110 protein-coding genes, 7 tRNA genes, 1 other RNA gene and 1 pseudogene (2 of these 119 running past the window's edge) are annotated in these 115,343 nt (G+C 39.0%); 39 read left to right on the top strand and 80 right to left on the bottom strand.

Features of this window, described 5'->3' with window-relative positions; all coding sequences use genetic code 11:
- From COCH_RS06600 to COCH_RS06540, 14 genes are all read right to left on the bottom strand, one after another.
- On the bottom strand, positions 1-88 hold the 5' portion of the coding sequence (locus COCH_RS06600; RefSeq protein ID WP_009417662.1) for a ribosomal maturation YjgA family protein. 284 nt of this gene lie to the left of the window's left edge; the window shows 88 of its 372 coding nt (coding positions 1-88); it begins with the start codon at positions 86-88; its stop codon lies beyond the left edge, outside the window.
- 23 nt (positions 89-111) lie between these two features.
- Positions 112-771: a DUF2461 domain-containing protein gene (locus tag COCH_RS06595; RefSeq protein ID WP_015782466.1), complete on the bottom strand. Its 660-nt coding sequence runs from the start codon at positions 769-771 to the stop codon at positions 112-114.
- A 295-nt stretch (positions 772-1,066) separates the two neighbouring features.
- Positions 1,067-1,597 carry a hypothetical protein gene (locus tag COCH_RS06590; protein WP_015782465.1) on the bottom strand — a complete coding sequence of 177 codons (531 nt, stop codon included), beginning with the start codon at positions 1,595-1,597 and terminating at the stop codon, positions 1,067-1,069.
- A 52-nt stretch (positions 1,598-1,649) separates the two neighbouring features.
- On the bottom strand, positions 1,650-2,015 hold the full coding sequence (locus COCH_RS06585; protein WP_015782464.1) for a hypothetical protein: 366 nt from the start codon (positions 2,013-2,015) through the stop codon (positions 1,650-1,652).
- Between the two features lie 130 nt (positions 2,016-2,145).
- Entirely contained in the window at positions 2,146-2,598 is a 453-nt protein-coding gene (locus tag COCH_RS06580) for a hypothetical protein (RefSeq protein WP_041546752.1), read from the bottom strand.
- A gap of 97 nt (positions 2,599-2,695) precedes the next feature.
- Complete coding sequence (locus COCH_RS06575; protein ID WP_015782462.1) at positions 2,696-4,858, bottom strand: TonB-dependent receptor; 2,163 nt, start codon at positions 4,856-4,858, stop codon at positions 2,696-2,698.
- Positions 4,859-5,088: 230 nt separating this feature from the next.
- Entirely contained in the window at positions 5,089-6,393 is a 1,305-nt protein-coding gene (gene brnQ / locus COCH_RS06570) for a branched-chain amino acid transport system II carrier protein (RefSeq protein WP_015782461.1), read from the bottom strand.
- Between the two features lie 39 nt (positions 6,394-6,432).
- Positions 6,433-7,314 (bottom strand): SDR family oxidoreductase, encoded by an 882-nt coding sequence (locus tag COCH_RS06565; protein WP_015782460.1) that lies wholly within the window; start codon positions 7,312-7,314, stop codon positions 6,433-6,435.
- 442 nt (positions 7,315-7,756) lie between these two features.
- Positions 7,757-8,560 (bottom strand): CPBP family intramembrane glutamic endopeptidase, encoded by an 804-nt coding sequence (locus COCH_RS06560; protein ID WP_015782459.1) that lies wholly within the window; start codon positions 8,558-8,560, stop codon positions 7,757-7,759.
- A 31-nt stretch (positions 8,561-8,591) separates the two neighbouring features.
- A complete protein-coding gene (locus tag COCH_RS06555; protein ID WP_015782458.1) occupies positions 8,592-10,931 on the bottom strand; it encodes a TonB-dependent receptor in 2,340 nt (779 codons plus the stop codon).
- Positions 10,932-11,187: 256 nt separating this feature from the next.
- On the bottom strand, positions 11,188-12,360 hold the full coding sequence (locus COCH_RS06550) for a helix-turn-helix domain-containing protein (RefSeq protein ID WP_015782457.1): 1,173 nt from the start codon (positions 12,358-12,360) through the stop codon (positions 11,188-11,190).
- A gap of 192 nt (positions 12,361-12,552) precedes the next feature.
- Positions 12,553-12,955, bottom strand: a transfer-messenger RNA (tmRNA) gene (gene ssrA / locus COCH_RS11530).
- 222 nt (positions 12,956-13,177) lie between these two features.
- Positions 13,178-13,996, bottom strand: a complete 819-nt coding sequence (locus COCH_RS06545; protein WP_015782456.1) for a hypothetical protein — start codon at positions 13,994-13,996, stop codon at positions 13,178-13,180.
- A gap of 951 nt (positions 13,997-14,947) precedes the next feature.
- Positions 14,948-15,724, bottom strand: a complete 777-nt coding sequence (locus COCH_RS06540; RefSeq protein WP_015782454.1) for an SDR family NAD(P)-dependent oxidoreductase — start codon at positions 15,722-15,724, stop codon at positions 14,948-14,950.
- Between the two features lie 98 nt (positions 15,725-15,822).
- Between COCH_RS06540 and COCH_RS06535 the strand changes: the two are divergent.
- The 5 genes and pseudogenes from COCH_RS06535 to COCH_RS06520 all read left to right on the top strand — a co-directional run bounded on the left by COCH_RS06535 (position 15,823) and on the right by COCH_RS06520 (position 18,447).
- Positions 15,823-16,154, top strand: a pseudogene (locus tag COCH_RS06535) (MerR family transcriptional regulator).
- Positions 16,154-16,294: a hypothetical protein gene (locus COCH_RS12515; protein ID WP_223375711.1), complete on the top strand. Its 141-nt coding sequence runs from the start codon at positions 16,154-16,156 to the stop codon at positions 16,292-16,294. The pseudogene COCH_RS06535 and the gene COCH_RS12515 overlap by 1 nt, the downstream one beginning before the upstream one ends.
- 3 nt (positions 16,295-16,297) lie before the next feature.
- Positions 16,298-17,239: a winged helix DNA-binding domain-containing protein gene (locus COCH_RS06530; protein ID WP_316899579.1), complete on the top strand. Its 942-nt coding sequence runs from the start codon at positions 16,298-16,300 to the stop codon at positions 17,237-17,239.
- Positions 17,240-17,339: 100 nt separating this feature from the next.
- Complete coding sequence (locus COCH_RS06525) at positions 17,340-17,882, top strand: NAD(P)H-dependent oxidoreductase (protein ID WP_015782452.1); 543 nt, start codon at positions 17,340-17,342, stop codon at positions 17,880-17,882.
- 145 nt (positions 17,883-18,027) lie between these two features.
- On the top strand, positions 18,028-18,447 hold the full coding sequence (locus COCH_RS06520; RefSeq protein WP_015782451.1) for a hypothetical protein: 420 nt from the start codon (positions 18,028-18,030) through the stop codon (positions 18,445-18,447).
- A gap of 84 nt (positions 18,448-18,531) precedes the next feature.
- On the opposite strand, the gene COCH_RS06515 is transcribed toward COCH_RS06520, so the two are convergent.
- The 4 genes from COCH_RS06515 to COCH_RS06505 all read right to left on the bottom strand — a co-directional run bounded on the left by COCH_RS06515 (position 18,532) and on the right by COCH_RS06505 (position 20,631).
- Positions 18,532-18,954 carry an organic hydroperoxide resistance protein gene (locus COCH_RS06515; RefSeq protein ID WP_009417696.1) on the bottom strand — a complete coding sequence of 141 codons (423 nt, stop codon included), beginning with the start codon at positions 18,952-18,954 and terminating at the stop codon, positions 18,532-18,534.
- Between the two features lie 131 nt (positions 18,955-19,085).
- A complete protein-coding gene (locus COCH_RS06510) occupies positions 19,086-19,928 on the bottom strand; it encodes an aldo/keto reductase (RefSeq protein WP_015782450.1) in 843 nt (280 codons plus the stop codon).
- A gap of 9 nt (positions 19,929-19,937) precedes the next feature.
- On the bottom strand, positions 19,938-20,114 hold the full coding sequence (locus tag COCH_RS12510; protein ID WP_223375710.1) for a hypothetical protein: 177 nt from the start codon (positions 20,112-20,114) through the stop codon (positions 19,938-19,940).
- An 88-nt stretch (positions 20,115-20,202) separates the two neighbouring features.
- The gene (locus tag COCH_RS06505; RefSeq protein WP_015782449.1) at positions 20,203-20,631 is read right to left on the bottom strand and encodes a nuclear transport factor 2 family protein; all 429 of its coding nucleotides are present in this window, start codon (positions 20,629-20,631) and stop codon (positions 20,203-20,205) included.
- Between the two features lie 113 nt (positions 20,632-20,744).
- Here COCH_RS06505 and COCH_RS06500 point away from each other — a divergent pair, with 113 nt between their 5' ends.
- Complete coding sequence (locus COCH_RS06500) at positions 20,745-21,548, top strand: AraC family transcriptional regulator (protein WP_041546749.1); 804 nt, start codon at positions 20,745-20,747, stop codon at positions 21,546-21,548.
- A gap of 3 nt (positions 21,549-21,551) precedes the next feature.
- Here the strand turns inward: COCH_RS06500 and COCH_RS06495 are convergent, their stop codons facing one another.
- Positions 21,552-22,112: a hypothetical protein gene (locus tag COCH_RS06495; protein WP_015782447.1), complete on the bottom strand. Its 561-nt coding sequence runs from the start codon at positions 22,110-22,112 to the stop codon at positions 21,552-21,554.
- 274 nt (positions 22,113-22,386) lie between these two features.
- On the bottom strand, positions 22,387-23,349 hold the full coding sequence (locus COCH_RS06490) for a transporter (protein ID WP_015782446.1): 963 nt from the start codon (positions 23,347-23,349) through the stop codon (positions 22,387-22,389).
- A 170-nt stretch (positions 23,350-23,519) separates the two neighbouring features.
- Between COCH_RS06490 and COCH_RS06485 the strand changes: the two genes are divergently transcribed.
- The 11 genes from COCH_RS06485 (at position 23,520) to purL (ending at position 41,651) form a co-directional block, all read left to right on the top strand.
- A complete protein-coding gene (locus COCH_RS06485) occupies positions 23,520-24,512 on the top strand; it encodes an outer membrane beta-barrel protein (protein ID WP_015782445.1) in 993 nt (330 codons plus the stop codon).
- A gap of 6 nt (positions 24,513-24,518) precedes the next feature.
- Positions 24,519-25,340: a carboxypeptidase-like regulatory domain-containing protein gene (locus tag COCH_RS06480; protein ID WP_015782444.1), complete on the top strand. Its 822-nt coding sequence runs from the start codon at positions 24,519-24,521 to the stop codon at positions 25,338-25,340.
- Positions 25,341-25,497: 157 nt separating this feature from the next.
- Positions 25,498-25,965 (top strand): DUF192 domain-containing protein, encoded by a 468-nt coding sequence (locus COCH_RS06475; RefSeq protein ID WP_015782443.1) that lies wholly within the window; start codon positions 25,498-25,500, stop codon positions 25,963-25,965.
- A gap of 87 nt (positions 25,966-26,052) precedes the next feature.
- The gene (locus COCH_RS06470; RefSeq protein WP_015782442.1) at positions 26,053-26,592 is read left to right on the top strand and encodes an RNA polymerase sigma factor; all 540 of its coding nucleotides are present in this window, start codon (positions 26,053-26,055) and stop codon (positions 26,590-26,592) included.
- A 3-nt stretch (positions 26,593-26,595) separates the two neighbouring features.
- Positions 26,596-27,282, top strand: a complete 687-nt coding sequence (locus COCH_RS06465) for an anti-sigma-K factor RskA (protein WP_015782441.1) — start codon at positions 26,596-26,598, stop codon at positions 27,280-27,282.
- A 14-nt stretch (positions 27,283-27,296) separates the two neighbouring features.
- A complete protein-coding gene (locus tag COCH_RS06460) occupies positions 27,297-28,361 on the top strand; it encodes a TonB-dependent receptor (protein ID WP_015782440.1) in 1,065 nt (354 codons plus the stop codon).
- Positions 28,362-28,912: 551 nt separating this feature from the next.
- Positions 28,913-33,154: an alpha-glucan family phosphorylase gene (gene glgP, locus COCH_RS06455; RefSeq protein WP_015782439.1), complete on the top strand. Its 4,242-nt coding sequence runs from the start codon at positions 28,913-28,915 to the stop codon at positions 33,152-33,154.
- A 204-nt stretch (positions 33,155-33,358) separates the two neighbouring features.
- The gene (locus COCH_RS06450) at positions 33,359-34,729 is read left to right on the top strand and encodes an OmpA family protein (protein ID WP_015782438.1); all 1,371 of its coding nucleotides are present in this window, start codon (positions 33,359-33,361) and stop codon (positions 34,727-34,729) included.
- Between the two features lie 98 nt (positions 34,730-34,827).
- Positions 34,828-36,618: an excinuclease ABC subunit UvrC gene (gene uvrC / locus COCH_RS06445; RefSeq protein ID WP_015782437.1), complete on the top strand. Its 1,791-nt coding sequence runs from the start codon at positions 34,828-34,830 to the stop codon at positions 36,616-36,618.
- A gap of 523 nt (positions 36,619-37,141) precedes the next feature.
- On the top strand, positions 37,142-37,939 hold the full coding sequence (locus tag COCH_RS06440) for a Fic family protein (protein WP_015782435.1): 798 nt from the start codon (positions 37,142-37,144) through the stop codon (positions 37,937-37,939).
- Positions 37,940-37,982: 43 nt separating this feature from the next.
- A complete protein-coding gene (gene purL, locus COCH_RS06435) occupies positions 37,983-41,651 on the top strand; it encodes a phosphoribosylformylglycinamidine synthase (protein WP_015782434.1) in 3,669 nt (1,222 codons plus the stop codon).
- Between the two features lie 236 nt (positions 41,652-41,887).
- On the opposite strand, the gene COCH_RS06430 is transcribed toward purL, so the two are convergent.
- The 6 genes from COCH_RS06430 to COCH_RS06400 all read right to left on the bottom strand — a co-directional run bounded on the left by COCH_RS06430 (position 41,888) and on the right by COCH_RS06400 (position 47,741).
- Positions 41,888-42,229 (bottom strand): hypothetical protein, encoded by a 342-nt coding sequence (locus tag COCH_RS06430; protein ID WP_015782433.1) that lies wholly within the window; start codon positions 42,227-42,229, stop codon positions 41,888-41,890.
- A gap of 419 nt (positions 42,230-42,648) precedes the next feature.
- The gene (locus COCH_RS06420) at positions 42,649-42,903 is read right to left on the bottom strand and encodes a hypothetical protein (RefSeq protein WP_015782430.1); all 255 of its coding nucleotides are present in this window, start codon (positions 42,901-42,903) and stop codon (positions 42,649-42,651) included.
- 1,192 nt (positions 42,904-44,095) lie between these two features.
- Positions 44,096-45,346, bottom strand: a complete 1,251-nt coding sequence (locus tag COCH_RS06415; protein WP_041546941.1) for a hemolysin family protein — start codon at positions 45,344-45,346, stop codon at positions 44,096-44,098.
- Between the two features lie 162 nt (positions 45,347-45,508).
- Positions 45,509-46,009, bottom strand: coding sequence for a c-type cytochrome (locus tag COCH_RS06410; RefSeq protein ID WP_015782428.1), 501 nt, complete (start codon positions 46,007-46,009; stop codon positions 45,509-45,511).
- A 158-nt stretch (positions 46,010-46,167) separates the two neighbouring features.
- Positions 46,168-47,154, bottom strand: a complete 987-nt coding sequence (hemB, locus tag COCH_RS06405; RefSeq protein ID WP_015782427.1) for a porphobilinogen synthase — start codon at positions 47,152-47,154, stop codon at positions 46,168-46,170.
- A 59-nt stretch (positions 47,155-47,213) separates the two neighbouring features.
- Positions 47,214-47,741, bottom strand: a complete 528-nt coding sequence (locus COCH_RS06400; RefSeq protein ID WP_009410574.1) for a YqiA/YcfP family alpha/beta fold hydrolase — start codon at positions 47,739-47,741, stop codon at positions 47,214-47,216.
- Positions 47,742-48,094: 353 nt separating this feature from the next.
- Between COCH_RS06400 and COCH_RS06395 the strand changes: the two genes are divergently transcribed.
- A complete protein-coding gene (locus COCH_RS06395; protein WP_015782426.1) occupies positions 48,095-50,110 on the top strand; it encodes a M3 family metallopeptidase in 2,016 nt (671 codons plus the stop codon).
- A gap of 42 nt (positions 50,111-50,152) precedes the next feature.
- Complete coding sequence (locus COCH_RS06390; protein ID WP_015782425.1) at positions 50,153-50,689, top strand: isochorismatase family protein; 537 nt, start codon at positions 50,153-50,155, stop codon at positions 50,687-50,689.
- A gap of 70 nt (positions 50,690-50,759) precedes the next feature.
- On the opposite strand, the gene COCH_RS06385 is transcribed toward COCH_RS06390, so the two are convergent.
- From COCH_RS06385 to COCH_RS06360, 6 genes are all read right to left on the bottom strand, one after another.
- Positions 50,760-51,587, bottom strand: a complete 828-nt coding sequence (locus COCH_RS06385; protein ID WP_015782424.1) for a universal stress protein — start codon at positions 51,585-51,587, stop codon at positions 50,760-50,762.
- Between the two features lie 32 nt (positions 51,588-51,619).
- Positions 51,620-52,477 (bottom strand): hypothetical protein, encoded by an 858-nt coding sequence (locus COCH_RS06380; RefSeq protein ID WP_009420247.1) that lies wholly within the window; start codon positions 52,475-52,477, stop codon positions 51,620-51,622.
- 4 nt (positions 52,478-52,481) lie between these two features.
- Positions 52,482-53,303, bottom strand: coding sequence for a hypothetical protein (locus COCH_RS06375; protein WP_009420248.1), 822 nt, complete (start codon positions 53,301-53,303; stop codon positions 52,482-52,484).
- Positions 53,304-53,307: 4 nt separating this feature from the next.
- Entirely contained in the window at positions 53,308-54,192 is an 885-nt protein-coding gene (locus COCH_RS06370) for a hypothetical protein (protein WP_015782423.1), read from the bottom strand.
- Positions 54,193-54,196: 4 nt separating this feature from the next.
- Complete coding sequence (locus COCH_RS06365) at positions 54,197-55,069, bottom strand: hypothetical protein (protein ID WP_009420250.1); 873 nt, start codon at positions 55,067-55,069, stop codon at positions 54,197-54,199.
- A gap of 267 nt (positions 55,070-55,336) precedes the next feature.
- Positions 55,337-55,534: a hypothetical protein gene (locus tag COCH_RS06360; protein WP_009420251.1), complete on the bottom strand. Its 198-nt coding sequence runs from the start codon at positions 55,532-55,534 to the stop codon at positions 55,337-55,339.
- 427 nt (positions 55,535-55,961) lie between these two features.
- Here COCH_RS06360 and rimP point away from each other — a divergent pair, with 427 nt between their 5' ends.
- From rimP to infB, 3 genes are all read left to right on the top strand, one after another.
- A complete protein-coding gene (gene rimP, locus COCH_RS06355; protein ID WP_015782421.1) occupies positions 55,962-56,429 on the top strand; it encodes a ribosome assembly cofactor RimP in 468 nt (155 codons plus the stop codon).
- Between the two features lie 10 nt (positions 56,430-56,439).
- Complete coding sequence (gene nusA / locus COCH_RS06350) at positions 56,440-57,672, top strand: transcription termination factor NusA (protein WP_015782420.1); 1,233 nt, start codon at positions 56,440-56,442, stop codon at positions 57,670-57,672.
- 117 nt (positions 57,673-57,789) lie between these two features.
- The gene (gene infB / locus COCH_RS06345; RefSeq protein WP_015782419.1) at positions 57,790-60,627 is read left to right on the top strand and encodes a translation initiation factor IF-2; all 2,838 of its coding nucleotides are present in this window, start codon (positions 57,790-57,792) and stop codon (positions 60,625-60,627) included.
- 51 nt (positions 60,628-60,678) lie between these two features.
- Here the strand turns inward: infB and COCH_RS06340 are convergent, their stop codons facing one another.
- Both COCH_RS06340 and COCH_RS06335 read right to left on the bottom strand, forming a co-directional pair.
- Positions 60,679-62,973 carry a TonB-dependent receptor gene (locus tag COCH_RS06340; protein ID WP_015782418.1) on the bottom strand — a complete coding sequence of 765 codons (2,295 nt, stop codon included), beginning with the start codon at positions 62,971-62,973 and terminating at the stop codon, positions 60,679-60,681.
- Between the two features lie 154 nt (positions 62,974-63,127).
- Positions 63,128-64,465: a PKD domain-containing protein gene (locus tag COCH_RS06335; protein WP_015782417.1), complete on the bottom strand. Its 1,338-nt coding sequence runs from the start codon at positions 64,463-64,465 to the stop codon at positions 63,128-63,130.
- 568 nt (positions 64,466-65,033) lie between these two features.
- On the opposite strand from COCH_RS06335, the gene porV reads away from it, so the two are divergent.
- Positions 65,034-66,134, top strand: coding sequence for a type IX secretion system outer membrane channel protein PorV (porV, locus tag COCH_RS06330; RefSeq protein ID WP_041546939.1), 1,101 nt, complete (start codon positions 65,034-65,036; stop codon positions 66,132-66,134).
- Here porV and COCH_RS06325 read toward each other — a convergent pair.
- Together COCH_RS06325 and COCH_RS06320 are read right to left on the bottom strand one after the other, a co-directional pair.
- Positions 66,112-66,321 carry a hypothetical protein gene (locus COCH_RS06325; RefSeq protein ID WP_015782415.1) on the bottom strand — a complete coding sequence of 70 codons (210 nt, stop codon included), beginning with the start codon at positions 66,319-66,321 and terminating at the stop codon, positions 66,112-66,114. The two genes, porV and COCH_RS06325, sit on opposite strands and share 23 nt — an antisense overlap.
- Before the next feature lie 16 nt (positions 66,322-66,337).
- Entirely contained in the window at positions 66,338-66,979 is a 642-nt protein-coding gene (locus COCH_RS06320; RefSeq protein WP_223375709.1) for a 6-bladed beta-propeller, read from the bottom strand.
- Between the two features lie 196 nt (positions 66,980-67,175).
- On the opposite strand from COCH_RS06320, the gene COCH_RS12505 reads away from it, so the two are divergent.
- Together COCH_RS12505 and COCH_RS12500 are read left to right on the top strand one after the other, a co-directional pair.
- Complete coding sequence (locus COCH_RS12505; RefSeq protein ID WP_081432979.1) at positions 67,176-67,385, top strand: transposase; 210 nt, start codon at positions 67,176-67,178, stop codon at positions 67,383-67,385.
- 191 nt (positions 67,386-67,576) lie between these two features.
- On the top strand, positions 67,577-67,969 hold the full coding sequence (locus COCH_RS12500; RefSeq protein ID WP_081432978.1) for a transposase: 393 nt from the start codon (positions 67,577-67,579) through the stop codon (positions 67,967-67,969).
- A gap of 113 nt (positions 67,970-68,082) precedes the next feature.
- On the opposite strand, the gene COCH_RS12495 is transcribed toward COCH_RS12500, so the two are convergent.
- From COCH_RS12495 to COCH_RS06295, 5 genes are all read right to left on the bottom strand, one after another.
- Complete coding sequence (locus COCH_RS12495) at positions 68,083-68,259, bottom strand: hypothetical protein (RefSeq protein WP_015782413.1); 177 nt, start codon at positions 68,257-68,259, stop codon at positions 68,083-68,085.
- A 50-nt stretch (positions 68,260-68,309) separates the two neighbouring features.
- A complete protein-coding gene (locus COCH_RS12490) occupies positions 68,310-68,642 on the bottom strand; it encodes a hypothetical protein (RefSeq protein ID WP_015782412.1) in 333 nt (110 codons plus the stop codon).
- A gap of 382 nt (positions 68,643-69,024) precedes the next feature.
- Positions 69,025-69,852, bottom strand: a complete 828-nt coding sequence (locus COCH_RS06305) for a hypothetical protein (RefSeq protein ID WP_015782411.1) — start codon at positions 69,850-69,852, stop codon at positions 69,025-69,027.
- 7 nt (positions 69,853-69,859) lie between these two features.
- The gene (locus COCH_RS06300) at positions 69,860-70,951 is read right to left on the bottom strand and encodes a thiol-activated cytolysin family protein (protein ID WP_015782410.1); all 1,092 of its coding nucleotides are present in this window, start codon (positions 70,949-70,951) and stop codon (positions 69,860-69,862) included.
- Positions 70,952-71,051: 100 nt separating this feature from the next.
- A complete protein-coding gene (locus COCH_RS06295; RefSeq protein WP_015782409.1) occupies positions 71,052-71,876 on the bottom strand; it encodes a hypothetical protein in 825 nt (274 codons plus the stop codon).
- A 299-nt stretch (positions 71,877-72,175) separates the two neighbouring features.
- Between COCH_RS06295 and COCH_RS12485 the strand changes: the two genes are divergently transcribed.
- Both COCH_RS12485 and COCH_RS12480 read left to right on the top strand, forming a co-directional pair.
- Positions 72,176-72,385, top strand: coding sequence for a transposase (locus COCH_RS12485; protein ID WP_081432977.1), 210 nt, complete (start codon positions 72,176-72,178; stop codon positions 72,383-72,385).
- A 191-nt stretch (positions 72,386-72,576) separates the two neighbouring features.
- On the top strand, positions 72,577-72,969 hold the full coding sequence (locus COCH_RS12480) for a transposase (protein WP_081432976.1): 393 nt from the start codon (positions 72,577-72,579) through the stop codon (positions 72,967-72,969).
- Here COCH_RS12480 and COCH_RS06285 read toward each other — a convergent pair.
- The 8 genes from COCH_RS06285 to COCH_RS06250 all read right to left on the bottom strand — a co-directional run bounded on the left by COCH_RS06285 (position 72,966) and on the right by COCH_RS06250 (position 78,728).
- Positions 72,966-73,238 carry a hypothetical protein gene (locus COCH_RS06285; protein WP_015782408.1) on the bottom strand — a complete coding sequence of 91 codons (273 nt, stop codon included), beginning with the start codon at positions 73,236-73,238 and terminating at the stop codon, positions 72,966-72,968. The genes COCH_RS12480 and COCH_RS06285 overlap by 4 nt on opposite strands.
- Positions 73,239-73,268: 30 nt before the next feature.
- Positions 73,269-74,309, bottom strand: a complete 1,041-nt coding sequence (locus COCH_RS06280; RefSeq protein ID WP_015782407.1) for a hypothetical protein — start codon at positions 74,307-74,309, stop codon at positions 73,269-73,271.
- 1 nt (position 74,310) lies between these two features.
- Complete coding sequence (locus COCH_RS06275; protein ID WP_015782406.1) at positions 74,311-74,940, bottom strand: hypothetical protein; 630 nt, start codon at positions 74,938-74,940, stop codon at positions 74,311-74,313.
- A 48-nt stretch (positions 74,941-74,988) separates the two neighbouring features.
- Entirely contained in the window at positions 74,989-75,432 is a 444-nt protein-coding gene (locus tag COCH_RS06270; protein WP_015782405.1) for a hypothetical protein, read from the bottom strand.
- Between the two features lie 350 nt (positions 75,433-75,782).
- A tRNA-His gene (locus tag COCH_RS06265) sits at positions 75,783-75,858 on the bottom strand.
- Positions 75,859-76,035: 177 nt separating this feature from the next.
- Positions 76,036-76,584, bottom strand: a complete 549-nt coding sequence (gene rfbC, locus COCH_RS06260; RefSeq protein ID WP_009410568.1) for a dTDP-4-dehydrorhamnose 3,5-epimerase — start codon at positions 76,582-76,584, stop codon at positions 76,036-76,038.
- On the bottom strand, positions 76,565-77,809 hold the full coding sequence (locus tag COCH_RS06255; RefSeq protein ID WP_015782404.1) for an alpha/beta hydrolase-fold protein: 1,245 nt from the start codon (positions 77,807-77,809) through the stop codon (positions 76,565-76,567). The genes rfbC and COCH_RS06255 overlap by 20 nt, the downstream gene beginning before the upstream one ends.
- Before the next feature lie 94 nt (positions 77,810-77,903).
- On the bottom strand, positions 77,904-78,728 hold the full coding sequence (locus COCH_RS06250) for a thymidylate synthase (protein WP_009410566.1): 825 nt from the start codon (positions 78,726-78,728) through the stop codon (positions 77,904-77,906).
- Positions 78,729-79,419: 691 nt separating this feature from the next.
- Between COCH_RS06250 and COCH_RS06245 the strand changes: the two genes are divergently transcribed.
- The 4 genes from COCH_RS06245 (at position 79,420) to purB (ending at position 84,446) form a co-directional block, all read left to right on the top strand.
- On the top strand, positions 79,420-81,282 hold the full coding sequence (locus tag COCH_RS06245; RefSeq protein ID WP_015782403.1) for a M1 family metallopeptidase: 1,863 nt from the start codon (positions 79,420-79,422) through the stop codon (positions 81,280-81,282).
- A 1-nt stretch (position 81,283) separates the two neighbouring features.
- Positions 81,284-81,655, top strand: a complete 372-nt coding sequence (locus tag COCH_RS06240) for a hypothetical protein (protein ID WP_015782402.1) — start codon at positions 81,284-81,286, stop codon at positions 81,653-81,655.
- Positions 81,656-81,695: 40 nt separating this feature from the next.
- A complete protein-coding gene (locus COCH_RS06235) occupies positions 81,696-82,817 on the top strand; it encodes a DNA polymerase III subunit (RefSeq protein ID WP_015782401.1) in 1,122 nt (373 codons plus the stop codon).
- 297 nt (positions 82,818-83,114) lie between these two features.
- A complete protein-coding gene (gene purB / locus COCH_RS06230) occupies positions 83,115-84,446 on the top strand; it encodes an adenylosuccinate lyase (protein ID WP_015782400.1) in 1,332 nt (443 codons plus the stop codon).
- Between the two features lie 79 nt (positions 84,447-84,525).
- Here the strand turns inward: purB and sufD are convergent, their stop codons facing one another.
- From sufD to COCH_RS06190, 8 genes are all read right to left on the bottom strand, one after another.
- The gene (sufD, locus tag COCH_RS06225; RefSeq protein ID WP_015782399.1) at positions 84,526-85,827 is read right to left on the bottom strand and encodes a Fe-S cluster assembly protein SufD; all 1,302 of its coding nucleotides are present in this window, start codon (positions 85,825-85,827) and stop codon (positions 84,526-84,528) included.
- Between the two features lie 12 nt (positions 85,828-85,839).
- The gene (sufC, locus tag COCH_RS06220) at positions 85,840-86,580 is read right to left on the bottom strand and encodes a Fe-S cluster assembly ATPase SufC (RefSeq protein ID WP_015782398.1); all 741 of its coding nucleotides are present in this window, start codon (positions 86,578-86,580) and stop codon (positions 85,840-85,842) included.
- 57 nt (positions 86,581-86,637) lie between these two features.
- Positions 86,638-87,579 carry a hypothetical protein gene (locus COCH_RS06215; protein WP_015782397.1) on the bottom strand — a complete coding sequence of 314 codons (942 nt, stop codon included), beginning with the start codon at positions 87,577-87,579 and terminating at the stop codon, positions 86,638-86,640.
- Positions 87,580-87,796: 217 nt separating this feature from the next.
- Complete coding sequence (locus COCH_RS06210; RefSeq protein ID WP_015782396.1) at positions 87,797-88,213, bottom strand: EamA family transporter; 417 nt, start codon at positions 88,211-88,213, stop codon at positions 87,797-87,799.
- Positions 88,214-88,269: 56 nt separating this feature from the next.
- On the bottom strand, positions 88,270-89,055 hold the full coding sequence (locus COCH_RS06205; protein WP_041546937.1) for an SDR family NAD(P)-dependent oxidoreductase: 786 nt from the start codon (positions 89,053-89,055) through the stop codon (positions 88,270-88,272).
- A 32-nt stretch (positions 89,056-89,087) separates the two neighbouring features.
- On the bottom strand, positions 89,088-90,005 hold the full coding sequence (locus COCH_RS06200; protein ID WP_015782394.1) for an alpha/beta hydrolase: 918 nt from the start codon (positions 90,003-90,005) through the stop codon (positions 89,088-89,090).
- 254 nt (positions 90,006-90,259) lie between these two features.
- The gene (locus tag COCH_RS06195; protein ID WP_223375708.1) at positions 90,260-90,484 is read right to left on the bottom strand and encodes a hypothetical protein; all 225 of its coding nucleotides are present in this window, start codon (positions 90,482-90,484) and stop codon (positions 90,260-90,262) included.
- Positions 90,485-90,689: 205 nt separating this feature from the next.
- Positions 90,690-91,532, bottom strand: a complete 843-nt coding sequence (locus COCH_RS06190; protein WP_015782393.1) for a TerC family protein — start codon at positions 91,530-91,532, stop codon at positions 90,690-90,692.
- Positions 91,533-92,237: 705 nt separating this feature from the next.
- Here COCH_RS06190 and COCH_RS06185 point away from each other — a divergent pair.
- The 6 genes from COCH_RS06185 (at position 92,238) to COCH_RS06160 (ending at position 96,606) form a co-directional block, all read left to right on the top strand.
- Positions 92,238-92,309, top strand: a tRNA-Arg gene (locus COCH_RS06185).
- Positions 92,310-92,407: 98 nt separating this feature from the next.
- Positions 92,408-93,778, top strand: a complete 1,371-nt coding sequence (locus tag COCH_RS06180) for an HU domain-containing protein (RefSeq protein ID WP_015782392.1) — start codon at positions 92,408-92,410, stop codon at positions 93,776-93,778.
- Between the two features lie 4 nt (positions 93,779-93,782).
- Positions 93,783-94,310 (top strand): acyl-CoA thioesterase, encoded by a 528-nt coding sequence (locus COCH_RS06175; protein ID WP_015782391.1) that lies wholly within the window; start codon positions 93,783-93,785, stop codon positions 94,308-94,310.
- Positions 94,311-94,367: 57 nt separating this feature from the next.
- The gene (locus tag COCH_RS06170; protein WP_009420442.1) at positions 94,368-95,018 is read left to right on the top strand and encodes a metal-dependent transcriptional regulator; all 651 of its coding nucleotides are present in this window, start codon (positions 94,368-94,370) and stop codon (positions 95,016-95,018) included.
- A gap of 75 nt (positions 95,019-95,093) precedes the next feature.
- Complete coding sequence (locus COCH_RS06165) at positions 95,094-95,897, top strand: DUF3298 and DUF4163 domain-containing protein (protein WP_015782390.1); 804 nt, start codon at positions 95,094-95,096, stop codon at positions 95,895-95,897.
- 4 nt (positions 95,898-95,901) lie between these two features.
- A complete protein-coding gene (locus COCH_RS06160; RefSeq protein WP_015782389.1) occupies positions 95,902-96,606 on the top strand; it encodes a phosphoadenylyl-sulfate reductase in 705 nt (234 codons plus the stop codon).
- A gap of 59 nt (positions 96,607-96,665) precedes the next feature.
- On the opposite strand, the gene COCH_RS06155 is transcribed toward COCH_RS06160, so the two are convergent.
- The 4 genes from COCH_RS06155 to COCH_RS06140 all read right to left on the bottom strand — a co-directional run bounded on the left by COCH_RS06155 (position 96,666) and on the right by COCH_RS06140 (position 102,734).
- Positions 96,666-97,469, bottom strand: a complete 804-nt coding sequence (locus tag COCH_RS06155) for a TrmH family RNA methyltransferase (RefSeq protein WP_015782388.1) — start codon at positions 97,467-97,469, stop codon at positions 96,666-96,668.
- Between the two features lie 60 nt (positions 97,470-97,529).
- Positions 97,530-97,727 (bottom strand): hypothetical protein, encoded by a 198-nt coding sequence (locus COCH_RS06150; protein ID WP_002675145.1) that lies wholly within the window; start codon positions 97,725-97,727, stop codon positions 97,530-97,532.
- Positions 97,728-97,821: 94 nt separating this feature from the next.
- Positions 97,822-99,594, bottom strand: coding sequence for a signal peptide peptidase SppA (sppA, locus tag COCH_RS06145; protein WP_015782387.1), 1,773 nt, complete (start codon positions 99,592-99,594; stop codon positions 97,822-97,824).
- A 413-nt stretch (positions 99,595-100,007) separates the two neighbouring features.
- A complete protein-coding gene (locus COCH_RS06140; RefSeq protein WP_015782385.1) occupies positions 100,008-102,734 on the bottom strand; it encodes a calcium-translocating P-type ATPase, PMCA-type in 2,727 nt (908 codons plus the stop codon).
- Between the two features lie 670 nt (positions 102,735-103,404).
- Between COCH_RS06140 and COCH_RS06135 the strand changes: the two genes are divergently transcribed.
- On the top strand, positions 103,405-104,121 hold the full coding sequence (locus COCH_RS06135; RefSeq protein WP_015782384.1) for a LytR/AlgR family response regulator transcription factor: 717 nt from the start codon (positions 103,405-103,407) through the stop codon (positions 104,119-104,121).
- Positions 104,122-104,153: 32 nt separating this feature from the next.
- Here the strand turns inward: COCH_RS06135 and gldA are convergent, their stop codons facing one another.
- From gldA to COCH_RS06040, 19 genes are all read right to left on the bottom strand, one after another.
- The gene (gldA, locus tag COCH_RS06130; RefSeq protein WP_015782383.1) at positions 104,154-105,053 is read right to left on the bottom strand and encodes a gliding motility-associated ABC transporter ATP-binding subunit GldA; all 900 of its coding nucleotides are present in this window, start codon (positions 105,051-105,053) and stop codon (positions 104,154-104,156) included.
- A gap of 129 nt (positions 105,054-105,182) precedes the next feature.
- Entirely contained in the window at positions 105,183-106,952 is a 1,770-nt protein-coding gene (locus COCH_RS06125) for an aminopeptidase P family protein (RefSeq protein ID WP_015782382.1), read from the bottom strand.
- 159 nt (positions 106,953-107,111) lie between these two features.
- Positions 107,112-107,345, bottom strand: coding sequence for a hypothetical protein (locus tag COCH_RS06120; protein WP_015782381.1), 234 nt, complete (start codon positions 107,343-107,345; stop codon positions 107,112-107,114).
- A gap of 3 nt (positions 107,346-107,348) precedes the next feature.
- Positions 107,349-107,828 (bottom strand): S-ribosylhomocysteine lyase, encoded by a 480-nt coding sequence (locus tag COCH_RS06115; RefSeq protein WP_015782380.1) that lies wholly within the window; start codon positions 107,826-107,828, stop codon positions 107,349-107,351.
- A gap of 35 nt (positions 107,829-107,863) precedes the next feature.
- Positions 107,864-108,148, bottom strand: a complete 285-nt coding sequence (locus tag COCH_RS06110) for a virulence protein (protein ID WP_015782379.1) — start codon at positions 108,146-108,148, stop codon at positions 107,864-107,866.
- On the bottom strand, positions 108,136-108,345 hold the full coding sequence (locus COCH_RS06105) for a hypothetical protein (RefSeq protein ID WP_009414426.1): 210 nt from the start codon (positions 108,343-108,345) through the stop codon (positions 108,136-108,138). The genes COCH_RS06110 and COCH_RS06105 overlap by 13 nt, the downstream gene beginning before the upstream one ends.
- Positions 108,346-108,562: 217 nt before the next feature.
- The gene (locus tag COCH_RS06100) at positions 108,563-109,024 is read right to left on the bottom strand and encodes a hypothetical protein (protein ID WP_041546738.1); all 462 of its coding nucleotides are present in this window, start codon (positions 109,022-109,024) and stop codon (positions 108,563-108,565) included.
- Positions 109,025-109,194: 170 nt separating this feature from the next.
- A tRNA-Trp gene (locus tag COCH_RS06095) sits at positions 109,195-109,265 on the bottom strand.
- Positions 109,266-109,343: 78 nt separating this feature from the next.
- Complete coding sequence (gene tuf / locus COCH_RS06090; RefSeq protein ID WP_015782377.1) at positions 109,344-110,531, bottom strand: elongation factor Tu; 1,188 nt, start codon at positions 110,529-110,531, stop codon at positions 109,344-109,346.
- A gap of 65 nt (positions 110,532-110,596) precedes the next feature.
- Positions 110,597-110,668 (bottom strand) — tRNA-Thr (locus COCH_RS06085).
- A gap of 12 nt (positions 110,669-110,680) precedes the next feature.
- Positions 110,681-110,753, bottom strand: a tRNA-Gly gene (locus COCH_RS06080).
- Positions 110,754-110,774: 21 nt separating this feature from the next.
- A tRNA-Tyr gene (locus COCH_RS06075) sits at positions 110,775-110,856 on the bottom strand.
- 37 nt (positions 110,857-110,893) lie between these two features.
- Positions 110,894-110,967, bottom strand: a tRNA-Thr gene (locus COCH_RS06070).
- A gap of 509 nt (positions 110,968-111,476) precedes the next feature.
- Positions 111,477-112,400: a M48 family metallopeptidase gene (locus tag COCH_RS06065; protein WP_009419836.1), complete on the bottom strand. Its 924-nt coding sequence runs from the start codon at positions 112,398-112,400 to the stop codon at positions 111,477-111,479.
- A 154-nt stretch (positions 112,401-112,554) separates the two neighbouring features.
- On the bottom strand, positions 112,555-113,118 hold the full coding sequence (locus tag COCH_RS06060) for a LemA family protein (protein ID WP_015782376.1): 564 nt from the start codon (positions 113,116-113,118) through the stop codon (positions 112,555-112,557).
- Between the two features lie 2 nt (positions 113,119-113,120).
- A complete protein-coding gene (locus tag COCH_RS06055) occupies positions 113,121-113,426 on the bottom strand; it encodes a virulence factor (RefSeq protein ID WP_015782375.1) in 306 nt (101 codons plus the stop codon).
- A gap of 3 nt (positions 113,427-113,429) precedes the next feature.
- Positions 113,430-113,648, bottom strand: a complete 219-nt coding sequence (locus COCH_RS06050) for a hypothetical protein (protein ID WP_015782374.1) — start codon at positions 113,646-113,648, stop codon at positions 113,430-113,432.
- Positions 113,649-113,655: 7 nt separating this feature from the next.
- Positions 113,656-114,498, bottom strand: a complete 843-nt coding sequence (gene rfbD, locus COCH_RS06045) for a dTDP-4-dehydrorhamnose reductase (RefSeq protein ID WP_015782373.1) — start codon at positions 114,496-114,498, stop codon at positions 113,656-113,658.
- A 6-nt stretch (positions 114,499-114,504) separates the two neighbouring features.
- Positions 114,505-114,720: a hypothetical protein gene (locus tag COCH_RS06040; RefSeq protein ID WP_002675130.1), complete on the bottom strand. Its 216-nt coding sequence runs from the start codon at positions 114,718-114,720 to the stop codon at positions 114,505-114,507.
- A gap of 290 nt (positions 114,721-115,010) precedes the next feature.
- Here COCH_RS06040 and COCH_RS06035 point away from each other — a divergent pair, with 290 nt between their 5' ends.
- A protein-coding gene (locus COCH_RS06035; protein ID WP_002675128.1) for a ribonucleotide-diphosphate reductase subunit beta crosses the window boundary here: on the top strand, positions 115,011-115,343 show its 5' portion. Its footprint extends 627 nt past the window's final position; the window shows 333 of its 960 coding nt (coding positions 1-333); its start codon is at positions 115,011-115,013; the stop codon falls past the right edge of the window.

Below are 115,343 nucleotides of genomic sequence, written 5' to 3'. Positions count from 1 at the left end.
TACTGCTAAACACTGTCGCAATAAGCAGTTCTGCCCCCAACAGTGCCAACGCCCATATAAAGTACTTTTTGTTGAATGTTAATTTCATTATTCCCCCTTACCTTTTATCTTTTACCCAAAAAGCGCTTCTCCATTCAAATCCGTCGTCAAAGCTTCTGTCATAAAGTCTAAAAACGGACGCATTGCCAAAAGTCCCTGCACTACTTTCTTATCAAAGTCCTTCGCTGTGGCTTCTTGTCGTGTATAGTCGTGTTTTAAGAGAAACTGCTTTTTGCGCAAATAGGCAATCATCGGGTCGTCTTTCTTAAAACCTTTGGGGGCAGTCTTCACCTCGTCACCCCATAGTTTCCCGTCAAACTCTTTCTTTATCCCCTCACTATTCATCACCTTTTGGAAATCCTCAGCATTGAGAGAAATTTCCTGACGCATACGCAATAAATCTTCTTTGTTAGGGTCGAAAAAACCTCCCCCTATAAACGTCTCTTGCGGACTAATATGCACGTAATACCCACCGCGGTAGTGCGGTTGTTTGCGTTGTATATAGCAACCGAAGTGCGTCTTGTAAGGTGTTTTGTCTTTAGAAAAGCGCAAATCGCGATAGATGCGGTATATTTTCAGTGGCGCAAGGGTGTCGTGCTCAGCAAGCCCAGTATAAATATAATTGAAAAGCAATGTAGCTTCTAATTTAGCACATTCATAAGCCTCCTTATGAGCATCGAACCACTCTTTATTATTGTTTTTAGCGAGGTCTGTAAGAAAAGAAAAAATCATAATACTAATTACAAATGACAAATAACCAATAAGGATATCTTTGTTGTTAGAAGTGCAAAGATAGTAAATAATTGTAAATAGAAGACAATTAAATAACGATTTTTTAGTTTAGAGATTTTTACTAAAATTAAGAAATCATATAGTTTTCCCTTAAAAATTTTAAACTTATAAAATTATGAAATTCAATGTTTTATATAGCCTTTGTATACCTATCTTCCAAGATTCGTTCAAGCTTCCTATAAGCTTTCTATAAGCTAAGCATATCTACCCCTATATATAAAAAGTCTTAAAATTTTCAGATTTTCACACTTACCCCCACTTTAAACCAACGTACATTACCTAAAGCCGCTTGACCGTTGAGTCCTATGCTTTTGAAGATGAAGTAACGGAAGCCTAAGTGAGCGTTCCAAGCTATAAAATTATTTTCGTGATTGTTTCTAAGACTAATATCATAAGTAGGAGGTGTTATCACACAGCCAGTGTTGCCTGCATTTTCGTAAGGGTCATTGCTTTGCCAAATAAAATAGCCTCCTGAAAGTCCTGCATACCAATCGATAGTAGCACGTTTGCCAAAGTGAAAATCGGCAGTGAGTTCGGGTAGAAAAGAAGTAATGTACTTATCGTTGAAGTTAAAACTTTGACTATTGAACTGAGCACCCACCGAAAACAATGGAGCAAAAGCATAGTGTATTTCTCCAGCATAACCAACTCCTGCATTACCTATTGATGTTTGCACATCAATAAATACATCGCCTTTGGTGTAGGCTTCTTGAGCGCTTATTTGCAATGCAAAAAGTAATAGAATAAAGAGTAAGAAGTTTTTCATATTAATTATTTTTTTACCCTTTGGCAGAGAATACTCTACCAAAGGGCTAAGGTTATTTTATTAAGATAAAATCGTTGTTTTTCACACCGTCTATATACATTTCTTGAAAGTAAGCATATCCACATTTACCTATATATCCTAAAAACTCTATTTTGTAGGTTTTAGCCTTATTTTTAAGGTAAAGAGTTTCTGTCTTTCCTGTATATAGAAATATTGCACTCTCAGTTACTACTTCAGCATAATCTTTATTTTTAGAATTATCAGTAAGTAGCAAAGTGCGGTATTTCTTTTCAGTATTATTTACTATTTGGTAGAAATACACATTTTCTTTATCAGCATCTCCTTTGTCGCTTAAGAAATCTTGAAATTCAGGAGCCGATTTAGCTATAAATAATTGAAAGTTAGGAGGTGGAAGCATACATTCATCTTGTATCTCTGAAGACTTCCCACAAGACAATAAACAAATAAATAATGATAAAAATAATATCCTTTTCATATTGATTATTTTATTACCCTTTGGCAGGGAGTACCCTGCCAAAGGGTTAAGGTTATTTTGCTAAGTAATGATTTTCTACTTTTACACCGTCTACACGGATTTCATTAGTAACTGCATACTCTCCACATTCACCACTTTTCATATAACCATTTACTTCTATTTTATAGGTTTTGGTAGCATTCTGAAGGTAGAGGGTTTCTGTTTTTCCAGTGTAAACATCATTCTCAAACCAAAGACTAATAATTATCTGCAAATAATCATTATTGTTTTCTGGTTTAAAAGTATCGAATACTATATCGTATTGTTTTTTTTCATTACCAACTTGTTTGTAGAAAAAAATGCTAGCCTTATCAATCTTCCCCTCTTGATTAATAAACTCTTTATAGAGTTCGGAGTTTTTGTTTACAAGTAAAATAAAATCAGGAGGAGGAGTTGAACAATCCACATTTTTTTTACAATATGTCAATGTCATTAACATTATTGCTAAAAATAAAAACTTTCTCATATAAGGTTTGTTTTTTTATTCGCGACAAAGATAATAAAAGAAATGGAAACTTCAAAACAAAGTAACAAAAACTATAGCAGACTTTATCTTTTATCTCCTAAAAACTGAGCGTTACGCCTGCTAAGTAATTGGCTTCGGCAGCGGGAATATACAACATTCCGTAGCCGTTATCGCCGTAAGGAGTGTATTTGGTATTGAAAATATTATTACCCATTACCGAAAACAACACCGATTTGAAAGTGCTTTTAGGTTTCCACTCGTATTGCAAACTGAGGTTATTCACGAAATAAGCATCGAGTTTTGCTTCCTCACGCTCGGTGTTATCTACATATTGTGCACCTACATATTTAGAAATCAAACCTATTTGAAAACCATCAATAGGCATAAAAGTAATCGTATTACTGAGCACTACATCAGGAGAATACGAAATGCGGGTATTGCCCCAGCTAATGGTGCGAGTGGCTACCTCAGCATCTTGACTCTTATAATCTCTGTTTATATTTTTGCTAAAAGCTATATTAGGCGACCACAACCAACGTTCTGAGAGTTGCACCATCGCATCGGCTTCAATTCCTGCACGATAGCTCTTGCCTACATTCTCACGGATAGGATAACCGGTGCTATTGAGCTTACCTGAAAGCACTAATTGGTCTTCATAGCCCATATAATAACCATTGAGATTCAAACGCACTTTGGGGGTGGTGAGTCGCCAACCGAGTTCTATATCGTTGAGCTTCTCGGCTATCGGTTTTTTAGCATTAGGGTCGTCTTGTAGTGCTTCGTAATAACTCTTGTAATCGGAGCGGTTAGGCTCTTTGGTAGCACGAGCATAAGAGAGGTAAAGGTCGTTATGTGCATTCAAGAAGAAAGTAATACCCGTCTTAGGGTTGAAACTGTTAAGGCTTTCGTCTACTTTGTATTTATTTGCCTTATACCCTACGTGACGGCATTGTACATCGGCAAACAGGCTCCATTTAGGGGCAAATTGCCAAGTGAGTTTGCCGTAGCCCGCTACTTCTTCTTTGGTGTTGAGTCCTTCGTAGCTATAACGATTGCCATACACAAAAGGCGCTTTTTCTGCCCATAACAAATCCTTGTAATGCGAGCCTTCATAGCGATTGAGCAATCCTCCAAAGAGCAATTGCACACCATCTTTCTGATAGTTTGCCGAAAAAGTAGTACCCCAGAAATCGTTGTCTAATCCTTGTTGGTGAATGATGTATGCTTTTTGCTCCTTGCCTGCTCCGTCGAGCACTTTGGGCAATCCTACCTTAGAATATTTTTTCTTCTCATAGTTCTCCCAATAGCCTTTACCTTTGGTGTAGTGGAAGGAAAGTTGCGTATGCCACGCCGTATTCCACTGTTGCGTCCAGTGTAATTGCGCGTGATCTTGCTGATAGTTATCGGTTTCGTTTTCATAGAAACGTTTGTTACCAGCGGTATCTTTGTACTCACCCGCAGGATTATAACGGCGATTACTGTGTAAAGTCTCTTTATCTACTCCCAGATAAGTGAGATAGACACTTTGTTTGCCACCAAACACCAATCCTTTGATGAGCGTCCCCCCGTGGCTATAAGCGCCTTGTAAGAAGTACGATTTTAGGTCGGAGGAAGCGCGGTCGCGATATCCATCACTCTTGATAACAGAAAAGCGTCCGTTGAGTTCAAAACGGTCGTTGAGTTTCCCGGTGGAAAGTTTAAGACTGTGTTTGTGAGTATTATAACTGCCGTAGAAGTTAGCGAGTTCTCCTGATGCCTGCTCTTGTACAGCATCGGTGAGGACGTTGAGGCTTGCACCAAAAGCTCCTGCTCCATTGGAAGAAGTACCTACCCCGCGTTGCAACTGTATATTTTCGGCAGAAGAAGCAAAGTCGGAGAGATTATACCAGAAAACCCCTTGTGATTCGGAGTCGTTGAGCGGTATGCCGTTGATAGTAACATTAGTACGGTACAAATCGCTCCCACGTACAAACATATTGCTACTACCGAAGCCCGAACCATCTTCGGAATAGCTCACTACGTTAGGCAACTGACCTAACAACAAAGGCAATTGTTGACCGAAATTTTTGGTCTTGATTTCCTCCTTAGAAAGATTGGAGAACGTTACGGGAAGTTTTTTGGTAGCCCTCACGGACGATACTAATACTTCGTCTAACTGAATGGGCTTAGGTGAAGGGACGATAGAGTCAGGCTCTATTGCCTGTTGTGCCATTGCCGATGTAGTAAGGCAAATAGCAGTGTACAAAAGTACATTTTTCATTGTAAAATAAATATTTACAAATAAAAGAGGCTATTATTTGGTGTGTTAATAAAATAAAAAAGCCTGTTTATGCTACCCAAAAGCAAAAACAAGCTCCAATTGCTTAGTTTCATTCCTTCAACGGGATTATCCGTTCAAGTTCAATGGGTATAATCTCAGCCTGTTACAGCACCCCTTATGAGACGGCGCAAAAGTACAAATAAATATCAAAACCGCAAATAATACACTAATTATTTCTTCTTAAAGCCTTTCATGAAAGCTGTAATAATAAAAGTTAGCAAAGCAGGTAAAAACCATTCTAAACCGTAATCGCTCAAAGGTAATAGGCTTTTAATTTCATAAAGCTTATCAAAGGGTAGTCCTAATGTTTGACAGCTATCAATAGTGGAAATAATAGCAGTGACCAATATGCTTAAAATATAGGGTAATTTGCTATTTACAAAGCGGTCGAAGAATAAAACGGTTATAATGAGAGTAGAGACTATGGGGTATATAAATAGCAGAATATAAATCGCATAGTTGATGATATTATCCACCGTGTTAATTGATAATACTACTGAAATGAGCGTACAGACTATAGCACCTACTTTGTACGGGACGCGTTGATGAGTTACTTCTTCAAAGAACAAGCCCACTGCCGATGTAAGAGCAATAGCGGTTGTAAGACAAGCAAACCCAATAGCTAAGGCAACAGTGATAGTACCCCATTTTCCTAAAACAGAATGAGAAATGTGTAACAGAAGTTCAGTGCGTTGTACGCTATCAGTTAAGGGGTAATCGGTAGTGGCGCCTAAGTAAATAAGCCCTCCATAAATAAACAACAAACAGAGCGTAGAAAGCATTCCTGCTGCAAAAGTAACAGAAACACGCTCATTGCGTGAGGTATAGCCACTATCTATTACTGCTGCAATAACAATACCTGCAAAGATGACCGAAGCCAACAAATCCATTGTTTGGTAGCCTTCTAAGAAACCTAAGGAAAAGCTTTCAGTGGCGGTAAATGCCGTAGAGGTAATACTATCTGGGGGAAAGCATACGCCTAAAACAATAAGCAGTACTAAAACTATCAGCAGAAAAGGAGTGAGAAACCTGCCTATAATGCTTACAATCTTGGATTTCGATATAGATAAAGCGGTTACAACGGCAAAGAATAAAACGATGAACCACACCTTAGGAAAAGCAGGTAATAAGGGTTGTATGCCTACTTCAAAAGTAGTAGCAGCGGTGCGTGGGATAGCTACCAAAGGACCTATGCATAAAATAACTAATAACGTAAGGATTTTAATGAGCCAAGGGTGCGTTTTCTTCCCTAAATCAGTGAAGTGAGTGCCCGTTTTAGCCACCATTAACACCCCTAAAAAAGGAGCTAAAATAGCGGTGATAAAAAAGCCTAACAACGCCATACCCCATTCCCCTTCCGTTCTTAAACCTATGAACGGAGGTAATATAAGATTACCCGCCCCAAAGAACATCGCAAATAAAGCGAAGCCTACGGTGGTAATAGTTTTCCATTTGCTTTTACGAATATGATGCATAGAGGTAGAGAATAACTTTGCAAAAATAGTAATTTTATACTACAAATGCAAATATTTATTTCGAAGTTCCTCAAAAAATACCTTCAACCTATGTTTTCCTACCTTCATTGGCGCTACCGAATCCATTGCCATTACGGTGAAAACGAATTCTATAGTGCCGTAAGCACTTTTAGGCAAGAGATATTTGCCTATTTTCAAAACGGACTTCCGTACCCAATCAGGCAAAAAACCAACCTTCACAGGCTTATGTAACACCTCGAAAGCCAAAGCAGCGATTTCATACTGGGTGAACACCTCAGCCCCTCCTACATTCACTTCCTTTTCGGAGCTCTCTAATTGCGCTACACACACCTCGGCTAAATCCTCGCCGTGAATAGGATTCATAGCGTATTGCCCTTTGCCAAACAGACGCACTTTACCTTCTTTTGCCATTGAAAAGAAGGTAGCTATATCGCTGTAAAAAGCCGATGGACGCACGATACAGTAGTCCATTCCACTGGTTTTAAGGGTATCTACAAAATGCTCTTTGGCAGCCCCAATGGCAATAGAACGTAATGCTTCGCCGTTTAATACGGAAATATATACAAACTTACGTACCCCTGAGCGCAGTGCTTCATCAAGCAAGTTCTTGTTAGCCGCATAATCTACTTGCTCGTAGGTGAGTTTGTCTTTCTGCCGAGTAATTCCGACAGTGGAAATCACTTGGGTAACCCCCTCGCACACACCGAGTAAAGTATTGGGTTTTGTTACCTCAGCCTCGACTACTTCTAATAGCGGGTGGGTAAGTAAGGCGGGTGCTATTTTCGACTTATTACGCACCACAATGCGGGTAGAGTATTCTTTTTTCAAGAGTTCAGCTAATATAAACTGACCTAAATAACCGGTCGCTCCGGCTAATAATATTTTTTCTGATGATTTCATACTGTTTCAATAAATTGATTTAAGACTTTTAAAAGCCTGTCTGAAAAAAGGCGATTTGCCAATCGCCCCTACTAAAAGAAATTGATTATCAGTGTAATAAACCTTCTTCTTTGGTAAGAAAATGAATGACACCTAATTTTGATTTCTTCATAGCCAGAATACAATTTGGTTTAACAAAAGTACTTCTTTATTTTCTAACCGCCAAATAAAATAACAAATAACGAATGACGAATGACAGATAGATATATTTTAACTATACACTAAACGAATTTAGAGTGGGGCTTCAGTGGCTCTACAGTGGCTCTACAGTGGCTCTACAGTGGGTCTACAGTGGCTCTACAGTGGCTCTACAAGGGTCACTAATGATACATTCACCGAACGCTAGCTGTATATCAACAAATTCTTACCTTTGAGGATTGGCTTTTTCGGTGGGATGAAGGCTTTACCTACTAAAAAACAATCGTCTTTCTTTCACTAATATATAGCCCATCAGTAGGGCAAATAAGCCTGTTTGTATCAGTTTGCTATCGGGATGGGTGGCAAAGATTTCGTTAGAAACATTGGCTACCAAATGGAACAATATCGCTACTAGCACATTGCGCCCCGATTTGTAATACAACCAGTTGATGATAAACACAAATGAAAACAGACTCACAAAAAAGTTAGCCGTATAAATCCACCCTTCCGCTTGTATGTTGCTTTGGTAGTAGTCTTTTACAAAGAACAAGGGCAAATGCCACAACCCCCAATAAACGGTAAAGATGAGCGATGAGGTGAAAAGCGTCCACCTACTGCGCAAGGCATCAGTGCCATAAGTATGCCAAGCCAATTCTTCGACCACTGGCGCCAAACAGAGCACAAACCAAGCGTTGAAAGGTGCTGAACTGAAACTAGGCTCTCCTGAAATGTAAAACTGGTTGAGACTATGCCCTAAATCGAGTGAAAGTAGCTGTGCCACCACAATGGAAAGGGGTGAAAACAAGAGGGTAATCCAAAAATAGCGGTTGGCGAGCAAATTTTTGCCTACAAAACGTCCTTTAAGGTCGGATAATAGTTCCTTATTGCGTGTAAAGAGGTAGGTAGCCACACCCATAGGCGCTAACAAGCCTGCCAATTCAAAAAAGCCTGTCCAAAAAGCATTAGGTGCTTTGGGTTGGTGACTCCAATAAGCCACCACAAACCACAATACCCAAGGAATCACAAAGGAAAGGGTGAAAAACAAAATAGGGTGATTATATTTTTTCATTTTATTTAGATAGGAGATAAGAGGTAAGAAGTTAAAATTCTATTTTATAACTGATATTAGGAATCACCAAAGTAGCTTTGCTAAGCTCTATCTGTCCGGTTTGGTAATTGTAATTATGGTCGATATAGATAGGCGCTCCGAGTATATTCTTCATTTGGAAAGAGAACACACTACTGCTCTTGCGGTGGTTGATGCGGTAATTCACAGTAAGGTCGGCGTAGGTAAGAGTGCGGAATTGCTCGCTAAAAGCCCGACTTTCATCGTATATCACACGTTTTTGGGCTAACGATTGGCTTTCCAAAATCGGACTGTAACGCTCGCCTCCGATTACACTCACACGCGCATTCACATCAAGCACCTTACGGTTATTGGCAAAATAGAACTCTTTACCAAAGAGGGCATTCAGCACAAAACCTTTGTTATAGCGCGTATTACGCCACACATTATCACCCGCCTTATATTCGGATTTGAAGATAGACCCCGTAATGAGATAGTAATAATTATCACCCAAAAAGCGCTCCAAAGTAAGGTCGATACCATAATTGCGTCCTTTGGTATTATTCACGAGTGCTTTGTTGAGATACAGCGCCCGTCGCAAATTGATAAGCGAGTAGCTGGTACCCTCTTCCCCTGCGATATTCCACAGATATTGATAATAGGCTTCGGCTTTGAAACGCAATTTATCGGTAAGCATCCAGTCATAGCCTAACACAAAATGATGTGCATCGCTCAGCTTCAAATTCTTATTCACAGCTACACCCCCTACTTCTATCATATACACATTCAAATCTTCGGGTTGAGAGTGTTTGCCATAACCGAAACTCAAACTGTGTTTGTCGGAAAGTTTCCAAGCCAATCCCGCTCTACTTTCAAGAGAAAGTTCTTTATTCAAACCAAAATAGTGAGTGCGCAATCCCACATTCGCCAAAAGGGCAGGTGATAGCTGGTATTTGAGTTGGGCATAGCCCTCAGTAAGGTTGGTACTACCCGCTGAATTGACGATGCGCGCATAAGTGGAAGGCACATAATCCTGTGCAGCGCTGAGGTTATACTTGTAGAAAAGTTGTTTAGATGAAATTCCTACTTTTAAAGTAGCCAAAGAAGAGAGTTTATGAGTGAGCGAGGTCGCCAAAGTGAGTGTGCCGTTTTGTTTTTTAAGTCGGCTGTCGGGGGTGAATACTGAAGCGTCATCTGAAAGGTAATCGGTGCTAATACGGTCGTCAGTACCCGAAAAAGCGAGGTGTGATTCTACAAAACTGCGCTCGCCAGCGGTAATTTGGTGGCGCAACCCTACTGTACCCACGTAAGTATCCCAATTGTTATTCACGCGGTCGATATCGGTTTTCCAGTCGGTTGGAGCCTTTAAAGCATCTTTATGAGTGTTGTCAATCCCTCCGATACCCCAAAGAGAGAATGTACCTGCTTTTTCAGTAAGGAAATTCAATTTAAAGGAAAGGTCTTGGTACTTAATACGCTGACCGGTTTTGTTGATTTTCAAATCGCTGAGTAATCCCAAAGTAGAATAGCGATAGTTGAAGAGATAAGAAGAACCTTTGGCACGTGAAAGCGGACCTTCGGAAGCAAAATCGAGTCCTAATACGCCCACTTGTGCCGTATGCTCATAATGGGAAGTATTGCCAGTGCGCATTTTCACATCAAAAACAGCTGCGAGCGCATTGCCATACTCGGCAGGAAAAGCCCCTGTAAGAAAATCGGAATTGCCAATCACCTGATTGCTAAAAAGCGTCACTAATCCGCCCCCGATGACATTCCCCCCAGAAAAATGCTGAGGCGAAGGGATTTCCACACCTTCCAATCGCCATTGCACGCCTTGCGGAGCATTACCGCGCACGACAATAGAGTTGTCCTGCAAATTACCGGTAGAGACCCCCGCAAAGGCAGAAGCCAAACGCGCAGGGTCACTAAGTCCGCCAGCATAACGCTGTGTTTCCTCTACCGAAAAGGTGCGGGCACTCACGGTAGCCATTGCATTGAGGGCTTTCTCCTTGCGGATACCCGCTACTACTTCCACACCTTCAAGCTCAGTGGCGGCTTCTTTCAGAGCAATACTAAGCACTACTTCTTTGGCTGAAGTAATGAGTATTTCGGGAATTACGCGGCTCTCATAGCCTATATAAGAAATTTCCAAACTCACCCTTCCTAAGGAGAGGTTAGTAATCGAAAAATTTCCCGCCTCATCGGTAGTTGTACCGATAACTGGCTGAGAGTTTTGCACCACTATGGTAGCCCCGATGAGAGGTTCGTGAGTGCTTTGGTCGTAAATAGTACCCCTAAGTGTTTGGGTAATATCTTGTGCGTGTGCTACAAGCGGAAGCACTAAAAAAAGAACGATGCTCAAAAAGGTTTTCATTGCGTAATACGTTTAAAATTCGGGTGCAAAGGTATGGTGAAAAACAAGGTGCATCGCCCAAGCGTGAGGGAATGGACGCTTTTTTAATGACGAATTACGAATGACGAGAGACGAGAGATGAATGACGAATGGCAGTGAGGCAAGAGGTTAGAGAGATTTTATTCGCCGGAAGAATTGTGCAGGGCGGACAAGTAAGAGGGAGTGAAAAGAGGGGGTAGCGTGAGAGTTTGGACGTGCTAAACTATGCTTCTCGCACCTAATTCAGAAATTCACTCGGTGTTTTACCTGTTATCTTCTTAAACACTTGATTGAAAGAGGACTTAGAGTTAAAGCCCGCTTCATAGGCAAGCCCCAAAAGATTAAAATTCTTATCAATGTCTTTCTTTGCCAAAGTGATAAACTCTTCGACACGATAGCTATTCACAAAGTCATAAAAATTCTTTTCTTCGTATTGGTTGATAATTTGTGAAAGGTGATTAGGAAGTACACCTAACATTTCAGCTAATTGAGCTAAGGAGAGTTTAGGTTCGAGATAAGGTTTTTCGGTAGTCATTAGTGTGAGTAGCTGTTGGTGTAAGCTGGTTGCGTCCTCGGCTTTCAATCCAGATTTGCGGTATTCAGGAGTTTTGGAGAATGAAGAAGGTTCAATATTGTCTGACCTATGAGAATTGTCAGACAAGACTAAATTCTTTATAAAAGGCTTTTGTTTTTCAACACTAAAAATTCCCTGATGCCGTATGCCCCAGAAGCCAATAAGCCCTATAAGTAAGACAAAGAGTGTTAAGAAAATAAGTTCTATATTAACTCCTATCTCTATTTCTAAGAGAAATTGCACTATATATCCCACTATCATCACTGAGAAAATCAGCCCGAACCCAATGAGCAACAGTCGTAGCCATTGCAAACTAATACCTTCGTTATAGCCAAAATTGTCGCCTATTACCCGCTCATACTGATTGATTTTCTGATAAGCCAATACAATATACACCACACTCACGGTCACAAAAGCTACAAACGAAGTTGTAAATAACCATTGATAGGGACTATGGTAATCAGCTTGGTCTATCATTGCTTTTTCAGTCGCCGAATAGCCAAAAAGAAAGGGAAACATCACAACGTAGGTGAGTAAAAAAGGTAAAAAGTGCAAGCTATCGCGCCAATGAAAATGTTGGTCTTCACGTGAACACACCAACACGTACAAATATACAAAAGGAGCAAACAAAAGCGGAAAAGGGTGCGTCGCTCCTACCAAATGAGGATATTTCTCCCAATAGCCTAAATAATGCAGGTAGTAATTCAGCAGATAAATACCAATGCACACCAACCATATCCCCAATACCTTATCCGATAAGGCTTGAGGGCGTTTGGTAAAGAGCAATACAGAAAGAAAAAAGCAAAGGAAAATGCCGATAGTAAAGAGCGTATTCATTATTATCTTTATTGTTATTAAAGGCGCAAATATAAAGATAATACAAGAAAACGCCAATAACTTTACTACTTAATGATAAATAAATGAAAAAATATAACAAATATATAGTGAACAAGACTTCTAAAATGAATAAAAACGAGAACTAAATAGAAGTGTTTTTCTATTTAGTTCTCGTTCTATAATGAGATTGTAATGTGGAGTCGGAGAGAATCGAACTCTCGTCCAAATAAGTCATCAAAAAGCTTTCTACATACTTAGTCCTCGTTTGATTTTCGTCGCAAAACTGACCGAGCACCGCCCATTTTGCGCTTAGCTTCCTTTGCTTAAGAACCGTTAGCAGAAGCGTACCGCAGGTTCAATGTTGACTTTTATGGTGCCTCTGTACGAAACGCCGTCAACAAGGGCTTTTCAGAGACATCTCGCTTCCCTACCTTGTAGGGACTTAGCCAGCAATCTTACTAAACTTCAGATTAGGCAGCAAGAGCGTAGTTATTCTCGCCATTTAAAATTTTGAAATAGAGATTATCGAGCATTCATTTCACAGCTCGGTATGCTTACTATTTAATGCCACTTACTGTCAAAACCGGTCGACCCCAAGTGTTCATTTCTGTAATTCGGTGCAAAGGTACAAAAAATAATCATACTCACAACAATTGCCCATCTTTTTTATTTCATAATCCCTCTTTATTCTCCTACCTTCCACTAGCATACGCCTACCAAAACAAGGAAAATAAAAAGTGCATACAACGTTCTTTTTCTTTTATCAGCCTGTTTTGTTTATTATCTCGTATTTTAATTATCTTGAATTATTCTGTTATCACATCTCCTCGGTATCCTCTACCACTATCTCGACCAATTCGGATACTTCTTTTATTTTGCCGCCGAAGTATTTTTTGTCTTGTACTATCTCCTTATAAATATCGTCTAAGTTGTGTGCAGGTGCCAGCACCCATAAAAGATATGGTCTAAATCGAACGGAACCAAGCTTTTTAATATAGGGTAGTATTGCCCCCAAATCTTTATGATTAAACCAGCAGTCGGTTCTTAACGCGAAATCTTGATTATGTTTCCCACAGGCAATCTTACTCTCCAGAAAATCGTTCATTGTAGGATACTTATCGCTTAAATATCTTGTACAGGCGATATGATATTCTACCTTTCTCGGCGAACTGTCCACTGCCGAAATAAAACAAATTCCATACCCTTCTTTCATCGCAACGGCTAATACATCGCCTTTTTGGAAATATGGCTCTTTCGGTTTTTTTATCGTCGGTTTGCGAAGCGGCTTCGGATTACCCGACGAGAGTTGTAATTTTAATTTCTCGAGAGCCTTCTGCCTTTGTCGTCGGGCTTGGGTATGAATCTCGTCCCACAATGCACTCGCTCCGCCTTCTATTATTTCCAATGCTTTCCGGCGGACTTCATCTTCCTTGTACCCGATTTTCCAAAGCGAGTAGGCGAATGCCGTCCAGTATATTTCCGTAAATAATTCGTCAATACAGAAATTGTCTTCCTCGTTCAACCAATCTTGTCTGATTTTTTCAATATCTTCACCGTCTTTGTAGCGTTCTGTGATATTGTTATAAATATCATAACCGCTATCGCTATCGATAATCTTTACTCCGTCTATTGCCATTGTGTGCCTCCATTTTTTTAGTTGTTCGCTTTTTATATCTCCTTTATGGTTGATTTACTTTACTGTTTACTCAATAGTTGATACATATCATTTTTTGCCTTCTCAACAGAGGGTAAAAGGGTATATGAAGTTTCTTTAAGATAAGGAACAAACTTATTGAGCACATAGCTATCGATAGAAATACATACCAAAATACTCACCGTGAGCTCCATCGTGTATTACAATAGTTATCCTTGTTGATAGACATACCATTTAATAATTTAGCTATAAAGTCACATATAACGTAATCCTTAAATTCTTCAACTCCCGTTCTACTATTCTGTCGATTTCATAAGAAATGTATGTAGTACGGTTATGCAAAAATACAACTAATTTGCTAATTCATCAATTAACAAATTTAGTTCTTTTCTAGCCCTCAGTGAAATCTCACGCAGAATTCTTGATAGCAAAGCTATCTGTTAATTTGCTTCAATTTTCACCCCGTCAAATGTTCTTCTTTCTATTATCTTTTCGGGCAAAAAAAACGCTTTTTATCACTTTCTCTTCAATAATTAAAAAACACTTTTCTCCTATTGACATTCAATACACCAACGTATTCACTTCTCTTTACTTTCGATTTATTATCCTCAAAATCACTTCTTACTCCCCTCTCTTAACTCCTCATTCTTAGCTATTTATATACCCTTTCTATACCAATCTTCCAAGATTCGTATAAGCTTCCTATAAGCTCTCTATAAGCTAAGCGTACCCTCCTAACAGCCTTTTCTCTCCAAAATTCCCTTCAACCTTCTTTTGATATTTTTCGTTTTCCTCCGATAACTCCGAGCCTTTCCAAGTTTCTCTACTCCCCCTCCGCTGGTGCTTTTCTTGTAGCCTGTACCTCATTTTCTAATTTCCAAATTCGCTAATTTTCCCTCTGCCTGTGTGGTTCACACTGCGCGTCGTGCACAACTAATTTGTAGTGAGTCCGCCATCTACAGCAAGCACAGTGCCTGTAATCCACGAAGCATTGTCGCTGGCTAAGAATACACAAGCCTCGGCTATATCTTCAGGCGTGCCAATGTGTTGTAAAGGGTAAACTTCCTTTACCATAGTCTCAAAAGCGGCTTGTTTTTCGGGGGTGAGAGCTTGCAAATTGCGGTTGAATTGCGGTGTAGAAATATTCCCAGGGGCAATGGCATTTACGCGTACGCCCAAATGTCCCACTTCAAAAGCCAACGCCTTGGTAAAAGAGTCCAAAGCTCCTTTAGTAGCTGAATAAGCGGTAGTTGCGCGGTTAGGAAGCATTCGGTGCGCAAAACACGACGAGATATTAATAACATTCCCCTTGCTTTTCACGAAAGCAGGTAACAGACCTTGGGTAAGGAAATAAGGCGCTTTTACATTGAGGTTGAAGAGGGCATCGTATAAGGTATTGTCCACTTGCTCAAAAGGCACGAACTTGCCCAAACCAGCGTTGTTTACTAAAATATCTACCGTAGGCAGCAGTCGCTCAATGTCTTTCACTACCTCAGTTACTGTCTCCGTTTTTGATAAATCAGCAGAGAGGGTGTGTACTTGCACGCCAAACTCATTTAGTAGCTCTTGTTGGGCTCTTTGTAGTTTCTCAGAGTCTTTACCTATGAGCAATAGGTTCGCGCCCTCACGGGCAAAGGCTTTGGCTATTCCTAAGCCAATACCTTCACTTCCGCCGGTAATCACGGCATTCTTGTTGTTTAAGTTTTTCATCGTTAATTATCTTCTTTAATTGTAGATTATTTACAAAATACAAAGGTAAAGTATTTATTTGTATATTTGCAACTTATTTCGTAATTTATTTACAATCTATGGCAAAAGAAGTACAAAAAGAACTCTTGTTAGACTTTGATTTTCTGCGGAAATTGGTAGTGGGCATAGGGGAAGTATCGCAAATCACTGGTATCCCTACCCGACAAATACGCTATTGGGAAGAGAAAGGAATTATCACCAGTTTAACGGAAGAGGAAGGGAAAAATCGCCGGTATGATTACCTGAATATCAAAAAATACTCCTCATCAAAGAACTCCTTGATGAGGGGTACACGTTAGATGCTTCAGTAGAGAAAGTAAAGAAGCGTATGGCGATGATAGAGGAAACACTCTCCAAGATGAATCAATTAGTTAATAAGCAGGTGAGTTGATGAGAACAATAAGTAGGCAAGAGGCTATTACACTGAGATTGTTACACCAGCAATTGCTTTCTCCTCAATATGAAAAACCTGAGGATATTGTAGTGTGGCAAGGGGCTATGCAGGCACAGGATTATAACTATTTTCGTTGAGCGATAGGTATACGGCAATGTACTCCGCAATTAGCTCAACTCCAAGAGGCTTTTGCTAAGGCTGAACTTTTGCGCCTTCATCTCTTGCGTTGTACGGTGCAAGTGGTGAGCAAAACGGATATAGGCTGGTTACTTCCTTTATGCAAGGAACGCAATCTGAGTACTTTGCAATCTTGGCAAAAGAGTATCAGTACAGCGTTTGCCCAAAATTACTTTGAGGAGGTAACCCACGCTCTACGAGAACTGTTAGTTGGTGGTAAGTCATTGTCTAAAAAAGCTATTGCTAACAGACTCACAACTTTGGGACTTTTACCTGATGACAAACTGCTCAACCCTTTATTATTGCGTGCTGAGATTGAAGGGCTTTTGTGTTCGGGGGTAATGCAAGGCAAGGAAGCTACTTGGGCTCTATTGTCGAAAAGAGTACCTACAACAACTGTTATTATCCTTGATGAAGCTTTGAAACGACTGGCACAGAAGTATTTCAGGAGTCATTCGCCTGCCTCGTTAGAGGATTTCACGTGGTGGTCGGGATTGCCTAAAATGCAATGTAAAAAAGCTATAGAGGGGATTGCCTCTGAATTAGAAGAAGTTTCGGTAGAAAGTACTCCAATGTATCTGTATCGCAATAACTTTGAAGCTACCGATTACACAAAAACAATGCATTTGCTTCCGCCGTACGATGAGTATCTGATAGGCTATAAAAGCCGTTGGGTAGCTCTCGACAAAAAGCACGAAGCAAAGGCACATAATAAGTTTGGTATATTTAAACCGGTTATTCTGCACGAAGGCAGAGTTGTAGGCAATTGGAAAGCGAGTATTGATAAACAAGCAACTAACCTAACTACCGACCTTTTTACTGAGAAAACCAAAGTAAGGAAGAGTGACTTGCAAAAAGCTACCAACCAACTTGTAAGGTTTTGCGAGATAACAGCTTTTAACTAGAAACCCTAATAATTATCTTCTTGCCCCATTTTTCAAATTTGCACATTTGCCGATTAATTAGTACTTTTGTCAGACTTAAAGTTTTAAATCATAATTCTATATGAACGTATTAATTATCAACGGACACTCCGCTATGGAGACGTCCAACGCCAATAAGGCTATTTTGGAAGAGGTAAAACGCCTGCTTCCTGAAGTTGAGATAAGTGAGTTACAAGCGCTTTATCCTAATTATCAGTTTGATATAGTTGCTGAGCAAGTCAAACTTGTTAAGGCTGACGTGATTGTATGGCAGTTTCCTTTGAATTGGTATTCAGTTCCTGCTCTATTAAAAAAATGGGTAGATGATGTTTTTGCTTTTGGTTTTGCTTATGATACAGCTTATCAGTTGGAAGGCAAAAAACTATTGCTTTCTTTCACTACGGGAGCTCCTGAAGAAGCCTATCAAAAATGTCCTATTTCTAATTTCTTTTATCCTCACCGTCAGACGGCTAACTTTACCAAAATGGAGTTTTTAGACCCCGTAGTCTCTTATGCAATGCATTATGAACCTAATGTGATGCCTAAGGAGGCACTTTTGGCAGTACAGCAAAAAGCGAAAGAACACGCTGCTCGCTTAGTAGCGGAAATTAAGAAAATTAGCTAATTTGTAGATTAGGCAATTAGTGAATTAACAAAACGCCTCTTTTTCAGCTGAAAAAGAGGCGTTTTATTAGGTGTAAATGATTTTTTGATTTGCATGTTTGCCGATTAAGTATTACTTTTGCGGAATTAATTTAAATATAAAAAAGATGAAAAAAGTACTTTTAATGGGAGTGTTAGCTTCCTTTATGCTAGTGAGCTGTGGTACAGCTAAATCACCAGAGATGAAACGCTTGGAAAAACAACAACAAGCCTTGAAACTCAATACCGAGCTCAACGAATTGCAAATGAGACTCACTCAAGAGCAAACCAATAATCAGTCGTTGCAAACTGAGGCTACACAAGCTAATGAAGAAGCTACCAATCGTACGGATGCTTTTAGTGATGCCAACTCGGCTTCGGCAAGTGCTAAAAAAGCGAACAAAGCTCAAAAGGCATTGCGCAAAGCTAGTAGGGCTAACAGGAATTTAGCCAAAAGTAATCGCCGTATTGAGAAATTGCAAAAAGACATCACTAAATTGCAAGAAAAGATAACTAAACTAAATGCTGAAGTAGAATTTAGCAAATAGATGCAAGTTAGATGTTTTATTAAAAAATCCTTGTATGGTATATACCACACAAGGATTTTTATTTATTGCTTGTCGTGCTACGACCTAATTATTACTTACTTCAAAGGTTACTTCTATATTCCCACGAGTAGAGTTAGAATACGGACAAACTTGGTCGGCTTTTGCTACAAGTTCCTTAGCTTGTTCAAGCGACACATTAGGTATATTCACTTGTAAGGTTACGCCGAAAATAAAACCGCCGTTGTTCAGCTTTCCAATAGATACGTGTGCTGTTACAGCGGTCTCACCAGTGGTTATTTTAGTTTGTCTAATAACCAAATTCAGTGCGCTGTCGAAACAAGCAGCATAGCCAGCGGCAAAAATCTGCTCAGGATTGGTATAATCGTCGTTAGCTCCGCCTAAGGCTTTAGGAGAACGTATTTCTAGGCTTAATACGCCATTGTCAGAAGTTACTTTTCTGTTGCGACCACCTGTTGCGGTGGCCACTGCTGTGTACATTGCTGTCATCTGTCTTTTTTTATTTATGATTAATAATTTGTTTACTAATGTCCTAAGTGTTTCGAGCTATTCCTCACTTAGGGGTATTCTTCACACGGGGAGTTTTTTATTGCTTATCGTGCTACGATTCGTGCTACGACCTAATTACCATATTGTAGTATCATCTCTACAAAAGCAGGATCTCGGCGAGAAGAGAAGAGCGGTTGCTTGGTATCAAGAGCTTGAATTTTTGCCATATCCTCTGCTGAGAGTTGGAAGTCAAAAACATTAAGGTTTTGTTCCATACGCTCTTTGCGCACCGACTTAGGAATACAGATAATATCGCGTTGTAATAGGTAGCGCAAGGCTACTTGGGCAGCACTTTTGTGATACTTTTCACCAATAGCATTGAGAATAGGATTGGCAAAGAAATCGTTTTTACCTTCGGCAAAAGGTCCCCACGACATTAGTTTGGTGTCGTACTTCTTCATTAGCTCTTGGAGGTCTTGCTGTTGGTAGAATACGTGTGTTTCCATTTGGTTTACAGCAGGTTTTATCTCGCAGTGGTATGCCAAATCGAGGTATCTATCGGCATAGAAGTTGCTGACCCCAATAGCGCGCACTTTACCCTCTTTGTAGGCTTCTTCCATAGCGCGATAAGAGCCATAATAGTCGCCAAAAGGTTGGTGAATGAGTAGCAAATCGATATAATCAGTTTGGAGTTTGCGCAAAGAGGTTTCGATAGAGGCTTTTGCCTTTTCATAGCCTGCATTGCTTATCCACACTTTGGTAACGATAAAGAACTCTTTGCGGTCGATACCACTTTTCTTAATGGCATTGCCTACCCCCTCTTCATTTTTGTAGATTTGGGCAGTGTCAATCATTCGGTAGCCTACCGCAATAGCATCGCTTACGCAACGCTCACATTCTTCGGGGTTTACTTGGTATACACCATAACCCAATAGGGGCATTTGTACCCCGTTGTTTAACTCAATGTTTTTCATTTGTAATTCTTATTTTATTAATTGAATATATTCTTTTTCACTTACAGGTTCTTTCCATTCGGTTTTAGCTTTTTGCACATCCATTATAGCCAAATGAGCAAACCATTTTTTTATAGTAGCGTGTGTTTTTGCTTTTGTCGTGACCCGCAGGTGTATAGACATTAGCGGCAATGCCAATACCATCATTACGGGTGTATTACACGGGTTGCATTTGTTGTGCGGATAGGTTCATAATAGTAGTAAGAGTTAAAAGGGTTATTGTCTTTTTCATAAATTAGTAAATAATTTTAGTGTAAGAGAGAGAAAGCAACTGCCATTTGCTACCTTTTTTAGTGTAAGTTTCGGTTACTACAAACGGATTGACCACCTCATTACCTCCTACAATAGCAGTAAGTTGCAGTTTGCGCAAAAGCACAGCCGTTTTACCTACGATACGTACAGAAGTATTTTCGGTAGCCACTTCTTTTAGTACAATACCTTTTTGCTGTAGTACCTCTATTTCTTTATCTCTAACAAGAGTTGCTCCCATATGTACAAAAACTGCCTCAGGAGCAATATTTTCTACAAGAGTTTGTTTATCTGCTTGTTGCATTGCCTTCCAAAGGCTTTCGGAAAGCTGTAATACTTTTGTTTCTTGCGTACTGTGCTGAGCATACGTAATGAAAGAGAAGCTCAACAACAGAATTGTAATGATGTTTTTCATTTTTAATTTGTTTTATTGTTTGACGAGGCAAAGGTATGGCGGTATTTTGAACAGATTGTTATACAAAAGTCGGTAGTTTTTACAAATTTTTCTATCTTTGTCGCATTATGAGTATGGATAACAAAAATATCATTATTGAAGACAATCTTCACCGCTTGGGTAGTGAGGAGTTGCGACATTGTATAGCCCACGTGCTGTGCGAGGCGGGTAGTTATGTTTTTCAGTATAACGGAGAAAATTTTGCGCTCGAAGCCGGACAAACGATGATTATCCCTTATCAGCAGTTTATAGAGGCAGTTGTGCCCTCACCCTACTTGCAAGCTACTTGTATCTACCTCACCCCTAAATATGCCGAATACTGTACCCCGCGTAGCAATTATGGCATACGAGGGGCGTTGGCACTATTTGCTAACCCTATTATGCCCCTCACCGAAAAGCAGTTTGCCCAACTGCAATACGATTTTCAGCAAATAAAACACCGACTGACCGATACCACTCACGCTTTTCAAGAGGAAGTACTACACAGTGCGGTGCAAATGCTTATTTTAGATTATTTTGATATTCATACCTCGCTGTTTGGGAAGCAGAAAATAACCTTTCAGGACAACGATCTTATAGTGCGTTTTATGGTGTTGTTAGAACAAGAAGAGTATGTGCAACATCGCGAAGTGGGCTATTATGCCGATAAGCTCTTTGTCTCGCCTAAGCATCTATCGGAAGTATGCAAACAGGTGAGTGGGCGCAATGCCCTCTTTTGGATTAATCGCTTTACTACCATACATATACGAAAACTGTTGCAACAAAAAACACACTCTATCACCGAGCTCACCGACCTTTTTGGCTTTTCGTCTACCGCCTATTTTTCTCGCTTTGTACAACAGCATTTAGGGGTAAATCCGAGTGAATTTTATCAGTAAATGTTATAAAACAATCTCTTTGGTAACTCTATTATTGGGTCTATCGAGGGCTGTAACTACTATCTTACTACCTGAAAGGGCAGGGTTCAGGGCAGTAGTAGCGTATTGCCAAATGTCAGCGGTAAGTACGGCATTGCCTTCTTCAACGGTTTTCTCACCGTGCAATATCGTTACTTTCACCTGAACAACCTTAAAATTATCACTTACTTCAATGGTTATAAGCTCTCCTTTTTGAGTACCTGTATAGGCTTCAGCGTCGATGTGTCTGATTTCAGGAGCTTTGAGATAGTCGGACACTGCCATATTATAAGCGTTGATAACACCACATCGTTTAACTTCTGCTGTATATAAGTCTTTCAGAACAGGGTCTTGCAAAGCGTTTTTGGCATAGGTGCTAGCGAGCCTAAATCGGTTATTTTGCGAGATGAGAGTAGGGTGAGTAGTAGGCTTTCGGCGGGGTTTTGCAACAACAATAATCTTATCGCCTACTCTGCGATATACTACTTGGTTGCCGAGTTTCCCCGAGATGCCTTGCATTGCTAAGTTGTCTTTTATTTTTGCCATAGGTTTATTAGTTAATTTGTTCTTTTGTTAATTAGTACTGCAAAATTATAAAACATTTACTGATTTAGCAAATGTGCCCATCTGCTCTCCGGTTTAAGACTATTTATCGTTCGGTGTAGAGCCACTGTAGACCCACTGTAGAGCCACTGTAGACCCACTATGGGTTCGGTGTAGCTTCGGTGTAGATAGCAATAAAATTCTCTATATGGTTTTAATAGGTAAATATACGAAATTTCATTTTTATAAGACGTTTACTTAACCTTATTTCAAAGGGTTAAGCCTTATACTTTCCTCTTTTCCAAATTTCTATTGAGTTAATAATGTTCTGCCACAAAATATAACAGCCAGGACCTACGGTGGAAAGAGGGTGCAGGTAAGTGGTAGCTATCCAAATGGCAAAAGCCGTATTTTTTTGTCCTAAGGCTTGTCCTGCCTCAATCGAAGCTTCAAAAAACCGACCTATATACCGTCCAATAGCGTATTGCATTAGGCATAATAGTAACCCCCAAAAAGCAATGAGCAATAAAAAACCTATCCCCGATTGTGCGTGGAAAATATTTTTAAGAGTCGTACCGGTAACAATCATCAGTGAACAACCCCAAAGATAGAAAGAGAGGTCAGGAATGTGTATCAACCACTGGTGAAAGCGGTGAAGTTGTGGCACGCTCTTGGTGAGTAGTGCTAAGAGCATAGGCACAACCAACACCAAACACACTTTCTGCATTATGAGTGAGAAAGCAGTCCAAAAAGTAAACTCCGATGCAGGTTCTATCAGCGGAAAACAAATCGGAATCAGTAGGGCGCAAAGCAGATTAGAGAGGAAAGTGTAGGTGGTCATCTGTTCCAAATTGCCCCCAAGTTTTAAGGTTACTACCGCTGCAGCTGCGGCACAAGGGGCTATCACACAAGCAAGAATGCTCTCCAAGAGTATCAACTCCTTGCCTCCAATCCGAAAATAAAGAATCACCCCTACAATCGCTGCTACCAAAACGATTTGGAAGAGACTTGCCCAAAAGTGCCATCGTACAGGCAACAACTTCTTAAAGTTTACCTTGCAGAAAGTAACGTACAGTATCAGGAACATAAACAGAGGCAGTATAGTGTCGAACGTAGGAGCAAGTTTTTGTGAGAGAGTATCCAGTGCAGGCACGTAGTAAAATATGAGATATACCAAAGCGCCTATGCCCATAGAAATAGGCAGTGTCCAATTCTTTATAAAACGAATGAGTGTAAGCATTTTAAATTTACCGATGAGCTAATGATTTAAGGCTACAAAAGTACAAATAATTTGCTAATCAAACTGCCTAAACAACTCGTATTTAAAATTTCTAATTTGTCAATTTACTGATTTCTCTCTATCTTTGCCCTCAATTTACCAATTGTTAATGAACAAATTAAGACATTTCTATGAAACAGCTTTTATCACTTATTGCTTTCCTTTCAGTATCAGCTCTTTTGGCTCAAAATCCTTTTGAAAAAGAAATCTTGCAATCTAAGTATACTATCGATTCTATAGTAGCAACCGAAAAACTACTTCTTTACAAGAGAGAAGCCGCCGTTCAGCAGTTGCTAAAAGAGGGCAAGATTACCAAAGAGCAAAGTGCAAAAATGCTCAAAGAAATTAAGGAAGCAGGCGAACTGAGCACTAAACAGAAAACCTATAAAGAAGGCTTACGCCTATCTGCTCTTATCCAGCAAAAGGCTACTGAACTCAGTATAGACACCCTGCAAAAAAACGCAACGCTCGATAGTCTTATATCTACTGAGGCGAAAGAGAACTATATACAAACTGTTCAACAGTTAGATTCATTGCCCAATAAATATAATGAAAATAAACACGGAGTTACAGTAGCTATTCATTTGGCTATCGGATTACAGTCTGTAACCAATGATAAAACTTACTTTAACCCCTATTTAAATACAGAATTAGGACTTGCTTTTACCTCTCAATTGTATAAAAAGAAACAACTTTCCCTCAATTACGGCTTAGTATGGCAAAGCAATAGACTAAACATAAAAGGTAATAATTATCTCATTTCAGAAAATGGTGACACAAAATTAGTACCTTTTTCTAAGCCTTTAGACCGAGCTAAACTGCGTGTTAATTACCTCATCTTGCCTATTGAATTACAAAAGAATTTTAAGTCAAAAATACATATAGGAGGAGGCGCTTACTTTGGCGCACTCATCGATGTAAACCAAAAGATAAAATACACTGAGGGAGACGACCATTTAAAACTATTTCTTCGCAATGGTTTGAAAGTAAATAAATTCACCTACGGACTATCAGCTCAAGTGGGCAACAAATGGTTTTCGATTTATGCTAAATACAGTTTAGCTCCCTTATTCGAAAATAGCCCTAACAATATACACCCTTTTTCAATAGGTATAAAATTTTAGTAGAATATGGCAAAACGTTTCCTCTTTTTCCATCTGATACTTTTTGCGCTCCCTTGTTTTGCTCAACAAAGGGTGGTAAACAAGCATCACGAGTCTGTTGAATACGTGAATATAGGCATAGTAGGTACCAATAAAGGTATTATTAGCGATGAAAATGGTTACTTTTCGCTCGAAAAGCTCGGGGCAAAGCCCACTGATAGCATTTATTTTTCACATTTGAGCTATCAACATAAAGTATTAGCTTATCGTGATATCAAAAAAGAAGTGCAACTCACCGAAGCAGTAATTAACCTTCCCACTACTACACTAACAATGAAAACACCTAAAATACGCTATGTAAAAAGTAAAGGAGTAACTACCCCTTTTACTCTTTACGGCGAAATGAAACAGTATTTTCAGCAACACGGTGGCGTCCTCTCAGAATTAGGCGATTTCATTTTGCTTTCTAACGACACTCAGCTTACCGAGTTCAGTATTGAGATTAGGGAAAGTACCTTTTATATGGCAGTCTTGCGTGTAGTAGTGTACCAAACCGATAAGGAGCACAAAAACTTCACTCCGCTTATCAAAGAACCTATTTACATTCATTTATTCCCTTCTGATAACCCACAAACTTTCACTCATAAGCTATCAGTATTAGTACCCAAAGGCGAAATGTGGGTAGGTGTACAGTTTGTGGAAGTGAGAGGTAAAGATGATGCTACTATTACCTTCAACGCCACTACCAACAAGTGCTGGTTACGCTTCCCTGATAATACAATCAGGCAAGTGAATGGAGGCTTCGGAATTCCCTTTACTGTAAAAGGCTACGACATCATCAAACAATAAAAGCCAACTTTGCCAAAACTAAATAATTTGCTAATTGACAATTTTTCTAATTATTTTCCAACCTTTTTATTTTTTCTTCGTTTATAAGGGCAAAAAGGATAATTGAGATATCAAAATTCATATATTTATTTTCTGAACTTTTAATTTTGTAGGACTTATGAAAAAGAAAATATTTACATCTGTTAAACTATTGCTGATAGGAGTTATCCTATTGTGCTACCTTGTTTTTACTGCCTGTTCAGCCCTCACGCTTGAGTTTGAAGAGAGGGACTTGACCATTACAAATCTTGACGGCAAGACCATTCCCATAAGAGTTGAGCTTGCTCGCTCCATACGAGAGATGTCAAAAGGTTATATGGGGCGTGAGAATATTCCCGAAGGAACGGGTATGCTTTTTATCTTTAAAAGAGACGAAAAGTTAAGCTTTTGGATGAAAGATACGCCTACTCCCCTTTCAATTGCGTTCATTAATTCGAATGGCGAAATTCGCGAAACACGCGATATGACACCGTTCAGCCATCAAAGTGTGGACTCATCGGAACCTGTGCGTTATGCTCTTGAAGTGCCTCAAGGATGGTTTAAAAAAAATAACATAGGAAAGGGCTGTACAATCAAACTGCCGTAACCGATGAAGTTGAACAATCTCCTGTTTTTCTACATCGTACTTAATTTGAACCTTAAAAAGAATAAATCATTCATCATTTAAAGAAAAATGCAAATCGACCATTGTCTCATCGAGAAAGCTCAGCGCAACGACCGCTTAGCGCAAAAGCAGTTGTACGACCAGTATGCTCCTGCTTTGCTGAGTGTGTGCAGGCTGTACATTAGTGATTTGCAATTCGCCGAAGATGCCCTACTGAAAGCCTTCTTCAAGATATTTACCAGTCTCTCTAAATATGAAGAACAAGAGCACTTCTATGCGTGGATACGCAGGATTACTGTAAATGAATGCATAGATTTTCTCAAAAGCAAAGCCCAAAAGCTATCCTTCACCGATTGGAGCGATACTTACGACACTATCGACGAGAGTGATTTAGACAATGAATCTTTTAACGATGAACAAATACAAGCCTTTATAGATAAACTTCCTTCTGCCTGTCGTACCATTTTTAACCTTTATGTGTTTGAAAATGAATCTCACAAGCAGATAGCAGAGAAGTTAGGAATTAGTGAAGGCACTTCTAAATCGCAATTGGCTTATGCCAAAAAACTTTTACAACAATACGTTACAAACTATAAAAAAAGAGCTTAAAAAATGTGGAAAGATAGCATACAACGCCTATTTAGGTATCGGAAAATCACCCCCTCACCTACCCTATGGGAACAGTTAGAGGCGCAATTAGCCGAGAGTGAAGCCCAACAAGCAAAGCACAAAAGCCGAAAAGTGTGGTATTACGCCATAGCTACCTGCTTGCTATTGTGCCTCGGGATAGGGTATTTGTTACAACAGCAACAAACCAATACAAGCCCTGAATATCAATCGCAGAAAGTAGTAGTTGTAACCACTGAAAAAGAAAACGTATCATCTGTTGATACTACTTTCACCCCTACTACGATAACCGAAACTCCCACAGTTCCCATAGTCCACAGGACTCTTACAACTTTACCAGCTACTAAGAGTTCCATAGCTTCTCCTGCCCTACTCGATATCAATGAGGTAGATACTCTTTTTGCCGAGTATACTGCTGATGCTATTGAAACCAGAATTACAAAACAGATGGAAAAGCAAATAACAGGGGATTTACAGCAACTATCGGCAGAAGATTTAGCTCTTATCGCTACTACTCAAGCTCAACTCAACCAATATGTAAATCAAAAATACGAGCAAGATGCTACTTTTAACACCATTGAAAGGGACTTGCTTAGAAACAGGGTAAAACTATTAGCTGAAAGGCTATTAAAAGAAGTAGGAACACGCGTTGTTTTAAACAATAAAGACTAAAAATAAATATCAAAATGAGAACATTACATTTTTTATGGGTGACTTGCTTGTTGGCGACAAGCGTCACCTTCGCACAAGACCATTCCAAAGAAGCTATCAAAAAATCGAAATACACGATAGACTCTATTGTATTTGCAGAAAAAGAAACGCTCAAAAAGAAACTTTCAGCCGTAAATCAGTTGCTCAAAGAGAAGAAAATCAGTGAAGAACTGAGTCAGCAGATGAAAGAAGAGCTCACGGCTACTACCGAGAAGAATATCAAAGAAAAGACGGCTGCTGAAGCCGAACATTTAGCGAAACTCATACGTGAAGGAGCGACATCAGCTTCCACAGAAACCCAAACCAATACGGTTACCACAGCTAAATCGGATGCGTATAAGCGCGCAATGGAAGAATTAGAAAATATTTTCCGCAAGAAGGAAGAGAAAAAAGTGAATACCAATCGTGCCTTAGACGAAATAGAGCTTTATATGGCAATAGGGTTTCACAACCTAAACAGTAGCAATGGCTTTGGTGATAATCGTTTTAAACCCTTAGGTTCTAAATCGTTTGAATTGGGCTTTACATCAGGGTTTCGCTTGCTTAAAACGAACAATTTGTTGCATATCAACTATGGAATTGCCTGGATGCACGACGGACTCAAATTCAAAGAGAGCGAGTACTTTGTAAGAGAAAACGGCGTAACAAAATCGGTGGAGTATACTGCTAATAAACTTAACAAATCGAAATTGCGCACCAATTACCTCATCGTGCCTGTAGACTTCGAATTTGATTTTACACCTCCTAAAACTAAGAACGGAGTAACCATTTACCCTGTTCACGACAGTTTCAGAGTAGGTTTTGGGGGTTATGTAGGGGTATCCATAGGCAACAGTCAGAAAATAAGATATGACGATGGTTCTATTCATAAAAATGTTATAAGAGAGGACTTAAATATCAGTCCTTGGGTATATGGGCTTTCGGCTCATTTAGGATATAAAGATTATGTGATTTATGCTCGATATAGCCTTGCTCCTCTTTTCCGCAACAATCCTGTAAACGAGTATCCTTTTTCTATAGGGATACGTTTTGGAGATTAAAAGATTTGTTTTATATCTCTTAGCTAAAATTTATTTTCTTGAAAATAGTATTATAATCAAAAAAAACTTTGTACCTTTGCAACGTTGCTTGTAAAGGTACTTTTTTTGTTTGGTATAAAAGCAGTCTTTTGGACAATTCAAAAGATATCGAAAAAGTTCGGAAGGAGATTGAAGGGATTTTTGATGAAAAAAGGGTATTGGAAGGGTGTACTTAGCTTATAGGAAGCTTATAGGAAGCTTATACGAATCTTGGACGATTGGTATAGAAAGGGTATATAATTAATTGATTAATAGTATAATACAACAATGTAAAAAATGGTAAAAACAGGGTTTCGAGGCGAAAGAAAAGGAATCCTCACCCCGTTCACATACTCTCCTATTCGGAGACTTCTCCCAAGGAGAGGGGGAATAGGGACGAGTGAGGAATGACGAAGGTAATATTAAAGAAGGAACTGAAATGAGAGGAAAGCGATTGAGAAATGGTATTGTTTGAAACTAATGATACATAAAACATCTAAAAATTGACAACTAACGACTAAACACTAAATATAATGAGTAATACAAAGAAAATTAATCCCGACTATGTGTTTGAAACCAGTTGGGAAGTATGTAACAAAGTAGGAGGTATTCACACAGTGATTACCACAAAAGCTCCGAGTATTGCGAAACAATTCAGAAGGAAATACATTCTGATTGGTCCCGATATTTGGCAACACAACGAAAATAAAGAATTTGTAGAAAACCCCGAACTCTTCAAATCGTGGCGTGCTAAAGCAGCTTCTGAGGGCTTGCGCGTGCGTGTGGGGAATTGGAAAATAGAAGGCAACCCCATAGTAATTCTCGTAGATTTCTCTCATTATGTAAGTGCTAAAAACGAGATTTTGCGCTATTATTGGGATAACTATAAGCTCGATTCTTACAACAGTCCGTGGGATTACGTAGAGTCGGTGCTTTTTGGTTATGCAGTAGGGAAGGTGATTGAGAGCTTTGTGAAGTTCAACACTGCTTCACGCGAAAACGTGATTTGCCATTTCCACGAATGGATGACCGGTAGTGCGCTACTCTATTTGGAAGAAGAAATGCCTAAAATAGGTTCGGTATTCACTACTCACGCTACCGTAGTAGGTCGTGCGATTGCCGGCAATGGTTATCCGCTCTACAACGATATGAAGAACTACAAACCCGAAGAAATGGCCTATCGGTTTGGGGTACAACACAAGCACTTCCTCGAAAAAGAAACTACCAAAGTAGCCGATTGCTTCACTACGGTAAGCGAAATTACTGCCCAAGAAGCGTTGCACTTCCTCAGTAGAAAAACTGATATCATCACGCCTAATGGCTTCAACGACGCCATAGTACCAGCTGAAAAAGATTTTGATAAGAAGCGTGCAGAAGCTAAACAGCGTCTTATCAGCGTAGCACAGGCTTTGGTAACCCAACCTATTAGCAAGGATACCAAAATTGTAGCTATCAGCGGTAGATATGAGTTCCGCAACAAAGGTATCGATGCCTTTATTGATGCCTTGGGAGCACTGAATAGGAATTCTAATAACAAGAAAGAGCTTTTGGCTTACATCTTAATTCCTACAGCTCACGATGCGCCTAACCAAGGATTGCTAAACAATTTGCACAACCCTCAGCAAACTACCGAAAACGAACAAAAGCACCTTACCCATATTCTCCCTGATGTGTATCACGATGTGATAATGACTCGTATTTATGAGCAACAGCTCTTCAATAGGAAGGAAGATAAGGTAAAAGTGATTTTCTGTCCAAGTTATCTCAATGGCAACGACGGGGTGTTCAACCTTTCTTATTACGACTTGCTCATCGGGTTAGACGGCACCGCTTTCCCATCGTACTACGAGCCTTGGGGCTATACACCGCTTGAAAGTTTAGCTTTTAAAGTACCTACCATTACCACTACTTTGGCAGGTTTTGGCAAGTGGGTGAACGATTATTACCCCGAAAAACAAAAAGCGATAGAAGTAGTACCGCGCACTGATAGCAACTACGGTGAGGTAGTAGGCGCAATTGCTAAGAATATTCAGAATTTATTAGACAGGAAAGAACAAGACTTCCAAGAGCTTCGCGAAACAGCAGGTAAAGTATCAGAAATCGCTCTGTGGAAGAACTTAGTACAATACTACATAAAATGTTATGAACTCACTCTTGAAAATATAGAGGACAGAGTGGAGAGTCTGCCTCCGGTAGAAACTGATGGAGTGGCATATTTAGAGAAATCGAAGGTGGTGAACACGCCTAACTGGCGCAGTGTGATTATCCACCGTGCAATTCCAGAAGCCTTGCAACCGCTCGAAGAACTCGCTAAAAACCTTTGGTGGTGCTGGAATGACGAGGCTTACGAAGTTTTTAAATACATAGATAAAGCCCAATGGATAGAAGTGCGTAAAAACCCTATTGCCTTGCTGGACAGCATCTCACTTACTCGTTATAAAGAATTGGAGCAAGATGCGGTATTTATGCGCAATCTTTCGAAAGTATATGGTGATTTCCAAGCCTATATGGCTAAGAAATCGGAGATGGTAAGTCCGTCTATCTCTTATTTTAGTATGGAATACGGCTTACATTCTTCCTTGAAGATTTATTCAGGAGGTTTGGGTATCTTGGCAGGCGATTACCTAAAAGAAGCCAGCGACAAGGCAACCAAAATCACTGGAGTAGGGTTGTTATACCGCTATGGTTATTTCACTCAAAAACTATCCTCAGCAGGTAACCAAGAAGCCGACTACGAAGCACAAGATTTCTCGAAGATACCGGTAACGCCTGTAACAGATGAGAGTGGAAAATGGTTGATTATATCAATAGATTTACCAGGTAGAACCCTATATGCACGTGTATGGCGTGTGGACGTAGGTCGTATAGAGCTTTATCTTCTCGACACCGATTTTGAGAACAACCGCGAAGACGACCGTTCTATCACCCACCACTTATATGGAGGCGACTGGGAAAACCGTCTTAAACAAGAAATGTTATTAGGTTTAGGAGGTATTAAGATGTTGCGCAAGCTAGGTATCGACAGTGATATTTACCACTGCAACGAAGGGCACGCTGCCTTTATAGGGTTGGAACGCCTCAGCGAGTATATCCAAAACGAGAACCTTACTTTCTCGGAAGCGATGGAAGTGGTGCGCGCTTCATCGCTCTTTACTACTCACACCCCAGTACCCGCAGGTCACGATGCTTTTGAAGAAGGCTTATTACGCGCTTATTTAGGAAATTACGCCGATATATTGCACGTGAATTGGGAACAAATACTCGCTTTGGGTAAAATAAACTTGCAAAACCCACACGAGAAATTCTCGATGAGTAACCTCGCAGCGAACCTTTCGCAAGAAGTAAACGGTGTGAGCTGGCTACACGGTGAGGTAAGTAAAGAAATCCTCAAAGACTTGTGGCCAGGTTATATGCCCGAAGAACTTCACGTTAGCTATGTAACCAATGGGGTACACCAACCTACGTGGACAGCTGGCTTGTGGAAAGAAGTAGAAAACGAGGTGTTTGGCAAAGACTACAAAACACATCACTACGACCCTAAGAGCTTTGAGGGCATCTATAAGGTATCTGACCAACGCGTGTGGGAAATCAAAACGGCTCTTCGTTCTAAGCTCTTGCGCCGTGTAGAACAAAAGCTGCGTTTAGAGAAGAACACCCCTTATTTCTCTCCACGTCAGTTAGTGGAAATCAAAGAGAACTTACGCGAAGATATCCTTACCATTGGTTTTGCACGTCGTTTTGCGACCTACAAACGCGCTCATTTGCTCTTTACCAATATAGAGCGTTTGGATAAAATAGTGAACAATCCTGAGCGTCCTGTACAGTTCATCTTTGCAGGGAAAGCCCACCCTGCCGATAAAGCAGGACAGGATTTGATTAAGAATATTGTGGAAATCTCTAAATTACCACAGTTCTTAGGTAAGATATTATTCGTTCCTAACTACGATATGGAGCTCGCGCGCCATATGGTACAAGGAGTAGATGTATGGATGAATACCCCTACACGTCCGCTAGAAGCCTCAGGAACCAGTGGTGAAAAAGCTGCGATGAACGGGGTAATGCACTTCAGCGTACTTGATGGTTGGTGGGTAGAAGGGTATCGGGAAGATGCCGGTTGGGCTCTCCCTATGGAACGCTCCTACGAAAACCAGCAGTATCAAGACGAAATGGATGCAGAGACGATTTACAACATTATTGAAGACGAGATAGCTCCTATATTCTATGATAAGAATAAAGATGGCATCTCATCACGCTGGTGTGCACTCATCAAGAATACCATTGCCAAAGTGGCGGTAAACTTTACCACTACTCGTATGCTCACTGATTACGAAAAGCAATACTATTACCCAATGACTGAGCGCGTAACCAAGATTAAAGACAATCACTTTGCAATCGCTATTGAACTTTCGAACTGGAAACGCAAAGTTACTCAAGAATGGGATAATATAAAGGTAGTGAGCTTTAAGGTACCTAATCGCAATGAGCAACTCATTTCTATTGGTAAGGTATACAAAGGTGAAATTACCTTAGAATTAGGAGAATTACGTCCTGAAGACGTAGGAGTAGAATTGGTAGTAGCCCAACATAAAGACGATAAGTTTAAAGTACTCTCGACAAGTGAGTTTACGGTAGTAGCTCAAGAAGGCAACAAAGCTACCTATCAATTGGAAATTGCCTCAGAATATCCAGGTGCTTTGCACTTAGCAATAAGAATTTTCCCTAAAAATAATTTATTGCCACACCGCCAAGATTTCGCTTTGGTAAAATGGCTATAACAAATAAATAAGTATTTCATTTTAAAGTATATACGAAGAAAATAAGCAAATATATAAAGTTTAAAAAACCTCTATTTTGGAGAGATTAAAAAGAATAAGAAATGTTAAAATTAATAAAAAAATATCTCTAAAATGATTTTGTATTAAAATAATACTTATATTTGCACCAAAATTAAAATAGTAATCAAAATTCATTTTTTAAGTATGAAGAAAATCAAAGTAACTTTATTTGCTTTGGCTGCTGCTTTTTCAGTGGCAGTTCAAGCACAAGATGAAGACAGTCCTTGGCAAATAGGATTTGGAGTGAACTCCGTTGATATTCGTACCCCTGATGCATTCGGGGACTTAATGAAAGACTGGGGAGGGCCAAGCGATATCAATATCCTTCCAGCAGTTTCTCGTCTTTCAGTAGGTAGATATATCGGAGCTGGTTTTTCTGCTGAATTATCAGGTTCTTTAAACAAAATCGAAAAAGGATTCGGTTATGACAAAGATCTTGATAACAAAGTAGATTTTTCTTTCTGGTCTGCAGACTTAGCGTTGCAATACCACTTTAAATCTCTTTGGAACAAAGAGAAAGTAAAATGGTTTGACCCATTCTTACAAGTAGGTGGTGGTTATGCCGCTATTGACAACGAAGGTAAATTCCGCGCCTTAGGTGGTGGTGGTGTAAACTTTTGGTTTACCGAAAACATCGGTATTAACTTGCAGACAGCTTACCACCCTACTTTCAAATCTGATTCACAAGAGGATTACTTCCAACACGCTGCCGGTATTACCATTAAATTTGGTAAAAAAGACCGCGATAAAGATGGTGTAGCTGACAAAGATGACCTTTGCCCTGATGAACCAGGTAAACCAGAATTGAAAGGTTGCCCAGACCGCGATAATGACGGTGTAGCTGATAAAGACGACGCTTGTCCTGATGAAGCTGGTAAACCAGAATTAAAAGGTTGCCCAGACAGAGACAATGATGGTATCGCTGATAAAGATGATGCTTGTCCTGATGAAGCTGGTCCAGCTGAATTTAACGGATGCCCTGATACTGATGGTGATGGTGTGCCAGATAACGTAGACCAATGTAAAGACGTAGCTGGTCCTAAAGAAAACAACGGTTGTCCTTGGCCTGATACTGATGGTGACGGTGTTCTTGATAAAGATGACGAATGCGTAGACGTACCTGGTCCTGCTTCAAACAACGGTTGTCCTGAAGTAACTGAAGAAGTTCAAAAGAAATTGAACGACTTTGCACGCACTATCTTGTTTGATGTAAACAAAGCTACTATCAGACCTCAATCAGCAACTGTATTGAACCAAATCGTTGACGTATTGAACCAATACAAGAACGCTAAATTCTCTATTGAGGGTTACACTGACATCAGTGGTAAGAGAGATAAGAACCAAAAATTATCAGAGAATAGAGCTTACTCTGTTAAAGCTTATTTGATTGAAAAAGGTATCGATGAAGGTCGTTTGACTGCAAAAGGTTTCGGTCCTGATAAACCAATCGCTTCTAACAAAACTAAGAAAGGTAGAGAGCTCAACCGTCGTGTTGAAATCAACTTAGTAAAATAGTTGTTTCTCTAACCCTTTTGTTACACATAAAAAGAGGTTGCCCGTAAGGACAACCTCTTTTTAATTATTAATTGTCAGTTATTAATTACTAATTGTTTATGTTTCCTTCTATCGAAATTCAATTGCAAACCTTACCTAATAATCCTGGTGTCTATCAGTTTTACGATGCTACGGACACGCTTATTTATGTAGGGAAAGCCGTCAATTTGAAAAAGCGCGTTTCTTCTTATTTCCAAAAGGAACACGACAGTGCCAAAACACGTATTTTGGTGAGGAAAATTGTGCGTATAGAACACATAGTCGTAGCTACCGAGAGTGATGCATTACTACTCGAAAACAACCTTATCAAGAAATACCAACCGCGCTATAACATTCTCCTAAAAGACGACAAGAGCTATCCTTGGATATGTGTGAAGAAAGAACGATTTCCACGCGTATTCTCTACGCGTAGAGTAGTAAAAGACGGTTCGCTGTACTTTGGCCCTTATACCAGTATGAAAACCGTACACACACTTTTAGATTTGATAAAAGAGCTCTTCGCTTTGCGCAATTGTAATTACGATTTATCTCCGCAAAACATCGCTAACCACAAGTTTAAAGTGTGCTTGGAATATCATCTGAAAAATTGTAAAGGGCCTTGTGAAGGATACCAAAACGAAGCAGATTACAACCAGAATATTCAGCAGATTGTAGAAATCCTCAAAGGGAATTTCAAAGATGCGTTACATCAGTTTAAGGAGGAGATGATGGCACTGGCTTCGGAAATGCGGTTTGAAGAAGCACATCTCATCAAGCAAAAGATACAGAGTTTAGAGAACTATCAGGCAAAATCGACCATCGTAAGTAGTAAAATTAGCAATGTAGATGTATTTTCTATCGTTTCGGACGAAGAGTACGGTTATGTAAATTTCCTACAAGTAGCCTACGGAGCGATTGTGAGAGCTCATACTTTGGAGATTAAAAAGAAATTGGAAGAAACCGATAGAGAGCTCTTGGAATACGCTATTATTGATATTCGTGAACGTTTCTTCTCTAATTCCAAAGAGATTATTGTGCCTTTTGAGGTTACTCTTTCAGAAGGATTACAAGCGACCATTCCTAAGGCAGGTGAGAAAAAACAACTCTTAGACCTATCGATGCGCAATGCTAAACACTTCCGTCAAGATAGATTCAAACAGGAGAAAATAGTAGACCCCGAACGCCATACGAACCGTATTCTCACCCAGATGCAACGCGACTTGCATCTCTCTGTCCCACCGGTGCATATTGAGTGCTTTGACAACTCGAATATTCAGGGTACGAACCCCGTATCGGCGTGTGTAGTATTTAAGAATGCAAAGCCCAGCAAGAAAGACTATCGTCATTTTAACGTGAAAACAGTAGAAGGCCCTAACGATTTTGCCTCGATGGAAGAGGCCGTGTATAGACGTTATCGAAGATTGTTGGACGAGGAGCAACCTCTGCCACAACTGATTGTAATAGACGGCGGGAAGGGACAATTATCTTCGGCATTAAAAGCCTTGGAGCAATTAGAACTGCGCGGAAAGATAGCTATTATAGGTATTGCGAAGCGTTTGGAAGAAATATATTTCCCTGAGGATAGTATTCCATTGTATTTAGACAAGCGTTCGGAAACCTTGCGAGTGATACAGCAGTTACGTGATGAAGCTCACCGTTTTGGGATTACCTTCCACCGGAAAAAGAGGAGTAAATCGGCAATTGTATCGGAGCTTGATGGAGTAGAGGGCATAGGAGAAAAGACTAAAGAAACACTCTTGCAACATTTTAAATCAGTAAAACGCATAAGAGAAGCTACTTTAGAGGAACTTACCCAAGTAGCAGGTTTTAGAGGTAAGAAAGTATATGAATATTTTCAGAGTCATAAATAAAAACGAAGGCTTTATTTGTTGCTAATTACAATTTGTTTCATACCTTTGGAGCAAGTTCTATTATAGAAATAATCTATGGCGAAAGCAGTAGACAGCTTAGCTGTAATAGCTTTATAATCAAACGTTATTCAGAGCTAAGACGAATAAAAGACGGTGCGAGCCACGCGGGCAGATAAAAAATGAACGAAGAAAAGACGAACAAACAACGAACAAACAACGAACAAAAGATGAAGAACAGTGGTACAAATCTGGGTTCTTAGAGGTATATAATGAGTACTTTTGCTATAAAAATAATTTATTCTTTTAATTAGAAAGTTTTTAATATATTATTCATAATTATTTCGTATCTTTGTCGCAAGTTTCATCTTAGAAAAAATACCTATGAAAAAACTAGGTATGGTAGCTCTTTTAGCAATGGTAATGGTAGCTTGCAACAACAGCACCAACGCAACGCAAAGCACTGAAAAAGAAACCTCTATTATTATATGATAAAGTAGCGGATAAAGGGAAAGAATGAATAACTATGAAAGTCTCTGAAGCAATTAGTATCACAGATAAATTATTTGAGCTCTACAAAAAAAAGATAGAGGTAAACATTCCTCTATCTCTCTCAAAAATAAAAGAAATACCTCTTACAAAGGAGAGTTTTCAGTTCTATACGGCTGTTTCTTCTATGGCTTCTTCGAAAATTGAAGGAGAAGTATTAGACATCGATAGCTATTTGAAACATAAATTAAATGGAGTAATTTATCAAAAAAACTTAGTTGAAAAACCTAATGATGTATTTGCTGCCTACACTTTTGCTCAGAACTCCCCCCTTACTGTTGCTAACTTACTGAAAGCGCATAAAATTATTACAAAGAATTTGCTAACCGCCAGTTCACAAGGAAAAGTGCGTACTTCGGATATGATTATACGCGATGTGGCAAAAGGAATCGTTATCTATGAAGCCTGCGCTAAGGAAGAAGTGAAAAGTGAGTTTGACGCTTTTTGTAATTTCTTAGAAGAGCTCATAAAACGAACATTATCTGTACAGGAAACGTTCTTCTATGCCTCATTATTGCACTTATTTTTAGTAAAGATACACCCTTTTGACGATGGTAACGGGCGTACAGCGCGCTTGCTCGAAAAATGGTTCTTAGCTGAAAAAATAGGTAAAAATGCTTGGTTTATACCCTCTGAAATGAATTATTGGGAACAGCGTGAAACTTACTACAAGAATATAGCTCTGTTAGGGTTCTTTTACGAAAAACTGAATTATAATAACAGCATACCTTTCTTACTAATGCTACCTAACTTTTTGAAAAATACTACTCAATAACTGAATTATTAATTGTTAATTGCTAATCGTTAATTGGATAATAATGCTTCTTTTCTTTAAAAACCCCAAAAACACTATCTATGTGGTAGCGACCGAAGCTACCCTTACTGAGACCGACCTCAACAAACTGAAATGGCTGTTTGGCAATGCCCAGCAACTCCCCTCCCCTACCCTTAGCGGTACTTTCATCGGACCCCGTGCGGCGATGATTACCCCTTGGAGTACCAATGCGGTAGAAATTACCCAAAATATGGACATTCACGGGATTACCCGCATCGAGGAGTTTCACGAGGTAACCGACCCCAATACGCCTTTCGACCCTATGCTCTTTGAGCGATACAACGATCTTACCCAAGATAGTTTTACTATCGATATTCAACCGCAAACAACACTCGAAATCGATGATATCGAGGCATATAACCAGCAAGAAGGACTTGCGCTAAGCGCCGAAGAAGTTGCCTATCTGCAAAATCTCTCTCAACAACTCGGGCGCAAACTCACCGACTCGGAAGTGTTTGGCTTCTCGCAAATCAACTCCGAACACTGCCGCCATAAAATCTTCAACGGCACTTTTGTTATCGACGGTGAGGAAAAACCTTCTACCCTCTTCAAACTCATTAAAAAGACATCACTAGAACACCCTAATAGCATTGTTTCGGCTTATAAGGACAATGTAGCTTTCATCAAAGGGGCTACCGTCGACCAATTCGCACCCAAAAGTGCCGATAAACCTGATTTCTACGAGGTGAAACCTTTTGAGGCAGTGCTCTCACTCAAAGCCGAAACCCACAACTTCCCCACTACGGTAGAGCCTTTCAACGGGGCTGCTACAGGTTCGGGAGGTGAAATACGCGACCGTCTTGCTGGCGGACAAGGTTCTTTGCCTTTGGCAGGGACGGCTGTGTATATGACGGCTTACCCTCGCTTAGAAGAAGACCGCCCTTGGGAAAAAGGAATGGCAGAACGCCAATGGTTGTACCAAACGCCAATGGATATCCTCATCAAAGCCTCTAACGGGGCAAGCGATTTTGGTAATAAGTTTGGGCAACCGCTCATTACGGGCTCACTCTTCACCTTTGAACACGAAGAAGGCGGACGCAAATTAGGCTTTGACAAAGTGATTATGCAAGCAGGAGGCGTGGGGTATGCCAAAGCTTCACAAGCCATAAAGCACACCCCCAAGGAAGGCGACAAAATAGTTATCTTGGGCGGTGAAAACTACCGCATCGGGATGGGAGGTGCGGCAGTATCATCGGCTAATACGGGGGCTTTTGGCGCAGGTATTGAGCTCAATGCAGTACAGCGTTCTAACCCCGAAATGCAAAAACGCGCTGCCAATGCTATCCGCGCAATGGTAGAATCGGACGAGAATCCTATCGTTTCTATACACGACCACGGGGCTGGCGGACACCTCAACTGCCTTTCAGAACTCATAGAAGAAACCGGTGGTAAAATCGACTTAGACAAACTGCCCGTAGGCGACCCTACCCTATCGGACAAGGAAATTATAGGTAACGAATCACAAGAGCGTATGGGATTGGTATTGCCCGAAAAGGCTATTGCTAAACTGAAAACCATTGCCGACCGCGAGCGTGCGCCTATGTACGAAGTGGGTGTGGTTACCAGCGACAAGCATTTCAGCATTGCCTCTGCAAAAAAAGGTACCCACCCAATGGATTTAGACCTTAGCGCGCTCTTTGGTAGTTCGCCAAAAACGGTAATGACCGATGAAACAGTAATTACTAACTACGAAGAGTTACACTACTATGCAAGTCAGTTACAGAACTATTTGGTACAAGTACTCCAATTAGAAAGTGTGGCTTGTAAAGACTGGCTTACTAACAAGGTAGACCGTTGTGTAGGGGGCAAAGTCGCCAAACAACAATGTGTAGGCGCACTACAACTTCCCTTGAACAACGTTGGGGTTATGGCTTTAGACTACAATGGCAAAGAAGGAATCGCTACCAGCATAGGTCATTCGCCTCTTACAGCACTCATCAGTCCTACCGCAGGCAGTCGCAATGCCATTGCCGAAGCATTGACTAACATTGTTTGGGCGCCACTAAAAGACGGCTTGCAAAGTGTATCGCTATCCGCCAACTGGATGTGGGCGTGCCGCAATAAAGGAGAAGACGCGCGTTTGTACGAAGCTGTAGAAGCCGCTTCTAATTTCGCAATTGAATTGGGTATCAATATCCCTACCGGTAAAGATTCCCTATCAATGAAACAAAAATACCCCGAAGGAGGTGATGTGATTGCCCCTGGTACGGTAATTATTTCGGCGGCTGCCCATTGTACTGACGTGCAAAAAGTAGTTGAACCTGTATTGAAACGCAATGGAGGCAACATTTATTATATCAACTTCTCAAGCGCTCATTTTGAATTAGGAGGTTCGGCTTTTGCCCAAGTATTAAACAAAATAGGCGACAAAGCCCCTACCGTAACAGATGCTGAAGGCTTTAAAATAGCTTTCAACGTATTACAATCACTGATAAAAGAAGGAAAAATACAAGCAGGACACGACATTGGTAGCGGCGGACTTATCACAACGCTCTTAGAGATGTGCTTTGCAGAAAACGACTTAGGGGCTACCATTGATTTGAGCGGACTTTCAGCCGATGAAGACCTTATCAAAACCCTTTTTGCTGAAAATGCAGGGGTAGTAATTCAAGCCGATAGCAGTGTTGAAGCTACTTTAGAAGAAAACTTCTTAGAATGGGCTAATATAGGCGAAGTAACTATTTCACAAGAACTTACTATTCACCATTTCGGAAAATCATACCATTTCAATATCCCCGAATTGCGCGATGTGTGGTACCTCACTTCTTATCTGTTAGATAAACAACAAACGCAAAATGACAAGGCGACCGAGCGTTATCAAAACTACTCTGAACAGCCTCTACAATACACTTTCCCAGCGCATTTCACGGGTGAAAAACCCGCACGCCCCGCAGGCAAACGCCCTATAGCGGCAGTGATACGCGAAAAGGGTAGCAATTCCGAGCGCGAAATGGCAAATGCCCTATACTTAGCAGGCTTTGATGTGAAAGACGTGCATACCACCGACCTTATCAGCGGACGTGAAACCTTAGAAGATGTACAATTTATAGGGGCTGTAGGTGGTTTCTCTAATTCCGATGTCTTAGGTAGTGCCAAAGGTTGGGCAGGTGCTTTGCTCTACAACGAGCAAGCTAAAAAAGCGTTAGACAACTTCTTTGCCCGACCCGACACCCTTTCAGTAGGTATCTGCAATGGCTGTCAGTTGTTTATGGAGTTAGAAGTCATCAACCCTGAGCACGCAGAACACGGTAAAATGTGGCATAACGATAGTGGCAAGCACGAAAGTGGCTTTGTATCGGTAAGCATTCCAGAGAACAACTCGGTGATGCTCTCCTCTCTTGCAGGCAGTACCTTAGGGGTATGGATATCACACGGCGAAGGAAAATTCCACTTGCCATTGGCAGAAACCGAATATAATATCGTAGGTAAATACGCTTATCAGGAGTACCCTGCCAACCCTAATGGCTCTGATTACAACACGGCTATGTTATGCGACAAAACAGGGCGACATTTGGTAACGATGCCTCACATAGAGCGTTCAGTTTTTCCTTGGCAATGGGCGTACTATCCGAGTGAAAAAACAGCAGTTAGTCCTTGGTTAGAGGCGTTTATCAATGCCCGCAAGTGGATTGAAGCACGTAATGCCAAATAAAAATGGTAAACAAAATCTTAAAAAAATAAGTGCGCAAGTATTAAATTTACGCTAAAAAGGGGCTCCATAAGCCCCTTTTATATTAAACTTTTGTTAAACTTAAAAATACGCTTGACAAGTACTGTTTTATTCGTACCTTTGCGTCGCAATGAGGGTGGTAGCTCATTGTAAACTTCAAATAATAGTTTTCATAATTTAAAGTTTTGGTTGGTTAATGAAGAAGTCCGATAATTCTTTTATCGGACTTTCTTTTTTAATTCTTGCAACACTTCTTCTAAATCAACAGAAAAAGAAGGTAATTGTATTGTAATAGTACTGAAAGGGCAATTACCTTTTAGCTTCTTTGTGATATGGATATGCAAGGCATTGGCTTTCAATTCAAACACTACATCTTGGCACAAGGCATAAATATAATGAGTTTGTTCATTGTATTCAAAATAGAGTTCTTCTTCATAAGCTAATCTACTTATAGAAAAATATTGCTTCTTATTTACAAAAGTTATTTGCAAAAGTTCTCCCCAAGATGCACGAGGGTTGAGTTCTATTTCTTCAGAGGTAAAAAGTAAGGATTCGGTCATAAAATTATTTTGTTAATCTACTATTTTTAAAAGAACTTCTTTACATCAGCATTCCCAATGCTGTGAGCCAACGAATGGGCACTTACATTGTAGTTATTAGCTAAATTCTGCCGTAATCATTTTCATTTTGTAACTAAAAAACTACTCTAAAGGTTTTTGCTTGGTGCTTCTAAAAAATTTTATTACAATTAGATTTTCTTCTTCTATAAAATCGTAATACAAAGCAAACTTCCCTTTCATAATTAGTATTTTATATAATTTAACCTCTTCTACAAATTTTGAAAGTAACATAGGATTTTCTTTTAGAAAAACTTCAGTTTTTCTACCTCATCAATAATTTTATTGGAATAATCGTTATTACAATTTCGTTTACTCCAATAGCGAAGTGTATCAAGCTTTCAATAGCCTCATTAGTCCAATTAATTTCCATACTCAGCCCTTAGCATTTTAAAAACTTCTTCACTCTTTACCATTTTTCCCTCTTTAGCTTGCTGATGTGATAAGGCTATTCTTTTTAATTCTTCTTCTGTAAACTCATCATCGGAATCATATTGTTTTATGATTTTCAACATAGTATTATATTCATTTATAGGAACTATAGCTGATACTGTTCTTCCATTACTATCGGTTATAAACTGGATATTTGGATTCTGTGTTAATACTGCAATACTCATAATTCTATTATTTTTTTACAAAGATACTGATTCTTTCCTGAAAAGCAAGAAGATTTTTAAATTTTAGACTTGAGGAATCTCAAAGAGACTTAGAAAATATCAGAAAAACTTTGAGATATCAGAAATGGATTTGGACTTCCGGAAGATAACGAAGAAGTTCGAAGGGGGTGAGTTAGGTAAAAGGTGAAAGATGAAAGGTAAAATGGGTATGCTTAGCTTATAGAGAGCTTATAGGAAGCTTATACGAATCTTGGACGATTGGTATAGAAAGGGTATATAAATGGTTGATAATGAATAGCTAAAAATGAAGAATAAAATGGATTTTTGAGGGAAATAAATCGACAAATAAGGAAAGTTAAGAGGAAGATAAGACGATGGTTTTAAGAACTGAAGAAATAGAATAATATCAATCATCTTGTTTAGTGTGAATTTTGATACTGCTTCTTTTTCGTGCGAGAGAAAACTGAAAATGAGCCGTGTAAAATGAGAATATTATACAGGTTAATCGTGTAGCGTATACACAAAATGAAGATTTTAGGGATATTGAAGTAAAGAATCTAAAATAGTGTTAGGTATTGATAATAAGCTATTTAAGTGTAAAAAAGGCTACTTTATCATTTTTGGCACGCTATTTTCAATATAGATGGTGTAAGTTTGACAGACGGGATGTTAGTAAAACTTGCAAGTGCATTTAAATCATAATAAATGATGACACTAAAAATTGCTTGAAAAAACTGAATTAAACAAAATTACTGAAAAATTGCTATAAGAAACATTGTTAGATAAAAATTATTCATTGAAACAAGATTTTGAGAAGACACAGAGATTGCTAAAATAAACATTGTTAATCAAAATTACTATAAGAAACATTGAATCATTAAAGCAAAGACTGAAAAAACTAAATTACAAAGTCATTTATTAGGCTATTTAAAGACAAAATTTTATGAGAAAAAACAAATACTTTTAAGTTCATAAAATTTTATCAACTTAAAAGTATTCATTTTGGAGTTAGTAGTAGTATTTATATGCATTGTGAAAAAAGACTCTTCCGAAAGGGAGGGTCTTTTTTTAATAGTTAATGATTAGTGATTAATAGTTAATAAGGTATTGCAGTAATCCTTTTGCGACTCCGTACCTCTCTTCTTTAACAGGAGTTGATATATTATTTTTAAAGGGGATTAATCACTTTTCGCTATTCGTTATTCACGGTAAGTCTTACGGTTTCTATTTTAGTCTGTGAGCAGGCTTCGATAGTGAAGGTAAAAGGAGGGATTTCTATCACTTCGCCTTGAGTAGGAATTCCTTCGTTATGAAGCACTATAAAACCTCCAAGTGTTTCGTATTCCTCGCTTTCTGGGATATCCAAATGATAAGTTTCATTGAGGTATTCGACCTCCAAACGCGCTGAAAAAAGGTATTCAGTATCGGATATTTGTTCTTCTATAAACTTATCTTTGTCGTGCTCGTCTTCTATTTCGCCAAAGAGTTCTTCTACGATATCTTCTAAGGTTACAATGCCCGAAGTACCACCATACTCATCGAGCACTACTGCCATACTCTTGCGTTTGCGGGTGAGAATGTTTAGTACTTCGTTTATCTGGATAGTTTCAGGGATATTCACAATAGGAATAAGCACTTCCTTGATGGCTTTTGGTTTCTTGAACATATCGAAAGAGTGCACGTAACCCAAAATATCATCTATATTTTCGTTGTATATCAATATTTTGGAAAACCCTGATGATACAAAGGTAGCAATAAGATTTTCAATAGATTCATTGAGCTCCACGGCTACTATTTCAGTACGCGGAATCATTATTTCACGTGCTTTTACGCCCGAGAACTCCAAGGCGTTTTGGAACATCTGCACCTCACTATCTACCTCTTCTTTTTTAGGAGCGTTTTCCATCTGTTCGGAGATATAATCTACCAGCTCTACTTTAGAGAACGAAAGAGGCACATAATCGCCTTTCGTTTTGAAGAATACGCGTAAGACAAAATCGGATATCCACATCACAAAGCTGGAAAACGGATAGAACAGCAGATAGAAAAAGTACGCAGGAATAGCAAATACTTTCAGGAGTTGGTTTGCATAAATCTGGAAGAACACTTTGGGCATAAACTCTGCCGTGATGAGAATTATGAGGGTAGAGATAATGGTATGCCAAAGCACATTTTGGAAGAAAGGAGGCAGAAGAACTGTCATTACCTTACCCATTTCAAACCCATACACTACAAGGGCTACGTTATTGCCCACAAGCATAGTAGCCAGCAGTTTAGAAGGCTTTCGGGTGAGTTTGGTAAGCACATTAGCAATCACTCCTTCTTGCTTTTTAAGGATTTCTACGTGTACTTTGTTAGACGACACGTAAGCGATTTCAAACCCCGAAAAGAAGGCTGAAAGCACGAGTGTAGTAAGAATAATTATTACAGAAATAGGCTCCATAAGGGTATAATAGAAAAAGGCAGTCGCTACCAACTGCCTTTTATATAAGTGCAACATTTGTTATAATAGCTAAGCTGAGTGCAAGTTTCTTCATTAGTGATTCTTATTTTAAGTTATTCACTCGGCAAAGATACAAAAAAATAGATAATGAACAATTATTTCTTATTTTATTGTTCTGATATATTCCAAAAGTTCACGAGCTTGCTGTTCGTTCAAGCGCTGGTTGAGCATTAAGGTGTTGTACTCTTCTATCAACTTCTTGGCGATAGGGTCTTGCTTCTCCATCACATCGGGATTGAGAATCATATTCATCACCCACTCTGGCGTACGGCGGTCGAGCAAACCTATCATTGCAGGTCCTGTGAGTCGCTTTTTAGGACGGTGGCACACGGTGCAATAGGTATTGAAAGTCTCCTCTCCTTTGGCTACCATTGCTGCATCGGGGGTATCAGCTAAGGGTGGGGTGATGGTCTTCACGGGACCTATCCCTTTGTTGTTTTGCCAATCAGGAAAATCGGGCTCTGAGGCAGTGTTTGAAGAGGCAGGTACAGTAGTTGTTGCCTCTTGGGTAGTACTATCGGTGGTGGTGTTATTGTTGTTCGTTCCGCCACCACAAGCGGTTAAAAGTGCCATAGTGGCGAATGATAAAAAGTGTTTTTTCATTAGTGTATAAAGAAATATAGCTTGCGCTATGAAAATTAATTAAGCATTCTTGTTTTGTAAAGAAATATGGCTAAAACCATAGAAATTAAACAAAGATATAGATTCCCTGTTTGATTTGGTGTGATTTGTTCAATTTCTCTCCCGCAAGAGATTCCTACCTATAAAAGTTTTACGACTTCCTTAGCAAAATAGCTAGCGATAAGGTCGGCACCAGCACGCTTGATGCTCACAATTTGTTCCATCATTACAGCATCGTGATCGAGCCAACCGTTGGCAGCAGCAGCTTTCAGCATTGCGTATTCACCCGATACTTGGTAAACAGCCACGGGCACTTCGCTCATATTCTTCACCTCGCGAACGATGTCTAAATAGCAAAGCCCTGGTTTTACCATCACAATATCAGCACCTTCCTCTATATCCATACGGGTTTCGCGTAAAGCTTCGAGGCGGTTGTGATAGTCCATTTGGTAAGTTTTCTTATCCTTAGGGATATCCTGTTGGTCTACGGGAGCACTGTCGAGTGCATCGCGGAAAGGTCCGTAGAAAGCTGAGGCGTACTTGGCACTATAAGCCATTATCCCTACGTGCTCAAAGCTATTGTCTTCAAGGGTTTCACGCAAGGCGAGGATACGTCCGTCCATCATATCGCTGGGCGCGATGAAATCAGCACCTGCCTGAGCGTGTGAGAGTGCCATTGTACAAAGAGCATTTACAGTAGCATCGTTCACAATGCGTCCGTTTTCCACAATGCCATCGTGACCATAAATGGAATAAGGGTCGAGTGCTACATCAGTCATTACGAGCATTTGGGGCACTGCTTCTTTCACAGTTTTAATAGCGCGTTGCATCAAGCCATTAGGGTTGGCTGCTTCTACGCCTTTGTTGTCTTTAAGAGCGTCAGGCACTTTCACAAACAGTAATACCGATTTGAGTCCTAAGCTCCAAAGCTCTTTTACTTCTTTTGTTAATAGGTCGAGGCTATAACGGTAATAACCCGGCATAGAGGCTATTTCTTCTTTTACGCCAGTACCTTCAACTACAAAGAGAGGTACAAGAAAATCATCGGGGGTAACAATCGTTTCTTTTACCAAACTACGTACCGTATCGTTTACGCGCAAACGGCGGTTTCTTCTCAGTGGATACATTATATTTAGTTATTAATTTTTAATGATTAATATTTAGTCCTTATTTATCTTTTTACCTACTATCTGCCAGTGTGGCTCCCTCCTTTTACCTCAAAAAACTCCTTCACTTCTTTTTCAAAAATCTCTATGGGATAAGTGTGTGCCATAGTATTCAAGAGGTGAATTTCTATATTTTGCTGAGGACTCATATCTTCTCGGAGAACTGATAGCGACTCCCACGGTGTAATGACGTCGTCCTGCAAACCGATAACTATCTGCATATAAGCGCGGTAATTAAGGTTGGGTTGGGTGTTAAAAGGCACTTCGTGTCGATAGGTAAGCGCAGGATTGAACAACAAGCAAGGTTTTCCAAGCTTTTGAGCAAGGTAATAGACAATGAGCCCTCCAAGACTTGAACCTATAAGCACATCAACCTCAGCATACTCTTTTTGTAACTCAGCAAAGAGGTTAGGCGCATTCCGATAGTCAATCGTAGGGGCGAAGATTTCACCGTAAGGGGTGAGCACTGCGCGCCTATCGTCTTGTAAGTAGCTATCGAGACCGTGTAAATAGAGTATTTTCATAATGAGGGCAAAAGTACAAAACATTTTTTAATTGACAAATTTGTCTTCTGTTGGCTATAGTCAGAAATGTTTCGTTTAGAAAATTGGCTTTAACAAAATTTAAAACTTCACTCAACTTAAAACCCTCTTCTTATCGCCTCAAAATCAACTTAAAAGCACCTTTTCTTCGTCTTATCTTCGCCTTACCTTCGCCTTAGGTTCGCTTTAGGTTCGTCTCAGAAGGCTTCAAAAATCATTTTCCTTTTTCTACCTTTATATTTCAATATTTTTCTTTTCACTGAAAAATTTAGCACAATCTATTTGTTCTCTCTTCTGCTAATTTGCTAAATCCCGCATAAAGATATATATTTGCACTCTCATAATAAAAGACAACCTATATGTTCCAAACACCTTATAACGCAGCGCCCTTTTCGCGCTTTGCTCCTACCGACTATCTACCAGCGATCCAAAAAGCTATTGCCAAAAGCCTCAAAGAAATCGATACCATTGCTCATAATCCAGAAGTGCCTACCTATATGAATACAATACAGCCTTTGGCTTATGTGGGATTAGAACTCGACCGACTTACCGCGATGTTCTTCAACTTGAACAGTGCCGAAACTAACGAAGCCCTGCAAGCAGAAGCTCAACGCATCTCGCCTCTGCTCACCGATTACAGCAACGATATCCGTTTGAACGAAGCACTTTTTAAACGTGTAGAAACAGTTTACAAAACCCGCAATTACCTTTCCGCTTCACCAGAACAACATACTCTACTTGAAAAGACTTATAAGAGTTTTACTCGCAATGGTGCAAATTTATCATTGAATGATAAAGAGCATTTGCGCAGAATTGACAAGGAATTAGCGCGCCTCAAACTGAAGTTTTCAGAAAATGTATTGGCTGAAACACAGCATTATCAATGGGTGATTAGCCATAAAGAAGAGCTCAGCGGTCTACCCGACTTTGTATTAGAGATGCTCGCTACCGAAGCCAAAAAGCACCATAAAGAAGGCTGGGTGATTACCCTCGACCTGCCTGTCTATACCGCCGTGATGAAATATGCTAATAACCGTGAGTTGCGCCGTAAACTTTTTATTGACTATCACAGCCGTTGTGCAGGTGATAGTGCTTATAATAACGAAGCCAATGTGTTGCGTATCGCTGAGTTACGTGCCCAACGCGCCTCACTATTGGGTTATCCCGATTATGCCTCTTTGGTATTAGAAGAACGTATGGCAGAAACATCAGAAAAGGTAATGGATTTCTTGAATAAACTTTTAGCTAAAGCCAAACCGCAAGCAATCAAAGAATTAGAAGAGCTAAAAGCCTTTTCAGGACTTGATGACTTTCAGCAATGGGATTTTGCTTATTATGCCGAAAAACTGAAACAACAGCGCTATCAAATAGATGATTCTCTATTAAAACCCTACTTATCTTTGGATAAAGCAGTGGAAGGAATGTTTGCAGTAGCACATAAGCTCTACGGTTTGCACTTCACCCTTACCGATGAGGTAGAAAAGTATCACCCCGAAGTACAAACCTACAAAGTAACCGATGATAAAGGAGAATATCTCGCCCTTTTCTACACCGATTTCTTTCCACGTACAGGCAAACGCAATGGTGCGTGGATGACCTCTTACAAAGAGCAATACACTGATACTGAGGGAAAGGATTCGCGTCCACACATTTCCATAGTGTGTAACTTCACGCGCCCTACTGCTTCGGCTCCTTCCTTGCTCACCTTCAACGAACTGACAACTCTCTTCCACGAGTTTGGGCACGCTCTTCACGGTATGCTTTCTAAGGTTACGTATCCTTCTCTAAGCGGTACTAATGTAGCCCGCGACTTTGTAGAGCTTCCCAGCCAGCTGATGGAGAACTGGTGTTACGAAGAAGAAACCTTGCGTCTTTTTGCAACGCATTACCAAACAGGTGAGCCTTTGCCCATAGAATGGGTGCAAAAAATAAAAGAAGCCAGTGTCTTTATGGAAGGACTTTTAAGTGTGCGTCAGTTAAACTTTGGGTTCTTAGATATGGCGTGGCATACCTATCCTCATTTGGAACGCCTTGAAGATGTTCACACTTTCGAACAAACAGTTACCAAAGAAACCCAACTGTATCCAACTATGGAAGCGATGTGTATCTCGCCTGCCTTTTCACATATTTTTAGTGGAGGTTATGCCGCAGGGTATTATAGTTACAAATGGTCGGAAGTGCTAGATGCTGATGCTTTTGAAGTTTTTAAGGAAGCAAGTATTTTTAATACTGAAGTAGCTACTCGTTTCCGTGGAGAAGTGCTCAGCAAAGGCAGTAGTGAGAAGGAAATGACCCTTTACAAACGCTTTCGTGGAAAAGAGCCCTCTATAGATGCTTTAATGAGAAGAGCAGGATTCGACTTAGATAAGAGATAAAATAAGATAGAAGATGAGTATCAATTAATAATAATCAATAGTATGACAACAGAAAATACACAATTGGTAATCCTTGATATTCAGGGGAAGTTATCACAAATCGTTTATAAATCGGAAGAGGTGTTGCACAACAGCAGGATTCTTATTGAGGGAAGCAAGCTCTTAGAGCTTCCTATCATTTGGGTGGAACAAATGCCCGATAAGTTGGGTGCTACTCACCCTGTAATTGCTGAGATATTAGAAGGCAAAACCTCCGTGAAGAAAAGTAGCTTTTCAGCTTGGGGTAATGCTGAGTTCCGCAAAGAGCTTAGGGCTAACAACCGCAAGCACATATTGCTCATAGGTATTGAAACTCATATCTGTATTTACCAAACTGCGCTCGATTTACTCGCTGAAGGTTATGAAGTATCCGTAATTGCCGATGCAGTATCTTCGCGTACCGAAAGCAATAAGCATATCGGGCTCACAATGCTACGCGATGCAGGAGCTACTCTATTAAGCACCGAAGCGGTACTCTTTGCCCTCTTGCGCACTGCCGAGCATCCGCGATTTAAAGAAATAGCGAGATTAGTGAAATAATAATTAATGGCTAATAATTAATAAAAAGGCTGTAAGAGTTTTCTTACAGCCTTTTTACATTAACATTCTCCTACTTTTCCACTTTAATAGTGAGCACTGGTGTGCTGGAGTGATTTACAAGGTCGCTACTGATACTTCCATTGAAGAAGTGAGCAATACCCTTACGTCCGTTAGGGAACATACAGATAAGGTCTATATCATTTTCCTTCACATAGTTTAAGATTCCTGTTTCTACACGAATATCGTTATAAACGTGTGTTTCAAAATGCTGACGAGCGTGTTCAGCTTCTTTAAGAAACTCTTCCATACGTTTGTTTATTTCGGAAGTAGTGAGGAATTGGTAAGGAGTATTAACATACACCAAATCAACCTTAGCACCAAATACTTTAGCAAGTTTCAATGCCTTTTCAAAAGGTTTTAAAAATCGTTTAGAGAAATCGCAACCAAACATCATATGTTTAATTTTGAGCTTTTCGTGTGGATTTTTAATTACCAATACAGGCACAGAGGCAGAGCGGACTACTTTTTCAGCATTAGAGCCTATAAAGAGTTCTTTGGCGCCTGAAGCCCCATTAGAGCCCATAAACACGAGGTCGATATGGTATTTCTTTACAACTTCTTCCACAGCTTCGGGTAGCGGAGCGGTTTCAACAAGGTCAATCACTTCGACACTGGTGTCAATTTCCTTTTTAAGGTCGTTGAAACGCTGCTTAGTGAGATTGAGGAAATACATCGCTTCGGGAACCGATACTTGACTTTCGGTCATTAAGCGGATAGGAAGTTCAATGGCGTGCAACACATATACTTTGGCATTGTGTTGCTTGGCTAAGCTCATCGCAACGTGTAGTGAAGCGATTGACTTTTCTGAAAAATCGGTGGTTACTAAAATGTTTTTCATAAGAATCTATTTTTTTAGTTATTAATTAAATTTTATGTGTTAGGAATAATTTTATCATTCTCGAATTTCAGACTATATGTTTTTTTATTACCTTCATTATCTTCAAAGAAAATCTCGAATTTTTCGCGAGCTTCTATTATAGGCACTACATCTTCATCGCTGAAAGGAAGTATATAGGTATATTTAGCTGTAACTTGCTTGTTATTCATTCTAAAAAGGGTAAGAGTGTTCTTGTTTTTTATAGCATAGAACGTATCATTTTTCCAATAATTACTTTGCCCCCACCCTGCTACTTTACCTAACAGCTGCCACTCTTTATTGTAAGCCAATCGCGGTCTATCGGTTCTAGAATAAATTTGAACAAAGAAACCTAAGTCTCCTTCTTTACTAATACCATATAGTTTTTCAAGAGATACTTCATAGATTTTATCATTGGAAAAGACAAACTTTTTGTGATAATATCTATCTTTATCTTCTCTAAATCCTTGTGGTTCTACCAAAGGTTGTTGTGCAACTATACGACCTACTTGCACCTCATTATCTCTATAGAAATTTACTTTTAGTTCCTCGGTATTGAAGTTACGTCCATCTATAATCACTTTTTCAGGAAGTGTTTCTTGATGTTGAGCTATAATCTTCTTGTTTCTAATCAAATAAAAATAGAAAGTATTTTTATATTTACCTATAGTATAAGTATTTTCAGGATCGGGATAACCTGATTCTCGACCTTGTATTTCTACCTCTTGAGGAATACCTAATTCTTTTTTAAATTCTTGAAAGGGGTCATTTATATCAGTTATTTCTTCCTTAGGTTTGGAGGGTTCTTCCTCTTTTAAATGACAAGCTATAAAAGGGAATAGAAATATAGTGTATATTAGTATTTTTCTCATCGTTTCAATTATTTTTTTCTACAAGCTGTTCATTTTTTAGTACTAATATATAATTTTTTAGATGTCCATCCTTATCTCTAAAAATGATTGTTTTATTAGTGTTAGAAAACTCGGGTATAATTTCTTCTTTAGGAGAAAAAGGTAATTTTTTAATATATTTAGCTATCACACGTTGTCCTTCAACTCTAAAAAGCACTACTTCATTCTGTATATCAACTACAAAGTAATCCCAACCGTTTCTACTATCATTTTCAATTTGTGTATATGGATAGAAGAGACCTACATACGACCATTGAGGGTCGTAGTAACGATATGGATCACTAGTAAGCCCAGGTGAACTTACAAGGTATCCCATTCCTTCATAAGCCTTAATAGTATTGATACTATCCACTTCTATGGCTGATATCTTATCACTTCCCATTACAAGATGCTCTTTGTAATAAGCTGTTTCAGAAATTCTAAATCCAGGTGACTCCACTGTAGGATAGTCTACTTCTAAAGATGCTAGCACTACACTACCACAATGTCTTACTGCTATTTTTGCTTCATTGAAATCAAACCATTTTTCTCGTATTTTCAGTTTCTGAGGCATTGTTTTTTCTCCTTGTGCGATGATTTTTCCTTTTTTAATAGTATAACAACAGAGAGTAGTTTTTCCTTTTACTCCAGCAATATACGTCATATAAGGGTGGTAATAATCAGTATATTTAGCTTTTATCACCATATTTTGTTGCTTGGAGTTATTTTCATCTACCTTAGAAGTAGCCTCTTCTTTTGTACAAGCTATCATTACTATTAAAACCAAATAGGTTACAAGTATTCTCATAGTATTATATATTAACCAAAATTAATTCTTTCCCTGTGAATTTGAAATAGTAATTCTTTTGATGACTAATATTGTCTTCTTTATATAAATATATTTGGACAATATCTTTTTCTACTTTTAAGCTAGGATAATAACCTGTTATTAGTTCAGGGAGAACTCCTACGTATTTCTTTACAAAAGCATTACCTTGATATTCCAAGAGAAGTATCTCATGTTCATTTTTTAGGACAGCATATTTTTTATTAATATGATAACAATCATAGGTATAGATTTGCATAGGTATTCCACCCCAGAAATCCCAATTAGCATCATACAACAATTGTTTATCTCTATTTCCTTCTATAGTTACAAAATACCCTAAGCCTTCTTGGTATTTTATGGAGGCTACTTTATAAGGTATATCTACTACTTTTACATTTTCGTCGTTTAAGATAAACTTTTTGTTGTATAGTTCATATTCAAAATCGCCATTATCTTCGAACTGTACTTTTATAGTTGCTACGCTCACATATCCATTGACATACACAAAAGTGGGTTGTAAGCGTTTTGTATCCATTTGGGCTACTTTTTCACCTCTAAACGTTAAACTATCGGGAAGAGTTTCTATGTGTTTAGAAAGCACTTGATAGGTTTGAGAATCATATTTATAAAAATAAAACGTATTGTTGTGTTTCGCAAGCACATCGGAAGGAAAGCCTATTCGAGGAATTGTTTGATCTATTATTTCAGCTTCTATAGGAATATTAAGTCTTTCCTTTAACAATTGATCTTTTGTCTTTTCTTTTTTGGGTTCTTCTTTTTCTCCAATAACATCATTATCGTCCTTGGTGTTACACCCTGAGAGTGCCAATATAGAAAATCCTACAATAAGTATATATATTTTTTTCATAGCATTATGTATTGACTAACATTAGTTCCTCTCCGGTAAATTTGAAATAGTAATTCTTTTTATTACCATTTTTATAAAGATAGATTAGAATTTCGTTCTTTTCAAAATTTATTTCAGCAATACAATCAGTTTTCTCAGGAAGTGCTGCAATGTATTTTTTTACTAATTTATTATTTTTAAATTCAAAGAAGATTACTTCCTTATCATTATTCAATACAGCAAATGATTTTTTACCAGAATAGGGAAGTTTATGAAAATACAAGGGCACTTTCCCCCACAAGTTCCAATTGGTATCGTATAATAGTCGCCATTGATAATTATCTGCTATAGCAATAAAACAACCTATTCCTTCCATATATTCTATTTCTTGTATTTCATAAGGAATATCTACTACTTTTACGGCTTCATCACTTAAAACAAACTTTTTTGAATAATATTCATACTGAAAGCTGGTATGAGAAGGACTTTCTACAATAGCAAATGATATTCTAATACCTCCCATTGCAATGTTATTTTTTTGATACAGAATAGGTTCTATACGCTGTGCGTCTATCTGACCTACTTTTTCACCTCTAAATTCTATATCTTCAGGAAGTGTTTCAATATGTTTAGCAAGAACTTTGTAATCACCATCATATTTATAGAAGTAAAAAGTTTTTTTATTTTTAGCAAGTAGGTAAGATGGATAGCCTACTACACCAAATGCTTCATAGGTTATTTGAGCTTCAGCAGGAATACCGAGCTTTTCTTTTATAAATTCTTTCCAGGGTTTTTCTTTTTTAAGATCTTTGTGAGGATTATCAGATTCTTCTTTAACATTGCATCCCAAAAGAACTAACATAAAGACTCCTATCACAATGTTAAGTATATACTTCATTTTATGTGTTTTATTCGTTTGATGAGGCAAATATATAACTTTTATTTTTTATTTGCAAGAAAAATCTTTCCTTTTTTTTATTTTACTTTTCATTCCTTTGTGAAATCGGTCTTTTATTATGTAAATTTCTAAACTTTATTTTGTTATGTTACTCAAAATATAATATATAAAGCTATAAAACACTACATTCAACAGTAAAAAGAAATAGGTAATCTTTACAATTCTAAACACTTATTGCGCATACAACCCTCTAGTGATATTCAATCTTTATAAAACAAAACTTTCTCCCTCTTTTTTCAAACCAATAATCCCTAAAAATAAATGAAAATAGACAAGTTCTACTCTTTGTGTAGAATCAAGATCTACAAAAATCTTCCTTTGAATAGAAAGCGAAAAAGCTCCTTGAGTTAGCTTTTGATAAAAAACATCATCAAAAATAGCATTAAAATCCTTCTCAACTTGCAACTTACTATTAGGTAACTGATTAAGGACCTTCTATAGGAGAAACCCAACCTATTGTTACTCTTTTGTTTATCTTAAAACTTTTATCTTTTAAGCTGACTGAGCAACATAATAGAATCTTGTACATAAAAACTATCTTCTTGCGCCAAAGCAAAAGTACTAATGAATAATGATAATACAAAAAAATATACTTCCATACTCTTTATTTTTTTTGATTATTCTACTTTTAGTTAAAAGTAATGATTTCTCCTTAAAAAACTTAAATTAGAACAGATCGAGAGATTAAAATAACAGCCAAAAAACTACCACTTATTTTCCTAATTTTCTAAACTTTTTTTACTTTTTTTCTTGTTATTTAGAAAATTCGTCGTATCTTTGCACCGAAAAGTAATATTTGAGGGGACATTTGAGTCCCCTCTTTTTATAGCAAATGAATTTCAAAGACCAAGTTAAAGAGTTAGTTAATAAGGCTTTAAGCGAGCACCCTGAACTGTTTCTAACCGATTTAAGCGTAGGAACTGACAATACCATTCGCGTGACTATCGACGGGGATAAGGGCGTGGGTATTGACGATTGTATAGAGCTTAGCCGTGCTATTGAGAACTCTTTAGACCGCGAGGCGATGGATTTTGCCTTGGAGGTTACTTCGTTCGGCGCTACTGAACCTTTTGTAATGGAACGCCAATACGCCAAAAATGCAGGTAGAACTGTGCAAATCACAACACTCGACGGTAAAACACACGAAGGCTTACTAAAAGGCATTGCTGAGGGCAATGTGATTATAGAAACTGAAACTCGTGAACCGAAGCCCGTAGGCAAAGGTAAAATCACTGTAAAAAAAGAGCACTTGTTTGCGCTCACCGATATAAAAGAAACTAAAATAATCATTAAATTTTAATTAAACGTATATGAATAGTCTTGAATTAATCGAATCATTCTCGGAGTTTAAAGATGATAAACTCATCAACCGCGAAACCTTGATGGCTATTTTGGAAGAGGTTTTCCGCAATACCCTAAAAAAGAAATATGGCTCTGACGATAATTTCGATATTATTATCAACCCCGATAAAGGCGACCTACAAATCTTCCGTAACCGTGTGGTAGTGGAAGACGGTGCAGTAACGAATGACAATCAGCAAATTGAACTTTCGGTGGCTCGCAAAATTGAACCCGACTTTGAGGTGGGGGAAGACGTTTCAGAAGAAATTAAAATTGATGACTTGGGCCGCCGTGCTATATTGGCATTGCGCCAAAACTTGATTTCTAAAATTCACGAATACGATAGTATGACTATTTATCAGCGTTTCAAAGACCTGATAGGTCAGCTATACGTAGCCGAAATACACCATATCCGCCACAAAGCCATCATCTTGTTAGACGACGAAGGCAATGAGATTATCCTTCCTAAGGAAAAACAAATTCCGTCGGACTTCTTTAAGAAAGGTGAGCACGTGCGCGGAATTATCGAATCAGTAGAGCTGAAAAGTACCAAACCTACCATTATTATGTCGCGTACCTCTCCTCTATTCTTGGAGCGTTTGTTCGAACAAGAAATCCCCGAGATTGCCGACGGGCTTATCACTATTAACAGGGTGGTACGTATCCCAGGAGAGAAAGCAAAAGTGGCTGTAGATTCATTCGACGATCGTATTGATGCGGTAGGTGCGTGCGTAGGTGTGCGTGGGTCTCGTATTCACGGTATTGTGCGCGAGTTGGGCAATGAGAATATCGATGTATTACCATTCACCAATAACCCACAACTGCTCATCACCCGTGCTTTGGCTCCTGCGCGTGTATCTTCAGTGGTTATCAACGAAGAAGAAAAACGTGCTGATGTGTATTTAGCAAATGAAGAAGTTTCGAAAGCCATTGGTAAATCGGGCTATAACATTCGCTTGGCGAGTCAGCTTTCAGGCTATGAAATCGATGTATATCGCGAAGGGGCAACCGAAGAAGATATCGAGCTTAGCGAGTTTAACGACGAAATTGAAGAATGGGTGATTGAAGAACTGCAAAAAGCAGGACTTGATACAGCTAAGAGTGTATTGGAACTTTCTGCCGAAGATCTAATGCAACGCACTGACCTCGAAGAAGAGACTGTAAACGAAGTGCTACGCATTTTGGCGGAAGAGTTTGAATAGGGTAAAAGGAAAAATCTGCGAGAGCAGAGTATATGAGGGAGGTAGATTCCTTACAACTTAAACAAAGAATAATGTATCCTTTCTTCTTAAAAGGGGAATGGATTTTAATAAACATATATGAGCGAGGGAAAAAAAATAAGATTAAGCAAAGTTTTAAAGGAGTTCAATATCTCTATGGTAACAGCCGTAGAATATCTGAAGAAGGAGAAAGGGATAGAAATAGAATCTAACCCTAATACTTCTATTACAGAAGATATTGTAAAGTTCCTTTCGAACAAATTTAACGCCGACAAGAGTAAGCGTGAGGTTTCAAAAGAGATAGTGGAAGACAAACGCAAAGAGCGCGAGGCTATCCGCATAGAGCAAGAGAAAGAAAACCAAGAGAAGCGCAAACAGCAGGAGCAAGAAGTAATAAAAGCTAAAGCTCAACTGGCTGGACTCAAACCTATGGGTAAAATAGACCTCGAAGGAAGTAATAGAAAAGATGGGATAGCTCCTGTTCAAGAAACGCCTAAAACAGAAGTTACTGCTCCAAAACAGGAAGTAACTACTTCTAAAACAGAGACAACAACCCCGAAGCAAGAAGCAACTCCTGGAACAGTGCAATCTCAGTCGCCTGCCAAGGACAAGAAAAAAGACAACAACAAACCCGACGCTCAAAAGAATAAATCTGCTTATCAAAATCCATTGGCACAAACCGTTGCTACGCAAAAGAAGAAGGAACAACAGAACCATAACCCTAAGGAAGAACTCACCACTGAAATCCCTGCAGGTGTGATTGAAACTCAATACCAAAAGCTCACAGGTCCTAAAGTAGTGGGTGAGAAAATAGACCTTAGTCAGTTTGAGAAAAAGAAGAAAAAACGCAAACGCACTCGTCACAAAGACAAGGATAAAGAGACTCAAACTACTGTTAATAGCACTACTGATGCTACCGGCGACAGCGAAAAACGCAAACGCAAACGCATTCGCAAAGATGAAGTGAATGTAGCTAAAGGTGGTGACAACGCAAAGAAAGAGAAGAAAAACAAGATTATTGCCAAAATAGAACCTTCCGAAGAAGAAGTACAAAAACAAGTGCGCGAGACCCTTGAGCGCTTGCAAGGTAAAGGTACAAAATCTAAGGGGGCTAAATACCGCAAAGAAAAACGAGAAACACACCGACAAAAGGTAGAACAAGAGCTTGCTGAACAAGAACAACAAGAGAAAATACTAAAAGTAACCGAGTTTGTAACAGTAAACGAACTGGCTACAATGATGGACGTGCCTATCAATAAGGTGATTGGTGCGTGTATGTCTCTCGGTATTATGGTAACAATGAACCAGCGTCTTGATGCCGAAACTCTCTCGATAGTAGCTGATGAGTTTGGCTATGAGGTGGAATTTGCAACAGCTAACATCGAAGAAGCTATCCATACCGAAGAAGATCAACCTGAAGATTTAGTACCTCGTGCACCTATTGTTACTGTAATGGGGCACGTAGACCACGGTAAAACATCGCTCTTAGACTACATTCGTAAAGAAAATGTAATCGCAGGAGAAAGTGGCGGTATTACTCAGCACATTGGGGCTTACAGCGTGAAATTAGAAAGTGGTGAACGTATCACTTTCCTTGATACTCCTGGTCACGAAGCCTTTACCGCTATGCGTGCCCGTGGTACCAAAGTAACCGATATTGCTATTATTGTGGTAGCTGCCGATGACGATGTGATGCCTCAAACCAAAGAGGCTATTAGTCACGCACAAGCCGCAGGAGTACCTATTATCTTTGCCATTAACAAGATTGATAAACCGAATGCGAACCCCGATAAAATTAAAGAACACTTGGCGACTATGAACCTTCTCGTAGAAGAATGGGGCGGTAAAATACAGTCGCAGGATATTTCGGCAAAGCAAGGTATCGGTGTATCTGAACTATTGGAAAAAGTACTCTTAGAAGCTGAAATTCTTGAACTGAAAGCAAATCCCAACAAACCGGCGGTAGGTACTGTAGTGGAAGCAGCTCTTGACAAAGGTCGTGGTTATGTATCTACTATATTGGTAGAATCGGGTACGTTGCACGTAGGCGACTATGTACTGGCAGGTACCAACTCTGGTAAAATACGTGCTATGCACGACGAACGAGGTAAGAAGGTAAAAGAAGCAGGCCCCTCTACTCCTATTTCTATCTTAGGATTGGACGGTGCTCCACAAGCAGGTGATAAATTCTACGTATTCGAAGACGAAAAAGAAGCCAAACAGATTGTAGCTAAACGCGCTCAATTACAACGCGAACAATCAGTACGTACGCAACGCCACATCACCCTCGACGAGATAGGGCGACGCATTGCTCTCGGTGACTTCAAACAGTTGAATATTATTCTTAAAGGTGACGTAGACGGCTCAGTAGAAGCTCTTACCGACTCTTTCCAAAAGCTCTCTACTGAAGAGATACAAGTGTCTATCATTCATAAAGGCGTGGGAGCGATTACCGAGTCTGATGTATTATTGGCTTCTGCCTCCGATGCTATTATCATTGGTTTCAACGTTCGTCCGATGACTAACGCACGCGCCTTGGCAGAAAAAGAATCTATCGATATCCGTACCTACTCTATCATCTACGACGCTATCAACGACCTCAAAGACGCAATGGAAGGAATGCTTTCTCCTGTCTTCAAAGAAGAGGTTACCGGTACTGTAGAAATACGCGAACTCTTCAAGATTTCTAAAGTAGGAACCATTGCGGGCTGTATGGTAACCGATGGTAAAATCTACCGCAACTCTAAGATACGTCTATTGCGTGACAATGTGGTGATTTATACGGGTGAACTTTCTTCACTCAAACGTTTCAAAGACGATGTAAAAGAGGTGAGCAAAGGTTATGATTGCGGTTTGCAGATCAAGAACTATAACGACATTCACGAAGGTGACGTGATAGAAGCCTTCCAAGAAGTAGCTGTAAAGAAGAAACTGTAAAAAGTGATATAATAAAAAAGCGCCTTAGGGCGCTTTTTTTATATCTCTGAACTAATTACTAGTGCTATTGAAAAAAGCTTTGTGGTAAAAATCAGCTAATAACACTGAGATAGCATCCATTTTTTGCTGAGGGGATAGCTTTTGAGCAATGGTTTGATAAATCTCTTCTTTATGTTGTTCAGCAAAGTTGCTCAGCAGTCCTTTTTCTTGAATCAAATGTTCCATAGTAATATCTTTCAGCTCATTAAGCATCCAAAGATGTGCCTGATAGCCTTCCTCTGCTTTGTATAGCAATTCTTGATTTTCAGCAGTATTATTCGAGTCATAGGCTTGTTTCTTAACAAAGAGGTCTGCTTTAAACTTGTCATCACTCTCCAATGCCTGTTTATACAAATTCTTCAAACAACGGAATACAAAATAACGATAGTCAGCTTGTTGCTTCTTAGCTTTTTCTACAAGTAGCTTTTGCTCTTGTAACAAACGTTTCTTATCTTTCTTAGCACTTACTTGCAACTGACGGTGTACCTCTGCAATTTGAGTATTCAGTTCTCCCATAAAACTCAAATCAGTGATGTTTGAAAGCTCACGTATATCTTTTATAACTACCACTTCTTCAGTAGTTTTAGTTGCTTGTTCAATAGGTTCTTCGGTAGTTGCAGGAACTTCTGGCATTACTTTTTCCTCTTGTAATGGAATAGTATCCTTAACTCTCTCAAGGTCTTCTGCTTTTTCAACTTTTTGCTTTTTCTCCTTACGAGGCTTTTTCTCTTTAGGAGTTTTCTCCTTTTTCTTAAACTTAAACGATGGGAAAGGCAATTCTACCTTTTCAAAATGGTAGGTATAACCTACACTCACATTAGTACTTTGTGCCGAAGTGTTTTGAGTATCACTTTCAGCATTGCGGAATGACTGTAAGGCGCTCAAGGTGAACTGGTGGTTTTTCCAAGGAAGGAAGTTTACATTTAGTTGCACATTAGCTGTACTACCTTTGGAGGTATCCGATTGTGAAATACTATAGTTTCCTAACAGTGTCGTGTTCAGTTTATCTTCAAAAAACGCTTTACCTACTGTAAGCGAAGGTCCCATTACTTGTGTTTTCTCTCTTGAGACGATACTGTACGAGTAGTTGAACGAAGGAGACAAACTGAGTTTGCTTTCAGGGAATTGTAGTATATAAGTCGCACCCGCGTTGTGAAAGCGCGAAATACCTCCTCTGCGTACTATGTCATTTTGTTTGTTGACCACATCGTTGAAAGAATACGAAAGAGTTATATTCTGTTTTTCATTTATGGCATAAGCTATATTGGCATTCGTGTTTTGTGATACTTGTCGGTAGTTGATAGAGTCTTGAGGGTGTTCATAGAGTTGCGGATTGTTGATTCTATCAAAAGGATTGATAAGTTTATTAGTAAACATCGTAAAGTTGCTATAACTTCCTGAAAGAGATAGTTTAGACGTAACCTTGGCATTTACATTGGCTGAGCCTACCCACTGGTTGGACTGTTTAGGCTTTTGTTGATTTAAATTGTCGTGTTGTCGTCCTATGCTAGTAGCTATTGACACATTGCCATTAAATAAATTCAACGAACTGTTTAGGGTGATATTCTCCATATCGTTTACAAAATAGTAAGCCCCTAAGGTCTTGTAATCGGGGTCTACTTTCTCGTAACGCACCCCTACACTCGCCTTCGTAAAAATAAAGTTAATACCTGCGTTGTAAGCTGTAAAATCCTGCTTTTGGCTTTGAGTATTGCCCAAAAGACTTAAAGCATATTCACCAAACACTTCTACAAAATGCAGAGGTTTATATTTAGCAAATCCTGAATACACTTGGTTGGATAGTGGATATATTTTCTTCTCATCGGGAATAGGTACCGATAGAGAATTAGCTTTATCATTAGCAAAGAAAAGAATTCCGCCTATTTCTAAATCTTCTTTTTTATAGGAGAGCTTCGTGCCGTAACCCCAACGCTCATAGGTAGGTATGGTTTGAGGGCGACCGTCGTATTCAGTTGCTTTGGCAAGTCTACCTCCCATAAACGAAGCTCTTAAAGGATATTTTTCAGGAGTGAGCTCTAAACCTCCTCCTGTAAATTGTAGACCATTGAATGTATAAGGAGAAAAACTCATACTCACATCGCCTATATGGGCTAAAATCCATTTGTATTTAGGGTGCAGACTTAGGCGATTAAACTTAAAGGGAATTTGGTAGTCTAAAGCATCTCCTTGATTAGTGTATCGATAATTGATAGGCATCGTCCAATCGTAAAAGCCCAAAGTGATATTACCATTGAAGAAATACAAGAAAGGTTCATTAGTAGGACTATCAGACGCCTGGTTATACACACCACTTACCGAAGCACTCCCCGAGATAGAAAAAGGTTTCTTCTTGAGTTTTTCTTTCAGCTGAGTATCTATATTCTCTAAATCTACCCTGCTGAGCTAAAAGAGGTAGAGAAAGTAATACAAAGAATACAAGTAGGTAAGTTCGCGCCATTGGTTAATGATTTTTTTGCATTTTAATATCAACAACTATGTAAGATTCCGCACCATTGCTTACGTATTCCTTTATCTTAATAGCTCCTTTTCGCCCGTTAGCTGTCTCAAAAAGCACAATTCTGTTTGCCTTTTCCTTATTGAAAGGTGCTTTGTTGCTATTAGGTTTTATAGACAAAGAAGATAGAGTAGCGCCCGAAGAAAGCGCATCGAAATCAGCTACTGAGAAAAACACCTGCCCCTTATTCTCTTGTTTGTTGATAAAGTAACTTTTTGTAGCATTGGGAATAGGGTCAAAAACAGCCGTTTGTGCTTCATCTGGTGATAAGAATACATTATAAGCAAAAGAAGTGCTCTGCCCGAAATACACAAAATCAATAAGTCTGCCGTTCTCCGCTGTTACTTCATTAGGTTTTAGTACTTCCCCTAAAAAAGAAGAAAAATAGCAACCTACTGTTTTATTAGTATTGATAGCTAATTTTATATCTGTAAAGGTAATAAGATTATCACCTGCTGTTACCGTAAAGTTCTTCCTTTCGGATAAAGTTTGCTTGTCGTTATTAGCTGTAAGCTCTATTTGATACGTTCCTGCAGTAGGAAGTATAAACGACGGATTTTCATCAGTGCTCTCTTGCTGAAAAGCCCCGCTACTTACTTTCCAGCGATAAGCAGTGGCATTTACCGATTGGTTTTTCAAGAACAAGCGTACAGGGGCTTGTGTATTATGAGGGTATTCATTCGTCATTTCAAAAGCAACAACCAAAGGCGCACGTACTACTACTGTTTTCTCCATTACCCTACGCTGAGAGTGGTTACTCGCTTCCAATCGCAATGTAAATATCCCCCCTTTTTCAAAGGTTACCATAGGATTTTTCTCCGAACTATAAGCAGGCGTTCCTCCTTCAAACGACCATTGATAAGTAGTCGCTCCCTCACTTTGGTTGCTAAGAGTAAGCGTAAGAGGTGCTATATCACTCCCTTGTTGAGTAAAACTAAACAAAGCTGATAGCTCAAGGTAAACTGTAAACGATTTTTGGAAAGTGCGCGCCTCACCGTCTAAATTGGTGGTATGTGCTGTAATAGTATAAGTACCAGGCTCGGTATAACGAATATCCTCAGGATAAAAGGCATTAGAAGAAGTATAACTGCCATTAGGAAATTCCCACTGAAAAGCATCAGCTCCTGTGATTTTGTTTATGATGCGCACTTGTGCTGGAACATTGTAATTATCATCTACCATTGCAATGCTAAAATCACCCTCAATAGGCATATTTTGCTCTTGCTCACAAGCAAAGCAAAACCATAGTGCTAAACAAATTACTATCTTTAAAACTAAACGCATTGTATCATATTCTAAAACGGCTACAAAAGTAATACTTTTTACAGAATAAACCTAAAAAACATTTACTTTTTTAAGTCTAATATGTCATTCTTAACCCTCTAAGAACTAAAAAATCTGCTAATCCCCCCTACCCTATGATTCACACCTGTCTGTGCGACTCTTATCCTTCCTCTTTCTTTCGCCTCGAAACCCCGTTTTTAACATTTTTAGCGTTGTTGTATCACACTATTAATCAATTATTTATATACCCTTTCTATACCAATCGTCCAAGATTCGTATAAGCTTCCTATAAGCTCTCTATAAGCTACCCCCACCCTCCTTACAGCCTTTTTTCACCAAAACCTCTCCCTTCTCTCTTCCGAATTGCTTCGTTTCTTTTTGATAGCTCAGGTGTTTCACTTTTAGGGGTGTACACTTTGCCAAAGTTAATAGCCCGTCGTGCTACGACTGCCCGTGTGGCTCACACTGCCTGTGCGGCTCGCACCTAATTTGCTAATTTCCCCCTCCTCTTTTACAAAAAATTGTATAATTCAACTATTTGATGTATCTTTGCAAAAATACTATTAAAATGAACTGCACTCGGTTATTTTGTTTCCTCTGTGTGTTTCTGTTTGCGAAAACACCCCTCTTTTGTCAAGAAGAAAAGTCTATTTCTACCGCTTTTCCGTTCTTAATTCTTAATTCTGATGCTATATCAGCAGGAAAAGGAGAAGTAGGGGTAGCTTCCTCTCCCGATGTATTTTCTCAAAGAGTGAATGCTTCCAAATATATCTTTCTACCTACTTCTTCAGCAGTAGCCATTAATTATATGCCCTTCACCCATAGAGCTGTGCGCGATGTGTTTTTAGGGGGGATTACTTTTTACAAAAAGAGAATACGCGATGCTTTCGGAGCAAATTTCTCATATTTCAGTATCGGTGATGTGAACTTAACCCAAGACATAGGGCAACAATCATATATGTTAGGCACTTTCAAGCCTACTGAGCTTTCATTGGAGGGCTCTTATAGTTTGCAATTAAGTCAATCGTTCGCAATGGGGGTTACCTCTCGTTTTTTAAGCTCACAACTATCTATTCCTTCGCAAGGGAAGAGTGTTGCCCGAGCATTAGCTTTTGATATAGCAGGCTATTTCTATTCACAAGAACACTTTATTAGTAGTTTGTTATACCGATACACTTGGGGATTCCAACTTTCTAATGTAGGAACAAAGGTGAAGTACGACGACTTGGGCAGGTCTTTCTATCTTCCCACCCAACTGAAATTAGGAGCAGGTTTTTTATTGCAAACCGATAGTTATAACGAGTGGGAACTCTCGATAGAAGCACAGAAATACCTTGTGCCTACCCCTAATGAGCAAGGTGTCCCCGACAAAGATATTATAGAAGCCTTAATAACCTCTTTCTACGATGCTCCTAATGGTTTTCGTGAAGAGTTTCACGAGATTAATTGGGCAATAGGTTTAGAATACAAGTATAACCAATCGTTTTTCTTGCGCTCAGGGTTCTTCTACCAACACAAGGACAAAGGCGACCGAAAGTTCCTATCCATAGGAGCAGGGTTTGCCTTTAACAATTGGCAAATGGATGTAGCCTATCCTTTTTCATTTTCTACTTATAAAAACCCATTTCATACCTTTAAACTTAATCTCATTTATCGCTTTGGACAGTAGAGATTTTGAATTGTTCTAATATTTTCTCTCTATTAGAGAATTTATTAACGTCAAAAATGTAATGCAGTTTGTTTAAGTCATTTGTTTGAGAAAGATACATTAGGTGTTGTTTTAAAAAGCCTTCATCTCTACCTATTTGTTTGATAGCATTTTCTCCCCAACTTTTAAATTTAAGCACTTCAATCATTTTTGTCCATTATATCTCAGTTTTCAAAAATATATAAAGTTCCTTGAGAACTTAACGCTCCTAATAGGTTTTCATTACCTTGAAGCTCGATAATTCTCGGTTCTGCACCTTCCTCTTTTTGAAAGTCATACTCCCAAGTGAGTTTTTTGGTAACTTTATCCAACGCTCCTATTTTACTATCAAAATGACTTGCAAAATAGATTTTACTATCTGTTAGCACAAAATTAGCTATATCACTGCGTATCTTTTTGACTGAAAACTCATTTGTCAAATCATAGAATTGGATAACTCCATTAGTAGGATTTATTTCCCAATAGAATTCCCACATAAAACCGATAAGTCTATGTGTTTTTTCGTCTATTTGAGTTGCTTCGGATAGAGGAATAGCTGAGGGCAACCAACTACAATGGAAATTAGCTATTGTATGTATTTGATGTACTAAAGCCCCTGTTGCAATATCTAACTCTATGATAGTATGATGATTGAGTGCTATCCAAAGTTTTCCTTCTAACACGCCTATCAACTTTTTCACTTCCCAATCTGCCTCTTTGTTGTAATTGTCGTTATGAGGATTATTAGGAATTGAATGTAAAGGGAATTGCCAAGATAGACAATTGTCTAATGTCATCTTAATCATATCTGGAGATGAGCTATCCATATAAAAAAAGTAATCATCATATTTCATTAAGTCCAACAGACTACCCTCACAAAATAGAATTTCATTATTTATCTTTGTTTGGTTACTATTCTCATCATAAATGATGAAGCTGTTTAAACTTTTTCCTATAATAAAGTAAAAGTTCCCGAAAATTAGTAATTTTGTGTTTGAGAAAAAACATTAAAATTCAGGAACTTTGGGCAAAGATACAATAAATAAATGGATTATTCCCTTTTTAAGTGTAGGAAAAAGAGGTTTTAAAAGTAATTTTGATTTAGCTTCAATATTTTTATTGATTCTCAAGAGATTAAAAACAGGGGTACAATGGAGAGAACTTCCAATTGAAAGCTATTTTGAAAAAGGAGAGATCTCTTGGCAAAATGTCTATTACTACTTCAATAAATAGAGTAAAGATGGTAGTTTTCAGCGAGTATGGTTGAATCTATTAAGTAAGAAGAAAAGAAAGTTAGATATGTCTTGCGTTCAATTGGATGGTAGTCATACACGTTGTCGGCAAAAAGGAGAATCTGCAGGTTATCAAGCAAGAAAAAAAGCCGTAACCACAAATAGTATTTTTTGTGTGATAATAAAAGGCAAATGATAGCAATGGGAAGTCCTAAAGCTGGAAATCACAATGACTTATATGAAATAGAAGAAGTACTAAAAGAAATCTTAGCTTTATTAGAAGAAGCAGGAATAGAACACAAAGGACTGTTTCTCAATGCTGATGCAGGATTTGATAGCAAATCTCTTAGAGAGTTTTTAGAAAGCAAAGAAATTATAGCAAATATTAAACCTAATCCCCGAAATGGAGAGCAACCAGATGTTTATTTTGATGAAGAATTGTACAAAAATAGGTTTAAAATTGAACAAGCAAATGGTTGGCTTGACGGATATAAAGGTTTGATAATGAGATATGAGTATCTTGATGTAACTTGGATTGGAATGCTCCTATTAGGGTTTATCTCCAAGTTCCTCAAAAAAGTTTAAACACGTTTAATTACTAAAAAACAATTATCGTTCATTCTGTATTCTTATGTTTTTTGCATTGTTTAGTTCTAATTCTTTGTTTTAAAAGGAACTTGCTAATTGAAAAAGGCGTGCTATAAAATCACTTCTTTTTCAGAAACATTGCCAGGGATGTCGTACGCTTTGATGTGAATCTTGGTACCTGAGCGGTCGGAGTTCGCTATGGTAGCAGTATAGACCCAATCGTCATCGACGAGTGAGGCTTTTCCTGCTTCAAGTGAAGTTCCATCTGCTTTTAGTATCTCAACCATTACTTTTGGTAAATCGAGTACATCACTGGCTTCGATCGTGATTTTAGAGCCTACCGTGCCATTGTAGCCATCGACATTAACCTCCGTAATCTCTGGTACGGACAAATAGTCTTGACAATGAGGTTGTAGGCTGTCAAATGCTTGACCTTTGCCATTTCTTCATATTTACCATACAGATCAAGGTTATTATTCTTGATCTTCTTGGCGTACTTAATGGCTTTTTTGAAGCCGTTGCGGTGTGCGGCTTGAATATTGCTGCTCTTAGATGGTTTTTTAGGCACCTTCGAAACAATTGTCTTGCCGTCTCTTTGTTTGTAGACAAAGATTTTCCCAACATCACCTCGCAAGCCAAGCATTGAATGGTTCTCGGTTATTACACCCATAATAATCAATAATTTAAAGGTTATCTAATTAGTTCGTGTATTTATTTGCTACGCGTCCGCAGGATATAAATACGGTCAATGGAAAGTAGTACTACCTAAAGAAATAATACAAAGGCTGTGCCAAAGTGTAAAACCTGACAAAGTGTCAGGTTTTCGATAATATTGTCAGATGAGGAGACAGAATGGCAGGCGTTCGTATTAAATAGTTTTTTTGTAAAAAAGCAGGTTGTCCAAAAAGTCTATCTGGTGTATTGGTTGGGTATTTTGTGATTTCATAAGTAATTGATAATCATAACACCCCTGCCCCCCCCTTGAGGGGGGGGGGAACCGTACATCGCAGTACTTTTGGACAGCCTGCTTTAATTATAAAAAAATAATTTATTTAGAACTTGACATTGTAGTAGTCTATACGCTTTCTGCCACTATTGTTTGTAGAAGACACTCTTTCTATATGTATCCTGCTAATTTCTCTTGTACTAATTTCAGGAGCTGAACCTGTCTGAGAATCACTTTCATAGAAAAGAAATTCCTTCCCTTGATCAAAATCTCCTGTAAGAGTTTTTCCAAGATATTGCACCAAATACTCTTGTTTTACTCCACTATCAGCAGTTAAAAAAGTATCATTAGCCCCATCACCATCATTGATTTGAAAGTAAAGAACGTTTTTATATTTCGAACCATCTCTTTTTACCTCTGTGCGTACTTTAATATCTACAACATTAAAATTGAGATTTGTATTCTCAAAATAAGGTTTGTTTTCTCCTTCTATCTCTTTAAAGGTATTAAGATGAATTTCAAAACTTCCTGCTACCAAGGGCTTAATTATAATTTTATAAGTACCTGGCTTGGGATAGGTAATTTCTCCTGTAGCAGTGTCAATATTTATTCCTTTTAAATCTTTAACGTCATCGCTATAAATTGACAAATCAAAATCTTTAAAAGCTACGTGGTGATAGTTGTTTTTATCACTTTTTGTAGGGAAAATATGATAGGTTACTTTTTTACCTTCGTTATTTTGTGTGTCTGTAATTTTAACTTCAAACATTAATGATTGTCCTAAGGTTACATTTTCCAATGTATTATTACCTTCCAACAATGCTTTAACCTGAATATCTGTTTTAGGAGCAGGCTCTTCTCCTCCTTTATCATCTTTTTTGCAAGAAACTAAACTAATAGTTATACCTGCTAAAATTAAAAATATCTTTTTCATATTGCTATTATTTTTTATAAGTGAATCGTTCTTCAGTATACATAGTGCGTACGGCAATCGGTCTGTTATCTCTTATTGTTTTAACTCTATAACCTACAGGTGTACAAGATTTCACTAAATCTTCTGGTGCTGGTCTTTTCAAAAACTCCATAAAGCTATTATAGTCAGTAACCAACTTTGCATTTGCTAAATCTCCTCCCCAAATCATTATCTTCATATTGGTTTTGTTAAATAATTTCTCCATCTCTTGCTTATTTTCTGCAGAAATTTCAGCTCCAAATTTACCTATATTGGCTCCAATTGACCCAGAGATAGTTTTTCTTACAGTCTCTTTATCGTCTTCTGTTTCAAGTAATAAATGCGCTACACGACCATAATCTACACTGCTTACATATACAGGTTCATAAGCTCCTACACTTTGGATATTACCCCATTCATTTGCTGATTTTGGGTCTACACTTACAGTATAGAATATTTGGCGTAGTTTTACTAACACATATTTTTTACTATGAATAGTTAGATGTTCTTGGCTATAACCAAATCCTGCATTTACAACTTTTAGGAAATTAGCTTTTACGTGTACAGAAAAAGTTTTATTAAAACTTTCCTTAGTGTTTACTTCTTCAGCTGTATAATCTACAAGTGAAGAGGTGTTATTAAAGTCTATTTGCCCTCTGTTGGTGTATACTAATCCATTAATTCTCTGACGTACATCACTTAACACAGGAAGAGCTTTGTCCGAAACAATATAGTCCTTACCTTTTAGAGTGGTTGAAAGTGTGATTTCTTTTGGGTCTTTAATTACTAAATTAGTATAGACTGCATTCATAAAATCACCTCCATCCAGCACACTCCCTGGATAGATAGAATTAATTAGATCATTATTTATCAATTGAGGAGGGTCTAATTCAAGCTGTTTCTGAACCGTTTCAACATATTCAGTCCCCTTTGTTGATGTTCTTCCCGTTGCTTTTAAAGATAGTGTTTTTTCTGGTTGTTCAGGAAAATCAACCTTATTTTGTCCATTCTCATTGTCTTTTCCACAAGAGATAAATATAGCAAACATTGCTATTACTGGTATAAATTTTAAATTTTTCATAATTCCTAATATTTAAATTATTATCTGTTTTCTATGTCTACATTGTAGTATTTGACAGTTTCTGTGTCTTCCCCATTCCTTTTAATTTGTATGAAAATGTTCATTTTAGAAGAAGGAAGATCAGGTATTGTATTGCTCTTGTTCTTTCTTGTTCGGGATAATACTCATATTCTGCTCCAACGGTAAAACTCAGTGGACCTCTATTATCTCCGTTATACTCAGTAAAGTAAAATATTCCTGCCTTTTCAGGTTGAAGATACTTATCTTTTTCTGTAGATCCATCATCTATTTTAAAGAAGAATTTTCTACGGTTGACAGAATGTTCTTCTAATATAGGAATGAAAGAATCACTCCACTCCCATTTCCATTTGCCAGTAAAATACCCGTGAGAGTAGGCTGTGATTCTTACGGCATTAAAAGTTACTATTGGTATAGCAGAAGTACCTATCTTCTGATTATTTACACTTTTCTCAAGTAAAAACCTCAAATTATATGTACCAGCTTCTTTTGGATAAATGAAGAAACTATAAGTGCCTCTCTTATTAAAAGTAAGTTGCTCAGGATTTTCAAGTAAAACCATTTTTGTAGGGTCTTCCTTGTCAGCTAAATAGATATCATAACTAACTGATCTTTCTTGATGTGTACCTTCATCATAGGTTGAAGCTACTACTCTATAAGTTTCTCCTTCTTGCTCGGCAACTTCATCAGTAATTGTTACATTATAAGGAATGTAATCTCCTACTTTAATATTGCCTATGTTCCGTGGAGGTAAAAGATCTACCCCATTCTCATCTTTAAAACCATCTTTAATAACGGCATTAAAAGGCTGTTTTTCAATAGGAGGTGAATCATCATCCCCACTGTCTTTACTGCAAGCGGTTAAACTAACAACCGCACTTGCTAAGATTAAAAACATTTTTTTCATCGTAAAAGTTCTTATTTTTTTAATAATAATTATGCGACAAAAGTACAATAATATTTTTACCCCCCCCCCCCGTTTTAACAAAAATTTAATACTAATTTTAACACTTAAAAATTTTTAAATCATTGATAATTATGTCATTAATAATTATTATTTATTCTTATTGTTAAATTTGTTTGAACTTCTAATGCTATCAAAGAATAGACGGAATAAAGCTGTTTAAACTTTTTCCTATAATAAAGTAAAAGTTCCCGAAAATTAGTAATTTTGTGTTTGAGAAAAAACACTAAAATTCAGGAACTTTGAGCAAAGATACAATAAATAAATGGATTATTCCCTTTTTAAGTGTAGGAAAAAGAGGTTTTAAAAGTAATTTTGATTTAGCTTCAATATTTTTATTGATTCTCAAGAGATTAAAAACAGGGGTGCAATGGAGAGAACTTCCAATTGAGAGCTATTTTGAAAAAGGAGAGATCTCTTGGCAAAATGTCTATTACTACTTCAATAAATAGAGTAAAGATGGTAGTTTTCAGCGAGTATGGTTGAATCTATTAAGTAAGAAGAAAAGAAAGTTAGATATGTCTTGCGTTCAATTGGATGGTAGTCATACACGTTGTCGGCAAAAAGGAGAATCTGCAGGTTATCAAGCAAGAAAAAAAGCCGTAACCACAAATAGTATTTTTTGTGTGATAATAAAAGGCAAATGATAGCAATGGGAAGTCCTAAAGCTCGAAATCACAATGACTTATATGAAATAGAAGAAGTACTAAAAGAAATCTTAGCTTTATTAGAAGAAGCAGGAATAGAACACAAAGGACTGTTTCTCAATGCTGATGCAGGATTTGACAGCAAATCTCTGAGAGATTTTTTAGAAAGCAAAGAAATTATAGCAAATATCAAACCTAATCCCCGAAATGGAGAGCAACCAGATGTTTATTTTGATGAAGAATTGTACAAAAATAGGTTTAAAATTGAACAAGCAAATGGTTGGCTTGACGGATATAAAGGTTTGATAATGAGATACGAATATCTTGATGTAACTTGGATTGGAATGCTTCTATTAGGTTTTATCTCCAAGTTCCTCAAAAAAGTTTAAACACGTTTGATATAATTATTTTGGTTTTCATAATACTCTACATATAAGTTTGTATCGTATTCTAATTCTCCTTTGTAGTTATAAACCTTACTACCAAAATCACCAAAAACAACAATACTATTTTCTTCATATTTGCTTCCCCAACAAGAATTTACTATAGGAGCAATAGTTTTTTCTTTTTTGTTTTGAATGCTAAACAGCATACCATTCTTAGTGTAAAAAAAATCTTTTTGAGTAATATAAAAACTCCTAACATCTGTTATTTTCATGGTGTTAAAGATATAAAATAAACCTATAAATTAAACTCTTCTCTCAAAAATACGTAAAGTATCATTACTATCTAAAATATAGATATTATTCCCAGAGATTTGCATATCTATGATGTAAGAAATTTCATTTCCTTTCTGAAGCAATTCTGATGACCATATCACTTCCTTTTTCTCTCTGTCAAGAAGTGCAAAACGATTGCTATCTCTTCCTTCAAAGGCATAGATATACTTATCATCATAACCTCCTATATTATTCAAATATAAGTTATTGTTATTATCCTCTTTCCTAAAACTATAACTATCAAAAAGGTTCTTGTTAGAATTTAAATCATATTCCAAATAGAAATATAAATTTAAGTTAAAAATAATACCTTTGGAAATATCCAAAATAGTATCATATCCAAAAAAACCTTTAAAATCCTCTTGGAAAGCATTACCTTTTAAAATTTTCCCATTTGATATAAAATGAGCTTCTTCTCCTGAATAAATATCTAAAACTAACAACCCATTATTGAGAACAAAGCAGATATTGTTTTTATATATCCCTAAAAATTTAATTATTTCAAGTCCTACACTCATAGAGCCTTTTTTATCTAAAGAATACTGCCAAAGGATATCATTTTCCATATTTTTTAAAATAACATTTCTTTTTAAGAATATTTGCAACATAAAATCCTTTTCCCTAAAGAAATTACCCTCTATAAAATAATCATATTTTTTAATCTCCTTAAAAGGATTTAATTGATAAAGATACAAATCACTTAACCATTTACCTTCTTCATTTTTAAAGAAATTCTTAGAAGTTAGAAAGTTATTATTGAATAAAGTATCTTTATGAAAAAACACATCTATCTCAAAAGAGGTGTTATTGATGTAATTGAAAAATACTGTACCTCCTTCTTTTGTATGATAGCATAGATATGTATCGTAAAAGAAGTAACTTTCATTATCTTCATCTAAAAGATAACCATTGATATACAAGTGATTATTTTCATCATTGAAAGCAATGTGATTGTCTAAGACTTGAAAATTACTTATATTGCTAAATGATTGAGTATTTATAAAGTTCATTCTATTCTACTTTTATAATTTTATACAATTGACTTTCCTGTTTAGATATTAATTGATGAAAATCTTCTTTCATAAGCTCTTTTAGTTTATTTTGAGAAATATTTTTTGGATAGTTAGATGTATTGAACAAATGATCTCTCAAGTTTTTGTTTTTCCAAACAGTTTTGAAAATTTCATCTTCATTATTAGTAAAGAATTTTTTAATCCCTCCTTTTATTTTACTTGCTGATATTTTTGAAATATCAAAAACATATCTTAGCTCACCTAAAGTGTTTACAGATTGTAGGTAAGATTGAAATTGGTTAAGAGATATTTTGGATGCATCTATATAACTCTTGTATTCCAAATATTTTAAATCTCCTACGTTTTTTTGAAAGAGTTCTATATCAAAACGACAATTAGAACAATCAATTTCTTTTGATTCAAAACGTGCGTCAAACCTTTTAACACTTTGTGGAGTTATTTCAGAGGTTTTACGCATTTTACTTAGCATAAAAGCAGCTCCTTCAACGGCATAGTTAGGAGTATTATCTTTATTGAGCTTTTTGAGTTCTCTTATCACATCATCAAAACCATCTACTTCTCTGTACTTTGAGACAAAATCTAACACATCATCTAAATACTCGTCCATATTCTTTAAAAATGAAGTAGTTGCTTTCCCACAAGTAGAACAACCAGCTCATACATTAGCTCTTATAATAGCTTCCAATCCTTCTTCGCCACCAATAGCCTCTAATGCTTTTTTATTACTTAAAAATTCAGCTACTTTGTTTATAACTTTTGAGTCATTAGCAAATTTAGAAGCTTCACTACGAGCTTTTTTAACTAAACTTTCTGCTTTTTCTAAAAGCTCTTTAGTGACTTTTTCAGCGGTATCTTCAGCGGTGTGCGCTAATCTTGCTTTTGTATCACCCCCTATAGGTGCTGTTCTACCATTGAATAGTTCTTCGGCTATGTTTTCAGATACGTCTTCAAATCTTTCGGTATTGTTTACTAATACACGTACTCTGTACAAGCCGCTTTCTAATCGTTCAGCTACTTTGCCTGTCGCATTTCTAAAGACTATCAGTAGTTTGCCTGAAGCATTTTTTACATAACGAATGCTTATTCCTATATAACGCAAAGGGTCGCCTATTTCGAATTAGCAACTTTATTTATATCAAAAGCAAAAATACTCTTATATCCATCAGTAAATAGAGGTTTATTTTAACCTCAGTTCGATATATAATACTGATTTATAATAGTTGTGTTTACATTGTAATCTGTGCGAAACTTTCAGGTAGCTTGTCTCCTATTTGTTTGATTTGTGAAGATTTGTAAAATTTCTGTAGCGTAAGCTACTCTTTCCTTACGTCGAAATTGAGCTAATTAATAAAAAGCTAAAAGTCGTTTTTCAGAAATATACTAGCTTTGTATAAGCCATAGCGTATGAGCATAAAAAAAGCGCCTTTTAAGGCGCTTTTTTTATTAATAGGGTGGAATATGGGGCTCGAACCCACGACCTTCGGAACCACAATCCGACGCTCTAACCAACTGAGCTAAGACCACCGTCTGTATTTTCGGGTGCAAAAGTAACTCCTTTTTCCCAATCTACCAAATATTTAGACAACTATTTTTTAGCTAAGTGTTGAGTGTTAAGTGTTAGGAACATTTAGCTCTTTGATTTTCAATCTCTTTTCACCTTTCACTCACATACCCTGTTACGAGCCCTCACTGGCTTTACCTTTTATCTTTTACCTTTTGCCTCTACCAGTAATGGCGCTTTCTTGTCTTTCTCCGAAAGTTGTATCACCTCAGCTGGTAGTCGCCAATCGATACCTATGGTAGGGTCGTCCCAGCGCACACTACCCTCACTCTCGGGAGCGTAGTAATTGTCGCATTTGTATTGAAAAATAGCTTCTTCGCTCAATACAGCAAAACCGTGAGCAAAACCTCTCGGGATAAAAAACTGGCGCTTGTTTTCTTCGTTTAGTATCACAGACTCATACTGCCCAAAGGTAGGTGAGTCTTTTCGCAAATCCACTGCTACATCAAGTACTTCTCCTTTTACGACTCTCACCAATTTAGCCTGTGCAAAAGGTGGTTTCTGAAAGTGTAATCCGCGCAATACCCCATAGGTCGATTGCGATTCGTTGTCTTGTACAAATACAGTGGGGCTTACTAACTCATTAAATCGCTGTTGCGAAAACGATTCAAAAAAGTAACCTCTTCCGTCAAAAAACACCTGTGGCTCAATAATCACCACGCCTTCTATCTTAGTTCTGATTACTTTCATCGGTAGGATTTTGTTCTTCTTGTGCAGGTGCCACTTCTTCTGTTGGTTCTATGGGTTCTATTACTTTTGTGTGTTTACTCTTGCGTTTGGTAGCTTGCAAATGCGTGATACGTTCATTTATCAAGTCTCCTGTGATGAAATCTATATTAGGCTCAGTATACGCTTTCTGATACGTTTTCAGTGCCTTTTTATCGTCGCCTATTTTTTCGTAATATTCAGCTAAAAAGAAATTGGGCATAGCAGTTTTTAGGTAGCCATTGCTCTCTACGTATTTCGCTAATTTCTTAAGCGATTCCCAGTCTTGCGACGAATTAATAGCTGTATAAGTAGCCATCACATCGTTTAGTATAGGCACTTTCTTTACGCCTAACTGTTTATAAATAGTGTTATATTTGTTCTCCAAATATTCATAAATCCCGGTTTCAAGAGTCTCCATTTGGGTCTTAAACTCCTTGCCTCCTATGGGTTTATAAATGTCAAAACACATATCAAGTGCCTGTGCTATCCCCTGCAATTTAGCAGCGTTTACTGAGCTTCCTTTAAAATCAACAAAGTGATATTCTACCGATTCGTGCACAGGCGCTGAGCGCATCGCTCTTTCAAACTGAATTGCCTTGTCGTACACTACTTTGTTTTCCACATCGGCAGTAGCCATATAGTAAAATAAACGGTTAGGCACTCCCGCTGCCAAAGCGTGCGAAAACTCTTCTCCCATACGTGGAAGAGCCACTGGATTAAGGCTTACTATCATATTAAAAGTAGGTTTCTTCTCGGCAAGCATATAGTAATTAGCCAAAAAACCCGCCTCTTCCGAAGCAATAACCCCTTTTAGGTCAGCTATTGGGTATTTCCCTTGTATGTAAGGCACCAATTCTGCCGATACAAACTCAAAGAAACGAGCCGACTCATTAATAGGGCGACCCACCTCTTCTACCACCGTTACATCTTCTTGTTTGGGTTCATACACACCCACCACTATACACTTAGGCATTTCACCAAACTGTTCGTAATAACGCACCATCGAAACAACAGGTTCCATCAGCGTTTCCGCATTGAGCACTACTATCAGCGGATATGCCTGTCTATCCGTGTACTTTTCAGGCTTGTAGATACCTATCTTCTGTTTTCTATTGAGTCTCCCTGACGAAAAAGTCTCCGAAATAACCTGTGAAAACGCACTTTGTAAGGTTACCAAAGCGATAACGATTGTAAGATATTTCTTCATTTTTTTATAGTATTTACTTTATTTTAAACGCACAAATGAAACAAAAAAGCTCCATATAGCAAAATTTTAAGCATTTTTTAACGAAATTTTAACTTTATACCGATACCTGCGCTTTAATCGTAGGGTAAGGGTCATAGCCTTCTAAACGAAAATCGTCATAATCAAAGGCAAACAAATCCTTCACTGCCCGATTCAAGTGCATCGTAGGCAAAGGGCGTGGCGTCCTGCTGAGCTGTAAAGCTACCTGCTCACGATGATTGTTATAGATGTGCACATCACCAAAAGTATGCACAAAATCTCCTAATTGCAAATCGCATACTTGCGCAAGCATCATCGTGAGTAACGCATATGAAGCAATGTTAAAAGGCACTCCTAAAAACACATCGGCACTGCGTTGGTATAACTGACAAGACAATTTCCCATCGGCTACGTAAAACTGAAACAGTGCGTGACAAGGAGGCAATGCCGCTTTACCATTGGCTACATTCTCCGCAAACGATTTTCCTGTATCAGGCAATACCGACGGATTCCAAGCCGAAACGATAATCCGTCGGCTTTCAGGATTTTGTTTAAGAGTCTCTACCACCGTTTTTATCTGGTCAATCGCCTCGCCATTCCAGTGGCGCCATTGCGCTCCATAAACAGGACCGAGGTCGCCGTTCTCATCTGCCCATTCGTTCCAAATGCGCACCCCGTGGTCAGTGAGATATTTAATATTTGTATCTCCTTTTAAAAACCAAAGTAATTCATAGATAACCGATTTTAAGTGTATCTTTTTAGTCGTTACCAGCGGAAAACCCTTATTGAGGTCAAAGCGCATTTGGTAACCAAATACACTAGTCGTTCCCGTGCCGGTACGGTCATCTTTAGAATAGCCATTATCGAGGATATGGCGCAAGAGGTCGTGATATGTTTGCATTTTTAGTTAAGTGTTAAACCTAAGAAGTTAAATCGGTGCAAAGATACAACAATAATAAAAAATACCAATACCCTAACCCCTCTCATTCTATCAACCCACTTATTTCCAATTTTTTATATAGCTTATCTTTGTCTTATATATCACTGCGCTTCATCTTTCCATCGCCACCCCCCCCTACTAAACTCCTCCAACAAATTTACTAATTTCCAAATTCTCTAATTTATTAATCCTCTTTCCCGTCACTACATTCCCCCTCTCCTTGGGAGAGGGACGGGGTGAGGATTCTCTTTCTTTCGCCTCGAAACCCCGTTTTTAACATTTTTAGCCTTGTTGTATTATATTATGAATCAACTACTTATATACCCTTTCTATACCAATCGTCCAAGATTCGTATAAGCTTCCTATAAGCTCTCTATAAGCTAACCTCACCCTCCTCACAGCCTTTTTTCACCAAAACTTCTCTCAGCTATCTTCCGAAAACCTCCGATATCTTCCGAATACTCCTAACAGTATCAACACATCGCTTTTTCATCTCAAACTTTGTCAAAGTTAATAGCCTGTCGTGCTACGACTGCCTGTGCGGCTCGCACCTCATTTCCTAATTTTCCACCTGCCCGTCGTGCTACGACTTGCTAATTTCCCAATTACTTCGTACCTTTGCACTTTCAATAACTATCAATAGAATATAATAATGAGAAAAATACTCTTAGCACTCTCTATTTTCGCTTTTACGCTGAATGCAATAGCCCAAGATAACCCTTGGCAACAACAAGCTGATTACCAAATGAACGTAACGATGGACGTAAAAAACTTTCAGTATAAAGGCACCCAAAAACTCACGTATACCAATAACTCTCCCGATACTCTCAGCGTAGTATTCTACCACCTCTATTTCAACGCTTTTCAGCCAAATAGCGAAATGGATAGCAAACTGCAATCCATCCCCGACCCCGATAGACGTATGGCTAACAATCTCGGCACCGATAAAAACCCCATTTACGAGAGTCGTATAGCCAAACTCTCACCTTCTGAAATCGGACTATTGCGCATTACGGCTATGAGTCAGGACGGACAAAAAGCTACCTTCTCTCACGAAAGTACAATTCTAAAAGTAACCCTCCCCACCCCTATTCTACCTCACAGCAAAACAGTACTCGATATGACCTTTGAAGGTCAAGTGCCCGTAATGATACGTCGTGCAGGTCGTAATAGCCCCGATGGCGTAGCGCTTTCAATGGCACAATGGTACCCTAAAATGGTAGCTTACGATCATCAAGGTTGGCATACTACCGAATACTTAGGTCGTGAGTTCTACGGCGTTTGGGGTAACTTCGATGTAAAAATCACCCTCGACAAAACCTATGTGGTAGCAGGTTCAGGCGTGTTGCAAAATCCTAACGAAATGGGCTGTGGTTATGAAGATAAGGGCGTAAAAATACCCCAAACCAAAGCTAAAACCAAAACGTGGCACTTTGTAGCCGAACGTGTACACGATTTCACTTGGGCTGCCGACCCTCAGTTTACTCACGATAAGCACACTCTCACCGACGGTAAGACCATACACTTCTTCTATAAAAAATATCCAGAGAATTGGAAGCGTATCCAGCCCGATATGCTCAAAGTATTCGATTATTTCAATACACTTATAGGCAAATATCCTTGGCCTCAATACTCTTTCATTCAAGGAGGCGATGGTGGTATGGAGTATGCAATGTGTACCCTTATGGAAGGCGGTAAGAAATACGAGAGTTTAATAGGCACCGCCACCCACGAACTGGCTCACGCTTGGTTTCAACACCTCTTAGCTACCGATGAGGCAGCTTATCCGTGGATGGACGAAGGGTTTACCTCCTATATCCAAACACTTGCCGAACAACAAGTGTTGCACCTCATTCCTGCAACCAACTATCCCTTTACTAAAGCCTACAACGGCTACCTAAACTTAGTAAAATCGGGGTTACAAGAACCTACCATCACTCATTCCGACCGTTATGCGACGAACTACGCTTATAGTATTGCCGCTTACTACAAAGGACAGCTCTTCCTCACTCAGTTAGATTATCTAATGGGCAACGAAGCACTGATGAAAACTCTCAAACGCTACTACCGAGAATATGCTTTCAAGAATCCAACTCCCAATGATTTTATTCGCATAGCCGAAAAAGTATCAGGAATGCAATTGCAATGGTTCCTCAATGAGTTTATGCAAACTGACCACGTAGCCGATTACGCTATCGACAAGGTAGAAGCCAAAGGAAATAAAACGGCAATTACCCTCAAACGCTTAGAACGCCTGCCTCTTTCTATCGACCTTTTTGTAACCGATAAAGCTGGTAAAACCCAATACGTATATGTACCCTTGCGAATGACTTACGGCGAAAAACCAAACACTTACCCTAATTATCCCCGTACGGTAGTTCCTGCTTGGGGTTGGGGTAACCTTACCTACACTTTTGAACTCGATATGCCATTGAACAATATCCAGAGTATAGTATTAGACCCTAATAACAGAAGTGTAGATATCAACAGAGAGAATAATATTTATAAGAAATAGAATGTATACTGTTATTATCTTTTTAGGATTTTATAATTTACTCTTCGCTGTCTTCCATTTGTTGTTTTGGAGACTTTTTAAATGGAAGGAAGAAGTGCGCAAGCTCAGTTTTGCTAATCGCGGAATTATCCAAATTCTCAATATACAAATAGTTTATTATTTTGTAGCAGTAGCAATAGTTTGTTTTTGTTTTACTAACGAACTTCTCACTACTGATTTAGGTAAGGTTTTCTTACTTGGCAACTCGTTGTTCTGGGCAATACGTTTAGTACAACAATATATATTTTTGAGGAAAAATAGTTTTGTAATTCACTTTTTGGCAATACTATTTTTGTTAGGAACAGTATTATTTTTATTACCTTTGCTTTATTAAAATCAGTATATACTAACTCCTAACATCTAACACCTAAACAATGGACAATATTTTAGGATACGATACAATAAAGAACTATTTACAAGCCAGTGTGGAAGCAGGTCGCATTCCACACGCTCAATTATTTGTGGCAGGCGAAGGACAAGGCGCTCTGCCAATGGCAATCGCCTACGCAACTCTCATTCTTTCGCACGATAACCCCAAGGCAAAGGCTCAATGCGCCCAACTCGCTCACCCCGACCTTCATTTTGCTTTCCCCACAGCTATTAATGACAAGGTCAAAAAAGACCCTATTAGTGCTCTCTTTATGGACGAATGGCGCGCTTTTGTAAAAGAACAGCCTTATGGTTCCCTTTTTGATTGGCTCGTGTTCTTAGGTATAGAGAAGAAACAAGCCAACATAGGGGTAAATGAGGCTAAAGAGATTACCAATAAGTTAGCTCTGAAATCATTTGAAGGTGGTTATAAGGTAATGATTATCTGGATGGCAGAGAAGATGAATGCCGAAGCCTCTAACAAGCTTCTTAAACTCCTCGAAGAACCCGCCGACAAAACAGTCTTTCTCTTGGTGGTAGAAGATGAAAATGCCCTATTAGACACTATCAAATCACGTTGCCAAATCCTGCGTTTCCCGCCCCTAAGTGAGAATGCTATCAAAGAAGCCCTCGTAGAACGTGGTTTAGCTGATGCCGAAGCGACCAAAATAGCTCTACGCGCTCAAGGAAACTTCAACAAAGCCCTCCAACTGATGAACAACAAAGAAAGCGAAGAAGCGATTTTTGAGCGTTGGTTTATTGCGTGGGTGCGTACAGCTTACCGCGCACGTGGCAACAAAGCCTCCATACAAGGACTTTTGCAGTGGAGTGACGAAATCAATACCGTAGGGCGGGAGGCGCAAAAACAGTTTTTGCAGTACTGCGCTGAGGTGTTCCGTCAGGCATTCCTACTGAACTATACCGCCTCTGGTTTGGTATATATACAATTCGCCGACCCTACTTTTCAACTTGCCAAATTTGCCCCTTTTATTCACGGCGGTAATATCGAGGCAATACACAACCTCCTCGAAGAAGCCCAGTTACACGTAGAGCGCAATGGCAATGGCAAAGTTATTTTCACCGATTTAGCTATTAAACTCACCCGGCTATTACACACTAAGCAATGAGAAAATTTTCTAATTTAACGTCAGTTCTATATATACAATACTGATTTACAATTGTCTTTTCATTACTATTCTGTGAAATCCAGCAACGCAGTTGCCAATTCGTGCCCATCACATTTGTCAATTATCAATTGTCAATTGAAAGACTATCTGTGTAATCTGTGAGATCTGTGCGAGACTTTTAGGTAGCTTACTACCTATTTGTTTGATTTTTTTAAGATTTGTAAGATTTCTGTAGCATAAGCCATATTTTTCTTACATCAAACTCACGTTAATTCACTAATTTTCTAATTTGAAATTATGTTAACCGCAATTTCCCCCATCGATGGTCGTTATGCCGATAAAACGACCTCCCTTGTGCCTTTCTTCTCCGAAATGGCACTCATTCGTTATCGCGTACAAGTGGAAGTAGAGTACTTTATCGCTCTATGTGAACTCCCCTTGCCTCAACTCGCCGATTTCCCTAAGGAAAGATACACCAACCTTAGAAGACTCTACCAAAATTTCACCGAAGAGGAAGCTCTAAAAGTAAAAGAAATAGAGCAAACTACCAATCACGATGTAAAAGCGGTTGAATATTTCATTAAAGAGGCTTTTGATAAACTGCAATTAGAAAAATACAAGGAGTTTATCCACTTTGGTCTCACCTCTCAGGATATCAACAATACCGCTATTCCACTTAGCATCAAGGAAGCTGTACAACAAGTGTATTTGCCTGCCTTGGAGCAATTGCTCAGCAAACTGAGAAGTTTAGTAACCCAATGGAGAGATGTCCCTCTACTAGCGCGCACTCACGGTCAGCCGGCATCTCCTACGCGTTTAGGCAAGGAGTTCGAGGTGTTTGTCGTTCGTATAGAACAGCAGTTACAAACCCTTATATCAGTGCCTTATGCTGCCAAATTTGGGGGAGCTACCGGTAACTACAACGCTCATAAGGTAGCCTATCCTAATATCGATTGGAAGGCTTTCGGCACCCGCTTTGTAGAGGAAATATTAGGCTTGCACCACTCTTTCCCTACTACCCAAATTGAGCATTACGACCATTTAGCCGCTCTTTTCGATGCTCTCAAACGCATCAATACGATTCTCATCGATTTAAACCGCGATGTTTGGACATATATCTCTATGGATTACTTCAAACAACAGATAAAAGCAGGCGAGGTAGGCTCTTCGGCTATGCCTCATAAGGTAAACCCTATTGATTTTGAAAACTCCGAAGGTAATTTAGGTATAGCCAACGCTCTTTTAGAGCATCTATCGGCAAAATTGCCTATTTCCCGCTTACAGCGCGACCTCACCGATAGTACTGTATTGCGCAATGTAGGAGTACCTTTTGGTCATACACTCATAGCCCTACAATCTACCCTCAAAGGACTTAATAAACTCCTTTTAAATGAGGATAAAATCCGCGAAGATTTACAAGACCATTGGGCAGTAGTAGCTGAGGCTATCCAAACGATTTTGCGTCGTGAAGGTTATCCTAATCCGTATGAAGCCCTCAAAGCCCTCACGCGCACTAATACCGCTATCACAGCCGAGACTATCAGTAGTTTTATCGATACCTTGGAAGTGAATGAAGATGTAAAGGCAGAACTAAAAGTTATAACGCCCGAGAACTATACGGGAGTTTAAAACAACAGCCACAATATCCAATAAAAAAGCCTACTTGAAATTTCAAGTAGGCTTTTCTTTTTTATTAATACTTCATCTATTAAAAATCTACGGTTACCCCTAATTTCTTAGCAATAATGCGATTGATATACTCCGAAAGAGCGGGGATTTTCACGCTTTCTAATACGGTATTTGCAAAAGCATAAGTGAGTAGGGCAGACGCTTCTTTTTTGCCTATCCCACGTGTTTGTAAATAGAATAAGAAGTCTGCGCTGAGAGAGCCTACGGTACAGCCGTGTGAGCACTTCACATCATCGGCGAAGATTTCGAGTTGGGGCTTGGTGTATACTGTTGCCTTATCGGAGAGGAGAATGTTGTCGTTCTGCTGATAAGCATTCGTTTTCTGGGCGATTTGCTCTACCATTATCTTACCGTTGAACACATTGGTCGCTTCATCACTTACGATGCTCTTATAATCTTGATGACTCTCACAGTTAGGATATGCGTGGTTCACCAGTGTATAATGGTCGGTGTGTTGTGTGCCTTTGAGGATGCTCAACCCTTTGAGGGTAGATTCTAAATGCTCGCCTTGGTGATAAAAATTGAGGTTGTTGCGAGTGAGTGTCCCACCAAACGAGAAGGTATGCACGCTGGCGTGGCTATTTGCTTCTTGCGAAATATAGGTGTTGTCGATAAGGGAAGCCGTCAAACGGTCGTTTTGCAATTTGTAATAATCAAGGAAAGCATCTTTGGCTACAAATACCTCGGTTACTGCATTGGTAAGGATAGCCGTAGCAGTATCTGATAAGTTTTGGTGAACTTCAATGACTTTGAGCTGTGCATTCTCACCCACTGCAATAATATTGCGCGGTTGGTAGCAAGTGGGTTCTTTTCTGTCGTTGAAATACAGCAACTGTATGGGTTTATCTACTACTTTTGCCTTGGGTACTTCTATATAAATCCCTTCTGAGGCAAAAGCCGTGTTGAGGGCTGTGAATACATCACCCTTTTCGGTATTGGCGTTGAAGTATTTTTTGATAAAGGCTTCTCCGCCCTTGTGCAACGCCTCTAATAGGGGCGTAATGGTAGCGCCGGCAATCTCTTTGCTCGACATTTCGGGACTGTAATAGCCGTTTACAAATACAAGCACATAACAATCCGCGATAACGTACTTGTGTAACACTTCGGGTGAGAGGGTTGTTTTATTGTGAATAGGTTGCCACAAGCTGTAATCAGTAGCTTGGAGGTTAGAGAGTGAGGTGTATTTCCACGCTTCTACTTTCTTATGTGGGAAACCTTTTTCAGCAAAGAAACTAAGGGCTTCTTTGCGAATATCTTTTAATATATCGCCTTTATGTGGGAACTGCTCAAAAGTAGCTACCCATTTGTCTTTTAAATTCATAGTCTAATTTGCTTATCCTTTCAGCCAATCATAACCTTTTGCTTCCAATTCTAAGGCGAGGGTTTTGTCGCCTGTTTTTACGATTTTACCGTCGGAAAGTACGTGTACGTAATCGGGGACGATGTAGTCTAAAAGGCGTTGGTAGTGGGTGATAACAAGCACAGCGTTGTCTTTGCTTTTGAGTTTATTCACCCCATTAGCTACAATGCGTAGGGCGTCGATATCAAGACCAGAGTCGGTCTCGTCTAGAATAGCAATTTTAGGTTCGAGCATTGCCATTTGGAAGATTTCGTTGCGTTTCTTCTCACCGCCAGAGAATCCTTGGTTGAGGGAACGCGAAAGGAAGTCAGGATTGATTTCTAGAAGGGTTGCTTTTTCGCGTATTTTTTTGAGGAGTTCAGCAGCAGGCATATCGGGTAATCCTTGTGCCTTGCGACTCTCGTTAATAGCAGTTTTGATGAAGTTGGTTACTGATATTCCAGGAATTTCTACAGGGTATTGGAAAGACATAAAGATACCTTTATGTGCGCGCTCTTCGGGGGCATCTTCTAACAGACTTTCGCCATTGAGGAGGATATCACCCTCTGTTACCTCAAAGTTTTCGTTACCCGCAATCACCGCCGAAAGGGTAGATTTGCCTGCTCCATTAGGTCCCATAATAGCGTGTACTTCGCCTGCTTTTATTTCTAAGTCAATCCCTTTAAGGATTTCTTTGCCGTCCACACCTGCGTGGAGATTTTTTATTATTAACATTCTTAATTGAGTTTAGTGATACTTCTCTTCTAACTATAAAGTATGACACAGCTTGTATTAGTACTCATATTTCTCAATAGTACCATCATTTCCGTCCGTCACTTTGGTAATTTTAGTAGCGTAACCTTGCGGGTTATTAGCTTCATTTTTATATTCTGTACTTAAGTATGGGCTACCTTTAGTAAGTCCTAAGCTAGGGTTGTTAGAGTCTTCTAGTTGTTGGGTTCGTTCGAATACTTTCACTACAAGGTTTTTGCTATTAGTGGCTTCATAAAGCTCATAAAAGGTGTAATTTTCTAAAGGAGTGTTTGCTAACGTGATAAGTTGTATTTGCAAGTTTCTCTTGGGGTTTTTCTTCTGTAAATCATACTCATATAGATAGGTCTTTCTAAAAGAAACTACTCCGTTTGTGAGATTATCGTATACCTTCTTTATCAAGTTGCCTTCTGGGCTAAAAGTATAGATATATGTGTCGTATCCAGAATCACCCGTTGCCACCACAGTATGGGCATCTGGGTAGGTAAGATTGTAAACTACTGAAGGGATAGGGGCAAATTTACTTAGCTTCCCATCTTTGTAGTCAAAAGTAATAGACATAGAAAACTTTCCTAATTCACTTTTTTTAATTTCAGTAACTTGGTCTTGGTCATTGAAACTAAATTCTACAACTTCTTGAGCTATACCGTCTTTATCAATATCTATTCTGGCAGGAAGCTTTTTACCTTTTAGGGGTTTAATAATCAAATGTTTGACCTCCTTTCGTTCTGATCCAGAAATTTCGTACTCTTTTGCTTCTTTAATAAAACCATCCTCTAGGGTGTAAACCATTTCGGTGGAACTATCTGCTGAATATTCTATGATGTACTTAGTAGGTAATATAACCTTTTCTTCCCAAGGGTCAGGAGCTTTGTTATTGCTATTATTGTTATTGTCATCATCACTTTTGCAGCAAGCAACTCCAATGAGAGCAAGGCTTGCTAAAATTAACAGCTTTCTCATAACGGTTTTTTTAATTAAATTAGGGAGCAAAGGTAGTCTTTTTTGGCGTAACGAACAAAAAATTTTTCTCCTATCTCCTTCTTATATTCGTGCCACATACGTGGTTTAGGTGTGGTACAGGCACCCTATACCTATCGTAAATAACCTAATTTCTTTAAGAACCTCTCTATGGGGAAATTTAGCCCGTCCTGCTAGTGCAAGCGTTTCGTTCCTACTCTCACCATATCATCACCAAGGTACCTATGGTAATGAGCGAGACACCTATCACCGATTTAAGGGTGAAGTCTTCGTGTAGGAAGATAATAGCCAAAACAAAGGTGATGGCGATACTTAGTTTATCTACCGAAACAACTTTGGTAGTTTCTCCCATTTGCAGGGCTTTGTAATAGCACAACCACGATGCCCCTGTGGCAATTCCTGAGAGGATAAGAAAGAGCCAACTGCGCTGGCTTATCTGGGCAATATTATGCTGACTTTGGGTGATAAAAACCATTGCCCACGCCAGCAACACAACTACCACTGTGCGGATAGCAGTCGCTACATTAGAATTGACCCCTTCAATGCCTATTTTGGCAAGAATAGCGGTAAGAGCAGCAAAGATAGCCGAAAGTAGTGCAAAAACGAACCACATCATACGTTATTTTGTGACAAAGGTAAGTATAATTTACTAATTAGCAATTAGCAAATTATCTAATTTGCTAATTTATACACGTGTATTGCATCCGATTGGTGGAGCGGGGTAACAGTAATATCGGTGATTTGAACTTTATCTGGCAGATTGACGATATAGGTTATGGTGTCGGCTATATCTTCGGCATATAGGGGCGTGATACCCTTATACACGTTCTCAGCTTTCTGCTCATCGCCTTTGAAACGCACCTTGCTGAAATTGGTCTCTACCAACCCTGGTTTTACGGTCGTTACCTTCAGCTTCTTGTCCATTAGCTCTATACGCATCGCATCGCTTAGGGCTTTTACAGCAAACTTGGTCGCACAATAAATACTGCCATTGGGGTAAGCTATCTCACCCGCTACCGACCCGACGTTCACAATCGTTCCCACCTTGTCGGTGGCAATCATTAGCGGAATCACACTGTTGGCAATATAGGTAAACCCTTTGATGTTGGTGTCAATCATCTGGTCTATATCTTCTATGGCGTAAGTATAGAGGTGTTGCAATCCTATTGCCAAGCCCGCATTGTTGATGAGTATATCTATTTGTCGCCATTTTTCGGGTAAGGACTGGATATTTTTCGCAACCTCTTGATAGTTTCTCACGTCGAAAGCTAAGGTTATAACCTCCACAGCGTGTTCTTTTTCGAGTTTTGCTTTCAGTTCTGCCAATACCTCAGCCCGACGAGCGCAGAGAATCAAATTAACGCCCATTTGTGCCAACTTTTCGGCTACCGCTTTACCTATCCCACTACTGGCACCCGAGATAAAAGCGATTTTTCCTTTGATACGATTTAGTTCCATTTGTTTAGATATTAGGGTATTCATTTGATATGTTAGTTTTTGATAAACTGAGCAATAGCTTCTATAAGTTTAGGTGAAATAGGTATATCTGGATTTAAGTAAGATTGCTGATTTTCTTCTATTGTTTTTACCTCTTTTAATATATGGTTCATTCCTTCCACAAAGAGGAGTTGTGCCTTAGGTTGTGCTTCTTTGAGAAGTTGAGCTTCTTTTTTTTCTACCTGTAAATCATTAGTTCCTTGTATAATAAAAACCGGAATTTTCATCTTTGCTATCTCCTCAGTGGGGTTATATTTAAACCAAGAGATAAGATAAGGTTGTACACTCTTCCTAAATACAGGAGCCAAATAAGGAGAAACATTCTCTACTTGCTCTCCTTTTTTTAATAGATTGAGGACTTTTTGCGCTTCCTCTTTGAGCTGAGGGGCATTCTTCTTTATTTGTTCTTCAATGAGTGTAGCACTATTACTGCCCGCTCCTGAAAGAGAAATCAACTTAGAGACAGGTGTTCTCTGAGCAATAAGAAGTCCTATTAGAGCTCCCTCAGAGTGTCCTATAATTATGATATCCTTATACTTTTCCTTGAAATAGTTTACTACCAAGAGAGCATCGTTTACTCCATCTTCAAAGGTGACCTTATCCTCTTGTACAGTACCTTTATTCATTTGGGCAATGATACGCTTGTCATAACGGAAAACAGTTATTTCTTTTTCTGCTAAACCTTCGGCGAGATATTTTAAAGAATTATTCTTTAGATGTGCTTGATTTCCATCGCGGTCGGTGGGACCTGACCCTGCAATAAGTATAGCTAATGGAGTGTTGTTCTGCTTCTTAGGAGACAAGAGTGTTCCTTGTATTTCCTGATCAATACTCACTTGTGTGGTGTCATAGTTTCTTTCTTGGGCAAAGACTCCAAAGCAAATCAAAGATAATAGAGGTAATAATTTCATTATAACAATAGTTTAGAGTTAAAATATGTCGCAAAGCTACAAATAATATTGCAAATACACAACTCTTATTTCTTGTCCTGTTAAATGTACGGAGGATATAGTTAAGGTTGTTAAATTATAATATTTTTCTATTCTTATAAATGAAATTACACTATTTTCTATATAGGAAGCAGGAAATCGTTATTCGTTCAGTTATTTTTGGCTCATCCTTCACTATAAGGTTCGCTCATTTGCCTTTGGGTTGGTGTGATATATTACAAAGCAAATAGGCATATTTTTTTCACAAAAGCCTCCTGCTCATCGGTGCTTTTGGCAGAGAGAGTTTGGGCAATTTCTAAAAAGGTAGGAAGTGTTTCCTCTGCGGGCAAGTCTTCTAACACTCCAAAGACGATGCTGAAGAAGTCCTTTGTTTTATGAATAGCTTTTATAAGTCCTTTTGTGCCTTCTTCCAAGTAAATACAAATCGCCTTTTTTCTCAAACTGCCACGCTTTTTACTTATAGTCTATCAAAATTCATTTACAATCTATTTTTTGTTTGACTCTAAAAAGACAAAGCCTTTATTTTTGCTTATTTTTTATCGAATTTCTATAACCTAAGCTATACTTCCTCTTATCACTAATTTCCTTCATTTGCCTTAATCACTAACCATTAATCATTAACCATTAATCATTAACCATTAATCACTAATCATTCATCATTTTTTCTCCCTCTTTTTCACTTTGCTCCCCTGTACTTGGGAGAGAGGCTGGAGGTGAAGCCTTCCTCATTCTCATATTCAGAAACTCTACCCCTAACGAAAACGCTATCGCAAAGTACAAGTATCCCTTAGGCACAGCGCCCACCGTTTGCCCTGCCAATACTGCTTCCGATAGGTGCATACTCTCAGTAATAAGCATAAAACCAATGAGTATCAAGAACGAAAGTGCCAATATCTGAATCGAAGGATTGCGGTTTACAAAGTTGCCCACAGGGTTTGCAAAAAGCATCATTATGCCCACCGAAAGCACTACCGCTGTAATCATTATATAAATCGCCCCTGTCAGCCCGCTGGTCATTCCCACCGCCGTAAGAATACTATCCATCGAGAAAATAAGGTCTATCAACAGTATTTGTACAATAGTTCCCCCGAAAGAAGCGTGTTGTCGCCCCTTAGGGTTATCCGATTGTGTAACGTGTTCTATATGATTCACTTTCGCGTGAATTTCCTTAGTCGATTTATAGAGCAGGAAGATACCCCCCGCAAGCAGTATGAGAGCCTGCCCGTTAAAATGAGCTGAAAACCACCCCCAGTCAAGGCTGATAAGCGGGTCTTTCAACCTAATCAGAAACGAAATACCCAATAAAAGAGCAATGCGCAAAAACATCGCCAAAAAAAGCCCTAAGCGTGTAGCGCGCTTACGTTGATGTTCGGGCAGTTTACCCGTAACGATAGAGATAAATATCACGTTATCAATCCCCAATACAATTTCGAGAAACGTAAGAGTAATAAGCGCCACAAGGGCATCAGCAGTAAAAAGAAAATCCATTTTATTCTTAGTTTTTAAAACGCAAAGATAAATCAAAAATTGAATATGAATACAACCCAAAGCCCAAAATAATAAAATTCTTATTCAATTATACGTTAATTATAAGAAAAGTTTCCCATCGCCACACTCCCCCTAAACTCCTCCAACAAATTTGCTAATTTCTAAATTTTCTAATTTATTAATCCTCTTTCCCATCACTACACTCCCCCTCTCCTTGGGAGAGGAACAGGGTGAGGATTCTCTTTCTTTCGCCTCGAAACCCCGTTTTTAACATTTTTAGCCTTGTTGTATCACACTATTAATCAACTTTTTATACACCCTTTCTATACCAATCGTCCAAGATTCGTATAAGCTTCCTATAAGCTCTCTATAAGCTAACCCCACCCTCCTCACTGCCTTTTTTTACCAAAACCTTTCTCAACCCTCTTCCGAACTTCTCCGTTTCCTTCCGAATACTCCTAACAGTATCAACACATCGCTTTTTCATCTCAAACTTTGTTAAAGTTAATAGCCTGTCGTGCTACGACTGCCTGTGCGACTCGCACCTTTGGCAAAGTTGATTAGTGGTATTATTGACATTTACTCCATTTACTAATCTGTTAATTTCCTCATTTGCTAATTTTCTAATTTCTTAATTTTCTCATCTTTCATCACATTTTTTCGTAGTTTCAAAAAAAGTCGTACCTTTGCAAAAAATTAATTACAGGTCTTGTAGTTCAACGGATAGAATAGAAGTTTCCTAAACTTTTGATCCAAGTTCGATTCTTGGCAAGACCACTTTTTTATCAAAAAACTTGGTCGGTATAAAAAAATATCGTACCTTTGTTGTTTCAAAAGGCAAATCCATCATTTTAATAACTTAAAATATCGGAATTATGAAAGACCTAAATGTATACATCGAAGAATTGCTCTACAAACACCAATGCGTGATTATCCCTAAGTTTGGAGCATTTATATCTAATAGGAAATCAGCCCAAATGGCTGAAGACAAAACGTTCGACCCTCCTAAACGAGAGCTCAGTTTCAACGCAAGCCTCACTTCTAACGACGGCTTGCTCATCAAGTATATATCCGAACAAACAGGCATCGAATATAACTTGGTAGAAGATTACGTAAACTTAGCTGTCGAAGGGTGGAAACGCATCTTAAAACAAGACCAAACCTTAAATCTCGAAAAAATCGGGACTCTTAGGTTAGTCGGCGAAGGTCGTATCTCTTTCGAACCCGCTGACGACGTGAATTTCCTTACCGATTCTTTCGGTATGGCGCCTTTCGTACCTCACGAAGTAACCGCCTCCGATTTGAAAATAGAAGAAAATCAAATCCGTCCTACACTCGACCATTCAAGTACCGATACCGGCATTCCTAACCTTCCCCCAGAAGAAGAAGATGCCGTAGTAACTCCTACTGAAAGTCCTGTGAGCCAAGTTACAGCTCCTGTGGTAACCAATACTCCTAAAACCCACAGAGGGACTACCCCACCGCCAGCTAAGGAAAAGAAACCTGCTAAAATAATGCCGTATGTAAAATATACAGCAGTAGCCTCAGTAGGCTTAGCCTTTTTGGCTTATGGAGCTTACCTGCTCTTCGGCGAAAGAGTAGTAAACGATGGCAATAACGAACAACAGTTTGCAATTACTGACAGCTTAGTACAAGAGCGTCTTAACCAAAAACTCAGCGAAGCAGCCGTGTTCACCCCGCCTATTACTATCCCTGCTATTCCTTTGCAAGTAGAAAAAGTAAAGGCTAAAAAGCCCGAACAAGTAAAACCTGAGCAAGTAAAGCCTGAACAAAAACCTACTCAGTCCACTAATCAAGCTGCCACTACGGTAGCGACAACCAAGCCCGCTAATACGCCTGTACAAGCTACTGCTACGCCTAAGCCAGCGCAAACTAGCACTGCGCCCAAACCTGCACAAACCACTACAACACCTAAGCCCGCTCAAACCAATACCTCAGGTGTAGCCTCTACCCCTGTACGTACAAATTCGGCAATGTCAGCTAAAAAATATCAAGTGATTGCAGGGGCTTTTAAAGACGAGAAAAACGCAGAAACCCGAGTGAAACAACTTCAAAAGTTAGGGTATAAAAACGCTTTCGTATTAGGAATGAACGCCAGAGGTTTGTACCAAGTAAGTTATGGCGGTTTCGATTCTATGGACGAAGCTAAACTACAACAAAAAGAAGTGCAAAACTCTAAAGAAGAGAAAAAACTCGACGGTGGCTGGATACTAACTCAACCCTAAAATAATGATGAAACTCAAGAAAAAACCTTCTGACTCACGTACTATACTCACCGACCTCGTACTCCCAGGCGAAACCAATCACCTCAACGCTCTGTTTGGGGGTGAACTCCTCGCCCGTATGGATAGAGCTGCTAGTATTGCCTCACAACGCCACTCTGGACGTTTAACCGTTACCGTATCAGTAAACCACGTGGCTTTTACTCACAGCATACGCATAGGAAGCATCGTAACGGTCGAAGCCGCCATCTCTCGCGCTTTCTCTACTTCTATGGAAGTATATATCGATGTGTGGATGGAAAATATCTATGGCGAACGTACCAAAGCTACCGAGGCGATTTACTCTTTCGTAGCGGTAGACGAAAACGGTCGCCCCGTAAAAGTACCTGAGATAGAACCAGAAACCCAGCTCGAAAAAGAACGTTACGACGGTGCCCTACAACGTCGCCAACTGAGTCTTGTGCTTGCAGGTAAACTCAGTCCGCACGACGCTACCGAGCTAAAAGCTCTCTTTACTGAATTAGAAAATAGCTGATGCATTTAGTAATAGAACCGCTGTAAAAGGCGGTTTTTCTCTTAAAAACAAAGCAAAATGACCTTATCTGAAGAAAACCACTTGAAAGCTATCTTTCACCTTTATAACGAAAAGAAAGAAGAGGTGAATACCAATGCTATTGCCGAAGTGATGAATACCAAAGCTTCATCAGTAACCGATATGCTTAAAAGGTTAGCCGATAAGGGACTCATCAACTATGTAAAATATCAAGGGGTAACACTCACTAAAAAAGGTACGCAAAAAGCTATTGCTATCATTCGCAAACATCGTCTTTGGGAAGTATTCTTAGTCGAAAAACTCAATTTCTCTTGGGACGAAGTGCACGAAATAGCCGAAGAGTTAGAACATATACAGTCAGAAAAACTTATAGAGCGCCTCGATGCTTTCCTCGATTTTCCTAAAAAAGACCCCCACGGCGACCCGATTCCTAACAAAGAAGGCGTTTTTACCACCACTATTCAAACCCTATTAAGCGAGCTCAAACAAGGCGATAAAGGTATATGTGCAGCGGTAAAGAACACCTCTAAGGAATTTCTCGTTTACCTCAACAAAATGAATATAGCTCTTGGCGACGAAATAGAAGTACTCAGCAAAGAACCCTTCGACGACTCTATGACTCTACTGGTAAACGACAAACAAATCAACCTATCAGCAATGGTATGCCGAAATATTTATGTCAATGGTTAGTGATTAATTGTAAATGATTAATTGCGCCCCAAACTTTGGTAAAGTTGAAATTTTACAGACAAAGGTTTTAAAAAAATGAAAAAAAACAATATAAAAAAATTAAGCCTTATTTTAGGTCTTATATTCATTATAATAATCGGTTACTGCGGTTACTGCATTTACCGTCACTATACCCGTACTCAAAAAATCAGCTTTGAAGAGAAAACTATAGAACGTAGCGATGAGAATTGCGAAGATAACTGTTTCTCTGTAAGCCTAAACTATCTATATTGCAACGGTAATAGCGAGTTTGCTAAGAATTTCAATCAAGAAATAGAGCTACAACTCTCCAATTTTCTCCTTTCCAACGACGACTCTCTACAAGTGGAAGGTATCAGTATAGAAAAAGCTTTAGATAGCCTTACAAAAGATTACTATAAGCTTCACGAACATTTCCCTGAGCTCCCTGCTTTCGAGTTTATCGCTACTGATAGCATTATGTGGCAAAATAGCAAGATGCTTTCTTTAGTGTCCAACCGTTATGCTTTTACCGGTGAAGCACAACCTATACAAACCAAAGTTTTCACTCACTTTGCATTAGATAATGGCGAAGTAATTACCAATGAAAACCTCTTTACCGATGAAGAAAAAGTAACCCAAATAGCCAAACGTTATTTTGAGAAAGCACAACAAAACGCCACCATCACTCCTTTAGATGATAAAAAGTTTGATTTTGAAAATGGAATCTTTCGTCTTCCTAACCAAATGGGCGTAGCAGCCGATGCTCTCATTTTGTTCTATGAACCTTTTGAGATAGCTCCTTATGTAGATACGCCTTTTGAAGTGAAAGTTCCTATAAAAGAAATTATGCCTTATCTCACTTTTGCTGACAATAAATAACACTATGAAAGAACGATTAACAACATTACATAACGCTCTCTTACAAAAAACAGAAGTAGAAGGTCTCGCTTCTTTAGCTGAACAATTTCCTAATGAGATAGTTTTTTCAACCAGCTTTGGGTTAGAAGACCAAGCTATTACTCACCTCATTCTCGCAAACCAAATTCCTATCAGTATTTTCACTTTAGATACCGGTCGCTTGTTCAACGAAACTTACTCAGTTTGGGAAAGCACTGAGCAACGCTACAATACACATATTTTGCCTTATTATCCCAAAACACACGATATAGAAGAATATGTACACAAAAATGGCCCTTTGTCTTTTTATCGCTCAGTAGAGCTGCGCAAAGAGTGCTGTCATATACGCAAAGTAGAACCCCTTAGCCGAGCACTAAAAGGCAAGAAAGTATGGGTAACAGGTTTACGTGCCGACCAAAGTAATGCTCGTAAAGACCTCCCTATACTCGAATGGGACGATACTTACCAGCTCTTTAAATACAGCCCTATCCTCCATTGGACGTTTGAAGATACCAAAGCCTTTATCAAGGCACATAACATTCCTTATAATGTGTTACACGACAAAGGTTTTGTGAGCATAGGCTGTGCCCCTTGTACTCGTGCTATCAAAGAGGGTGAAGATTTTCGCGCAGGTCGTTGGTGGTGGGAAAGCAATAGTAAAAAAGAATGCGGACTACACGAACACAAATAATAATAAAGGGCTCCACTTAGCTTGCTAAGTGGAGCTCTTTGTTCTCTATAAATATTTTATTAATTAAGATTTACCCTTTGTCTTTTCGCTTCAAAAATAAGTACCGCAGCAGCAACTGATACATTCATAGAGTCGATTACACCTTCCATCGGGATAATAATGTTCTGAGTGCTATGAGTAAGCCATTCCTCTGTAAGACCTTGGTCTTCCGTACCTACTACGATAGCACTGGCTTCCTCAAACGATACTTCGTAATAAGGTTTAAAGGCAGTAAGAGCAGCGCAATAGCTATTGATACCTTTGGCTTTGAGAAAATCAATCACTTCAGTAGTGCTCCCCGTTGCAATAGGAACAGTAAACACACAACCTACGCTCGAACGTATAATATTAGGGTTGTAGAGGTCAGTTTTAGGATTGGCAATAATCACAGCGTCTATATTAGCAGCATCGGCAGTGCGAAGGAGAGCCCCTATATTCCCTGGTTTTTCAGGAGCTTCAGCTACCAATAACAAAGGAGAGTCGGTTACAAAAGCTAGCGTGTCTAAACTGTGCTTTTTAGTCTGTATTAAGGCAATAACCCCCTCAGTAGAACTGCGATAACTAATCTTTTGGTATACTTCTTTGCTAATAGCGATAGGATTTACTCTTTGAGCTGTATGGCTAAGAAGTTTTAGCAAGTGTTCTTCTGCAAAAATCTCAGGCTGATATAGCAATGTTTCGAGAGTGTAGCCTCCTTCAAGGGCTAAGCGTATCTCGCGCGCACCTTCTACTACACATATTCCTTCTTTTTTACGCTCGCGTGATTTCTCGCTGAGGAGAACTATTTTCTTTATTAGGGGGTTTTGAGTACTGGTGATGTTCATTTTTAGGTAAGAGATAAGAAGTAAGAAAAAGCTGCCTACGAGAGTAGGCAGCTTTTGTTATCATTTATCCATAAGCACCATACACTGCATCAGTTCGGGCTTATTTTTGGTGTAGTCATCTAACCAAACTTTCAATTCTTCTATTTCATAAGGTAATAACCTGTCAATAGCTTTTTTAAGTTCCTTACAAAATAGGTTAGGGTCGAAACTCACTTTCGATAAAATCATTGTGGTATATTCAAACGTAGCTCGTTTCATAACTTCATCTATTTAGAATTTCACTGTACAAATGTACTTCTTTAAAATGAACTAAGCAAGTTTTTAGGTGTTAATATTGTGTTAATTTTTATAACTATTTCAGTTTCACATCGTATTCTAAATGGGCTTGCACTCCACGTTGCTGAGCGATATGTTTCACCTGCTGATAGACTTCATAAGCTTCTACACCCATCTCATTGCGCAAGTTCTCACCTCTCAGATTCGCTCCAAAACGGCGGAACATTGCTTTAAAGTCCATTTCGAAAGTAGGGTAAGAAACGGTGCGATATTCTTTGAGTCCGTTGTCTTTAGCAGCGTAGGCAATAGCATCGTTTAGCGAGCCGATTTCGTCTACCAAACCATTAGCAAGGGCTTCTTTACCGCTCCATACTCTTCCTTGTGCAATGGAGTCTATTTGGGCAACCGTTTTACCACGCCCTTTGGCTACACGATCTAAAAATACAGTATATACTTGCTCAATAGATTCGGTCATTTCTTTTTTGAATTGTTCAGTAGGTTTTTGGAATACACTATAAAACTGAGCGTTGGGGTGAGTGCTTACGGTTTCGGCATTTATACCCCAGTTGGTAGCTAAGGCATTTACATTAGGAATTACGCCGAATACCCCAATAGAACCGGTGATAGTACCTGCTTCTGCAAAAATGCGGTTAGCATTGCACGCAATATAATAGCCACCAGAAGCGGCATAGTTGCCCATAGAGACATATACCTTTTTCTTCTTTTTAGTAACTTCGATTTCTCGGTGCATCAATTCAGAGGCTAAGGCATCGCCACCAGGGGAATTGATACGAAGCACAATAGCTTTTATATCTTTATTATCAGAGGCTTTGCGCAAGGCACGGATAATGGTTTCATTACCTACGATTTCAGCGCGTCCTTCGCCTTGCATAATCTCACCATCGGCATAGATAACAGCTATCTTATTTTTGGAGTGCTTGCCCGTTGCTTTGCCTACTACGGCTTCGGCATAATCTTCAATATTGATAAAATCAACCTTATCGATACTTTTACTACCGGTTTTATCACAGATGATTTGCTCGAATTCATCGCGGAAAAGAATACCGTCTATGAGTCCGTTGTTTTTAGCTAACTGTGCTGTGCGTCCACCTACATTGGTAGCTATTTCATTGAGTTTTTCTACGGGAATATTACGACTTTTAGCGATATCGGTAACGATGACGTTCCACATAGCAGAGAGTAATTCGGTGAGTTGCTTGCGGTTGTTATCGCTCATCTTATTGTCTAAGAAAGGTTCTACAGCGCTTTTGTATTTGCCGTGGCGAATCACTTCCATTTGCACACCGCTTTTTTCTTGGAGCCCTTTGAAGAAAAGGACTTCAGAAGAGAGACCCCGGAGCGCAACACTTCCGAGCTGACTAATATACACCTTATCGGCTACGGTTTGGAGATAGTAATCGAGTTGGGAAATTTCATCGCTATAAGCTAAGACGAATTTGCCAGAAGTCTTAAAATCCTCCAAAGCTTTACGAAGTTCTTGAGCGAAAGCTAATCCGCCGATGTTACCCGTACTTTTGAGGTAAATACCTTTGATACGCTTGTCGGTTTTGGCGTTCTCAATAGCTTTGAGAGTTGCATTAAGTCCGTTATAGGATTCAGAGGTATAGTCGAAATCCTTAAAGGTTATGCGTTCGCCGTAGTCTACTAATGGTTCTTCAAAAGAAAGTTCGAGTACAGAATTGTCCTTCACACTCACTTCTTCACCTTTGGCACCACCTACCACTGAGCTTATCATCACAGAGATGAAGATGAGGAAAAGAATAAAACATATCCCCATAGAAATAAAGAATCCGAGGATAGTGGCTAAGAGAGTTTTTAAAAAAGTCATATTGTTGATGTTTTAATGATTATTTTTTGGGTGAAATGTTATCACTATCATACCATATACTGTCTACGGAAATTAGTTTATTTTCAACGTCATTTTCTTTACTTTTAACATAAAATATTCTTTTAAAATCTTTGATACCATTAGCAATAACCTCCCCAAAAATACTAAAAGTAAAGTACATTTAATTCCGTTTTCTACACCTTTATTTAAGTTAATACTGGGGCAAAGATAGGAGAAAATTAGCAAATCAGCAAAGTTTTAATACAAAAAAAAGAGCTTATCTGGAAAGTTTTGTTTTGTGAGGGCGATTTGCCAATCGCCCCTACAATGTAACTAAAGGATTTTGATTATTAGGGTAATCAACTTAGCCAAAGTTTGAAAATTCGGCTAAGTATGTAACGCAAAAGCGACTATTACTTTTCTGTTTTTATGGCTCTGAGAATTTCTCCTGTCCATAGTACGAGACTGGTAGCGCCAATGATGATTGTCCAATCGGTGAGCTTGAGTGGGGTTACGTTGAACATCTGCCCACCAAAAGTAGTGATAAACACTTGACCGATGACAATCACCGTAGCAATAAGTATAAAACCTTGGCTCTTGCCTATATTATAAAAAGTACTCTTGCCGGTACGATAAGCTTTGGCATTGAACATATTCCAGAATTGCAAGAACACGAATATCGAGAAGAACAAGGAAAGTTCATAAGCCGATAGTCCGTTTTTGGGTGTTCCGAAGTGAAAGAAATGACTGAAATAATCAGTAATTGAAAATTGAGTGAGACTGGTGATATCCTCATTTTTAAAGTACTGAATGAAACCAAAAAGCAACACTACAAAGAATCCTCCTACACCAAAAATGCCTTTTGTCATTGGCTTTGTAATGATATTAGCACCACGCGCACGAGGTTTATCGTTCATTACGCGGTTGCTCGGTGGTAAGGATGCTAACGCTAATGCCGCAAAGGTATCCATAATGAGGTTCACCCAGAGCATTTGAGTTACGGTAAGCGGTGACTCTACCCCTAAGAATGCCCCAATGAGCACGATGATACACGCTGCCACATTGATAGTCATCTGGAAGAGGATAAAACGCTGAATGTTTAAATAGAGTGAACGCCCCCACATCACGGCTTTACCGATACTACTGAACGAGTTATCTAAGATAGTGATATCGGAAGCTTCTTTGGCTACTGAGGTTCCGTCGCCCATTGAAAGACCTACTTGGGCAGCTTTGAGGGCTGGTGCATCGTTGGTACCATCACCAGTTACGGCTACAACTTCGCCTTTTTGTTGCAATAGGTTCACGAGGCGTGCTTTGTCGAGCGGACGTGCGCGTGAAATCACGCGTAGGTCGGTAATGCGGTCTAAGAGTTCGGTATCGCTCATTGCGGCAAATTCTACGCCGGTGATTTGGTTACGCTCGGTGCAAGTATCGTCCCACAAATGTATTTGGCGGGCGATTTCGCGAGCGGTACCTGGTGTATCACCGGTTACAATCTTCACCTGAATGCCTGCGTGCAAACACTCTTCAATAGAAGCAGGCACATCAGGGCGTACGGGGTCAGAAATAGCGGTAATACCTATAAAATTTAAGCCGTTTACCACTAACTTACCATTTTCGGATATTACCGTATTCGGGTCGTCGATTACTTTATATGCAAAACCGATAGTGCGCATCGCTTGGTTTTGGTATTGTAATAGTTTTGCCTCGAAATCGGCTTGAGGAATATCGGAAAGGAATTTACCACCCTCGTAGCAAAAAGTCATCACGATTTCGGGAGCTCCTTTCACGTACAATACCGGTTTGCCCAACGCTGGTGATTGCACCAAAGTAGCCATATATTTGCGCTCGGTAGAAAAAGTGAGTTGGTTAAGCACTTCACTCCCTTCGCGTATGGGCAAGTAGTTGGTTCCTTTGCCGTAGAGCCACAATAGGAGTGCTCCTTCGGTAGGATTCCCCAGCACGTTTGGTTTTTCTTTATCAGTAAAATCGAGGTAAGCCGTAGAGTTCACCGCCATCGATTCGGCGATGAGTTTTTCACCTAATTGTTCATCTGTAAAACGATTGAAATAAGTTTCGTAGATAGTCATTTGGTTTTGGGTGAGTGTACCCGTTTTATCGGTACAAATCACGGTAGTAGCGCCCATCGTCTCACAAGCGTGCATCTTGCGCACGAGGTTATTGGTAGCCATCATACTGCGCATACTATAAGCCAAACTGAGGGTAACACTCATCGGTAAGCCTTCGGGTACCGCAACTACCACTACGGTAATAGCAATCATCGCTGTATTGAGAAGATAGTGACCAAAATCAATCCAATCGATTTGGTTTATGTTATGAGCAGGAAGCGTAAAATATAGGATAAGACGACCTACAATCACCAAAATTGCAATAGCGTAACTGATTTTGGTAATCATTCCTGCGAGTTTATCCAACTGTTCGTTGAGGGGAGTTTTCACTGTGTTGTCTATCTGAACCCCCTCGAACACTTTGCCGTATTCGGTAGCATCGCCGACCTTTTTCACTTCAAAAATACCGTGACCATCGGATACCGAAGTACCGCGACAAACGTAGTTAGAAGGGTAAGTAGCTTCTGCCTCAAAATCGGATGGATTGGTGGTTTTGTGTACCAAAGGTTCTCCGGTAAGGGTAGACTCGTTGATATGCATTGATACGGCTTCGAGGAGCTCGCCATCGGCGGGTACTTCTTCACCGGTTTCCAAAATCACTATATCGCCTACTACAATATCCTTTTTGAGCACTTGTGTAATGTGTTCGTTGCGAATGACTTTGTAGTAAATCTCGTCGTTTACCTGATTGAGAATTTCGAATTGTTTATTGGCTTTATGTTCAAAATAGAAAGCGACACCTGTAGCCAAGAGTACAGCAAAGAGAATCCCTATGGGCTCTAAGAAAGCATCGAAACCTTCATTATGCACCACATATTCATAAGTAGATACTCCAAAAGAGAAGACGAGGGCAACGAGAAGAATGATGATAATGGGGTCGGTGAACTTTTCTAAGAATTGTTTCCAAAGCGGTTCGCCTTCTACTGATGAAAGGGAGTTTTCGCCGTATTTTTGGCGACTTTCAAGGACTTGCGCATCGGTAAGACCTTTGTAATGGTGTTTATCTGCCATAGTTTTTTGAGTAATTAAAATGCAAAGATAGTTATAATTAGCAAATTAGGAAATGAGAGAATGAGAAAATGAGAAAATTAGGGAATGAGGAAATGAGGTGCGAGGTTGAGTTAGAGGAATGAGGCTGTGCTTCAGAAATTAAACAAATTTTAAACAAAATCAAGGCTGCGCCTTGTGAAATGGGGAGAGAGGTTCGTCGGAGTTTTTAGAGAATCTTAGAGAGGTTTTGAATTTTCGGAAGGAAACGGAGATTTTCGGAAGAGGGTTGAGAGAGATTTTGGTGAAAAAAGGCTGTGAGGAGGGTGGGGTTAGCTTATAGAGAGCTTATAGGAAGCTTATACGAATCTTGGACGATTGGTATAGAAAGGGTGTGTAAAAAATTGATTAATAGCTTAATACAACAATGCCAAAAATGCCAAAAACGGGGTTTCGAGGCGAAAGAAAGAGGAATCCTCACCCCGTTCACATACTCTCCTATTCGGAGACTTCTCCCAAGGAGAGGGAGGATATGGCGACGGAAAAGAGAATTAGAAAATTAGCAAATTAGGAGATTAGCAAATTTGTGGGAGGAGCTCAGTGGGAGTGTGCGGGAGGAAAAAATATCATTATTTGGGTATATAACGGAAAAATAAGTGTATCTTTGCCTTTGGAATTTTATATCTGTGGCAAAATGCAACTTACTTGTATCATTGTAGACGATGAGCCTATGGCGCTCCAACTGCTAGAAAGTTATGTGGTAAAGACTCCTTTTCTGAGGTTAGTCGGCAAATTTAGCAATGCTATTGATGTATTGACGTTCTTATATGAAGGTAGCGCACCCGACCTTATCTATATGGATATCCAAATGCCTGAACTTACAGGGCTCCAGCTTTCTAAAAAGATACCCACCTCTACTAAAATTGTTTTTACTACGGCTTTTGACCAATACGCTATTGAGGGATATAAGGTAAACTCTATTGGATACTTATTGAAACCTTTTGATTATGCTGAGTTTTTGGAGACGGCTCAAAAGGCTTTGCTATTAAGCACACCTTCTGTTACTGAAAAACCGCTCGAAATAGCGCAGAATTATATGTTTGTAAAGGCAGATTACAAGCAAATAAAGGTGATGTATGATGATATTTTGTATATAGAAAGTCTTAAAGATTACGTAAAAATATACCTCAACAGTCAGTCACAACCTATTGTAACGCTGATGAGCTTGAAGAAATTGGAAGAGGAATTACCGGAAGAACGGTTTATGCGAGTGCATAGGTCGTTTATAGTAGCTCTGGACAAAGTGAAAGTAGTGGAGCGCAACCAAATAGTATTTGGCAAACAACGCATTACGATTGCTGAGAATTGTAGAGAGGCGTTTCTGAATAAAATAATGCCTAATGGTCAATAAAAAAAGTTGCTTGAAAAAATCAAGCAACTTTTTTAATTATTAGCCGTTAGTTGAATGAAGGTTTCTTCTAAGTCTTTATGCTTGTGATTAATTTGTAGTATTTTCAATCCGTTTTCTTTGGCAAAATCAAATACAGTGGGGCGCATATCTTCTGAGGTATCGAACTGTAACTGATATAGAAAATCATAGACATTATGCACTGATACTATGTTAGGCAAAGCGCGCAAGAGGCGTTCTTCGACACGAAAATCAAAAGCTACTTCTATAATTTGTTCTTTGTTTTGCAGTTCGGTCATTTTCTTATCTAACACGATGTTACCTTTATGCAATACAATCACACGGTCAGCCAAAGCTTGAATTTCTTGCATAATATGAGAAGATAGTAACACTGTTTTACGCTTACCTAACTCTTTGATAATATGGCGTATTTCTACCAGCTGATTGGGGTCGAGCCCTGTGGTAGGTTCATCGAGTATAAGAATTTCGGGGTCGTGAATAAGCGCAGAAGCCAAGCCTACACGCTGGCGATAGCCTTTGGAGAGCGCCTCTATCTTCTTATCGCTTTCAGAAGAAAGCCCTGTAAGAGCAATTACCTCTTCAATCCTATCGGAGGGGACTTTGGGGTATAGTTCAGCCATAAAGCGCAGGTATTCTCGCACGTACATTTCGGTATACAACGGATTGTGTTCAGGCAAATACCCTATTGTTCTCTGTGCTTCAATAGGATTTTTTAGTATATCAATGCCATTTACTGTTATTGTTCCATCAGTAGGGGTAAGCGCTCCTGTAATCATTTTCATAGTAGTAGATTTACCTGCTCCATTAGGTCCTAAAAAGCCGGTAATTTCACCTTTTTCAAGTTGAAAACTGATAGCATTGACAGCCACTTGCTGTCCGTATATTTTTGTTAGTTGTTGAACTTCTACAGACATCTTATTATATTTTGGGCTCAAAAGTACAAAATAATAAACAATTGACAAGCGTAATAATTAAAAAAGGCTACCCAAATAGAGCTTCGGGTAGCCTTCCTTCAGTATATTTAAAAACAAATAGAAGCTAAACTACAAAGGTTTTACAAGAGTTAAGAACCATTCTTTTACATCACCTTCTAATAGAGGGGCGAGTTTTTCTTCACAAGTTTTGTGGTAGGCATTAAGCCATTGGCGTTCTACATCGGTGAGGAGAGCCACATTGATACCTGAAGGCATAAACGGACAAAGGGTGAGGGTCTCGAAATCGTAGAACGTACCAAACTCGTTGGTAGCTACTTCACGCACCGTAATGAGGTTCTCGTGACGAATACCGTATTGATTTTCGAGATATACCCCAGGTTCGTCGGAGCATACCATACCTGCTAATAGTACTTGTGGGTTGAGGTCTTTGCGAATATTTTGAGGTCCTTCGTGTACGTTCATAAAGCTACCTACACCGTGACCAGTGCCGTGACCATAGTCCTTATGGTTTTTCCAAAGTGCCATACGCGCATAGGCGTCGAGCTGTACACCGCGAGTGCCTCTTGGGAATTGTACCATTGCGAGTTGTATCATTCCTTTGAGTACAAGGGTACTATCGTCAATAAACTGTTGACTTACTTTGCCTAATGGAATGGTACGAGTGATATCGGTAGTACCTTCAAGATACTGTCCACCAGAGTCTACCAAAACACTACCCTCGGGGTGTACCTCTTTACTACCGTGCTTAGGAGCTGAATAGTGCACAATGGCGCCATTACCTTGGTAACCAATGATACTGCCAAAACTTTCGCCTACGAAGTTCTTGCCTTCGGCACGAAAGTCGCGTAGCTTCTTGCCGATGCTGTATTCGGTCATTGGTTCTTTGCCTACTTGGTGGGTAAGCCAGTAGAGGAACTTCACCATTGCTACCCCATCGCGTACCATTACAGTACGGAATCCTTCGAGCTCGGTAGCGTTCTTCACGGCTTTCATCAGGTTGCCAGGAGCGGGAGCTTGCACGAGTTTATTGTCCTTTTGGAGGGCTTCGAATATCGCTTGATTGGTATTAGGGGCGAGGAGTATATTTTGTCCTTTTACGGTAGCCAAATAGTTGTAGAACTCATCATAAGGACGCACGTTTACTTTGGCTGCTGCCAAATGAGCTTCTACCTCAGGGGTGAGTTTAGCTTTATCTACAAAAAGAGTCGCTTCTTTATCGGATAGAGCGATATAACCGAGGAATACAGGGTTGTAAGCCACATCGCTACCGCGGAGGTTGAGTGTCCAAGCTACATCGTCTAAGGCAGTGATAAGGTGCAAGGTAGTGCGGTGGTTAGCCATTGCTTTGCGAATAGCGGTGAGTTTCTCGGCTACGGTTTGTCCTGCCCATTTGTCGGGGTGTACGAAAATGTGATGAAGAGGGTCTTTTTCTCGGTTTGTCCAGATAAGGTCGATAAGAGGTTTATGCACCAATTTGATGTTGTGAGCGGCTAAAGTAGCTTGTAGTTTTTCCCAAGCGATGTGAGAGGTTGCCAAGGCGTTAAGTGCCACAGTAGCCCCAGCGGGAAGTACTGATACGAGCCAATCGGCATAATCGGGGGTACCTTCTACACCGTCCTTGAAGAGGTCGATGCCAGAGCCTTTGAGCTCGATAGCCGATTGTACAAAGTAGCGAGAGTCCGTCCACAAGCCGGCTTTATCTTTGGTAACGACTACAAAACCCGCAGAGCCTGTAAATCCAGAGAGCCAAGCGCGTTCGAGCCATTCTTTGGGTAGGTATTCACTAAGGTGAGGGTCGGCGCTGAATACCACAAAAGCGTCGATGTGGTTTTCTTGCATTTTAGAGCGCAAGAGAGATAATTTTTCGGGTGTATTCATTGTTTATAGTTTTATGTTTCTGCAGCTTTGCTGCGTTAATTTCTCGCACGGATTACACGAATCACACAAATTTTGACACGGATAATTTTCTATTGTCAGTTGTGATGTGCACGGATTGGCAGCTATCGCTGCCGGATTTAATGGATTATTTCAAATATTTTAACAAAGTATGATTTTACGGCGAGCTTCTATTCTTTTAAATACTATATCAGCAGGCTCAGCAGGAGTTGGGTCGGCTTTAGATTCGTAATAGAGTTGTAAGTCTTCTAACTCTTCATATAATTCAGCAATTCTCAAAAGCTCGTTATATTGTTCAATAGGAATAACAGCCGAGAGTGTATTGCCTTGTCTATCAGTTAGGAAAGTGGGTTCTTGTAAAATCATTGTATTCATATTTTACTTGGGATAATTCAGATTTTTATCGGTGAGGTGATATAAGGTTTCCTCTAAGTATTTTTTAGCTTCGTATTTAGCAAAAGGGAGGTTGTTGTTGTAGAAATTGCCACATTCTAAAGCTGAGGCACCAGGAATATCACCTTCGAAATTAGCGATATACTCAAAAAGTTCGGTGATGAGGGGGGCGATATCTTTGGAGGTATAGTCACCAGCGAGAATAAGGTAATTACCGGTCATACAGCCCATAGGCCCCCAATAGATAATCTTGTCTTTCCACTCGGGGTTGTTGCGCAACCAAGTAGCGGCGAGGTGCTCGATAGTATGTGTTTCGGGACTGCCAAGTACGGGCTCGCGATAGGGGAGCTTCATACGGATATCGAAAGAGGTAAGCACTTCGTTGCCTACATAGTCTTTACGCGATACATAAATGCCACGCTCGAGTTTGAGGTGGTCGATACAAAAACTTGCTATTCTTTCCATTTTGTTTAGGTAAGAGATGATACCTTTACTTCTTGTTAATTGATATTTAGTTGAAATTCTTGAGTGAAATCGGAGTAGTCTTCTATTTTGAAAGCGCGAATATCTCTCACTGAGAGGCAGAACCATTTGATATTTTTTAGGCTTTGTATAGCACGAAAAAGGGTTCGCAAATCGCCTTCAGTAGCATAAGTACTCCCTTGTATCCAATAAAAATTATTTTGCTTAAGTACTTTTCTAATTTCAGCATAAGCGTTGTGATATGGATCTTTATAATGTTTCTTTAGCTCAGAAACTATTAAGTCAAAAGCTATAGCGTGCATAATTCTTCCTCTTCTACGGGTTTAAACATATCTTCTTTTTCAAAGAATAATTCGCCATTGTCCGTCTTTACTTCAATGACAATTCCTATAAAGGGATTTTGTTCTATTTCGGTAACGGTAGCTTCTACCCAATCGGGTTTCCCTGTGAGTTGAGGAGAAACCCACACGCGTTGTCCTATGTTAAATTTACTTTCCATTTTATTTAGCTAAGAGATAAGAGGTAAGAGATGATACCTTTACTTCTTGTTAATTGATATTTAGTTGAAATTCTTGAGTGAAGTTGTTTAGGAGTGTCTGAATTTTCGGAGAAGCTCGGAGAGTTTCTGAAAAAACTCTAACGTATGATGCCTAATAAACTACCCCGCAAAAGTATTAAACCTGTCATTAAAAAACAAATGTTTTAAGGAAATTGTTTTAAGAATCTATAATTCCACTAGTAGAGATATTACTCTTAATCACCATTTTCTTATGTGTTTTAGTCGTTTTAATAATACAAAAAGGACGACTAAGTGCCGAGGCATCTCCTGTTACTTTGCTTTCAGTGATGATTTCTATATAGTCATCATATTCTATAGCCGAGATTACCTCTATTTGCGATGGTGTCGAACCTTTGATGTCTCCCCAAATGAGTACCAACTGTTCAGTGTTGAAATTAATTTTAGGGAGTTTGGCTATTTTGTTTTCTATACCCCATTCTTTAGCAATCTCTTGTAATTCGGTTTCGCTATGAATAATTTCTTGCTGGTGAGTAACAGAAGCAGTAGAACCCGTATAACTATTGAGTAGAGACGTAAAAGCAAAAGCGTTATTATCATCGGAACTCTTGCTACAACTCATAACGAGGAGCATACAGAAGAAAAAATAAAGAGGTTTCATTGGTAATGCAATTTTTGGGTTTGACACCACAAAGGTACAACTTTTTTATTTATCATCAAAAATATGGAGCATATTTAGGTAAAAGATAAAAGGGTAAATAGTGATGCAAAGATATGATTTTTAGAAGATAAAAAAACATTACCAAAGTTTGGAACTTTGGTAATGTTAAGCACGGGTGGAGGGATTCGAACCCCCATCAACGGTTTTGGAGACCGCTATTCTACCCTTGAACTACACCCGTATTTTAAAAAAAGTTTTGAGTTTTTATGCTCAAAACTTTTTTGTATTAAATAATATTTAACCTAACCTTCTTAGCTAATTAGTCAAGAATTTCAGTTACTTGACCAGCACCTACGGTACGACCACCTTCGCGGATAGCGAAACGAAGACCTACGTTCAATGCGATAGGTTGCAACAATTCTACTTCGATAGTTACGTTATCACCTGGCATAACCATATCAACACCTGGTTGCAAGTGGATAGTACCGGTTACGTCGGTAGTACGTACGTAGAACTGAGGACGGTAGTTGTTGTGGAATGGAGTGTGACGACCACCTTCTTCTTTAGAAAGGATATACACCTCAGCTTTGAATTTAGAGTGTGGAGTTACAGAACCTGGTTTGCAGATTACCATACCACGTTTGATGTCTTTTTTGTCGATACCACGAAGCAACAAACCTACGTTGTCACCAGCTTCACCACGGTCGAGGATTTTGCGGAACATTTCAACCCCAGTAATAGTAGAGGTCAATTTTTCAGCACCCATACCGATGATTTCAACTGCATCACCTGTTTTAGCTTCACCAGTTTCGATACGACCAGTAGCAACGGTACCACGACCGGTGATAGTGAACACGTCTTCAATAGGCATCAAGAATGGTTTATCGATGTCACGAGTTGGAAGTTCGATCCATTTATCAACAGCGTCCATAAGGGCAAGAACGCTATCAACCCATTTTTTCTCACCGTTAAGAGCTCCAAGAGCTGAACCTTGAATGATAGGAGTGTTATCGCCATCGTATTGGTAAGAGCTCAAAAGCTCACGCATTTCGAGTTCTACGAGTTCCAACAATTCTGGGTCGTCTACCATATCTACTTTGTTCATAAACACAACGATACGAGGAATACCTACTTGGCGACCGAGGAGGATGTGCTCACGAGTTTGAGGCATAGGTCCGTCGGTAGCAGCAACTACGAGGATAGCACCGTCCATTTGGGCAGCACCTGTAATCATATTCTTTACGTAGTCGGCGTGGCCAGGACAGTCTACGTGTGCGTAGTGACGAGTAGCTGTTTGGTATTCTACGTGAGAGGTATTAATGGTAATACCACGTTCTTTTTCTTCGGGAGCGTTGTCGATTGAATCGAAGCTACGAACTTCTGAAAGACCAGCGTCGGCTAATACTTTAGTAATAGCGGCTGTCAAAGTTGTTTTACCGTGATCCACGTGTCCAATAGTACCAATATTCAAGTGGGGTTTGGAACGATCAAATGTTTCTTTTGCCATTTTTAAATAAATTTTAAATCTTAGTTATATAAATGAGTGTTTGATGTGTGTACAAAATACGTGAGAGCTGATGACGAGATTTGAACTCGTGACCTCTTCCTTACCAAGGAAGTGCTCTACCCCTGAGCTACATCAGCATACAAAAAAAGAGCGGGAGACGAGGTTCGAACTCGCGACATTCAGCTTGGAAGGCTGACGCTCTACCAACTGAGCTACTCCCGCAAAAAAATAAAAATATGACAGTGGGGAGAACAGGATTCGAACCTGTGAAGGTAAAACCAGCAGATTTACAGTCTGCCCTCGTTGGCCGCTTGAGTATCTCCCCCGAATATTTGAACTATTAAAATATGTACTTTTTTTTGAGCCGGCAGAGGGATTCGAACCCACGACCCCGAGATTACAAATCACGTGCTCTGGCCAACTGAGCTATGCCGGCGTCTATCTTTTTACAGAGCGCAAAAGTATAACATTTTTTTTTATCGACAAAATTTTTAGCACTTTTTTTACGAAAATATTTTGAATGTAAATACAAACATTTGAATATCAGATATATTTTCTGAATAATATGTTTTAACTTTATTGCTATTTTTTTAGCTTACGTGAATAATTAGCTAATTAGGATTTGGCAAAGCTTTGTGATGTAAAAGCAAACAAAAATACGATACGAACCACACGAGCAGGTGTGGGGCATACGGACAAGTAATAAGGTTTAAATGGGGGATAAGTGGGGTTATAGTGGCTCTACAGTGGCTCTACAGTGGGTCTACAGTGGCTCTACAGTGGGTCTAGAATGAAGAAAAGACAAACAAAAGACGAAGAATGAAGAAAGAAAACTTCTATGATTGATACATAGGTGAGGTACGTTTACTGAAGGAATCAAGGGGAGTTGTAGAAGGGAAGCTTATGCGCAAAAATGTTTTAGTTGTTTTGAGCTAAGATAAGTCTTTAAAATTGCTCTAATACTTGTATGCGTTTGCGAATAGGTGGGTGGGTGGCGAACATTGCAAAAAAGCCTTCGGCTTTATAGTCGATGAAGAGTTCTTTTACTTCGTCGTTATCCACACCTTCGATGGTGGAGTGCCCTGAGATTTTCTTTAAGGCATTGGCTAATGCCAAAGACTTATGGGTCATTTCAACAGCTCCTGCATCAGCCATATATTCGCGACTGCGAGAAAGTGCCAACTTAAAGAGTATTGAAAAGAAATAGACAACCCCTGCTACCAATAAGACTACCAGCACAACAGCTCCTCCCCCACCCTTTTCGTTTCGCCTATTGCGTGAAGAATACAACTGACTATTGAGCATCGTGCGGAAAGCGATATTGGCAATAGTGGCAAAAATACCTACAAACACAATGGTAATAATAAGCAAACGGACATCGCGGTTGCGGATATGGGTAAGTTCGTGAGCTATCACCCCTTCGAGTTCGTCGTCGTTAAGCGTGTTGATAATACCACGTGTAAGGGTGACGGCAAAGGTTTTTTGGTTGATACCGGAAGCAAAAGCATTGAGCGCATCGCTTTCTATAATATAGAGCTTGGGCATAGGCATTCCGACGCTCATACAAAGGTTCTCGGTGAGATTATACACCCGCATATTCTCACGGCGTTCTAAGGGACGAGAGTGAGTGGCGGTTTGTATCATTTGGGTATTGAAGAAGTAGGAGATTACAAACCATATAGCTACCCCTATCAGCACCACAGGGACTACTGAAAGGAATTGAGCATTTACAGCCTCTATATCTTGGTCGTTAAGCATATACAATACCGCATAGGTTCCCGCAAGGATTAGCAAGGGGAAGGCTAATAAATACAGAACAGACTTGGTGTTATTTCGTGCGATTTGTTGTCGGATACCAAGATATTGCATAATTTAAGTTTTTATTATTACCCATTTTTCTTTACTTGCAAAGATAGGAGTGGCAAAGATATTAGTTTTATATGAGAATACCAAACAATGTTCAAAAAAACAAATAAAGGAGACGCTATAAAACATCTCCTTTATATATCTTCTATGCATTCGATTAGCTAAACGAAATCTCTGGAGCTTTATCCAACTGTTGGCGTTGTTCTGTACCCAAATCGAAGAAGGGTTGTGGAGTCATTTTCTTGAAACCTGCTACGATATTAGTAGGTATTGATTGGATAGCGGTATTCAGCTCTTTGGTAGTAGAGTTGAAGAAGCGACGCACTGACGCCAATTTATTTTCTATATCAGCAATTTCTTGTTGGAGGTGCATAAAGTTAGTATTCGCTTTCAAATCAGGATAAGCTTCTACTTGGATATTGAAAGCACCCATAGCAGAAGAGAGTTCTTTCTCAGCTGCAATCTTATCGTTTATATCAGTAGCGCTCATAGCACGACTGCGCGCTTGAGTGATTTTGGTGAGCACATCGGACTCGTGAGTCATATAGCCTTTTACAGCTGCTACGAGTTGAGGAATAAGGTCGTGACGTTGCTTGAGTTGCACATCGATATCAGCAAAGGCGTTCTCACGATTATTGGCTAATGCCACGAGTTTGTTGTTGGCACTAATGTACCAAAATACTAGAATCACTATGATTGCAATGGTTATTATAAGTCCCATATCTAATTAATAAATGTTTTTTTAGTGGATTTTATTTTTACTACTTGAGTTAAATCACTCCAGTCCTCAATTCTGAATACTCTTATATCTCTAACAGCATTAGCAAACCATTCAATATAAGCAAGGGCATCTATGGCTAACATTAAATTGCCCATATCCTTATTATCGGTTACATAGGTACTCCCTTGTATTCTGTAAAAGTTATATTTTTCAAGTTCTGAAGCTATCTCATAATAAGCATTATTATACGGTTTCCCATAATGCTTTTCTAAAGATGATATATTCATATCAAAAGCTATAGCATACATAACCTAAGATTTAGAGGTTTTGAAGTAATCTTTTACACCGAAGAAGATACGTCCTTGATTATCTTTGATAACTATTTCATCTCCTATAAACGGATTTTTAAAGATTTTAATAACAGTACCTGTTATCCAATCTTTTAACATAGTTAAATCAGGTGATACTTCTACAATATCACCTACTTTAAAGGGGCTCTTTGAGATTTCTTTTTTCATATAATTTAGCATTTATTTCTCATTTATCACTGCAAAAACTATGCCTCCAATGAGGAATTGGATAATTAAAGTCTTTTTTTAGCTTGGTTTTATCTAACACTGAGTAGGCAGGGCGCGTTACTTTGCTTGGAAACTCATCGGAACGACAGGGCAATACTTTACAATTATTACCCGATTGCGCTACAATAGTTACTGCAAAGTCATACCACGAGCAAACCCCTTCGTTAGAGAAGTGATATACCTCACGTTTGCCTTTATACCAAAGATTTTCGACTGCTTGCACAATAAAATCGGCTAAATCAGAAGCGTTGGTAGGGGTACCTACTTGGTCGAATACTACTTTTAGTTCAGTACGTTCGGCACTGAGGCGCTGAATAGTCTTTACAAAGTTATGACCGAAACGCAATGAGTACAACCACGCTGTACGGATAATGAGATGTTCAATGCCTGCTTGTTGTATTACTTGTTCGCCTGCTAATTTAGTACACCCATAGACCCCAAGAGGTGTGGTTGGGTCGGTTTCGGTATAAGGAGTGTTTTTACTTCCTCCGAAGACATAATCGGTGGAAATATGAATAAGAGGCAAGTTGTGTTCTTTACAAACAGTTGCTAAATTCTCGACAGCTGTATGGTTGATAAGAGTTGCGAGAGCTGAGTCGTCTTCGGCTTTATCAACATTGGTATAAGCTGCGCAATTGACAATGACACCAATATTATTAAGTTGCACAAAAGCACGAATAGCTTGGACATCACAGATGTCCAAGCTATTTATATCCGTGAAATAGTAGCAACTTTTCTTGTGAGGATTAGCCTGAATTTCAGAACCTAATTGCCCACTACCTCCAGTTACTAAAACATTCATTTACTGTTAACTAACAGCGTAAGCGTTACTATCTACCTCTACGCTTTGTTTATCGCGAAAGCTATTATATAATCTGTTTACGTCTGCTTTATACTTATCGGGCACATTGTTGCCATAAGTTCTGTTAAGCTCTATAAACTTTTGTTTTAAATCAGGAGTAATTGCAGTGTTGAAATTCTCCATATACAAAATGTGTTCTACTAATTTTACAAATTCTTCCATAGTTCTATAAATGTTTAATCATTGTTTGACGAGGCAAAAGTACGAATAAATTTATTATTGACAAAAAAATAGTTATCAATTTAAATTAACAGGTTATCAACAGAGTTATCAACAGGTGAATTTAGGTAAAAGGTAAAAGATAAAAGGTAAAATTAGAGAATGAGAAAATTAGAAAATTAGGAAATGTGGGAATTAGAAAATTAGAAAAATTATTGGAGTTTATAGTATTTTTATTATCTTTGCGCTCTGTAAAACATCATTAAAACATTCATAAAAAAACATTTATCATTATGGGAATTTTTGACAAACGCGAGAACTACAAACCTTTTGAATATCCTGAGGTTATGGAGTTTGTGAACGCTATGCACAAATCGTTTTGGGTACACTCAGAAGTGGAGTTTACTGCCGATATTCAGGATTTTAAATCGGAGTTAACACCTGTGGAAAAAGAGGCAGTGAAGCGCGCTCTATTAGGTATCGCCCAAGTGGAAGTATCAGTAAAGACTTTCTGGGGAGACCTCTATGACCTCTTCCCTAAACCTGAATTCAACGGATTAGGGGCTACTTTTGCAGAATGTGAGTTCCGCCACAGCGAGGCTTACGCACGCTTATTGGAGGTTTTG

It is taken from the genome of Capnocytophaga ochracea DSM 7271, from assembly GCF_000023285.1.
In the GTDB taxonomy this organism is placed as follows: domain Bacteria; phylum Bacteroidota; class Bacteroidia; order Flavobacteriales; family Flavobacteriaceae; genus Capnocytophaga; species Capnocytophaga ochracea.
This window is presented reverse-complemented; position numbering and strand designations above follow the sequence as displayed.

What these genes read in the sequence shown, in the direction of transcription:
- COCH_RS06595 (WP_015782466.1), bottom strand. Translation starts at nt 771, where the DNA reads ATGATTTTTTCTTTTCTTACAGACCTCGCTAAAAACAATAATAAAGAG.
- COCH_RS06590 (WP_015782465.1), bottom strand. Translation starts at nt 1,597, where the DNA reads ATGAAAAACTTCTTACTCTTTATTCTATTACTTTTTGCATTGCAAATA.
- COCH_RS06585 (WP_015782464.1), bottom strand. Translation starts at nt 2,015, where the DNA reads ATGCTTCCACCTCCTAACTTTCAATTATTTATAGCTAAATCGGCTCCT.
- COCH_RS06580 (WP_041546752.1), bottom strand. Translation starts at nt 2,598, where the DNA reads ATGAGAAAGTTTTTATTTTTAGCAATAATGTTAATGACATTGACATAT.
- COCH_RS06575 (WP_015782462.1), bottom strand. Translation starts at nt 4,858, where the DNA reads ATGAAAAATGTACTTTTGTACACTGCTATTTGCCTTACTACATCGGCA.
- brnQ (WP_015782461.1), bottom strand. Translation starts at nt 6,393, where the DNA reads ATGCATCATATTCGTAAAAGCAAATGGAAAACTATTACCACCGTAGGC.
- COCH_RS06565 (WP_015782460.1), bottom strand. Translation starts at nt 7,314, where the DNA reads ATGAAATCATCAGAAAAAATATTATTAGCCGGAGCGACCGGTTATTTA.
- COCH_RS06560 (WP_015782459.1), bottom strand. Translation starts at nt 8,560, where the DNA reads ATGAAAAAATATAATCACCCTATTTTGTTTTTCACCCTTTCCTTTGTG.
- COCH_RS06555 (WP_015782458.1), bottom strand. Translation starts at nt 10,931, where the DNA reads ATGAAAACCTTTTTGAGCATCGTTCTTTTTTTAGTGCTTCCGCTTGTA.
- COCH_RS06550 (WP_015782457.1), bottom strand. Translation starts at nt 12,360, where the DNA reads ATGAATACGCTCTTTACTATCGGCATTTTCCTTTGCTTTTTTCTTTCT.
- COCH_RS06545 (WP_015782456.1), bottom strand. Translation starts at nt 13,996, where the DNA reads ATGGCAATAGACGGAGTAAAGATTATCGATAGCGATAGCGGTTATGAT.
- COCH_RS06540 (WP_015782454.1), bottom strand. Translation starts at nt 15,724, where the DNA reads ATGAAAAACTTAAACAACAAGAATGCCGTGATTACCGGCGGAAGTGAA.
- COCH_RS12515 (WP_223375711.1), top strand. Translation starts at nt 16,154, where the DNA reads ATGAGAACAATAAGTAGGCAAGAGGCTATTACACTGAGATTGTTACAC.
- COCH_RS06525 (WP_015782452.1), top strand. Translation starts at nt 17,340, where the DNA reads ATGAACGTATTAATTATCAACGGACACTCCGCTATGGAGACGTCCAAC.
- COCH_RS06520 (WP_015782451.1), top strand. Translation starts at nt 18,028, where the DNA reads ATGAAAAAAGTACTTTTAATGGGAGTGTTAGCTTCCTTTATGCTAGTG.
- COCH_RS06515 (WP_009417696.1), bottom strand. Translation starts at nt 18,954, where the DNA reads ATGACAGCAATGTACACAGCAGTGGCCACCGCAACAGGTGGTCGCAAC.
- COCH_RS06510 (WP_015782450.1), bottom strand. Translation starts at nt 19,928, where the DNA reads ATGAAAAACATTGAGTTAAACAACGGGGTACAAATGCCCCTATTGGGT.
- COCH_RS12510 (WP_223375710.1), bottom strand. Translation starts at nt 20,114, where the DNA reads ATGATGGTATTGGCATTGCCGCTAATGTCTATACACCTGCGGGTCACG.
- COCH_RS06505 (WP_015782449.1), bottom strand. Translation starts at nt 20,631, where the DNA reads ATGAAAAACATCATTACAATTCTGTTGTTGAGCTTCTCTTTCATTACG.
- COCH_RS06500 (WP_041546749.1), top strand. Translation starts at nt 20,745, where the DNA reads ATGGATAACAAAAATATCATTATTGAAGACAATCTTCACCGCTTGGGT.
- COCH_RS06495 (WP_015782447.1), bottom strand. Translation starts at nt 22,112, where the DNA reads ATGGCAAAAATAAAAGACAACTTAGCAATGCAAGGCATCTCGGGGAAA.
- COCH_RS06490 (WP_015782446.1), bottom strand. Translation starts at nt 23,349, where the DNA reads ATGCTTACACTCATTCGTTTTATAAAGAATTGGACACTGCCTATTTCT.
- COCH_RS06485 (WP_015782445.1), top strand. Translation starts at nt 23,520, where the DNA reads ATGAAACAGCTTTTATCACTTATTGCTTTCCTTTCAGTATCAGCTCTT.
- COCH_RS06480 (WP_015782444.1), top strand. Translation starts at nt 24,519, where the DNA reads ATGGCAAAACGTTTCCTCTTTTTCCATCTGATACTTTTTGCGCTCCCT.
- COCH_RS06475 (WP_015782443.1), top strand. Translation starts at nt 25,498, where the DNA reads ATGAAAAAGAAAATATTTACATCTGTTAAACTATTGCTGATAGGAGTT.
- COCH_RS06470 (WP_015782442.1), top strand. Translation starts at nt 26,053, where the DNA reads ATGCAAATCGACCATTGTCTCATCGAGAAAGCTCAGCGCAACGACCGC.
- COCH_RS06465 (WP_015782441.1), top strand. Translation starts at nt 26,596, where the DNA reads ATGTGGAAAGATAGCATACAACGCCTATTTAGGTATCGGAAAATCACC.
- COCH_RS06460 (WP_015782440.1), top strand. Translation starts at nt 27,297, where the DNA reads ATGAGAACATTACATTTTTTATGGGTGACTTGCTTGTTGGCGACAAGC.
- glgP (WP_015782439.1), top strand. Translation starts at nt 28,913, where the DNA reads ATGAGTAATACAAAGAAAATTAATCCCGACTATGTGTTTGAAACCAGT.
- COCH_RS06450 (WP_015782438.1), top strand. Translation starts at nt 33,359, where the DNA reads ATGAAGAAAATCAAAGTAACTTTATTTGCTTTGGCTGCTGCTTTTTCA.
- uvrC (WP_015782437.1), top strand. Translation starts at nt 34,828, where the DNA reads ATGTTTCCTTCTATCGAAATTCAATTGCAAACCTTACCTAATAATCCT.
- COCH_RS06440 (WP_015782435.1), top strand. Translation starts at nt 37,142, where the DNA reads ATGAAAGTCTCTGAAGCAATTAGTATCACAGATAAATTATTTGAGCTC.
- purL (WP_015782434.1), top strand. Translation starts at nt 37,983, where the DNA reads ATGCTTCTTTTCTTTAAAAACCCCAAAAACACTATCTATGTGGTAGCG.
- COCH_RS06430 (WP_015782433.1), bottom strand. Translation starts at nt 42,229, where the DNA reads ATGACCGAATCCTTACTTTTTACCTCTGAAGAAATAGAACTCAACCCT.
- COCH_RS06420 (WP_015782430.1), bottom strand. Translation starts at nt 42,903, where the DNA reads ATGAGTATTGCAGTATTAACACAGAATCCAAATATCCAGTTTATAACC.
- COCH_RS06415 (WP_041546941.1), bottom strand. Translation starts at nt 45,346, where the DNA reads ATGGAGCCTATTTCTGTAATAATTATTCTTACTACACTCGTGCTTTCA.
- COCH_RS06410 (WP_015782428.1), bottom strand. Translation starts at nt 46,009, where the DNA reads ATGAAAAAACACTTTTTATCATTCGCCACTATGGCACTTTTAACCGCT.
- hemB (WP_015782427.1), bottom strand. Translation starts at nt 47,154, where the DNA reads ATGTATCCACTGAGAAGAAACCGCCGTTTGCGCGTAAACGATACGGTA.
- COCH_RS06400 (WP_009410574.1), bottom strand. Translation starts at nt 47,741, where the DNA reads ATGTTTTGTACTTTTGCCCTCATTATGAAAATACTCTATTTACACGGT.
- COCH_RS06395 (WP_015782426.1), top strand. Translation starts at nt 48,095, where the DNA reads ATGTTCCAAACACCTTATAACGCAGCGCCCTTTTCGCGCTTTGCTCCT.
- COCH_RS06390 (WP_015782425.1), top strand. Translation starts at nt 50,153, where the DNA reads ATGACAACAGAAAATACACAATTGGTAATCCTTGATATTCAGGGGAAG.
- COCH_RS06385 (WP_015782424.1), bottom strand. Translation starts at nt 51,587, where the DNA reads ATGAAAAACATTTTAGTAACCACCGATTTTTCAGAAAAGTCAATCGCT.
- COCH_RS06380 (WP_009420247.1), bottom strand. Translation starts at nt 52,477, where the DNA reads ATGAGAAAAATACTAATATACACTATATTTCTATTCCCTTTTATAGCT.
- COCH_RS06375 (WP_009420248.1), bottom strand. Translation starts at nt 53,303, where the DNA reads ATGAGAATACTTGTAACCTATTTGGTTTTAATAGTAATGATAGCTTGT.
- COCH_RS06370 (WP_015782423.1), bottom strand. Translation starts at nt 54,192, where the DNA reads ATGAAAAAAATATATATACTTATTGTAGGATTTTCTATATTGGCACTC.
- COCH_RS06365 (WP_009420250.1), bottom strand. Translation starts at nt 55,069, where the DNA reads ATGAAGTATATACTTAACATTGTGATAGGAGTCTTTATGTTAGTTCTT.
- rimP (WP_015782421.1), top strand. Translation starts at nt 55,962, where the DNA reads ATGAATTTCAAAGACCAAGTTAAAGAGTTAGTTAATAAGGCTTTAAGC.
- nusA (WP_015782420.1), top strand. Translation starts at nt 56,440, where the DNA reads ATGAATAGTCTTGAATTAATCGAATCATTCTCGGAGTTTAAAGATGAT.
- infB (WP_015782419.1), top strand. Translation starts at nt 57,790, where the DNA reads ATGAGCGAGGGAAAAAAAATAAGATTAAGCAAAGTTTTAAAGGAGTTC.
- COCH_RS06335 (WP_015782417.1), bottom strand. Translation starts at nt 64,465, where the DNA reads ATGCGTTTAGTTTTAAAGATAGTAATTTGTTTAGCACTATGGTTTTGC.
- porV (WP_041546939.1), top strand. Translation starts at nt 65,034, where the DNA reads ATGAACTGCACTCGGTTATTTTGTTTCCTCTGTGTGTTTCTGTTTGCG.
- COCH_RS06325 (WP_015782415.1), bottom strand. Translation starts at nt 66,321, where the DNA reads ATGATTGAAGTGCTTAAATTTAAAAGTTGGGGAGAAAATGCTATCAAA.
- COCH_RS06320 (WP_223375709.1), bottom strand. Translation starts at nt 66,979, where the DNA reads ATGGATAGCTCATCTCCAGATATGATTAAGATGACATTAGACAATTGT.
- COCH_RS12500 (WP_081432978.1), top strand. Translation starts at nt 67,577, where the DNA reads ATGATAGCAATGGGAAGTCCTAAAGCTGGAAATCACAATGACTTATAT.
- COCH_RS12495 (WP_015782413.1), bottom strand. Translation starts at nt 68,259, where the DNA reads ATGGTTGAGATACTAAAAGCAGATGGAACTTCACTTGAAGCAGGAAAA.
- COCH_RS12490 (WP_015782412.1), bottom strand. Translation starts at nt 68,642, where the DNA reads ATGGGTGTAATAACCGAGAACCATTCAATGCTTGGCTTGCGAGGTGAT.
- COCH_RS06305 (WP_015782411.1), bottom strand. Translation starts at nt 69,852, where the DNA reads ATGAAAAAGATATTTTTAATTTTAGCAGGTATAACTATTAGTTTAGTT.
- COCH_RS06300 (WP_015782410.1), bottom strand. Translation starts at nt 70,951, where the DNA reads ATGAAAAATTTAAAATTTATACCAGTAATAGCAATGTTTGCTATATTT.
- COCH_RS06295 (WP_015782409.1), bottom strand. Translation starts at nt 71,876, where the DNA reads ATGAAAAAAATGTTTTTAATCTTAGCAAGTGCGGTTGTTAGTTTAACC.
- COCH_RS12480 (WP_081432976.1), top strand. Translation starts at nt 72,577, where the DNA reads ATGATAGCAATGGGAAGTCCTAAAGCTCGAAATCACAATGACTTATAT.
- COCH_RS06285 (WP_015782408.1), bottom strand. Translation starts at nt 73,238, where the DNA reads ATGAAAATAACAGATGTTAGGAGTTTTTATATTACTCAAAAAGATTTT.
- COCH_RS06280 (WP_015782407.1), bottom strand. Translation starts at nt 74,309, where the DNA reads ATGAACTTTATAAATACTCAATCATTTAGCAATATAAGTAATTTTCAA.
- COCH_RS06275 (WP_015782406.1), bottom strand. Translation starts at nt 74,940, where the DNA reads ATGGACGAGTATTTAGATGATGTGTTAGATTTTGTCTCAAAGTACAGA.
- rfbC (WP_009410568.1), bottom strand. Translation starts at nt 76,584, where the DNA reads ATGAAAGTAATCAGAACTAAGATAGAAGGCGTGGTGATTATTGAGCCA.
- COCH_RS06255 (WP_015782404.1), bottom strand. Translation starts at nt 77,809, where the DNA reads ATGAAGAAATATCTTACAATCGTTATCGCTTTGGTAACCTTACAAAGT.
- COCH_RS06250 (WP_009410566.1), bottom strand. Translation starts at nt 78,728, where the DNA reads ATGCAAACATATCACGACCTCTTGCGCCATATCCTCGATAATGGCTAT.
- COCH_RS06245 (WP_015782403.1), top strand. Translation starts at nt 79,420, where the DNA reads ATGAGAAAAATACTCTTAGCACTCTCTATTTTCGCTTTTACGCTGAAT.
- COCH_RS06240 (WP_015782402.1), top strand. Translation starts at nt 81,284, where the DNA reads ATGTATACTGTTATTATCTTTTTAGGATTTTATAATTTACTCTTCGCT.
- COCH_RS06235 (WP_015782401.1), top strand. Translation starts at nt 81,696, where the DNA reads ATGGACAATATTTTAGGATACGATACAATAAAGAACTATTTACAAGCC.
- purB (WP_015782400.1), top strand. Translation starts at nt 83,115, where the DNA reads ATGTTAACCGCAATTTCCCCCATCGATGGTCGTTATGCCGATAAAACG.
- sufD (WP_015782399.1), bottom strand. Translation starts at nt 85,827, where the DNA reads ATGAATTTAAAAGACAAATGGGTAGCTACTTTTGAGCAGTTCCCACAT.
- sufC (WP_015782398.1), bottom strand. Translation starts at nt 86,580, where the DNA reads ATGTTAATAATAAAAAATCTCCACGCAGGTGTGGACGGCAAAGAAATC.
- COCH_RS06215 (WP_015782397.1), bottom strand. Translation starts at nt 87,579, where the DNA reads ATGAGAAAGCTGTTAATTTTAGCAAGCCTTGCTCTCATTGGAGTTGCT.
- COCH_RS06210 (WP_015782396.1), bottom strand. Translation starts at nt 88,213, where the DNA reads ATGATGTGGTTCGTTTTTGCACTACTTTCGGCTATCTTTGCTGCTCTT.
- COCH_RS06205 (WP_041546937.1), bottom strand. Translation starts at nt 89,055, where the DNA reads ATGGAACTAAATCGTATCAAAGGAAAAATCGCTTTTATCTCGGGTGCC.
- COCH_RS06200 (WP_015782394.1), bottom strand. Translation starts at nt 90,005, where the DNA reads ATGAAATTATTACCTCTATTATCTTTGATTTGCTTTGGAGTCTTTGCC.
- COCH_RS06190 (WP_015782393.1), bottom strand. Translation starts at nt 91,532, where the DNA reads ATGGATTTTCTTTTTACTGCTGATGCCCTTGTGGCGCTTATTACTCTT.
- COCH_RS06180 (WP_015782392.1), top strand. Translation starts at nt 92,408, where the DNA reads ATGAAAGACCTAAATGTATACATCGAAGAATTGCTCTACAAACACCAA.
- COCH_RS06175 (WP_015782391.1), top strand. Translation starts at nt 93,783, where the DNA reads ATGATGAAACTCAAGAAAAAACCTTCTGACTCACGTACTATACTCACC.
- COCH_RS06170 (WP_009420442.1), top strand. Translation starts at nt 94,368, where the DNA reads ATGACCTTATCTGAAGAAAACCACTTGAAAGCTATCTTTCACCTTTAT.
- COCH_RS06165 (WP_015782390.1), top strand. Translation starts at nt 95,094, where the DNA reads ATGAAAAAAAACAATATAAAAAAATTAAGCCTTATTTTAGGTCTTATA.
- COCH_RS06160 (WP_015782389.1), top strand. Translation starts at nt 95,902, where the DNA reads ATGAAAGAACGATTAACAACATTACATAACGCTCTCTTACAAAAAACA.
- COCH_RS06155 (WP_015782388.1), bottom strand. Translation starts at nt 97,469, where the DNA reads ATGAACATCACCAGTACTCAAAACCCCCTAATAAAGAAAATAGTTCTC.
- COCH_RS06150 (WP_002675145.1), bottom strand. Translation starts at nt 97,727, where the DNA reads ATGAAACGAGCTACGTTTGAATATACCACAATGATTTTATCGAAAGTG.
- sppA (WP_015782387.1), bottom strand. Translation starts at nt 99,594, where the DNA reads ATGACTTTTTTAAAAACTCTCTTAGCCACTATCCTCGGATTCTTTATT.
- COCH_RS06140 (WP_015782385.1), bottom strand. Translation starts at nt 102,734, where the DNA reads ATGGCAGATAAACACCATTACAAAGGTCTTACCGATGCGCAAGTCCTT.
- COCH_RS06135 (WP_015782384.1), top strand. Translation starts at nt 103,405, where the DNA reads ATGCAACTTACTTGTATCATTGTAGACGATGAGCCTATGGCGCTCCAA.
- gldA (WP_015782383.1), bottom strand. Translation starts at nt 105,053, where the DNA reads ATGTCTGTAGAAGTTCAACAACTAACAAAAATATACGGACAGCAAGTG.
- COCH_RS06125 (WP_015782382.1), bottom strand. Translation starts at nt 106,952, where the DNA reads ATGAATACACCCGAAAAATTATCTCTCTTGCGCTCTAAAATGCAAGAA.
- COCH_RS06120 (WP_015782381.1), bottom strand. Translation starts at nt 107,345, where the DNA reads ATGAATACAATGATTTTACAAGAACCCACTTTCCTAACTGATAGACAA.
- COCH_RS06115 (WP_015782380.1), bottom strand. Translation starts at nt 107,828, where the DNA reads ATGGAAAGAATAGCAAGTTTTTGTATCGACCACCTCAAACTCGAGCGT.
- COCH_RS06110 (WP_015782379.1), bottom strand. Translation starts at nt 108,148, where the DNA reads ATGCACGCTATAGCTTTTGACTTAATAGTTTCTGAGCTAAAGAAACAT.
- COCH_RS06105 (WP_009414426.1), bottom strand. Translation starts at nt 108,345, where the DNA reads ATGGAAAGTAAATTTAACATAGGACAACGCGTGTGGGTTTCTCCTCAA.
- COCH_RS06100 (WP_041546738.1), bottom strand. Translation starts at nt 109,024, where the DNA reads ATGAAACCTCTTTATTTTTTCTTCTGTATGCTCCTCGTTATGAGTTGT.
- tuf (WP_015782377.1), bottom strand. Translation starts at nt 110,531, where the DNA reads ATGGCAAAAGAAACATTTGATCGTTCCAAACCCCACTTGAATATTGGT.
- COCH_RS06065 (WP_009419836.1), bottom strand. Translation starts at nt 112,400, where the DNA reads ATGCAATATCTTGGTATCCGACAACAAATCGCACGAAATAACACCAAG.
- COCH_RS06060 (WP_015782376.1), bottom strand. Translation starts at nt 113,118, where the DNA reads ATGGGACTTATAATAACCATTGCAATCATAGTGATTCTAGTATTTTGG.
- COCH_RS06055 (WP_015782375.1), bottom strand. Translation starts at nt 113,426, where the DNA reads ATGTATGCTATAGCTTTTGATATGAATATATCATCTTTAGAAAAGCAT.
- COCH_RS06050 (WP_015782374.1), bottom strand. Translation starts at nt 113,648, where the DNA reads ATGCTAAATTATATGAAAAAAGAAATCTCAAAGAGCCCCTTTAAAGTA.
- rfbD (WP_015782373.1), bottom strand. Translation starts at nt 114,498, where the DNA reads ATGAATGTTTTAGTAACTGGAGGTAGTGGGCAATTAGGTTCTGAAATT.
- COCH_RS06040 (WP_002675130.1), bottom strand. Translation starts at nt 114,720, where the DNA reads ATGGAAGAATTTGTAAAATTAGTAGAACACATTTTGTATATGGAGAAT.